Annotated in this window: 94 protein-coding genes, 2 tRNA genes, 3 rRNA genes and 2 pseudogenes (2 of these 101 only partly in view); 44 read left to right on the plus strand and 57 right to left on the minus strand. The window is 63.0% G+C overall.

Annotated features, from left to right (window positions below; translation table 11 throughout):
- Positions 1–720, plus strand: the 3' portion of a protein-coding gene (locus ACSMEV_RS18105) for an MFS transporter (RefSeq protein WP_459206365.1). The gene continues 612 nt to the left of window position 1, outside the view; 720 of the gene's 1,332 nt are visible here — the last part of the coding sequence; the start codon falls outside the window, past its left edge; it ends in the stop codon at positions 718–720.
- Positions 721–875: 155 nt separating this feature from the next.
- Here the strand turns inward: ACSMEV_RS18105 and ACSMEV_RS18110 are convergent, their stop codons facing one another.
- Positions 876–3,008 carry a response regulator gene (locus ACSMEV_RS18110; RefSeq protein WP_459206366.1) on the minus strand — a complete coding sequence of 711 codons (2,133 nt, stop codon included), beginning with the start codon at positions 3,006–3,008 and terminating at the stop codon, positions 876–878.
- Positions 3,009–3,365: 357 nt separating this feature from the next.
- Here ACSMEV_RS18110 and ACSMEV_RS18115 point away from each other — a divergent pair, with 357 nt between their 5' ends.
- Positions 3,366–3,614: a CsbD family protein gene (locus ACSMEV_RS18115; protein WP_459206367.1), complete on the plus strand. Its 249-nt coding sequence runs from the start codon at positions 3,366–3,368 to the stop codon at positions 3,612–3,614.
- Between the two features lie 111 nt (positions 3,615–3,725).
- Here ACSMEV_RS18115 and ACSMEV_RS18120 read toward each other — a convergent pair whose 3' ends face one another.
- A complete protein-coding gene (locus ACSMEV_RS18120; protein WP_459206368.1) occupies positions 3,726–4,682 on the minus strand; it encodes an SDR family NAD(P)-dependent oxidoreductase in 957 nt (318 codons plus the stop codon).
- Between the two features lie 112 nt (positions 4,683–4,794).
- On the opposite strand from ACSMEV_RS18120, the gene ACSMEV_RS18125 reads away from it, so the two are divergent.
- Entirely contained in the window at positions 4,795–5,727 is a 933-nt protein-coding gene (locus tag ACSMEV_RS18125) for an AraC family transcriptional regulator (protein ID WP_459206369.1), read from the plus strand.
- Positions 5,728–5,813: 86 nt separating this feature from the next.
- Here the strand turns inward: ACSMEV_RS18125 and gstA are convergent, their stop codons facing one another.
- Positions 5,814–6,443, minus strand: coding sequence for a glutathione transferase GstA (gene gstA, locus ACSMEV_RS18130; RefSeq protein WP_459206370.1), 630 nt, complete (start codon positions 6,441–6,443; stop codon positions 5,814–5,816).
- 149 nt (positions 6,444–6,592) lie between these two features.
- Here gstA and ACSMEV_RS18135 point away from each other — a divergent pair, with 149 nt between their 5' ends.
- Positions 6,593–6,910 (plus strand): winged helix-turn-helix transcriptional regulator, encoded by a 318-nt coding sequence (locus ACSMEV_RS18135; protein ID WP_459206371.1) that lies wholly within the window; start codon positions 6,593–6,595, stop codon positions 6,908–6,910.
- A gap of 191 nt (positions 6,911–7,101) precedes the next feature.
- On the opposite strand, the gene ACSMEV_RS18140 is transcribed toward ACSMEV_RS18135, so the two are convergent.
- Positions 7,102–9,225 (minus strand): TonB-dependent siderophore receptor, encoded by a 2,124-nt coding sequence (locus ACSMEV_RS18140; protein ID WP_459206372.1) that lies wholly within the window; start codon positions 9,223–9,225, stop codon positions 7,102–7,104.
- 262 nt (positions 9,226–9,487) lie between these two features.
- Here ACSMEV_RS18140 and ACSMEV_RS18145 point away from each other — a divergent pair, with 262 nt between their 5' ends.
- Positions 9,488–10,870 carry a DnaJ domain-containing protein gene (locus ACSMEV_RS18145; RefSeq protein WP_459206373.1) on the plus strand — a complete coding sequence of 461 codons (1,383 nt, stop codon included), beginning with the start codon at positions 9,488–9,490 and terminating at the stop codon, positions 10,868–10,870.
- A 9-nt stretch (positions 10,871–10,879) separates the two neighbouring features.
- Here ACSMEV_RS18145 and ACSMEV_RS18150 read toward each other — a convergent pair whose 3' ends face one another.
- The 3 genes from ACSMEV_RS18150 to ACSMEV_RS18160 form a co-directional block, all read right to left on the minus strand.
- A complete protein-coding gene (locus ACSMEV_RS18150; protein ID WP_459206374.1) occupies positions 10,880–11,056 on the minus strand; it encodes a hypothetical protein in 177 nt (58 codons plus the stop codon).
- Positions 11,057–11,118: 62 nt separating this feature from the next.
- Positions 11,119–11,454 carry a DUF6966 domain-containing protein gene (locus tag ACSMEV_RS18155; protein ID WP_459206375.1) on the minus strand — a complete coding sequence of 112 codons (336 nt, stop codon included), beginning with the start codon at positions 11,452–11,454 and terminating at the stop codon, positions 11,119–11,121.
- 38 nt (positions 11,455–11,492) lie between these two features.
- Entirely contained in the window at positions 11,493–12,401 is a 909-nt protein-coding gene (locus tag ACSMEV_RS18160) for a LysR substrate-binding domain-containing protein (RefSeq protein ID WP_459206376.1), read from the minus strand.
- Between the two features lie 92 nt (positions 12,402–12,493).
- Here ACSMEV_RS18160 and ACSMEV_RS18165 point away from each other — a divergent pair, with 92 nt between their 5' ends.
- From ACSMEV_RS18165 to ACSMEV_RS18175, 3 genes are all read left to right on the plus strand, one after another.
- A complete protein-coding gene (locus ACSMEV_RS18165) occupies positions 12,494–13,441 on the plus strand; it encodes a DMT family transporter (RefSeq protein WP_459206377.1) in 948 nt (315 codons plus the stop codon).
- Positions 13,442–13,574: 133 nt separating this feature from the next.
- Positions 13,575–14,582 (plus strand): zinc-binding alcohol dehydrogenase family protein, encoded by a 1,008-nt coding sequence (locus ACSMEV_RS18170; protein ID WP_459206378.1) that lies wholly within the window; start codon positions 13,575–13,577, stop codon positions 14,580–14,582.
- Positions 14,583–14,607: 25 nt separating this feature from the next.
- Positions 14,608–15,753, plus strand: a complete 1,146-nt coding sequence (locus ACSMEV_RS18175) for an L-dopachrome tautomerase-related protein (protein WP_459206379.1) — start codon at positions 14,608–14,610, stop codon at positions 15,751–15,753.
- A gap of 78 nt (positions 15,754–15,831) precedes the next feature.
- On the opposite strand, the gene ACSMEV_RS18180 is transcribed toward ACSMEV_RS18175, so the two are convergent.
- The 4 genes from ACSMEV_RS18180 to ACSMEV_RS18195 form a co-directional block, all read right to left on the minus strand.
- Positions 15,832–16,740 carry a LysR family transcriptional regulator gene (locus ACSMEV_RS18180; RefSeq protein WP_459208381.1) on the minus strand — a complete coding sequence of 303 codons (909 nt, stop codon included), beginning with the start codon at positions 16,738–16,740 and terminating at the stop codon, positions 15,832–15,834.
- A 121-nt stretch (positions 16,741–16,861) separates the two neighbouring features.
- Positions 16,862–18,316: a hypothetical protein gene (locus tag ACSMEV_RS18185; RefSeq protein WP_459206380.1), complete on the minus strand. Its 1,455-nt coding sequence runs from the start codon at positions 18,314–18,316 to the stop codon at positions 16,862–16,864.
- On the minus strand, positions 18,313–19,560 hold the full coding sequence (locus ACSMEV_RS18190; protein WP_459206381.1) for a KGGVGR-motif variant AAA ATPase: 1,248 nt from the start codon (positions 19,558–19,560) through the stop codon (positions 18,313–18,315). Before ACSMEV_RS18190 ends, ACSMEV_RS18185 begins: the two co-directional genes overlap by 4 nt.
- 83 nt (positions 19,561–19,643) lie before the next feature.
- Entirely contained in the window at positions 19,644–20,027 is a 384-nt protein-coding gene (locus ACSMEV_RS18195) for a hypothetical protein (protein ID WP_459206382.1), read from the minus strand.
- A 421-nt stretch (positions 20,028–20,448) separates the two neighbouring features.
- On the opposite strand from ACSMEV_RS18195, the gene ACSMEV_RS18200 reads away from it, so the two are divergent.
- Positions 20,449–21,390 carry a LysR family transcriptional regulator gene (locus tag ACSMEV_RS18200; RefSeq protein WP_314490923.1) on the plus strand — a complete coding sequence of 314 codons (942 nt, stop codon included), beginning with the start codon at positions 20,449–20,451 and terminating at the stop codon, positions 21,388–21,390.
- Between the two features lie 126 nt (positions 21,391–21,516).
- On the opposite strand, the gene madM is transcribed toward ACSMEV_RS18200, so the two are convergent.
- From madM to ACSMEV_RS18250, 10 genes are all read right to left on the minus strand, one after another.
- Entirely contained in the window at positions 21,517–22,278 is a 762-nt protein-coding gene (madM, locus tag ACSMEV_RS18205; protein ID WP_413048255.1) for a malonate transporter subunit MadM, read from the minus strand.
- A gap of 1 nt (position 22,279) precedes the next feature.
- Positions 22,280–22,702 (minus strand): malonate transporter subunit MadL, encoded by a 423-nt coding sequence (madL, locus tag ACSMEV_RS18210; RefSeq protein WP_296268944.1) that lies wholly within the window; start codon positions 22,700–22,702, stop codon positions 22,280–22,282.
- A gap of 59 nt (positions 22,703–22,761) precedes the next feature.
- Positions 22,762–23,688 carry a malonate decarboxylase subunit epsilon gene (gene mdcH, locus ACSMEV_RS18215; protein WP_459206383.1) on the minus strand — a complete coding sequence of 309 codons (927 nt, stop codon included), beginning with the start codon at positions 23,686–23,688 and terminating at the stop codon, positions 22,762–22,764.
- A gap of 124 nt (positions 23,689–23,812) precedes the next feature.
- Entirely contained in the window at positions 23,813–24,418 is a 606-nt protein-coding gene (locus ACSMEV_RS18220) for a malonate decarboxylase holo-ACP synthase (protein WP_459206384.1), read from the minus strand.
- Between the two features lie 4 nt (positions 24,419–24,422).
- On the minus strand, positions 24,423–25,205 hold the full coding sequence (gene mdcE / locus ACSMEV_RS18225) for a biotin-independent malonate decarboxylase subunit gamma (RefSeq protein ID WP_459206385.1): 783 nt from the start codon (positions 25,203–25,205) through the stop codon (positions 24,423–24,425).
- Entirely contained in the window at positions 25,202–26,056 is an 855-nt protein-coding gene (locus tag ACSMEV_RS18230; protein ID WP_459206386.1) for a biotin-independent malonate decarboxylase subunit beta, read from the minus strand. The genes mdcE and ACSMEV_RS18230 overlap by 4 nt, the downstream gene beginning before the upstream one ends.
- On the minus strand, positions 26,049–26,348 hold the full coding sequence (locus ACSMEV_RS18235; RefSeq protein WP_459206387.1) for a malonate decarboxylase subunit delta: 300 nt from the start codon (positions 26,346–26,348) through the stop codon (positions 26,049–26,051). Before ACSMEV_RS18235 ends, ACSMEV_RS18230 begins: the two co-directional genes overlap by 8 nt.
- A 2-nt stretch (positions 26,349–26,350) precedes the next feature.
- On the minus strand, positions 26,351–27,205 hold the full coding sequence (locus tag ACSMEV_RS18240; RefSeq protein ID WP_459206388.1) for a triphosphoribosyl-dephospho-CoA synthase: 855 nt from the start codon (positions 27,203–27,205) through the stop codon (positions 26,351–26,353).
- The gene (gene mdcA, locus ACSMEV_RS18245) at positions 27,205–28,866 is read right to left on the minus strand and encodes a malonate decarboxylase subunit alpha (RefSeq protein ID WP_459206389.1); all 1,662 of its coding nucleotides are present in this window, start codon (positions 28,864–28,866) and stop codon (positions 27,205–27,207) included. Before mdcA ends, ACSMEV_RS18240 begins: the two co-directional genes overlap by 1 nt.
- A 93-nt stretch (positions 28,867–28,959) precedes the next feature.
- Positions 28,960–29,853 carry a LysR family transcriptional regulator gene (locus tag ACSMEV_RS18250; RefSeq protein WP_459206390.1) on the minus strand — a complete coding sequence of 298 codons (894 nt, stop codon included), beginning with the start codon at positions 29,851–29,853 and terminating at the stop codon, positions 28,960–28,962.
- A 131-nt stretch (positions 29,854–29,984) separates the two neighbouring features.
- On the opposite strand from ACSMEV_RS18250, the gene ACSMEV_RS18255 reads away from it, so the two are divergent.
- From ACSMEV_RS18255 to ACSMEV_RS18265, 3 genes are read left to right on the plus strand one after another with little or no spacing between them, the layout of a single operon-like run.
- Positions 29,985–31,277, plus strand: coding sequence for a CitMHS family transporter (locus ACSMEV_RS18255; RefSeq protein ID WP_459206391.1), 1,293 nt, complete (start codon positions 29,985–29,987; stop codon positions 31,275–31,277).
- Positions 31,278–32,639, plus strand: coding sequence for an acyclic terpene utilization AtuA family protein (locus ACSMEV_RS18260; protein ID WP_459206392.1), 1,362 nt, complete (start codon positions 31,278–31,280; stop codon positions 32,637–32,639).
- Positions 32,636–32,956: an AtuA-related protein gene (locus ACSMEV_RS18265; protein WP_459206393.1), complete on the plus strand. Its 321-nt coding sequence runs from the start codon at positions 32,636–32,638 to the stop codon at positions 32,954–32,956. The genes ACSMEV_RS18260 and ACSMEV_RS18265 overlap by 4 nt, the downstream gene beginning before the upstream one ends.
- A gap of 27 nt (positions 32,957–32,983) precedes the next feature.
- Here the strand turns inward: ACSMEV_RS18265 and ACSMEV_RS18270 are convergent, their stop codons facing one another.
- The 4 genes from ACSMEV_RS18270 to ACSMEV_RS18285 all read right to left on the minus strand — a co-directional run bounded on the left by ACSMEV_RS18270 (position 32,984) and on the right by ACSMEV_RS18285 (position 37,666).
- Positions 32,984–33,628, minus strand: coding sequence for a LysE family translocator (locus ACSMEV_RS18270; RefSeq protein ID WP_459206394.1), 645 nt, complete (start codon positions 33,626–33,628; stop codon positions 32,984–32,986).
- Between the two features lie 169 nt (positions 33,629–33,797).
- Entirely contained in the window at positions 33,798–35,129 is a 1,332-nt protein-coding gene (locus ACSMEV_RS18275; protein ID WP_459206395.1) for a c-type cytochrome, read from the minus strand.
- An 11-nt stretch (positions 35,130–35,140) separates the two neighbouring features.
- Entirely contained in the window at positions 35,141–36,910 is a 1,770-nt protein-coding gene (locus ACSMEV_RS18280) for a GMC family oxidoreductase (RefSeq protein ID WP_459206396.1), read from the minus strand.
- A 36-nt stretch (positions 36,911–36,946) separates the two neighbouring features.
- Positions 36,947–37,666 carry a gluconate 2-dehydrogenase subunit 3 family protein gene (locus ACSMEV_RS18285; RefSeq protein ID WP_459206397.1) on the minus strand — a complete coding sequence of 240 codons (720 nt, stop codon included), beginning with the start codon at positions 37,664–37,666 and terminating at the stop codon, positions 36,947–36,949.
- A 634-nt stretch (positions 37,667–38,300) separates the two neighbouring features.
- Here ACSMEV_RS18285 and ACSMEV_RS18290 point away from each other — a divergent pair.
- The 4 genes from ACSMEV_RS18290 to argE are packed head-to-tail and all read left to right on the plus strand — an operon-like array spanning position 38,301 to position 41,872.
- Positions 38,301–39,578: a flavin-containing monooxygenase gene (locus ACSMEV_RS18290; protein ID WP_459206398.1), complete on the plus strand. Its 1,278-nt coding sequence runs from the start codon at positions 38,301–38,303 to the stop codon at positions 39,576–39,578.
- 41 nt (positions 39,579–39,619) lie between these two features.
- Entirely contained in the window at positions 39,620–40,048 is a 429-nt protein-coding gene (locus tag ACSMEV_RS18295) for a RidA family protein (protein ID WP_459206399.1), read from the plus strand.
- Complete coding sequence (locus ACSMEV_RS18300) at positions 40,045–40,722, plus strand: DUF1028 domain-containing protein (RefSeq protein ID WP_459206400.1); 678 nt, start codon at positions 40,045–40,047, stop codon at positions 40,720–40,722. The genes ACSMEV_RS18295 and ACSMEV_RS18300 overlap by 4 nt, the downstream gene beginning before the upstream one ends.
- A complete protein-coding gene (gene argE, locus ACSMEV_RS18305; protein WP_459206401.1) occupies positions 40,715–41,872 on the plus strand; it encodes an acetylornithine deacetylase in 1,158 nt (385 codons plus the stop codon). Before ACSMEV_RS18300 ends, argE begins: the two co-directional genes overlap by 8 nt.
- A 94-nt stretch (positions 41,873–41,966) precedes the next feature.
- On the opposite strand, the gene ACSMEV_RS18310 is transcribed toward argE, so the two are convergent.
- Entirely contained in the window at positions 41,967–42,884 is a 918-nt protein-coding gene (locus tag ACSMEV_RS18310) for a LysR family transcriptional regulator (protein WP_459206402.1), read from the minus strand.
- Between the two features lie 264 nt (positions 42,885–43,148).
- On the opposite strand from ACSMEV_RS18310, the gene ACSMEV_RS18315 reads away from it, so the two are divergent.
- Complete coding sequence (locus ACSMEV_RS18315; RefSeq protein WP_459206403.1) at positions 43,149–44,189, plus strand: ABC transporter substrate-binding protein; 1,041 nt, start codon at positions 43,149–43,151, stop codon at positions 44,187–44,189.
- On the opposite strand, the gene ACSMEV_RS18320 is transcribed toward ACSMEV_RS18315, so the two are convergent.
- The 4 genes from ACSMEV_RS18320 to ACSMEV_RS18335 all read right to left on the minus strand — a co-directional run bounded on the left by ACSMEV_RS18320 (position 44,186) and on the right by ACSMEV_RS18335 (position 47,111).
- Positions 44,186–44,926, minus strand: a complete 741-nt coding sequence (locus ACSMEV_RS18320) for a hypothetical protein (protein ID WP_459206404.1) — start codon at positions 44,924–44,926, stop codon at positions 44,186–44,188. The genes ACSMEV_RS18315 and ACSMEV_RS18320 overlap by 4 nt on opposite strands.
- A gap of 138 nt (positions 44,927–45,064) precedes the next feature.
- Positions 45,065–45,946 carry a carboxylate/amino acid/amine transporter gene (locus ACSMEV_RS18325; protein ID WP_459206405.1) on the minus strand — a complete coding sequence of 294 codons (882 nt, stop codon included), beginning with the start codon at positions 45,944–45,946 and terminating at the stop codon, positions 45,065–45,067.
- Positions 45,947–46,091: 145 nt separating this feature from the next.
- Entirely contained in the window at positions 46,092–46,691 is a 600-nt protein-coding gene (locus tag ACSMEV_RS18330) for an FMN-dependent NADH-azoreductase (protein ID WP_459206406.1), read from the minus strand.
- 105 nt (positions 46,692–46,796) lie between these two features.
- Complete coding sequence (locus ACSMEV_RS18335) at positions 46,797–47,111, minus strand: 3-phosphoglycerate kinase (protein ID WP_459206407.1); 315 nt, start codon at positions 47,109–47,111, stop codon at positions 46,797–46,799.
- Positions 47,112–47,158: 47 nt separating this feature from the next.
- Here ACSMEV_RS18335 and ACSMEV_RS18340 point away from each other — a divergent pair, with 47 nt between their 5' ends.
- The 3 genes from ACSMEV_RS18340 to ACSMEV_RS18350 all read left to right on the plus strand — a co-directional run bounded on the left by ACSMEV_RS18340 (position 47,159) and on the right by ACSMEV_RS18350 (position 50,901).
- Positions 47,159–48,082: a LysR family transcriptional regulator gene (locus ACSMEV_RS18340; protein WP_459206408.1), complete on the plus strand. Its 924-nt coding sequence runs from the start codon at positions 47,159–47,161 to the stop codon at positions 48,080–48,082.
- A gap of 366 nt (positions 48,083–48,448) precedes the next feature.
- Entirely contained in the window at positions 48,449–49,006 is a 558-nt protein-coding gene (locus ACSMEV_RS18345; protein WP_459206409.1) for a peptidylprolyl isomerase, read from the plus strand.
- 62 nt (positions 49,007–49,068) lie between these two features.
- Complete coding sequence (locus ACSMEV_RS18350; RefSeq protein WP_459206410.1) at positions 49,069–50,901, plus strand: ABC transporter ATP-binding protein; 1,833 nt, start codon at positions 49,069–49,071, stop codon at positions 50,899–50,901.
- An 82-nt stretch (positions 50,902–50,983) separates the two neighbouring features.
- Here the strand turns inward: ACSMEV_RS18350 and ACSMEV_RS18355 are convergent, their stop codons facing one another.
- A complete protein-coding gene (locus tag ACSMEV_RS18355) occupies positions 50,984–52,108 on the minus strand; it encodes a GNAT family N-acetyltransferase (protein WP_459206411.1) in 1,125 nt (374 codons plus the stop codon).
- A gap of 238 nt (positions 52,109–52,346) precedes the next feature.
- Here ACSMEV_RS18355 and ACSMEV_RS18360 point away from each other — a divergent pair, with 238 nt between their 5' ends.
- Positions 52,347–53,591, plus strand: coding sequence for a putative porin (locus tag ACSMEV_RS18360; protein ID WP_459206412.1), 1,245 nt, complete (start codon positions 52,347–52,349; stop codon positions 53,589–53,591).
- Positions 53,592–53,661: 70 nt separating this feature from the next.
- Here the strand turns inward: ACSMEV_RS18360 and ACSMEV_RS18365 are convergent, their stop codons facing one another.
- The 4 genes from ACSMEV_RS18365 to fadD2 form a co-directional block, all read right to left on the minus strand.
- On the minus strand, positions 53,662–54,783 hold the full coding sequence (locus tag ACSMEV_RS18365; RefSeq protein ID WP_459206413.1) for a beta-ketoacyl-ACP synthase III: 1,122 nt from the start codon (positions 54,781–54,783) through the stop codon (positions 53,662–53,664).
- Positions 54,784–54,946: 163 nt separating this feature from the next.
- On the minus strand, positions 54,947–58,852 hold the full coding sequence (gene hrpA, locus ACSMEV_RS18370; RefSeq protein WP_459206414.1) for an ATP-dependent RNA helicase HrpA: 3,906 nt from the start codon (positions 58,850–58,852) through the stop codon (positions 54,947–54,949).
- A gap of 202 nt (positions 58,853–59,054) precedes the next feature.
- Positions 59,055–60,752, minus strand: coding sequence for a long-chain-fatty-acid--CoA ligase FadD1 (gene fadD1, locus ACSMEV_RS18375; RefSeq protein WP_459206415.1), 1,698 nt, complete (start codon positions 60,750–60,752; stop codon positions 59,055–59,057).
- A gap of 292 nt (positions 60,753–61,044) precedes the next feature.
- On the minus strand, positions 61,045–62,733 hold the full coding sequence (gene fadD2 / locus ACSMEV_RS18380; protein ID WP_459206416.1) for a long-chain-fatty-acid--CoA ligase FadD2: 1,689 nt from the start codon (positions 62,731–62,733) through the stop codon (positions 61,045–61,047).
- A 392-nt stretch (positions 62,734–63,125) separates the two neighbouring features.
- Between fadD2 and ACSMEV_RS18385 the strand changes: the two genes are divergently transcribed.
- The 5 genes from ACSMEV_RS18385 (at position 63,126) to ACSMEV_RS18405 (ending at position 70,181) form a co-directional block, all read left to right on the plus strand.
- Positions 63,126–63,596 carry a MaoC family dehydratase gene (locus ACSMEV_RS18385; protein WP_296268982.1) on the plus strand — a complete coding sequence of 157 codons (471 nt, stop codon included), beginning with the start codon at positions 63,126–63,128 and terminating at the stop codon, positions 63,594–63,596.
- A 105-nt stretch (positions 63,597–63,701) separates the two neighbouring features.
- Complete coding sequence (locus tag ACSMEV_RS18390; RefSeq protein ID WP_459206417.1) at positions 63,702–64,412, plus strand: 4'-phosphopantetheinyl transferase family protein; 711 nt, start codon at positions 63,702–63,704, stop codon at positions 64,410–64,412.
- Between the two features lie 616 nt (positions 64,413–65,028).
- Positions 65,029–67,908: a ribonucleoside-diphosphate reductase subunit alpha gene (locus ACSMEV_RS18395; RefSeq protein WP_459206418.1), complete on the plus strand. Its 2,880-nt coding sequence runs from the start codon at positions 65,029–65,031 to the stop codon at positions 67,906–67,908.
- Between the two features lie 324 nt (positions 67,909–68,232).
- A complete protein-coding gene (locus tag ACSMEV_RS18400; protein WP_459206419.1) occupies positions 68,233–69,483 on the plus strand; it encodes a ribonucleotide-diphosphate reductase subunit beta in 1,251 nt (416 codons plus the stop codon).
- Positions 69,484–69,704: 221 nt separating this feature from the next.
- Positions 69,705–70,181: a hypothetical protein gene (locus tag ACSMEV_RS18405; RefSeq protein WP_459206420.1), complete on the plus strand. Its 477-nt coding sequence runs from the start codon at positions 69,705–69,707 to the stop codon at positions 70,179–70,181.
- A 514-nt stretch (positions 70,182–70,695) separates the two neighbouring features.
- On the opposite strand, the gene ACSMEV_RS18410 is transcribed toward ACSMEV_RS18405, so the two are convergent.
- The 7 genes and pseudogenes from ACSMEV_RS18410 to ACSMEV_RS18440 all read right to left on the minus strand — a co-directional run bounded on the left by ACSMEV_RS18410 (position 70,696) and on the right by ACSMEV_RS18440 (position 78,830).
- Positions 70,696–71,169 carry a hypothetical protein gene (locus tag ACSMEV_RS18410; RefSeq protein WP_459206421.1) on the minus strand — a complete coding sequence of 158 codons (474 nt, stop codon included), beginning with the start codon at positions 71,167–71,169 and terminating at the stop codon, positions 70,696–70,698.
- A 481-nt stretch (positions 71,170–71,650) separates the two neighbouring features.
- On the minus strand, positions 71,651–72,637 hold the full coding sequence (locus ACSMEV_RS18415; RefSeq protein WP_459206422.1) for an asparaginase: 987 nt from the start codon (positions 72,635–72,637) through the stop codon (positions 71,651–71,653).
- Positions 72,634–73,788: pseudogene (locus ACSMEV_RS18420) on the minus strand (hypothetical protein). The gene ACSMEV_RS18415 and the pseudogene ACSMEV_RS18420 overlap by 4 nt, the downstream one beginning before the upstream one ends.
- 9 nt (positions 73,789–73,797) lie before the next feature.
- The gene (locus ACSMEV_RS18425) at positions 73,798–74,694 is read right to left on the minus strand and encodes a nitrilase family protein (protein ID WP_459206423.1); all 897 of its coding nucleotides are present in this window, start codon (positions 74,692–74,694) and stop codon (positions 73,798–73,800) included.
- A gap of 149 nt (positions 74,695–74,843) precedes the next feature.
- A pseudogene (locus tag ACSMEV_RS18430) lies at positions 74,844–76,777 on the minus strand (flavin monoamine oxidase family protein).
- Positions 76,778–76,914: 137 nt separating this feature from the next.
- The gene (locus ACSMEV_RS18435) at positions 76,915–77,868 is read right to left on the minus strand and encodes an aliphatic sulfonate ABC transporter substrate-binding protein (protein WP_459206424.1); all 954 of its coding nucleotides are present in this window, start codon (positions 77,866–77,868) and stop codon (positions 76,915–76,917) included.
- Positions 77,865–78,830 (minus strand): ABC transporter substrate-binding protein, encoded by a 966-nt coding sequence (locus ACSMEV_RS18440; protein ID WP_459206425.1) that lies wholly within the window; start codon positions 78,828–78,830, stop codon positions 77,865–77,867. The genes ACSMEV_RS18435 and ACSMEV_RS18440 overlap by 4 nt, the downstream gene beginning before the upstream one ends.
- Before the next feature lie 316 nt (positions 78,831–79,146).
- Here ACSMEV_RS18440 and ACSMEV_RS18445 point away from each other — a divergent pair, with 316 nt between their 5' ends.
- The 8 genes from ACSMEV_RS18445 to ACSMEV_RS18480 all read left to right on the plus strand — a co-directional run bounded on the left by ACSMEV_RS18445 (position 79,147) and on the right by ACSMEV_RS18480 (position 88,972).
- Positions 79,147–80,280, plus strand: coding sequence for an acyl-CoA dehydrogenase family protein (locus ACSMEV_RS18445; protein WP_459206426.1), 1,134 nt, complete (start codon positions 79,147–79,149; stop codon positions 80,278–80,280).
- Between the two features lie 73 nt (positions 80,281–80,353).
- Entirely contained in the window at positions 80,354–81,298 is a 945-nt protein-coding gene (locus ACSMEV_RS18450) for an NAD(P)-dependent oxidoreductase (protein WP_459206427.1), read from the plus strand.
- 18 nt (positions 81,299–81,316) lie between these two features.
- Complete coding sequence (locus ACSMEV_RS18455) at positions 81,317–82,111, plus strand: class II aldolase/adducin family protein (RefSeq protein ID WP_459206428.1); 795 nt, start codon at positions 81,317–81,319, stop codon at positions 82,109–82,111.
- Between the two features lie 55 nt (positions 82,112–82,166).
- On the plus strand, positions 82,167–83,786 hold the full coding sequence (locus ACSMEV_RS18460; RefSeq protein ID WP_459206429.1) for an ABC transporter substrate-binding protein: 1,620 nt from the start codon (positions 82,167–82,169) through the stop codon (positions 83,784–83,786).
- Positions 83,783–84,733 carry an ABC transporter permease gene (locus ACSMEV_RS18465; protein ID WP_459206430.1) on the plus strand — a complete coding sequence of 317 codons (951 nt, stop codon included), beginning with the start codon at positions 83,783–83,785 and terminating at the stop codon, positions 84,731–84,733. Before ACSMEV_RS18460 ends, ACSMEV_RS18465 begins: the two co-directional genes overlap by 4 nt.
- Before the next feature lie 90 nt (positions 84,734–84,823).
- A complete protein-coding gene (locus tag ACSMEV_RS18470; RefSeq protein ID WP_459206431.1) occupies positions 84,824–85,720 on the plus strand; it encodes an ABC transporter permease in 897 nt (298 codons plus the stop codon).
- Positions 85,717–87,336: a dipeptide ABC transporter ATP-binding protein gene (locus tag ACSMEV_RS18475; protein WP_459206432.1), complete on the plus strand. Its 1,620-nt coding sequence runs from the start codon at positions 85,717–85,719 to the stop codon at positions 87,334–87,336. The genes ACSMEV_RS18470 and ACSMEV_RS18475 overlap by 4 nt, the downstream gene beginning before the upstream one ends.
- A gap of 301 nt (positions 87,337–87,637) precedes the next feature.
- Positions 87,638–88,972, plus strand: a complete 1,335-nt coding sequence (locus ACSMEV_RS18480) for an LLM class flavin-dependent oxidoreductase (protein WP_459206433.1) — start codon at positions 87,638–87,640, stop codon at positions 88,970–88,972.
- A gap of 31 nt (positions 88,973–89,003) precedes the next feature.
- On the opposite strand, the gene ACSMEV_RS18485 is transcribed toward ACSMEV_RS18480, so the two are convergent.
- The 8 genes from ACSMEV_RS18485 to ACSMEV_RS18520 all read right to left on the minus strand — a co-directional run bounded on the left by ACSMEV_RS18485 (position 89,004) and on the right by ACSMEV_RS18520 (position 97,829).
- Positions 89,004–89,894 (minus strand): hypothetical protein, encoded by an 891-nt coding sequence (locus ACSMEV_RS18485; RefSeq protein WP_459206434.1) that lies wholly within the window; start codon positions 89,892–89,894, stop codon positions 89,004–89,006.
- Between the two features lie 134 nt (positions 89,895–90,028).
- On the minus strand, positions 90,029–90,583 hold the full coding sequence (locus tag ACSMEV_RS18490) for a UPF0149 family protein (protein ID WP_459206435.1): 555 nt from the start codon (positions 90,581–90,583) through the stop codon (positions 90,029–90,031).
- A 100-nt stretch (positions 90,584–90,683) separates the two neighbouring features.
- Positions 90,684–92,327, minus strand: coding sequence for an acetolactate synthase large subunit (locus tag ACSMEV_RS18495; protein WP_313741289.1), 1,644 nt, complete (start codon positions 92,325–92,327; stop codon positions 90,684–90,686).
- A 304-nt stretch (positions 92,328–92,631) separates the two neighbouring features.
- A 5S ribosomal RNA gene (rrf, locus tag ACSMEV_RS18500) occupies positions 92,632–92,747 on the minus strand.
- A gap of 125 nt (positions 92,748–92,872) precedes the next feature.
- Positions 92,873–95,765, minus strand: a 23S ribosomal RNA gene (locus ACSMEV_RS18505).
- A 257-nt stretch (positions 95,766–96,022) separates the two neighbouring features.
- Positions 96,023–96,098: transfer RNA gene (locus tag ACSMEV_RS18510), tRNA-Ala, on the minus strand.
- Between the two features lie 31 nt (positions 96,099–96,129).
- Positions 96,130–96,206: transfer RNA gene (locus ACSMEV_RS18515), tRNA-Ile, on the minus strand.
- 86 nt (positions 96,207–96,292) lie between these two features.
- Positions 96,293–97,829 (minus strand): 16S ribosomal RNA (locus ACSMEV_RS18520).
- Together the 16S, 23S and 5S rRNA genes with 2 tRNA genes alongside form the textbook arrangement of a ribosomal RNA operon.
- A 551-nt stretch (positions 97,830–98,380) precedes the next feature.
- Here ACSMEV_RS18520 and ACSMEV_RS18525 point away from each other — a divergent pair.
- Both ACSMEV_RS18525 and ACSMEV_RS18530 read left to right on the plus strand, forming a co-directional pair.
- Positions 98,381–99,274 (plus strand): formate/nitrite transporter family protein, encoded by an 894-nt coding sequence (locus tag ACSMEV_RS18525; RefSeq protein WP_459206436.1) that lies wholly within the window; start codon positions 98,381–98,383, stop codon positions 99,272–99,274.
- 186 nt (positions 99,275–99,460) lie between these two features.
- Positions 99,461–100,525: a diguanylate cyclase gene (locus ACSMEV_RS18530; RefSeq protein ID WP_459206437.1), complete on the plus strand. Its 1,065-nt coding sequence runs from the start codon at positions 99,461–99,463 to the stop codon at positions 100,523–100,525.
- Here the strand turns inward: ACSMEV_RS18530 and ACSMEV_RS18535 are convergent.
- The 5 genes from ACSMEV_RS18535 to ACSMEV_RS18555 all read right to left on the minus strand — a co-directional run bounded on the left by ACSMEV_RS18535 (position 100,503) and on the right by ACSMEV_RS18555 (position 102,578).
- Positions 100,503–100,841, minus strand: a complete 339-nt coding sequence (locus tag ACSMEV_RS18535) for a DUF2025 family protein (RefSeq protein ID WP_459206438.1) — start codon at positions 100,839–100,841, stop codon at positions 100,503–100,505. The two genes, ACSMEV_RS18530 and ACSMEV_RS18535, sit on opposite strands and share 23 nt — an antisense overlap.
- Before the next feature lie 124 nt (positions 100,842–100,965).
- Positions 100,966–101,082: a cytochrome c oxidase subunit CcoM gene (gene ccoM / locus ACSMEV_RS18540; protein ID WP_459206439.1), complete on the minus strand. Its 117-nt coding sequence runs from the start codon at positions 101,080–101,082 to the stop codon at positions 100,966–100,968.
- A 132-nt stretch (positions 101,083–101,214) separates the two neighbouring features.
- On the minus strand, positions 101,215–101,376 hold the full coding sequence (locus ACSMEV_RS18545; protein WP_313740837.1) for a hypothetical protein: 162 nt from the start codon (positions 101,374–101,376) through the stop codon (positions 101,215–101,217).
- Positions 101,377–101,437: 61 nt separating this feature from the next.
- The gene (locus ACSMEV_RS18550; RefSeq protein WP_459206440.1) at positions 101,438–101,770 is read right to left on the minus strand and encodes an aspartate-semialdehyde dehydrogenase; all 333 of its coding nucleotides are present in this window, start codon (positions 101,768–101,770) and stop codon (positions 101,438–101,440) included.
- A gap of 115 nt (positions 101,771–101,885) precedes the next feature.
- Positions 101,886–102,578, minus strand: a complete 693-nt coding sequence (locus ACSMEV_RS18555) for a M949_RS01915 family surface polysaccharide biosynthesis protein (protein WP_459206441.1) — start codon at positions 102,576–102,578, stop codon at positions 101,886–101,888.
- Between the two features lie 117 nt (positions 102,579–102,695).
- Here ACSMEV_RS18555 and rapA point away from each other — a divergent pair, with 117 nt between their 5' ends.
- Positions 102,696–105,545: an RNA polymerase-associated protein RapA gene (rapA, locus tag ACSMEV_RS18560; RefSeq protein ID WP_459206442.1), complete on the plus strand. Its 2,850-nt coding sequence runs from the start codon at positions 102,696–102,698 to the stop codon at positions 105,543–105,545.
- Positions 105,546–105,593: 48 nt separating this feature from the next.
- Here rapA and ACSMEV_RS18565 read toward each other — a convergent pair whose 3' ends face one another.
- Together ACSMEV_RS18565 and ACSMEV_RS18570 are read right to left on the minus strand one after the other, a co-directional pair.
- On the minus strand, positions 105,594–106,481 hold the full coding sequence (locus ACSMEV_RS18565) for an NAD(P)-dependent oxidoreductase (RefSeq protein WP_459206443.1): 888 nt from the start codon (positions 106,479–106,481) through the stop codon (positions 105,594–105,596).
- 158 nt (positions 106,482–106,639) lie between these two features.
- Positions 106,640–106,951 (minus strand): DUF2288 domain-containing protein, encoded by a 312-nt coding sequence (locus tag ACSMEV_RS18570; RefSeq protein ID WP_459206444.1) that lies wholly within the window; start codon positions 106,949–106,951, stop codon positions 106,640–106,642.
- A 356-nt stretch (positions 106,952–107,307) separates the two neighbouring features.
- Here ACSMEV_RS18570 and ACSMEV_RS18575 point away from each other — a divergent pair, with 356 nt between their 5' ends.
- The 7 genes from ACSMEV_RS18575 to ACSMEV_RS18605 all read left to right on the plus strand — a co-directional run.
- Entirely contained in the window at positions 107,308–108,423 is a 1,116-nt protein-coding gene (locus tag ACSMEV_RS18575; RefSeq protein ID WP_459206445.1) for a branched-chain amino acid ABC transporter substrate-binding protein, read from the plus strand.
- 222 nt (positions 108,424–108,645) lie between these two features.
- On the plus strand, positions 108,646–109,569 hold the full coding sequence (gene livH / locus ACSMEV_RS18580; protein WP_296263568.1) for a high-affinity branched-chain amino acid ABC transporter permease LivH: 924 nt from the start codon (positions 108,646–108,648) through the stop codon (positions 109,567–109,569).
- The gene (locus ACSMEV_RS18585; protein WP_296263567.1) at positions 109,566–110,822 is read left to right on the plus strand and encodes a high-affinity branched-chain amino acid ABC transporter permease LivM; all 1,257 of its coding nucleotides are present in this window, start codon (positions 109,566–109,568) and stop codon (positions 110,820–110,822) included. Before livH ends, ACSMEV_RS18585 begins: the two co-directional genes overlap by 4 nt.
- Positions 110,819–111,586, plus strand: coding sequence for a high-affinity branched-chain amino acid ABC transporter ATP-binding protein LivG (livG, locus tag ACSMEV_RS18590; RefSeq protein WP_314488508.1), 768 nt, complete (start codon positions 110,819–110,821; stop codon positions 111,584–111,586). The genes ACSMEV_RS18585 and livG overlap by 4 nt, the downstream gene beginning before the upstream one ends.
- Positions 111,587–112,288: an ABC transporter ATP-binding protein gene (locus ACSMEV_RS18595; RefSeq protein WP_296263562.1), complete on the plus strand. Its 702-nt coding sequence runs from the start codon at positions 111,587–111,589 to the stop codon at positions 112,286–112,288.
- 121 nt (positions 112,289–112,409) lie between these two features.
- Positions 112,410–113,084, plus strand: a complete 675-nt coding sequence (locus ACSMEV_RS18600; protein ID WP_459206446.1) for a COG3650 family protein — start codon at positions 112,410–112,412, stop codon at positions 113,082–113,084.
- Positions 113,085–113,188: 104 nt separating this feature from the next.
- Positions 113,189–114,581, plus strand: the 5' portion of a protein-coding gene (locus tag ACSMEV_RS18605) for an NAD(P)/FAD-dependent oxidoreductase (RefSeq protein WP_459206447.1). It continues 224 nt past the right edge of the window; only the first 1,393 of its 1,617 coding nucleotides appear in the window; the start codon lies at positions 113,189–113,191; the stop codon falls past the right edge of the window.

Consider the following 114,581-nt stretch of genomic DNA (forward strand, 5'->3'; position numbering starts at 1 on the left):
CTGGTGCTGAAGATGCTCCATGACCGCGTCGAAGATGCGCCCTGGCTGAGCGCCGACGACAAGCGTTTCCTTTCCAGCCGCATCGCCCGCCACGAACAGAACAGCCACGGCTCGCTGCTCGTCGCGATCAAGCTCCCCGGCTTCCTGCTGCTGGGCCTGATCTACTTCCTGATCCAGGTCGCCTCCTACGGCCTGAACTTCTGGGCGCCGCAGCTGATTCGCAGCTCCGGGGTGGAAGACCCGTTGCGCATCGGCCTGATGACTGCCGTGCCTTACATCTTCGGTGCGCTGAGCATGGTCGTCGTCGGCCGGCTGTCCGACGCCACGGGCGAGCGGCGCAAGTTCGTCTGCGGGCTGGTCGTCGCCGGCGCGCTGGGCTTCTTCAGCGCTGGGATCTTCGCTCAGCACGTGTGGCTGTTGATGGCCTCGCTGGCGCTGCTGGGCGGTGGGGTGATCGCGTCGATTCCGGCGTTCTGGGCACTCCCTCCCAAGTTGCTGGCCGGCGCGGGTGCGGGGGCCGCCGGGGGCATCGCGCTGATCAACACCCTGGGTCAGTTCGGTGGCATCGTCAGCCCGGTGATGGTGGGGTACATCCGTGACGTGACGGGGAGCACGACGCCGGCGTTGTATCTGATCGGGGTGGTTGGCCTGCTGGCTGCGGGCTTGCTGTATTGGGCGTTGCCGGAACGGTTGCGGACGCGGGATACGCCCGCGGATTGAGGGATTCAGGGCTGCCCGACCGAGTGGCCGGGTATTCGGTCCGGTTCAGATAGATCCCGTTTCCTGTTGCTGTTTGTGCAACGTTACCCGCGACAGCGCAAAGCGCGTTTTGAAGCACATGCAAGTGAGTGCTGCCGGCGGGGCCGCACTCACCGCTAGCCGCGGTCTTCGCAGGCCTCGCGCCAGGGTGATGACTGCGGCCCAGACGTCGTGCCGGACCAAGCACCTTCACTCAGCATCCGCGCCACACCCCCCGCCAACTGCTCCAAGGTGTACGGCTTGGTCAACATGCGCATGCAAGGCCCGAGAAAATCCGCCCGCGCCAATGCGCCCTGCGCATACCCGGTCAGAAACAGCACCGGCAGGCGCGGCTGGGACTGCTGGAGCATCTCCGCCAACTGCCGCCCGTTCATGCCCGGCAGCCCGACATCGGTCAGCAACAGGTCGACCCGTTTCAACTCGTTGAACAGCTTCAGCGCCTGTTCACCGTCGGCCGCCGTGCGCACGCGATAGCCCAGGGTTTCCAGCACTTCCTGGTTGATCAGGCGCACCGAGTCGTCGTCTTCGACCAGCAGAACTAGCTGCCCTTGCCCTGTATTGGCCTCGGACAGGGGCACGGCCGGCTCCGCTTCGACGCTGCCATGCTCGGGCAGGCAGATGGAGACCGTCGTGCCCTCACCCAACGCGCTGTCGATCGCCAGCCGGCCATTGCTCTGGTTGGCGAAGCCGTACACCATAGAAAGCCCCAGTCCGGTGCCCTGGCCGATGGGTTTGGTGGTGAAGAAAGGCTCGGTGACCTTGTCCAGGTAATCCTTGGCGATGCCCTGCCCGGTATCGCGCACCTGTATGCAGACATGGCGAGGGGTGTCGGTATGCGGCTCCTCGTCCATACGTGTCGACAGGGTCAGTTCACCGCCCTCGGGCATGGCGTCACGCGCATTGAGCACCAGGTTGAGCACCGCATTTTCCAACTGGTTGGCGTCGGCGAAAATCCACGGGTCTTGGGGGCTCAGGTCCAGCCTGAGGGCGATGTTTTCGGTGACGGTGCGCTGCAACAGGTCGGCCAGCGCTTGCAGCAGCTGGTTGACCGAAATCGGTTTGGCATCCAGCGACTGCCGGCGTGAAAAGGCCAACAGCCGGTGAGTCAAGGATGCGGCGCGGCGGGCCGAAGCCAGCGCGGCGTCCATGAAGCGCTCGGTGCCTTCGAGTTGGCCCTTCATCATCCGCAGCTTCATGAGGTCCAGCGCGCTGATCACGCCGGTGAGCATGTTGTTGAAGTCATGGGCAATGCCGCCGGTCAACTGGCCGACGGCTTCCATTTTTAACGACTGGCGCAATTGCTCTTCGGCGCGGGCGCGTTCTTCGCTCTCGGCCTTCAACTGCTCGACGGCGGCGTTCAACTCGCGCGTGCGTGCCGCGACCTGGATTTCCAGTTCCTCGTTGAAGCGCCGCAGCGTCAGGGCGGCCTGTTTCTCCTTGTCGATGTCGACGATGACGGTGGCAGCACCGATGATGCTGCGGTCTTCGTCGTACAGCGGCACGGCACTGACGCGCCGCCACGATTGCTGCCCGTTCGCCTGATGATGGTAGAAGTCCAAACCGCTGACGGCCTCGCCCTTTAAAGCCCTGGCGCCGGGATATTGGTTAGGCTCCAGGCGGTTGCCCTGCGCATCCAGGCCCACCCAGCGCGACACTTCCTTGGGTTGCCTTGAAGGCATGGTGCCGCCGGGCACGTACTGGCGATACAGCGGGTTGCTGACCAGTGCCGCCCCTTCGGTATCCATGAAACACACGCCGACCGGGATGTTTTCCAACAGGATGTTCAACCGACTGCGCTCTTCGGCCAGTTGCGCGACGTTGTCACGCATTTCGAACTGGCGCAGGCGGAAGCGCCACGCCGCGGCAGTCGCGCTCAACAAAGAAGCCGCACTCAGGGGGCGCTCCAACACCACCACATGGCCGGCCGATTTCGGCAGTTTGTGCCGGCCCGTGTCGGCGCTTTTTCCGGCGCCCGCGTCGTTCGAGGCGAGCAGAATGATGGGGATTTCCGACCAGGCAGGTTGCGACGCCAGCGCACGACTGAAACCGAGGACACCGCCCAGGAGGCTTTCTTCGGTGAGGATGACCACCCCGGTGGATTCGTCCAATGCCGTCGAAAGGCTCTGCACGTTGCGATGAACATGCACGGAATAGGTGTCGCCCAGTAGCGCGCAGAGGTTGACGCCATCGCCCTTGTCAGGCGCTGCGATCAGTAATGTCTTGTCTTCGAACGAACACTCGGTCGCCACGGTCGTGCGCTTCCCTCAAAAGCCTGGCGCTTCGATCCGTGTCGATGCGCCAGCAAAAGTAAATCGGCGAAGTATGCAGGCGAGCGCAGGACTGCGCCATGATCGGCCATGGTTTTTTCGAACCGTGCCTGGTTGCCGTGGCTGACCGTCGATGCGCATTTCCTGCTTTGCGTTGCACTCTTCCTGGCCGCATCGCCTGGTGAGCGTATGGCGCGAGATCGGATCGGCTAAAGCACTCAGCGCTTCTTCAGAAATGTTGAACTAAGCGTCGGCCCATCGCCCCTAAGTCAGTGCAGCTTATCTCAAGCCCGGGCCTACCCTGGGCCGTCCACTTACACAATCAAGGTTGAGTGAATTATGAAAAGCGAACAGGTCGAAGGCGTTGTAGAAAAAGTAGCGGGCAAGGCACAAAACGTAGCCGGGAAAATCTTCGGCGATTCGAAGCTGGAAGCCGAAGGCGCAGGCCGTGAAGCCTCCGGTCAACTGACCAAGACCTATGGCGACGCCCTGAACTGCGTGTCGACCTTCGCCAAGGAAAAACCAGTCGCCGCCGCCGCCATCGGCGCCGTGGCCCTGGTCGTGCTGGGCCGTCTGCTGCGCCGCTGAAGCGCGGATAGCCACGCCCATCGCCGAGCGTCGTTCGAAGCGCTCGGCATGAATGCCCAAGTGTCGCATTGCGACACTTGGGCATTTCTTTTGCGCCTGGGTCAGCTGTCCTCAAAGACAGCTATCGAGACCAGTGAGCCGGCAGGACAGGCTCCAGAGCCGTTCGGCCTGCTCGGGATCGACGGCATAGGGCCGCACACCCACATAAGTGGGCGATTCGTCCAAGGCCAAGGCGGCAACGTCGCAATCCTCACAATACAAACCGCCCTTTCCTTGCAACTGTTCCGACAGCGCAGCCCAGACCTGCGTCGCTGCGCCCTGCTGCGGTGTCTTGAAGGTCGGGTCGGCCAATTCGCCGCGCGCGTCGAGCCAACCGGCGGCGATCATCTCCGCCTGCGGTAGGTGGCGCTGCAAGGGCGTAAGGATCTTGCCGGGATGCAACGAGAAGGCGCGCACGCCTTCGTGCCGAGCCAACCGGTCGAGATGCACGGCGAACAACGCGTTGGCGGTCTTCGACTGCCCATAGGCCAGCCACTTGTCATAGCCGTGCGTGAAGTGCACGTCGTTCCAGCGGATGGGCGATGCATGGTGCCCCGCCGAGGACACGACCACCACCCTGGCCCCGCCCTTGAGCGCCGGCCATAACAGGTTCACCAACGCGAAGTGCCCAAGGTGATTGATGGCGAACTGCGCCTCCCAGCCCTGCCCCACACGGGTTTCGGGGCACGCCATGATCCCTGCGCTGGCGATCAGAACATCCAGACGCCGATGCCTTGCCAAGAAGCGCTCGGCGAAGGCATGCACGCTGGCCAGGTCGGCCAGGTCCAAGCGCGCCACTTCCACGCCAGCGATACCGGCAGTTATGGCACGCGCGGCGGCGACATCGCGCGCCGCAACGACCACCCGTGCGCCCGCGCAGGCCAGCGCACGGGTGGTTTCCAGGCCCAGCCCGGAATGCCCGCCGGTGACCAGGGCGGTGGTGTTGGAGAGATCGCGCCCTTCGACGAGCTGCGCCGCCGTGGTGGCTGCATCGAAGAGTGAAGCGATGGGTGTTTGCGGGTCGGCCATGACGCATCCTCGATAAGCTGAAAAAGGCATAAGGAACACAGGCGTCATTGTCCTAACTGGATTTGGGACTGGGAATGCAGCAAAGTCCTGGTTTTTATCGAGATCGTCCGAAGTGCTCGTAGATCCGCTGTCCGAAACCCTGGCCCTGCTCACTACACAAAGCTCATTCTTCGCAGGCTTGCGGGCGGGCGGCGAATGGGCGATCGATTTCCCGCCGCCCGAAGGCGTCAAGTTCAACGCCGTGCTCGAAGGCGCTTGTTGGCTGAAAGTGGAAGGTGTGGAAACGCCCCTCCACCTGGTGGCGGGCGACTGCTTTCTATTGCCGCATCGGCGAGCGTTTTCCCTGTGCAGTGACTTGGCGTTACCCGCCGTGCACTCGGACACGATCTACCGACACGCCGTCAATGGCATCGCCTGTTGCGGTACTGCCGATGACTTTTTCCTGATCGGGGGGCGCTTCGCCTTTGGTGACGAAGCGAACCTCTTGCTGGAAGGCCTGCCCAACGTCGCCGTCGTCAAAAGCGGCTCCGATCAGGCGTCCGTCCTGAACTGGGCATTGCAACGGCTCGCCCAGGAAATGGTCGAGCCCTCGCTGGGCAGTGCGCTCGTGGTCCGGCACTTGGGGCACATCATGCTGGTGCAGGTGCTGCGGCTCTATTCGAGCCAAATGGGCGATGATGCGCCGAGCTGGTTGTCGGCACTCAGCGACCCGCGCATTGGCACGGCCATTCAAGCGATTCACGCCGATCCGGCGCGGGCCTGGACGGTGCAGTGCCTGGCCAAGGTCGCGGGCCTTTCCCGCTCCACCTTCGCGCTGCGCTTCAAGCGCAAATCGGGCGTCTCGCCGTTGGCCTACGTGTTGCGCTGGCGCATGCAGTTGGCGGCGGGATGGCTGAAAAACACCGATACCTCCGTCTCGCGCATCGCGCAAAAGCTGGGCTATGACTCCGACAGTGCATTCAGCCATGCCTTCAAACGTGTCATGGCACGTTCGCCGCGTGAATACAGGCACCAGGCAGTGCCTGTGCTAGAGCGGCGCGCATGACAGCAAGGCAGGGAGGTGCCGTTCACCATGAAGGGAACGTCATCTCCCTTTTGTCGCCACTGCGCCTCGGGGCGATGGGCCTGTGTTCAAGCGAGCCCCTCCGCACGTAGCGCGCGACACACCGCAGGTCGCGCTTTGAGCCGCTGGTACCACGCCTGAAGATGCTGAAAATCGTCGAAGTGGATATCGGCCTTGTAGTAGCTGGTCAGCCACTGCGCCTGCCCCCAACCGATCAAGGCGAACAGATAGGCGTCGGCCACGGTGAACGTCTCGCCCATGAGGTAGGGCCGGCCGGACAGTTGTTCGTCTATCCAGGCGAATCGCTGTTGCAACTTGGGTTTGACCGCGTCGACATAGTGGCCGGCGAGTACGGGGTACAACAGCGGGATAAAGCCCTTGTGCACCTCGGTACTCAAAAAGCTCAGCCATTCCTGGAGCCGATAGCGATCCAGCGTGCCGTGCGCAGGCACCAGCGCACGTCGTGGTTGCAGATCACCCAGATACTGCATGATCGCCGCCCCTTCCCGCAGCACCGTCCCGTCATCCAGTTCGAGCGCGGGTACATAGCCGAACGGATTGACCTCGAGGTAATCCGTGCCCAGTTCGGTGCGGTGTTTCTTGTGATCGACCTTGATCAGAACGGCCTCGAGCCCAAGTTCGTTCAGCACGATGTGCGTCGCCAGGGAACAGGCAGCGGGAATGTAATACAGCTTCATGTGAAGGCTCCAGACCGGTGAGGGAACGCCGCCGGCACTGACGTTCAGGCGGCTCGACTCAGTTTAGAGATCCGGTATAAAAGAGGAAGAACGCACTGTTTTGTTGTATAGGTACAAAATATATACCTACCTGAACTTAGAGCTTGGCCATGAAAAACACCGTCTCGGGCTGTTCCGTCGAAGAGGCGATGCGATTGCTGGGCGGGCGCTGGCGCCTGCTCATCGCGTCCTACCTGCTCGACGGGCCGAAGCGCTTCAATGCACTGCGGCGCGATATTCCAGCCATTTCGCAACGCATGCTGACACTCGATTTACGCGCGCTCGAAGAAGCTGGGCTGGTCAAGCGAACGGTATTCGCGACCGTGCCGGTGACGGTCGAATACGAACTCACCGCCGACGGAAGGCGGCTGGAGCCGGTGGTCGCGGTGATGAAGACGTTTGGGTTGTGGCTCAAAGGGCGCGAATGAAGGTGCGTGTCGTCGATGGGAGGCAATCGGCGTCAGATTGACGGCATGGAAAACCCATCGCAGATCGTAGAACGTGCCCAGCTGCATCAGCTGGACACGCTCCTTTTTTGGTCAATGCATCAAACGCGGTTACTGGCGAGCGTTGGCTTTTTACGCGCCAAGATCCAGTGCGCTTGTAAGCCTGCCCTGACTCAATACTTCCACGTCACCGACGCCATCACGTTACGAGGGTCGCCGAAGTTGCTTTGCGCATAACGCACGCTTTGCAGGTACTTGCGGTCGGTCAGGTTGTTCAGGTTGACCTGTGTGCTCCAGTGCTCGTCGATGTCGTACTTGCCCATCAAACCCAGCAACGCGTATGCGCCTTGGTTGGCGGCCGGCAGGTCGTCGTTCTCGATCTTGCTCTGCCAGGTCAGGTTGCCCCCCACCTTGACCTTCGGCGCCATGGGCAGTTGGTAGGTCAGCGAGCCGTTGAACTGATGGCGCGGGATGAAGCGGCGGCCACGGCTGTTGTCGTCGTCGGTGATGTAGACGTAGGTATAGCCACCGTTGACTTGCAGGCCGGGGGCCAACTCGCCGGAGGCTTCCAGCTCCACGCCGTCGCTGTCGAAGGACTGGGCGTTGTACAGGTAACCGCCCAGGCTGGCGTCGTAACCGGCATAGCTGGCGACGTTGTCCTGCTTGGTGTGGAACACGGCGGCGCTGAAATCGAACCGGTCGTCGAGCAGGCTGCCCTTGATGCCGGCTTCGTAGCTCTTGCCTTCCAGCGGGTCGAGCACCTGGCCCTGCGGGTTGAGCGAATACTGCGGATTGAAGATTTCGGTGTAGCTGGCGTACAGCGCGTACTGCGGGGTCAGGTCGTAGACCACGCCGGCATAGGGGGTGACCTTGCCGTGGATGCGCACGTCGCGCGCGGCATCGTAGCTGACGCCGTCGCTGTCGGCGCTGAGCATACGTGCGCCGGTGATCAGGTGCAGGTCGTCGGTCAGGCTCCAGCGGGCACCGGCGTAGAGGCTCTTCTGGCGATCGGTGTAGTTGGAGGTGTTGGCTGCGTTGACGTCGTCCCAATCGGTCGTGCGCGGGATGCTGCCGTGCAGGGCGTCTTCCAGCGAAACGGGAACATAGTACGAGTCCTTGCCGTACAGCGATGTTTCTTTGTTACGGGTACGCGCCACGTTGGCGCCGAAGGTCAGCTGGTGCTCGCGGCCGCCCAGGCTGATCGGGCCGCTGAAGGAGACGTCGCCGTCCACTTCGCGGTTCTTGTCCTTGTACTTGGACGAGAGGCCCTGATAACCGGTCTCGGAAGCGGCGCTGCTGAGGATATAGAACATCTCGGTATCTTCGCGATGCTCCACACCGGTCAGGGTGACGGTGGATTTCCAGTCATTGTCGAACTGGTGCTGCCACTCGGCGAAGGTACGGATGGTGTGCACGTCCCAATACACCCAAGGCTGCGCGATGTTGCTGGAGCGACCGCTGTAGTGAATGGCATTGCCATTGCTGTCTACCAGGGGCAACGCGCCCCAGCTGGCGCCGTTGGCATTGGTCTTCTGGTCTTCGTAACCGACGGTGAGCGTGTCGCGCTCGCTCAGGTCGAAGGCCAAGGTGCCGCTGAAGATGTTCTTCTCGCGGGAGTAGCGGTCCAGATAGGAATTGCCGGTTTCGTTGGCATACACCAAGCGCCCGCGCACGTTGCCGCTGTCGGTCAGCGGGCCGGACACGTCGAGGTCGACGCGGCGCTTGTCCCATGAGCCTGCGCCCACGGTCACCGAAGCCTGGGGTTCGTAAGTCGGGCGCTTGCGCACGAAGTTGACGGTGGCCGAGGGGTTGCCATTGCCGGTCATCAGGCCGTTGGCACCGTGCAGGATGTCCACCTGCTCATAGGGCGCCATGTCGAAATCACCCACCAGCAGGCCGTTGGTCAGGGGCATGCCCATGCCGTCGTACTGGAAGTTGGTGATGTCGAAACCACGCGCGGTGAAATAGGTGCGGTCGGTCTCGACCTTCTGCACGTTCACCCCAGGCGTACTGGTGAGCACGTCGCGGATGCTGTTGAGCTTGAAGTCGTCCAGCTGCTCGCGCTTGATCTCGGTGACGCCCTGGGGCGTCTGCTTGGCGGTGAGGTTCAAGCGGGTGGTCGTGCTGCTGGGCTTGCCTTGGTAACCCGCCACCGGTGCGCCGTCCTGCGCAACTGAAGTGGTGTCGATGGTGGTGGCCGGCAGGTTCAGGATGCTGTCCTCAGCATAGGCCTGATTGAAGATACTGAGCGTGATCAACGACAGCGCTGACACGGTCAGAGGAATGGGTTTGCGCATGGACGGCAGAAGCTCCTACAAGCTTGCGAATGATATTGGTTCGCAATCATGCCATTCGGCATTTACGGCAGCAATACGGCCCACGTAATTTTTTGACATATTTTTCACAACCGCAGGCTGCGCTTGAGGCGAACTGTCAAACGGCCTGGCTGAGCACTCGTTGAATCTTGCTCAAGGTTCCCCGGTTCGAGTCGATGAATGAAAAGGCCACCCAGCAAAACCAACGTGCCCGGCCCACTTCCGACGCAACAAGGACCGCTCAATGCATTCCGATAAAGCCGACCCCAAGGGTTATTACTCGATACTGGGTCTGCTCCCGAGCGCCACCGAAGCACAGATCAAAACCGCCTACCGCCGACGCGCCATGGACTTGCACCCCGACCGCAATCCCGGCCGCGACACGACCGAGCAGTTCCAGCACCTCAACGACGCCTATGCCGTGCTGTCGGACCCTGCGGCCAGGGCCAAATACGAGGCTTATCTGATCAAAGGCGGCGGCAGCGGACACACAGCCTCAGCGGTGCCAACGCCCATCGTCTGCGCCGGATGCGCGAAGATTTCCGCGCAGCCTCGGGTGGTGGTGTTCCCTTCGGTCAGAAGCTTTCTGCTGGTCGCCGTGCGCAAGCCCATCGCCGGCGTGTTCTGCAGCGAATGCGCGCACAAGGCGGCGCTCAAGGCCTCGGCCGTCACCTGGGTGCTCGGCTGGTGGAGCATTCCGTGGGGGCCGCTGTATTCGCTGCAGGCCTTGGTCACCAATCTGCTTGGCGGTACCCAGCCGCCGCTGGACAACGCCCGCATGCTGGGCCACCAGGCGTACTACTTCCGCGCCACCGGCCGGCCGGACCTGGCGCAGTCGCTGGCCCAGCATGCGCTGGCGTACTGCGGCAAGATTCCCAACACCCTGAGCAAAGGCGGCGCGGCGGGCGAAGAGAAGACCCGTTTGACGCACAACCTCGAAGCCTTGATCCGGCAATTGGGCACGCCCGCCGAAGCCAAGCAGTTGAAGAACAGTTGGGGGCTGTTGCACGCGCGTTTCTTCGTGCAGGCGGCGGCCTTGGTGCTGGTCGTGGCGGGCGTGGCCTGGGGCGTGGCGAATACGTCGTTGTCGCGGTATTTCACCTTCTCGGAACCGGCACCCTCCTCCGCCCAGCCCTTGACTGCGGACGCCACGGGCATGCCGGGACCTGACGCGGTCAGGGACGCCTTGCGCAACCTGGACGCCAAGCCTGCCTACGTACGCCCCGCCACGGCGCCGAACGGCTTGCCCTGGCCGCGCACGGCGGGTTATCTCGCGGGCGAGCCGCAGGCGATGAGCACGGGGTATTCGCAGATCGTCATCGACAACAGCCGCAATACGGCCGATGTGCTGCTCAAGCTGGTCGCCCTGCAAGACGACGGCGCGCAGACGGCTCGGCAGGTGTTCGTGCCGGCCCACGGTCGATTCACGCTCGAGCACATCACGCCCGGTCGCTATGACGTGCGTTACCGGGATCTGGACTCGGGGGAATTGTCCCGCTCGCAGCCGCTGCAACTGACCGAGAAGACCACAGCGCGGGGCACGGAATACAACATCACCACCGTGACCCTGTACAAGGTCGCCAGCGGTCAGTCGGCGAGCCTGCGGCTGTCAGAGGATGAGTTCTGATCGAGTGGATCAGGGCTGTCCAGGCCCTTGGCGACGCTGAAAGCGACTGACCGCGATCTGCACCACCAGCGCCACGATGCACAGCACGCCGATCTTCCAGTTGGCGCTCATGCCGTAGTGTTCGCACACTTGGCCCACGCCCAGCACGCTGACGAAGATGGCGGCGGGGACGACTAATCTGTTCATGCAAGGCTCCTCTGATTGGCGCCGAGAGCATACGGGTTCAGGCCAGGCCTTGCACCAAACGGCTAGCGGCCACCCTCGTGCGCTGCCCGTGCGCGCCGAATGCGCTGGGCCAGGTCATAGGCCTCGCCGCGCAACTCATCGAAACGCCGGTTCAGCTCGGCATACCCCGGCTTCCAGGAAAACCCGTGGCTGTCGTAGCGCTGCCCCAGCACCAGGTCGTTGAACGAGCCCATGCCGCCGTAGGCCGACAGCAGGTAGCGGATGGCGTCGGGGTCGCCGTCGAGCAGGCGTGTCCGCGCCGTACGCATCCAGCGGCTCCAGTGTTGGTCGCCGTCGCTTTCCAGCAGGCAGGCGAGTGCTTCGAGGACGTCGGCGAGCGGTGAATGGGCGTTGTTCATGGTCGAACCTCTTCAACGGTAAAACTGCGATTGCTAGATTAATGCTCGATAGCCAACTGACTGTGCAACCAAGCCAGCACCGCCTGCACCTCGCCCCGCGCCTCGGCACCGTCGCACGTATACACCGAAATCGCCTGCGGCAGCTGCACGCTCTGCGCGCAGGCCTGCCGCAAAGCCCCCTCCTCGATCAGTTTGCCCGCCGTGCGGCGCCAGCCCAAGGCGATGCCATGGCCTGCGACCGCCGCTTGCAGCATCAACGGGTAGCTGTCGAACACAGTGCCGGGCGAGGGATCGACCTGGGCCAGCGAAAAGGTGCCAAGCCAATCGGCCCAGGTCATGAAATCGTGCGCCATGGCGCGGTAATGCAGCAATCGGTGCGTGCTAAGCGCTTCGAGGCTGAGCGGCCCGGTACTGCCAAGGTAACTCGGGCTGCACACGGGGAAGACTTCGTCGGCCGCCGTGAAGGCCAGCCGATGTCGGCCACTGGCACGCCCGGTGGTTTGCAGCGCGACATCGAAAGGGTCGGTGAACTCGGCAAGCGGTCGCGTCGAAGTCACCACTTGCACTTCGATGTCGGCCCGGACATCGCGGAAGGTGGCCAATCGCGGCATCAACCAGTGGAAGGCTTCGCACAGCTGGCAGAACAACACGACGCGCGCGTGCCGCTGCGCCTGGCGCAGTGAGCCCGCCCTGTCGGCGATGGCGGTCAACGCCGCGCTCACGGCCTCGCTCAACCGGCGGCCTTCGTCGGTGAGAAACACCGCGCGATTGCGCCGCACGAACAGTTTCACGCCGAGGTTTTCTTCAAGGCCGCGAATCTGCCGGCTGATCGCGGCCTGGGTGAGGTGCAGCTCTTCGGCAGCTCTAGAGAAACTTTCCAGGCGCGCGGCCGCCTCGAACGGCAGCAGGCTGGTCAGCGGCGGCAGGGTTTTTCTGAGGTCATTCATAATCGTGGGTTATGCGTTCAGGGCTGAAAACTCGTTTGTGGCGCATGGGCAATCCTAGCCATCCTTGGCCGACACGCCAGCCGAGTTTGCCCATGACCACTCCCCGGTCGACGCCGACCACCGGTATAGGGCTGGCCACTCTGGCGACCCTGGCCTGGTCGCTCAACTTCATCGCGCCCCATGTCACGGGCGCCTACGGCCTCTACGATCTGCTGGTGGTGCGCTTTCTGTTCGCCGGCGCAGCGGGGCTGGCGGCCGTGATCCTGTGGCGTGGCCGTTTGCGCTGCCTAGGGCGTGGGCAGTTGGCCTTGGCGGCGATGCTGGGGGTGATCGGCTACTTAGGTTACGGCAGTTGCATCGCGGCGGGTGTGGTGTTCGGCGGGCCGGTCTTGACGGCCACCCTGGTCGGGCTGGTGCCCGTGCTGCTCGCCCTGTTGGGCAATGCACGGGAGCGCCGGGTGCGCTGGCGCAGCTTGGCCGTGCCGCTGGGCTGCATCTTGTTCGGGCTCTTGTGCTCGACGCTGGGCAGCCCGAGTGCGGCGCAGACGGGTGCGACCGCATGGGGCGCGGGCTTTGCGGTCTTGGCCGTGGCCTTGTGGCTGCTCTTCAGCTTGCTCAACCAACGCGCCGTAGACGGTTTGCCTCCAGCGCTCACCAGCCTGTGGACCGGCCTGATGATGAGCGGTGCCGGCGTGGTGACGCTCTGCCTGATACCGCTGTTGCGGGGGCTGGGCCTGTCGCGATTTCCGAGCGCGGATTTCGGCATCGTCCAGGCGGGCCACTTCTACCTCTGGGCCGCCTTCATCGCACTCGCGTCGTCGGTGGTCGGCGCCTGGGCCTGGAACGCCGCGACCCAGCGCCTGCCCATGGTGCTGTCGGGGCAGTTGATCTGCCTGGAGTCCTCGTTCGCGGCGCTGCTGGGCCTGTGTTTCGAAGGGCGCTGGCCTACCGCGCTCGAACTGGCCGGCTTGCTGGCCGTGCTCGTCGGCGCTGCCTTGACGGTGGGCAACCTGCTGCGCGCAACTGATCGACGCACTTGAACGTTGGCCTGCGTGCCATGACCCAACCTTGGGACTTTCAACGAAACGCGGAAAGTCTTCCGGCGAAACGCCTGTATCCGAGCGGGTGCAGCGCGCCTAGCCTGTCACTTTCCCCAAACCAGGAGCCCCGCCCATGAAAGCCATCGTATTCGACACCCCCGCCCTGCCCATCGACGACGCCCGTTCGCTGTACGACCACACCCTGCCCACCCCTACCCCCGGCGCGCGCGACCTGCTGGTGGAGATCAAGGCCATCGCCGTGAACCCGGTCGACACCAAGGTGCGCGCCCGAAGCACCAGCGACCAGCCGCAAGTGCTGGGCTGGGATGCCGTAGGTGTGGTGCGCGCAGTCGGTGCCGAGGTCACGCTGTTCAAAGAGGGCGACGAAGTGTTCTACGCCGGTGCCATCGACCGCCCCGGCAGCTACAGCGAATACCACCTAGTCGACGAACGCATCGTCGGGCACAAGCCGCGCAGCCTGGACAACGCCAGCGCCGCTGCCTTGCCACTGACCTCCATCACCGCCTGGGAACTGCTGTTCGACCGCCTGAGCGTGCAGGAGAACGGCGGCCAGGGCCAGAACCTGCTGGTGATCGGCGCCGGCGGCGGCGTGGGCTCGATCCTCGTGCAGCTCGCCCGTCAGCTCACGCAACTGACCGTGATCGGGACGGCGTCGCGCCCCGAAACCCAGGCCTGGGTCGAGCAACTGGGCGCGCACCATGTCATCGACCACTCCCAGCCCTTCGCGGCGCAACTGGAACGGTTGCAGCTCGGCCCCATCGACCACGTCATCAGCCTGACCCACACCGGCAGCTACCTGCCGCAGATCGTCGACGTGCTGCGCCCGCAGAGCCAGCTGGCGCTGATCGACGACCCCGAGCAGCTCGACATCATGCCGCTCAAGCGCAAATCGCTGTCGGTGCACTGGGAGCTGATGTTCACCCGCTCGCTGTACCACACCGACGACATGATCGAGCAGCATCGCCTGCTGGAGCGGGTGTCGGCCCTGATCGACGAAGGCGTGATCAAGACCACCCTGGGCGAGCATTTCGGCACCATCGACGCGAACAACCTCAAGCGTGCCCATGCCCTGCTGGAAAGCGGCAAGGCCAAGGGCAAGATCGTCCTGGAAGGGTTCTGATCGATCGCAGCCGAAGGATTCCAACATGAAGACGCTATTCAAAGCCGCGGGCCTGGCCCTGGCAGTTTCGTTCGCTGCCGGCGCGCTTGCCAGTGAGGCCGCCAGCCCTCGTCTGGAACCGGTGCACGCCTTCACAGGCGCGATGCCCACAGGAGTGACGGTGACACCGACGGGTCGGATTTTCGTCAATTTCCCACGCTGGGGCGATGACGTGCCCTACACGGTCGCGGAGATCGTCGACGGGCGCCTGGTGCCCTACCCCGACCAGAAGACCAACACGCCCGATCCGAAGCATCCGGCCGACGCCTTCATCAGCGTGCAAAGCGTGGTCGCCGACAGCAAAGGCCGCGTATGGGCGCTAGACACGGCCGCGCCCAAGTTCGCCGCGCCCACCCGCGGCGGCGCGAAACTGGTGGCCATGGACCTGCGTTCGAACGCCGTGGTGAAAACGGTCGTGCTGCCTGAAGCGGTCGTGCTGCCCACGACCTACGTCAACGATGTGCGTTTCGACTTCCGGGTCGGCGCCGAGGGCACGGCGTACATCACCGACTCTTCGGTGAGCGGCCCCGGCGGCATCATCGTGGTGGATCTGGCCAGCGGCAAGGCGGTGCGCCGACTGTCGGGGGCCAGATCCACTTCGGCCGACCCGGCTTTCGTGCCACAGATCGAAGGCAAGCCCGCGCTGGTGACACGCAATGGCAAAGGCGAAGCCGAGGTGTTGACCATAGCGACCGATGGCATCGCCTTGTCCAGCGATGGCAAGACGTTGTACTTCTGCCCTTTGTCCAGCCGACACCTGTACGCGGTGCCGACCGAGTTGCTGCGCAACCCGCAGGTCAGCGAGACGGCACTGGAGCAGGCGGTGGTCGACCTGGGCGAGAAAGGCGCTTCGGACGGTATCGAAGCCGCTGCCGACGGCGCGGTGTACGCAGGCGATTACGAACACAACGCCATCCGCAAACGCCTGGCCGACGGTCGTTGGCAGACGGTGGTCGAGGATGCGCGGATGCTCTGGCCGGACACCCTGTCGATCGGCCCGGACGGCTATCTGTATGTCATCGCCAACCAACTGCACCGCTCGGCGAACTTCAACGATGGGCAAGACAAGCGCATCAAGCCCTATGAGCTGTTGCGTGTGAAGATCGACGCCCAGCCCGCGAAGATGGACTGAAGCGCCTTCATTCCGATGAGCGCGGCGCTCGCCCTCCATGTAACTGGTAACGCATGGGGGTGCGAGCGCTCTTGCCGTTCACACCCCCACCGTCCAATACAGCTCCAACCGCTCCGCCAGAAACGCCCGTAGCGCCTGCATGGCCGGTGTGAGCGAGGTGCGGTGGGCGCACACCAGTTGCAAAGGCGCCGGCTGTCCCTGTTCGCCCGGAAACAACTCGATCAAACGCCCGCTGCGCAGATCGTCCAGCACGTCCAGCCGCGACTTGTAGACGATGCCCAAGCCGGCCACGCCCCAGCGCCGCACCACATCGGCATCGTCGCTGACGCGGTTGCCGGTGACCTGAACGGTCATGCCGCCGCTGGGCAGATGGAAGCACCAGCGCTCGTAGGTCTGGTCGCCCATCACGTAGCGCAGGCAGTTGTGTGCAGCCAAATCCTGCAATTTTTCCGGCCGCCCGTGCCTTGCCACGTAGTCGGGCGAAGCGCACACCGTGCGGCGGTTCCAGGGTGCCAACGCCAGCGACACCAACCCCGAGTCGGCCAGTTGCCCGTAGCGGATGCTGGCGTCCAGTTGCTGCCCCACCAGGTCGGCCATCTGGTCGCTGATGTGCAGTTGCAGCAGCACCTTGGGGTGAAGTTGCTGAAAGGCGTCGAGCCAGGGCAATAACAGGTTGCGGCCAATGTCGGAGGGCATGGACAGGCGCAGGGTGCCGGCGATTTCGTCGCGGCCTTCGTTGAGCGCCACTTCGCCATTGCCCAGCGCATCCAAGGCCTGACGCGCGTGGGCCAGATAGCGCTCACCGTCATCGGACAAACGCAAGCGCCGTGTGGAGCGCACGAACAGCCGCGCGCCTAGGCTGCGCTCCAGGCGCTGCACGGCGCCGCTGGCCAGGGCGGGCGAGATGTCCAGCAGCCGGGCGGCAGCGGAAAAGCTACCGGCCGAGGCGGTGGTGACGAAGACTTGGAGGTCATCGATGCGGATTATCTTCTTTGAAGACAAGGCTAGTGTTCCACCGAAATATTCAATCGCGATCTGAGTGAAAGAGATCAGCACTTCAATTGATTCAAATAATAATCAACAAAAATCTCCAGCACCTTCATACTTACTATTTGCCGGAACGGCTGAAATTAGGTGTTTTTACCCCTCCCCTACGCTTGATCCGAGCAGCAACCCTGAATATATCCGGCATGTTTATTTTGGTTTCGGTTCGATACTCGACAACACCGATATTTTCGAGCGAATCGAGAAGCAGGGACTCTTCGTCACTCGAAGACTTTGAAAGTTCGACTGGACCGGGTAAATCTGTTTCTATTTCATATATTTCCTTGACCGTTTTCCGCTCTTTCCAGCGCGCGACAAACGCGTCTGGTGAGCAGGGCACTTCTAAGCCTGCCAAGTCGGTGAGCACCTGCTCAATCCAAGGATAATCCTCAGAGAGCTGTGCAACTCGAATTTCGGAGGCAGATTGGACACCCTCTCTAATCCCGTGATGATCTATAACCGTCGAGCTCGGTTTTTGACGAACAGATGCGGCGCGCTGCAACGTCACCAGAAAGCTACGCGGCGTTGTTTCCTGAAAGGCGTCAGCCAAGTGGTCAATTATCCAAGTATAGGTTCTACCCCGACGATGGTCACTCCCCATGTACTCTCCAGCGATGAGGGTGAATGCTTCTCTTTGCTTGTCTGGCTCCTCTATTTTTGAATAGGCTCTCAAGCTTGAACCGGCGACAGCCTTATATATCTTCGCAAAAGAAGTTTCAGATCTAGGATTTTTATGAAGCTGCTGAAAAAACAATCCATACAGCTCGGTAGGGTGCCAACGAAGCTCAACCTTGGCAGCAGTCAATTTCGATGCATCAGGAAAAGCAAACACTGTTTTATCTTTATATTGGTCAGTACGCATGAAAACCTTTGCCCTCATGCATGAGTAACCTTGCATCCCTAAAGCCAAGGTCAAAACCCCGCGTGTCAACGGGCGGATCTCCTCCCAGCTTTTACCCAACCGATCAAGCGCATCAAATACGAGAATGAATTTTTTATTTTGCGATCTAAAATAATTGTCGGCTTTTCGAAGCAGCTCTTCACATTTCGCTGGATTATCATCAACCCATTCAACAAGCTCGGAAAAGTCGGATTTTATTCGAGCACTGGAGTACTTTTTAGTCGCCTTTAGAAGCACGGCAGTCCAAATACTCTCCGAATCAAATCCACACTTCAGAAGCCTACTCAGAACTTTTGGCGACGGCGCTACGCCTTCTACCTCAGCCGCGTTCTGATGGAATCCAAGTTCAACCTCAGTCGAATTCAAAAAATCGTATGAGTAACGCTTTGCGACATCTTTTCTGGTTTTTTCATTTGCCAAAGCGCCAGACCATACGCTTTTTCCAGTACCTCGATTACCTACAATCAAAGACCTTTCAAAGTCGAGTGCAGCCTTATGTGTTGGCGGCGTGTAAAGCTCGTCGAGCGAAAGTGGCCGAGTAGCAGTGGATGAAGAATCCGGTTTAAATTCGGCAATGACTGTACGCAAGTGATTGATATCATGATCTTCAAGCTTCATTGCAACTCCAATCGCTCGCAGAGTTTATCGATAAATATGCCGAAGCTGGGTTCAATAACAGCAGGATCGTTTTGCTTCAGCTCAACATTCAGCGGATCATACTCGTAGAACTCAGGCGCTACAAATATTGGCCATGCGTAATGAGGGGCTGTGGCGTCATCAAGGTCAAACCCAAAGGCCTCGGTCAGCCCACCTGCCGACTCGTCACCGTCGATTTCATCGTAAAGGTAGTCACCGAAAAGATCAGCTGCCTGGTCTCGGAATTTTTTTAATGAATTCTCGTTGGGGCTTGCCTTAGCGTGAACGATTTTAATTTTATAGCGCCAGTCAGCCTGATCACTGGCCTCTGACTTATGGCGGGCAAGGTGAGAAAAGAAGTACCTGTACCCATCCCACGTCTGAGCCGTGTCTACGCCAAAAAACAGAACGTCTGCACCCAGTCCTTGCACGGTAGCAGCCGTGCTTTCGTTCAAACCTGCTCGCGCATCGACGAAGACAACATCGTATTTTCTCAGCTCGCACAACCGTGATACCAGCTCCCTTGTTTTATCGAGGAAGGTAAGCGGCTTGCCGTTTTCATCAACCACCTCCAGATACGCCCGTGAAATCTTACCCAACACATTCTGTGGGTATGCGATGCACGCTCGACCAGCGGCCGGTACGATCGTAAAGCATCCGCCTGAAGCGCTTGAGAACACGTCTTCCTGCATTGAATTTAAAAAATCACTGTCTATCTCGGTCCTACCGAATTCAACGTAAAAATCCAGCGCGCCATACAGTGGGAGGGCTGTTTTCTCTAAGAACATGCCACCAATCCCTGGCGCCTCCAGATCCAAATCTATAGCTAGAACCGATTTCCCAGCAGCCGCGAGGTGTACAGCCGCTACCGACAGAGCCGTACTGCGCCCGACACCGCCTTTTAAACTTGAAAACACCACTACTTTTGGAGCATTTTCGATAGGCTGTTGAATATCACGAACCCAATCGCCCCCTACGATGCGCCTTTCTCTATATCTGATAAAGATACCGTCACTGACGCCCTCGCTGACAACAAACTCAAATCTATCCAGGCTTTTGTCTTCGAGCGAACAATCATAAAGCTCAGCAGGCGTAGCCAGACAAGGCTTAGCGGCATACATGCCTAACTTTGCCTCAAGCTCACTGGAGAAATTAGAAAGTTGTATAGCGTCGAGAGCATCCCGCACCACGACGGTAACGAAGCCATCTGCATCACGCAGAATCAAGTTCGACTCTAAAAAACCCTCTCCAAACCTCAAAATGATCAGATCAACCAGCCCAGGGAGAACGTCGTCATACCTAGTCAGCGTCATTTCGCCACCCTCAAGTCAACGGCGTGTAGCAGGGCGTAGGCTTGCTGCCGCCAGACCATATATTGCTCTCGATCGACTACACCATCATCAGAATACCTCGCTTCTACTGCCCATCCAGACATGAACATGGGGTTTTTCAAAATCGTGTAAATTCCTGACTGACGCCTCTGATTGAGCAACCGCTTCGCGACCTCTGTCAGTTCCGGAAGATGCTTTCGCACCCCGTCTGCATCTGGCCTCAATGCGCCGACCCCATGCTTTATAGAACACTCCGCTGAAAACCCAACGAGATGCCCTGCCCCGTCCCAACGTTCGGAAGCCGCTAATATTTCAGCGTCGCTGAAGTGCCTTACTGCTGCCGCCCCATAAAAATCTGCCATTCACTTGTCCTTTTGATTTGGGCAATCCCACACACTGGCTGCTCTAGAATTAATACTCCACAAAAATTCGCAGAAAGCCCGCAAACCCTTAGCGACACACCCTTATAAACAGCAGCCTTCAACAGGTGAAAGCATGCATTTTTATAATCCTAAAAGCAATACTGCCCTCCATAAGCAATTAGAATCACTTCTTAATATTCAATCACTGTTTCTTGTAACCCAATATTTAATATTTCCTCCCTCTCTGTTTGATCCAGAAAAACCTTGACTAAGGTTTGCGCACTGCTGACCTAGGCCGTGGGATGAAGACCCGAAGGGCGCGAGAGAAGCACCGCTCAGCGTTCCATGGCGCGTAAACTCGCGCCTACAACGAGGGAAAGTCGTAGGATTTTTCCATCACGCAGCTTGGAATGGACCACCCATGCAGATCGACGAAGAGCTCACCCTGAAGAAGCTCGAAATATTTCTCGCCTTCATGCACAGCGGCAACCTGGCCCGCGCCGCCAGTGCGCTGGACACCAGCAGCGTCAGCGTGCACCGGGCCATCCACTCGCTGGAAAACGCCTTGCGCTGCCCCTTGTTCAAACACGAAGGGCGCACGCTGACGCCGCTGGAGAGCGCCTACGTGCTGGAAGAAAAAGCGCGCAAGCTGATCCAGGACACCAGCGAGATGGTCCGCGCCACCCGCGAGGCGGCCGGCTTCTCCGCCGAGCGTTTCAAGCTCGGCACGCTGTACTCGCTGACGGTCAAGACCGTACCGCAGTTGATCATGGGCCTGAAGCTGCGGCGCAGCGCACTCAACATCGACCTGACCCTGGGTTCGAACGTCGACCTGATGTACCGCCTGAAGAACCTGGAGCTCGACGCGATCCTGGTGTCGCTCAACGAAAGTACCTGCGACCCGGCCTGCGAGCAGTTGCCGCTGTTCTCCGACGACATCTTCCTCGCCGTGCCCAACGAGTCGCCCTTCGCCCAGGAGCAGGAGGTGGACCTGGCGGACCTGGCCCACTCCACCTTCATCACCCTCACCCAGGGCTTCGCCACCCACCGCGACGGCGAACGGGTGTTCCAGCAGGCGGGGTTCGAGCCGAACGTGGCCATGCAGGTGAACGACATCTTCACCTTGCTGAGCATGGTCAGTTCGGGGGTGGGCTATGCGCTGCTGCCGGGGCGGATTTCGGCGGTGTACGAGAACCGCATCCGGCTGATCCCGTTGCAGGCGCGCTACCGCTTGCAGCAGCACATCGGCGTGCTGTTCCTCAAGACCCGCGAGCGTGACCCGAACCTGTTGGCGCTGGTCGCCGAGTGCCGCATGTACAGCCTGCAAGGCGATCAGCGCCAAGGTGTCGCCCCGGTAGTGTGAGTCAGGGGCACACATGCCTCAGGCCGGCAGCGACTCCCCGCGCAGAAAGACGGGAACGTCGGCCCTGGAAGGGGGATGAATACCGCCACCCCGGCGCTACGAGCCGGGGCTTGCGACGGTCAAGCCTCAGCCCACCAGCCCTCGCACGCAGAAGTACAGCACCGACGGCCCGAGCAGGCAGCCAAGACCTGTATGGAAAGTGGCCGTCAACGCACCGTAAGGCACCAGGCGCCGGTCGGTCGCCGCCAAGCCTGCGGTGACGCCGCTCACCGTGCCGGCCAGGCCGCCGAAGACCATCGCCGAACGCGGGTTGTCCAGTGCCAGCAGGCGCGCCGAGACCGGGGTGAACACCATCACCAGAATCGCCTTGATCAACCCGGTGGCGATCGACAGGGCCATCACGTCCGAGGTGGCGCCCAACGCAGCACCGGTGATCGGCCCGACGATGTAGGTCACCGCTCCCGCGCCGATGGTGGTGAGGCTGACCGCATCGCGGTAGCCGAAGCTCCACGCCACCGCCACCCCGACGATGAAAGGCAATACGGTGCCCAACAGCAGCGCCACCACGCCGATCATCCCTGCCTTGCGCGCTTCGGTGGCCTGCACTTCGAAGGCCGTGGCGACGATGGCGAAGTCGCGCAGCATGGCGCCGCCCATCAGGCCGATGCCGGAGAACAGCGTGAGGTCGGCCAGGCCCTTCTGCCCGCCGGTGAGCGTGCCGCCCACCCAGGCCAGCACCAGGCCGATGACGATGGCGATCGCCGAGCCATGCACGCGGCCGAACGTCAGGCGCTTGGAGAGGATCACCGACAGCCACATCACCGCGCCCACCACCGCGAACGCGGTGACCAGGCCGTTGTGTTCCAGCGCTTTGAGAATGAGGTCCATGTCAGCGCCCCCCTGCCGGTACGGCGACAGGCTCGACAGCGGCCACCGGCAGTTCCTGCGGCAGCGGCTCGCCGCGGTGCATGCGGCTGATCAAGGCGATGGTCAGGCCACACACCAGCACCGATCCGACGGCGGCGATCAGCGCCACCGGGCCGCCGTGCAGGGCAGTGACGACGTTCTGCTGCGCCGCCATGGCCACCACGATGGGGATGTACAGCGCGCCCCAGAAGCCGACGCCGAACTCGCATTCCTTGCTCATGCCGCCGTTGCGCTGCATGTACAGGCGGGCGCAGATCAGCAGGATCATCGCGATCCCGACGCCGCCGACATTGGATTTGACGCCCAGCAGCACGCCGAGGAAGTCACCCAGGATGACCCCTGCAAGCGTGCAGATGGCCAGTAGTGCCACACCGTAGATAATCATTGTCGTTGTCCTCACGTTCAGTCGAAGTTGCTTGTTGTTGTTCTTCGAAATGCGGGCAATCAAGGGTCGCTGCTCACCTCCCGCCGTATCAGGGCATTCAAGGTATCGCGGCGCGTGCCTTGGCAGGCGACCACGGTGCCGCGGGTGAAGACGCGCCGGGCCAGGCCGCTGAGCACCACACCGGGGGGCAGTTCGACGAGCAGGCGCACACCACGCTCATGGGCGTTGCGCAGGGTCGCGTACCAGTCGACGGTGCGGCACATGTTGAAGGCCAGGTCATCGCGCAGGGCCTGTGGGTCGTGCAGCCGGCGTGCGCAGGTGCTGCTCAGGTAGCCCAGGGTCGGGCGCTTGATCGGCACCTCGGCGAAGGCCTGGGCCAGCTCGCGCGCGGGCTCGTCGAGCAGCGCGCAATGGGACGGTACGCTCATGGGCAGGCGCTTGGCGGCGCTGGCGCCGAGGGCCAGTGCGCGGGTGGCGCAGGCAGCCATGGCCGAGTCGCTGCCGGCGATCACATGCTGGTTGTCGGCGTTGATGTTGGCCAGGAACACCGGCGCCGGGGAAGCTTCGATCAGGCGTTCCACGGCAGTGCGGTCCAGGCCGAGGATGGCGGTCATGCCGTAGCCTTCGGGGTAGGCCCGTTGCATCAGCTCGCCACGCTTGGCCACCAGGCGCACGGCATCGTCGAAGGCCAGCGCGCCGGCGATCACCGCCGCCGGATAGGCGCCGATGGACAGACCGCTGACGTACTCGGGCGCAGGGTTGTCCTCCAGCAACAGGCGCGCCTGGGCGACGCCCATCACCAACAGGCAGAGCTGCACCGCGCGGGTGTCGGCCAGGGCCTGCGCGCTGTCGAGGTGCAGCACCGGTTCGCCCAAGGCTTCGCTCGCCTCTTCCAGGCAGGCGCGCACCGTGGGTGTGTTTGGCAGTTCATGCAGCATGCCGGCCCGCTGCGCGCCCTGGCCGGGGAAGGCGAACAAGCTGCTCATGCGCGTATTCCCGAAAATGCCGAAGTGCCTTCGACCCAGCAGGCGCGCAACCTAGGCGTATCGGGCAGTGCCCGCAGCATGCCGGCCTCTCGCAAGCCCCGGCCGGAGAAGAAGAACGAGCTGCTCATGTAGGCACCTCTGCGCAGGCCCAAGGGTCTTCGACCAGGCAGGCACCTGCGCAGCGCTTGAGCAGTACCCGTCGTGCCGTGCCCGCCCAGTCGCCCAGCGCGACGGCGCCTTGGGGCGTTTCCAATTGCAGATCGACCCGGCACGGCATTGCCGCCAGTGCTTCGAACAAGGCCTGCGCCTGGCTGCGGGACCAGGGCGCGGGGGTACGCAGCACTAGGTCGAGGTCACTCTCACCGTGCAGCACCACCGCACCGGTCGCCAACTGATAGCCCACCCCGCCGGTCGGGCCCCAGCTCAGACCGGTGACCTCCAACAACGGCGCCACGGCTTGCAGCGCGCGTAGCGCAGGCAGCTCGACCTCACCAGAAACCCGCAACTGCTCGGGCCGGCACCGGCGCTGTACGCAGGCGACAGGTAATTCGGCCGCCCACCGCTGCGAGCGCTGCGCGCCGCGCACGCCCACCGCCACCCGCCCCGCCGCCACCAGCGCACGCCGTACCACCACCGGCTGGCCGGCGAGCAGCACCTGCCGCACCCAGTCGGGTGTGTTGGCGGCCAGGTGCCCGGGGCGCAGGCCCCACAGCAGGTCGTGTGGATTCATGGCGTCACCATTGCGCGCGCAGGCGCTCGCGCACCAGGCTCGACATCGCCCGGTTCGGCGCGCCCAGGCGCGAGCGCAGGTCGGTGCTGTCGCCGATGTCCTGCACGGCGCGCACCAGCATGTCGCGCACGCTGTCGATGTCGTCGGGGCCGGGCTGCTCGATGGCCTCGACCGCCACCCGTTCCCACAGCAGGCCCAGGGAGGCGTAGCTGGCGAGGTCGTAGGCCATGGGCGGCACCTTGGCCGCCAGCGTTTCCAGTTCCTCGACGCTGCGCAGGGTGATGCGCGCGGCGGCGGCCTTGCCCATGGCGTGCACCATCACGCCGGGGTCTTCCAGCGCGATCAGCCGCTGGGCCTGGTAACCGTGGGCGAGGAACGCCCCGGACATGGCCTTGCCCACCAGCAGCCCAACTACCGGGTGGCCGGCCAACCGTGCCCGGGCATAGGCGTCCACGGCACCGGCCAGGGCCTGGTGGATGCCCAACGCTTCCTCGCGGCGGCCATAGGCCTGGCTCGGCACGTCGACCACCGCCACCAGCACCCGTGCCGGGCCGCCCGCGTCGGCGTCGATGGCATCATCGACCGCCTTGGCCAGCCCCCAGCCTTCGAGCAGCCCCACCTCGCCTTGGCGGGCGCGCGGGAACGGGTTCTGCGCGTCCGGCACTATGGCGAGGAAGCGTGCGGGACGGTTGCCCAGTTCGCCGTCGATGACCTTCACCGAGGCGGGAAAGCCAGGCAGTTCTCGGCCTGCGGCCAGCGCTCGAATCCACTGCAATCCTCGGCTCATGGCTGTAGCTCCTGATAGAGGGCGCGCACTTGGGCGGCGTCCAGTTGATCGACCTGGCTGCCGAGCGTACCCAGCAAGGCCAGAAAGTCGGCATGGCGGCGGCTGCGCGGTCGGGCCGGTTCGCCGGTGGCCAAGCACTCGCCCAGCACCTCGCGTACCTGCGCCAGATCGTCCGCCACGAAGGCGTCGGCCAGGCCGCAGGCATGGCGTTGCTCGCCGCCGGTCAGGCTCCAGATGAAGGGTCGGTCGCGTGCGTCGTATTCCTCGATGCCGGCCTCCTGCTCGATCACCTGCGGCCCGTTGAGGCCCAGGCGGGCTTCGCGGGTGACGATCAACTGGCTGCACAACCCAGCGGCGATCGACATGCCGCCGAAGCAGCCCACCGAGCCTGCGATCAGGCCGACCACCGGCTGGTACTGGCGCAGCTCGACGATGGCCGCCTGGATCTCGGCGATGGCCGCCAGGCCCAGGTTGGCCTCCTGCAAGCGCACGCCACCGGTTTCCAGCAGCAGCACGGCGGCGGTGGCGATGCCCTTGCGGTTGTCTTCGACCGCCAGCTCCAGGGCACCGGCGATCTTCGCCCCACCCACTTCGCCCATGCTGCCGCCCTGGAACACCCCTTCGATGGCGGCCACCAGTAAAGGCTGGCCGTTGAAGGTGCCCTTGACGATCACCACGCCATCGTCGGACTGCGGCACGATGCCTTGCGCGGGCAGCCAGGGCGACATCACCCGGTCGAACGGCCCGAGCAGCTCACGGGCGCTGCCGGCATCGAGCAAGGCCTTGGCTCGCTCGCGGGCGCCGAGTTCGACGAAGCTGCGGGTTTGCAGCAGGTGCGCGACGTCAGTCATGGGCGATCTCCTCGAAGCCTTGTTCCAGACGCAGGCGGACCACCCCAGGGGTGGCGCCGAAGTCGTGGATGTCGATGTTCAGGGCCGGCCAGGTCTGCTCGTCGAACAGGCGCTGGAACAACTGCTGCCAACGCGGGCCGCTGCCGTTGACCGAGGTCACCACGTTGACCGCCAGCACGCCGTGGGTACCGGGTTCGAGCAGCACTTCCAGGTCGCCCGAGCCGACGCAACCGACCCGCGCGCGACGGTTCGCCGGAGCGCCGGCGGCAAAGGTGAAAGACAAGGTTTCCATGCTCAATGGCTCCCAAGGAGGTCGAGGAACAGACAGGCGGCCAACAGGTCGGCGGCGCCACCGGGTGAGGCGTTGAGGGCGCGCAGGCGCTCGTCCAGCGTACGCAGGGCGCGGCGGCCGGCCAGGGTGGCGCTGCCGCCTGCGGCCAACACGCGTTGCGCGCCCTGCTGCATGGCGTCCAGCCCTTCTCGGCCGGCGCGCCACAGCACGCAGGTGTCGTCCAGGCGGGCCATGATCGCCAGCAGCGCATCCAGCCGGGCGGGCTGTTCGCCGCTGCCGGCGCGGCGGCTGCGCTGCAGTTGCGGCAAGCCATGGGCGATCACGCTGGGAAAGCCCGACTGGGCCTCTGCGCGCGCGCCGCGTGCACCGTAGCGGCGCCGCACCTGCTGGCCATGGCTGGCGGGCTGTACGGGCGCGAAGCGGTCGTCGATCAGGGCGATGCGCCCTGCCCGCGCGGCAATCGACGCCGCATCGAACTCCGCTGGAGCCAGGGCATGGGCCGCGACCAGCAGCCCCAACGCCCAGATCGCGCCACGGTGGGTGTTGACGCCGCCAGTGGTGGCCAGCATCGCCGCCTCGCCTTCGCGACCGATGCGCCCCAGCGCTTCGCGCAGCGGCTGGCCGACCTCGCCTACTGCCTGCGCAGCGTCGGCCATGTCCTTGAAGCACGGCCACAGGGCCAGGGCCGAGGCGTGCATCAGGCCCAGGTGCAGGTCGCTATGGGCACCGCTGCCGCGGCGGTCGACCAAGGCCGGCTTGGGCGACAGGTCGGCTTCGTCGATCAACGCTTCGACGGCCAGGTCGGCCAAGCGGTGGGACAGCGGCAAGGGCGCCGCGTAATGCAGGGATGCGCTCATCACCAACTCCTGAAACGTGCGGGTGGCTCGTACAGGCCGCCGGACCACTCGACCAGTTCGGCAATGCTCTTGGCCGCGAGCAGCGAGCGCGACGCCTGGGTGCGTTGGATGCCGAGGTCTTCGGGCAGCGCGATCAAGCCTTCGCGGCGCATGCGCGCCGTGTCCTTGGGGTCGTGGCGCAGGCCGATGGCGGTGACGCCGGCCACGGCCGCGATCATCGCCTGGCGCTCTTCGAGGGTGCGCGCCTTGTACAGATACGCAATGCCCTCTTCGGTCAGCAGGTGGGTGACGTCGTCGCCGTAGATCATCACCGGCGCCAGGGACATGCCGGCCTTCTTTGCGACGTCGACGGCATCCAGGCGCTCGACGAAGGTGGGCTTGCCGCCCTCCTGGAAGGTTTCCACCATCTGCACCACCAGCTTGCGGCCGCGTTCGAGCATCGTCACCGGCTCGGTCATGTCCAGCCAGGCGGGGGTGGCATGGCGCCGACCGCGTGGATCGTGGCCCATGTTCGGCGCGCCGCCGAAGCCGGCCAGACGCCCGCGGGTGACGGTCGAGGAATGGCCGTCGCCATCGACCTGCAAGGTGGCGCCGATGAACAGGTCGACGGCGTACTGCCCGGCCAGCTGGCACATCATGCGGTTGGAGCGCATCGAGCCGTCGCGGCCGGTGAAGAACACGTCCGGGCGCTGGGCGATGTAGTGTTCCATGCCCAGTTCGGTGCCGAAGCAGTGCACGCTCTGCACCCAGCCGCTTTCGATGGCCGGGATCAGCGTGGGGTGCGGGTTGAGCGTCCAGTTGCGGCAGATCTTGCCCTTGAGCCCGAGCGATTCGCCGTAGGTCGGCAGGATCAGCTCGATGGCGGCGGTGTTGAAGCCGATGCCGTGGTTGAGCGACTGCACGTTGTGTTTTTCGTAGATGCCACGGATCGCCATCATCGCCATCAGCACGTGCACCGGCTTGATGTGGCGCGGGTCGCGAGTGAACAGCGGCTCGATGTAGAACGGCTTGTCGGCCACCACCACGAAGTCGACCCAGGACGCCGGGATGTCGACCCGTGGCAGGTCGCGCACATCGTCCACCAGCTGGTTGACCTGCACGATGACGATGCCGTCGCTGAACGCGGTCGGCTCGACCAGCGCCGGGGTGTCCTCGGTGCTGGCGCCAGTGTAGATGTTGCCCTCGCGGTCGGCCATGAAGCCTGCGACCAGCGCGACATTGGGGATCAGGTCGACCAGCAGGCGCGAATACAGCTCGATGTAGGTGTGGATGGCGCCGATTTCCAGCAGGCCGTCTTCGAGCAGTTGGCCGATGCGCAGGCTCTGCGGCCCGGCGAAGGAGAAGTCCAGCTTGCGCGCGATGCCCCGTTCGAACAGGTCCAGGTGCTCGGCGCGGCTGACGCTGGGCATGATCATGTGCAGGTCGTGCAGGTGTTCGGGGTCGGCCTTGGCCAGGGAACGCGAAAGGAAATCCGCCTGCTTCTGGTTGTTGCCTTCGAGCACCACCCGGTCGCCGGGGGCGATCAGCCGTTGCAGGGCTTCGACGATGCGCTCGCTGGGCAGCACCGCACCGTCGGCCAGTGCGCGCACCTGATCGAGCCGGCGCTGCTTTTCGGCGCGCCGCCGCGACCATTGCGGTGGGGGGGAGGATGTTGTTGGCATTGGAAGCTCCACGGGTCCGCTTGCGTGGAGGTCATTTAAGGGGGACAAACGGGTTCTATCAATCAACACAGCGGACGAAACGTTACGCTCAGATTAACGATTCTCAGGTAAGCCCTTACTCTCCAAAAACCGTAAGAACTCCACTGCCGCTGGCGCCATCACCTGCTCCGCCCGGGTGATCACGCCGATCTCGCGCACCACCCCCGGATGCGCCACCGCCACCTTGCTCACCTCGGTGCGGCCTTCGTCAGCCGATTCGGGCAACAGCGCCACGCCCTGCCCCTGGCGCACCAGCGCCAGCACGGTGGACATGTAGTTGGCCTCGAGCCCCGCGGCCAACGGCAGCCGCGCGTCGGCGAACAGCCGTTCGACCAGGTTGCGTACGCTGCTGTCGCGGCCGGTCAGCAGCATGGGATAAGCGGCCGCTTCGGCCAGCGTCACTTCGGGGCGCGTGGCCAATGGGTGGTCGTGCGGCACGTACAGGCACAGGCGATCCTCGAGAATCGCCCTGAAGGCCAGCCCTTGGGTCGGCCGCGCCTGCACACCCAAGCCGAAATCCACCTCGCGCGCCAGCACCAGCGTGTCGATGCGCTGCGCCACGACATCGCGCAGCCGCACCTCGACGCCGGGGAAGCGCTCGCGAAAGCGTTGCAGGACACCCGGCAGCAGCCCGGAACATAGCGACGGCAAGGCCGCGATGGTCAGCACGCCGCGCCGGGAGGCGGCGTGGTCGCGGGCCGCATCGACGATGTTGTCCAGGTCGAGCAGCAGCTTCTCCATCGGCAGCAGCGCATTCTGCCCCGCCGCAGTCAGGCCCACGTGCCGCGGGCTGCGTTCGAGCAAGGCCACGCCGAGCCAGTCTTCGAGTTGCTGGATCTGCACGGTGAGTGCCGAGGGTGAAAGGTTCAGGGCCATGGCCGCCCTGGAAAAGTTGCCAGTCTGGGCCACGGCGAGAAAGGCGCGGATGAGCTGGAGCGCATTCTTCATTTTGTTTTTCCGAACGAGGTCTGCCGAATATTTCAATTCACAGAGCGTAGCGCCGTTGTTATTACTCTTGCAAAACAACAACAGGACCTCCGCTCGCGCCCGCGAACGTAGAGGCCAGAGAGGAAACCTCCATGCTCGCCACCCTCGGTGTCGTCACCATCCTGTGCATGCTCGTCAGCATCATGAGCAAGCGCATCTCGCCCCTGGTCGCCCTGATCGCCCTGCCCATCGTCGCCGCCTTGCTCGGCGGTTTCGGCCTGAGTACCAGCGCGTTCATCATCACCGGCATCAAGAACGTCGCCCCGGTAGTAGGCATGTTCGTCTTCGCCATCCTGTTCTTCGGCATCATGACCGACGCCGGCATGCTCGACCCGATCATCGACCGCATCCTCAAGCGCGTCGGCACCCGCCCGACCCGCATCGTCATGGGCACGGCCCTGCTGGCGCTGCTGGTGCACCTGGACGGTTCGGGCGCGGTGACCTTTCTGGTGACCATCCCGGCCATGCTGCCGCTGTACACCCGCCTGGGGATGGACAGGCGCATCCTGGCCTGCGTCACGGCCATGGCGGCCGGGGTCAACTTCCTGCCCTGGACCGGGCCGGTACTGCGCTCGTCGGCGGCGTTGCACGTGCCGGTGGCCGACCTGTTTCAACCGCTGATTCCGGTGCAGATCGTCGGGCTGGTGTTCGTCTTCGCCTGCGCCTACTGGCTGGGGCGCCGCGAAGAACGGCGTCTGGGCCTAGGCCCGGACCATCTCGACGTCACCCCCCACCAACGGGTGCTCACCGACGCCGAACGCACGCTGCGCAAACCGCGCCTGTTCTGGCCCAACCTGCTGCTGACGCTGGTGGTGATGGGCGTGATGATCGCAGGCGTGGTGGACCCGGTGGTGATGTTCATGATCGGCACCGTACTCGCCCTGTGCCTGAACTACCCCAACGTGGACGCGCAACGGGCGCGCATCGACGCCCACGCCAAGACCGCGCTGACCATGGCCAGCATCCTTCTGGCCGCAGGCGTGTTCACCGGCATCATGCAAGGCACCGGCATGCTCAAGGCCATGGCCGAGGTGGCCGTGGGGCAGATCCCGGCCGGGCACGGCCAATTGATTCCAGCGGTGGTGGGCTTCCTGTCCATGCCCCTGAGCCTGCTGTTCGACCCCGATTCGTTCTATTTCGGCATCATGCCGGTGGTCGCCGAAGTCGGCAAAGCCTTGGGCGTGGACCCCATGCAAGTGGCGCAGGCGTCGCTGTTGGGTGTGCACACCACAGGCTTCCCGGTCAGCCCGCTGACACCCGCAACCTTCCTCCTGGTGGGCCTGTGCAAGATCGAACTGGCAGACCACCAGCGCTTCACCATCCCCTTCCTGTTCGCGGCCTCGGTCTTGATGACCCTGACCGCCCTGGTCATTGGAGTTTTCTGAATGAAAACCATACGAATCGGTGCCGGCGCCGGCTACTCGGGCGACCGTATCGAACCGGCCATCGAGTTGGCGCAACAGGGCGAGCTGGACTACCTGGTGTTCGAATGCCTGGCCGAACGCACCATCGCCCTGGCGCAGCAAGCGCGACTGCTCGACCCCGACGCCGGTTTCGACCCGCTGCTGGGCGAGCGCATGCGCCGCGTGCTGCCCTATGTCGGCAAAGGCGACGGCACGCGGCGGCGCCTGCGCATCGTCACCAACATGGGCGCGGCCAACCCGCTGGGCGCCGCGCGTGAGATCCGCCGCATCGCCGCCGACCTGGGCCTGACCGGCATCAAGGTGGCGGCGCTGACCGGCGACGACGTGCTCGCCACCCTGCTGCAACGGCCTGAACAGACCCTCGACAACGGCGTCTCTTTAAGTGAATTGGGCGACCGGCTGATCTCGGCCAACGCCTACCTGGGCGCCGAAGGCATCGTGCAAGCCCTGCAAGCCGATGCCGATGTGGTGGTCACCGGCCGCGTCGCCGATCCGTCGCTGTTCCTCGCACCGCAGCTGTTCGAGTTCGGCTGGCGCACGGACGACTGGACGCTACTTGGGCGCGGCACCCTGGTCGGGCACTTGCTCGAATGCGCCGGGCAGATCAGCGGTGGCTACTTCGCCGACCCCGGTGTCAAGGACGTGCCGGACCTGCACCGACTGGGCTTCCCGCTGGCCGAGATCGATGCGATGGGCAGTGCCGTGATCAGCAAAGTGGCCGGCACCGGCGGGCGCATCGACAGCGCCACCTGCACCGAGCAATTGCTGTACGAAGTGCACGACCCGGTCGCCTACCTCACCCCCGACGTGAGCGCCGACTTCACCCAGGTGGCGTTCCAGGCCACCGCCCAGGACCACGTCCGGGTACAGGGCGCGGACGGCCATGCGCGCCCTGAAGCGTTGAAGGTGTCGGTCGGTTTTCTCGACGGTTGGATCGGCGAAGGGCAGATGTCCTACGGCGGCCCCGGCGCGGTCGCCCGTGGGCGCCTGGCCGAAGACATCGTGCGTCAGCGCCTGCAAATGACCGGCGTGGCCTGCGACGACATCCGCACCGAACTGATCGGCGTCAGCGCACTGCACGGCAACGACCTGGGCCAGCGCGCCGCAGGCGAACCCTGGGAGGTGCGCCTGCGGGTGGCGGCGCGCTGCGCCAGCAAAAGCGATGCGGTACGCATCGGCAACGAGGTGGAAACCCTCTACACCAATGGTCCCTACGGCGGTGGCGGCGCGAGCAAGTCGGTGCGCCAGGTGGTGGCGGTGGCGTCGCTGTTGCTGCCGCGTAAAGCGGTCACGCTGCACGTGCACCTGGAGGACATGGCATGAACACGACGACGAAACTGCGCGAGCTGGCCCACAGCCGCACCGGCGACAAAGGCGACACCTCGAACATCTCGGTGATCGCCTTCGACACGAACGACTATCCGCGCTTGGCCGAATGGCTGACGGTGGAACGCGTCACGGCCCACTTCGCCGAACTGCTGGACCCGGCAGGGCCGCCCGTTCGGCGGTACGCGCTGCCGCAGTTGGGGGCGCTGAATTTCGTGTTGCCCGGCATTTTGCGTGGGGGGGTGACGCGGTCGTTGGCGTTGGATGCGCATGGCAAGGCACTGGGGGCGGCGCTGTTGGATCTCGAGATCTGAGTGCGAGGCCGCCCAGGCACCGGCGCTTCAGTTGCGCACGAACGCCAACCTCATCCCCAACCCCATGAACACCCCACCCACCACACGGTCCATCCAGACCTGCAACGCACGATTCCTCGACAACCCACCCGCCGCGCTGCCCGCCAGCAGTGCGAAGGTGACGTCGGTGGCAAAGGCCACCAGCGCATAGGCCAGCCCCAGCACCAGGAACGAGGCAGTGTGGTGTTCGCCGCCCGGCACCACGAACTGGGGGAAGAAGGAAATGAAGAACAGCAGCACTTTCGGGTTCATCAAGGTGGTGATGAAACCCTTGCTCAGCAAGTCGCCCAGGCTGGCGCCCCGCTTGATGCCCGCGGCGGGATCGACTTCGCTCTGCGCTTTGCCGAACGTGCCGAGGATCAGCTTCGCGCCCAGGTAGGTCAGGTACAGCACGCCCACGTACTTGACGATCGAGAACATCAACGGCGACGCGGCGATCAGCGCCGTGAGCCCCACCACGCTGGCCAGGGCATGGGTGCAACTGCCCAGCGCCACGCCGGCCGCCGAAATCACGCCGGCGCGTCGTCCGTTGGCCACGCTTTGCCCGATGACATAGGCCATGTCCGGGCCGGGCGTGATGGACAACAGCAGTACGGACAGCATGAACAGCGGGAGGTTGTTGATATCGAGCATGATCGATCCTGAGGCATGACCGGGATTTCAGAAGGGCTTGGCAGCTTATCACGCAGCTCGCCCCTCGCAGCTGGCCTGACTCTGTCTTTCCCGAACGCAAAAAAAATCACCCGCCCAGGCACTCCCGAGCGGGTGATCGTTCAGCGCAGGCGCCGTTACGGTTCAGCCATCAATGCCCATGCAGCGTGCCACGCACCGACTTGACCTGATCGGCCGTCACCGCGCCGGCCTCGTTCGACCAGCCGCCGCGCAGGAAGGTGGCCAGCTCCGCCACTTCCGAATCGCTCAACCGCTTGGCGAAGCCCGGCATCGGCAGCACCGACGGCGCACGCTCGGTGGAAGGCGTTTGCGCGCCGGCCAGGATCACGTTGATCAACGCGTCCGGGTTGCCGGCGTTCACGACCGACGCGCCGTTCAGACGCGGGAACACATGGGGTGCGCCCTCGCCGTTGACGAAGTGGCAGGCGTTGCAGTTGTCGATGTACAGGCGCTCGCCCAGGGTCAGGTCCTTGGCCGCCGTCAACTTGGCCGTGGTGGCCTGGTCGCGGTCGGGCTTGGCCTGGGTGACCTCGCGCTCCTTGCCTTCGAGCGACTTGAGGTAGACCGCCATGGCGGTCAGGTCGGCGTCGCTCATGTGCGAGGTGCTGTTGGCGACCACATCTTTCATCTCGCCGGCCACCGAGGCTGCGCTGTTACGCCCGGTGCCGAGGTAGTCGACGATCTGCTCCTGGGTCCAGTGCGGCATGCCGCGCAGCGACGGTACGGCCCAGCCGTTGAGGTTGCCACCGGTGAGGTAGCCCTTGGCCGACTCGTCCAGCCCGGTTTCCTGCAAGGTCAGTGCGCGTGGTGTGTGGCACGAGCCGCAATGGCCCAGGCCCTGCACTAGATAAGCGCCGCGTTGCTCCTGCGCACTGGCGCCTTCGACGGCGACCAGGGGTTTGGCCTCATCATCCGGCAGTGGCGAGAACAGCGTGCGCCAGTACGCCAGCGGCCAGCGGATCGACAAGGGCCAAGGAATGTCGTTGGCCTTGTTCGGCTGCTCCACGGGCGCCACGCCTTTCATGAAATAGGCGTACAGCGCTTGCAGGTCTTCGTTGGAGATCTTGGCGTACGAGGGGTATGGCATCGCCGGGTACAGCGCATCGCCGTTGTGGTTGATGCCGCGGCGCATGGCCCGCTCGAAGTCGCCGTAGGTCCAGTTGCCGATGCCGCTCTTGGCATCCGGGGTGATGTTGGTGGAGTAGATGGTGCCGATCGGCGAGCCGATGCCCAGGCCACCGGCGAACGACTTGCCGCCTGGCGCGGTGTGGCAGGCCACGCAGTCGCCGACGCGCGCCAGGTACGCGCCCTTCTCCACCAGTTGCGGGGTGATGGGCTGTTCGAGCTTGGCGGTCGGGTCGCCGGAGCGGTTGAGCAGGAAGCTCACGCCCCAGGCCAGCAAGGCGATGACCAGGGCGACCACCAGCAGGGTCAGCAATATGGAACGGGATTTGTTTTTCATCGTCTCGTTCCTCACGCCTGCACCAGCGGGCCGGGGTTCTTCAGGTACTGATCTTTGATGGCCTGGGCCGCGAACAGGGTGATCGCGCCGATCAGCGCGGTGGGGTTGGCCTGGAAGTTCTGCGGGAAGGCGTTGCCGCCGGGCACGAAGACGTTGTGCACGTCCCAGCTCTGCAGGTAGCGGTTGAGCGCGCTGGTTTCCGGCGACTCACCCATGATCGCGCCGCCCACGTTGTGGGTGGAGACGTACTTGGTGATGTCCCAGTGCGAGTCCATCCCCAGGTAGCTTTCGCTGTAGCTGTCCGGGTTCAACTCCTTGGTGATGTTCTGCACGATGCCGCGCAGGTGCTGTTGCAAGCGCAGTTCGTTGGGCTTCCAGTCGAAGGTGATGCGCAGCAGCGGCAAACCCCACGGGTCTTTGTAGGTCGGGTCGAGGTCGACGTAGTGCTCGCGGTACGACATGCAGCCGGTGGAGATGCTGACCTTCATCGAATGGCCATACCAGTCCTGCATGCCGTCCTTCCAGCCTTGGCCCCATTCCGGGGTGCCGGCCGGCAGGGACGTGCCGATGGGCGTGCCGGTGGCCTGGGAGCTGTGGATCTTGGCCCCGCCGATGATGCCCAGTGCCGGGCCGTCGAAGTTGCCGGGCGAGATATCGTTGAACATCTGCCCCGTGGCACCGGCGGTGGCGAACGGGTTGAACTGCTTGTCCTTGAAGAACAGCGTGGTGCCGCCGACGCTCAAGTACGCGTAGTTGCGGCCGATGGTGCCGGTGTTGGAGACCGGGTCGTACGGCTTGCCGATGCCCGAGAGCAGCATCAGGCGCACATTGACGAACTGAAAACCCGCGAGCACGACGATCTTGGCTGGCTGGAACACGGTGTTACCGTCGGCGTCAGCGTAGGTCACGCCTTTGGCGGTCTTGCCGTCAGGGTGCAGTTCGACCTTGAGGACGTTGGCGTTGACCTTGTAGTCGAAGTTGTCCATGCGCTTGAGCGCGTCCATCACCGCGGTTTGCGGCGAGGCCTTGGAGAAGTTCAGGCACGGATATTTGCTGCAATAGCCGCAGTAGTTGCAGGGCGCGATCTGGTTGCCGTAGGGGTTCTTCCAGGCACGCGAGACGTTCGCCGAGGGGTTGGGGAACGGGTGGTAACCGAGCTTGCGCGCCGCATCGGCGAACATCGTGTTGTTCAGCGTGTCTTCCAGCGCCGGCAGCGGGCACGGGTTGGAGCGCGGGCCTTCGAACGGGTCGCCACCAGGCATGAGCTGCCCGCGCAGGTTGCCGGTGTTGGCCGACAGGCCGCAGATCTTGTCGAACTTGTCGAGGTAGGGCTCGATCTCGTCCCAGGTGAAGGGGAAGTCGCCGATGGTCATGTTGCCCGGCAGCACGCCAGGGCCATAGGCCTGGTCGGCGTAGGTCTTGAGCTTGAGATCGGTGGGCGTCGGGCGGATCAGCACGCCGGTCCAGTGCAGACCCGAGCCGCCCACGCCGGTGCCGGGCACGAAGGCGCCCCACTGACGGGTCGGCAGCGCAGTGCCGGTCATGCTGTGGCGCACGGTCAGGGCCGCGTCCTTGGGCGTGACCATAACCTTGTTGCGCACGGCGTAGGCGTACTGGTCGGCCGGCTTGGGGTAGGTGAAATCGGCGTTGCTGCGGTCTTCGCCGCGCTCCAGGGCGCGTACCCGCAGGCCCGCCTGGGCCAGTTCGATGCTCATCAGCGAGCCGGTCCAACCGAGACCGACCACGACGACATCGACTTCCTCATTGGTGATGTTTGACATGGGTAACCTTGAATGCTGTGTCGCTGGGCGAAGGGTTCAACCGCGCTGACCGGTCAGACTGACCGGGCCGAGGGGGTACGGAACGTTGTGCTGCGCGACCCATTCCAGGTAGCTGGCACGGGCACCAGGAAAGCCGATGGCGATCCAGGATTTCATGCCCTTGTTGCCGCCGTAGATGGGGTCGGCCAGCCAGCCCTGACGCGTGTGGTTGAGCAGTTCGTTGAAGAACAGCTTGCCGTTGAGCACGCTTTCGCCGGAGGCGGCGAAATCGACTTCGCCGCTTTGCAGCTTCTTCAAGGCGTCGTCGCGCTTGGCCAGTTCGAGCAGCGCGAAGTGCTCGCCGTAGGCCTTCTGGCACCAGGCGTCGAACGCTGCGATACCCTTCTGGTAGATCTGCTGGATGGTGTAGGGCAATTGATAACCCAGCGTCGAGGGCGCGTTCAGGTCGAACGGCCCTTCCAGGTACACCTCGCTGCCCAGGTCGCCGGCCAACTGCTGGTCGATGAAGATCGGCACGTTGGTTTCCAGCGCGCCAGGGCCACGACCGCCGCCGGGGATCAGGCGGTCGCAAGCGGCCAGGACCAGGGTCCATTCGGCAGGCGTGAAGAAGGTCGGCTTGTAGCCATCCAGGCTCGGCGCGGCCAGTTCGGCGGCGGCCGCAGCGGACAGCCCTTTGACGGCGATGCCCATGGCGGGCAAGGCGATCAGGGAGGACAGCAGGAACTTCCTCCTCGAGGTTTGTGTGGCTAATAACATGCAAAGCACCTATGGCTAATCACAACGAACCGAGTGGCTGCCCTGCCCTGTCTGGGGATGCGCTGGCTTCCTGAATCGTCGCCTGCGCCTTTCGGGCGTCGATGGCAGTCTTGTTATGTTTTTCTGGGCGATCGGAAACTAAGACATCGGGCATGCACGGGTCTGGGCCTGTGTCATGGGGGTGCGGCTCGGTACACGGGAGTGGAATGATAGCAGCCTACTAAATCGTCCGTAACTTCAAATTGCCTTTATCCGTCAACAGCCGATTTGTCGCAGGAGATTTCTGAGCTTTCGAACCGCCGCCGGGCCGAGCATGTTCAAACATCATGCGCTGCTGGCTGGTGGCCAGTTTTTCGGCGCTGAATGGTCAGAGCCGTCCTGCCGGCCAATCGTTTCAAGAGATTGCCAATAACGGTGGAGATGCTTTCCAGACCCGACCGGCATATCGCCTGGAAACGCATCCGCCTCCATCTTTTTCCTCTCCAGCCACCACAAAAATCATCGTTTCGCTTCCCCGTCCTTCTGCCCACTATGAGTCCACGTCTGCTCCGCAGCCTTTTCGCCACAGGGGCCACGCAGCGACCTGACGACGCACCGGCCCGCTTCCCACGACCCGCTCGAAGGACACCCCCCAATGCCTGCACAACCCACATCCATCGACACCCTGGTCATCGGTGCCGGCCAAGCCGGCATCGCCGCCAGCGAACACCTGAGCGCCCAGGGCGTGCCGCACCTGGTGCTGGAGCGCAAGCGCATCGCCGAGGCCTGGCGCAGCGGCCGTTGGGACTCCTTGGTGGCCAACGGGCCGGTATGGCACGACCGCTTCCCAGGGCTGGACTTCGAAGATCTGGACCCGGACGCCTTCGCCGGCAAGGACCGCGTGGCCGACTACTTCGAGGCCTATGTGAAGAAGTTCGATGTGCCGGTACGCACCGGCGTGGACGTCACGCGGGTGGTGCGCAATCCGGGCCGCAGCGGCTTCCGGGTCGAAACCAGCGACGGGGTGATCGAGGCGCAACGCATCGTGGTCGCCACCGGGCCGTTCCAGAAGGCGGTGATCCCGCCCATCGCGCCGCAGGACTCCACCCTGTACCAGATCCATTCGGCCGACTACTTCAACCCTGAGCAATTGCCCGAAGGCGCGGTGCTGGTGGTCGGCGCAGGCTCGTCGGGCACGCAGATCGCCGATGAACTGCAGCGCGCTGGCAAGCAGGTCTACCTCTCGGTCGGCGCCCACGACCGCCCGCCACGGCGCTACCGCAACCGCGACTTCTGCTGGTGGCTGGGGGTGCTCGGCGAATGGGATGCGGAAACCCCGCGCCAGGGCCGCGAGCACGTGACCATCGCCGTCAGCGGCGCCCGCGGCGGCAACACCGTGGACTTCCGCGCCCTGGCCCATGAGGGCATGACCCTGGTCGGGCTGACGAAATCCTTCGACGACGGCGTGGTGACCTTCCAGCCCGACCTTGCCGCCAACCTGGCCGCAGGCGATGCCAACTATCTGGCCGTGCTCGACGCCGCCGACGCCTACATCGCGCGCAACGGCCTGGACCTGCCGGAAGAGCCCCAGGCGCGCCACCGTTACCCGGACCCGGCCTGCGTCAGCGAGCCGATCCTGAGCCTGAACCTGCGCGAAGCCGGCATCACCAGCGTGATCTGGGCCACGGGCTATTCGACGGACTACAGCTGGTTGCACGTGGATGCCTTCGACGACAAGGGCAAGCCCAAGCACCAACGTGGCGTGTCCAGCGAGCCGGGTGTGTATTTCCTCGGTCTGCCGTGGCTGTCGCGCCGTGGGTCGAGCTTCATCTGGGGGGTGTGGCACGACGCCAAGCACGTGGCCGGACACATCGCCACGCAACGCAGCTACGGCGCCTACCGCGATGCCGCGCAGCGCCAGGCCGGTGTCTGACCCCGCTGCCATTCTTTCCTAGCGAATTCGAGGAGCTTTCGATGCCCACCCATACCCGCATCCGCATGTTCAACACCAAGACCACCTACCCCAACCAATCCCTGGACAACGACCTGTGCCAGGCCGTGCGCGCCGGCAACACCGTGTACGTACGCGGCCAGGTGGGCACCGACTTCGACGGCAACCTGGTGGGCCTGGGCGATGCCGCGGCGCAGGCCGAGCAGGCCATGAAGAACGTCAAGCAATTGCTCGAAGAGGCCGGCAGCGACCTCTCGCACATCGTCAAGACCACCACCTACCTGATCGACCCGCGCTATCGCGAACCGGTGTACCAAGTGGTGGGCAAGTGGCTGCGCGGCGTGTATCCGATTTCCACAGGGCTGGTGGTCTCGGCCCTGGGGCAGCCGCAGTGGCTGATGGAAATCGACGTGATCGCCGTGATCCCCGAAGCGGAGGACGTGCGCCCATGACCTTCTCGATCATCGGCCGTTGCGCCGAGACCGGCCAACTGGGCATCGCCATCAGCTCGTCGAGCATCGCCGTCGGCGCACGTTGCCCTTGGGTGCGCGCGGGGGTCGGCGCGGTGTCGACGCAGAACGTGACCTTGCCGGCACTGGGCCCGCAAATCCTCGACCTGCTCGAGCATCAGTCGCTCAGCCCGCAACAGGCGCTGGAGCGCGCCTTGAACGCCAACGGCTGGAGCCAGTACCGACAAGTGACGGTGATCGACGACCAAGGCCGGGTGGCGCTGTTCAGCGGGCAGCAGGCGCTGGGCATCTTCAACGCCGTACAGGGCGAGCAGTGTGCCGCGGCGGGCAACCTGCTGGCCGCACCTGAGGTGATCCAGGCCATGGTCGAGGCGTTCGAGCAGGCGCCTGGCGCGCTGGCCGACCGGTTGCTGACGGCCATGCACGCGGCGATGGCGGCCGGGGGCGAAGCGGGCCCGGTGCACTCGGCGGCGCTCAAGATCGCGGGCGATCTGGTCTGGCCGATCGTCGACCTGCGCGTGGACTGGGCCGAACACGACCCCATCGGCCAGCTTGACGGGCTGTGGCGCGCCTACCAACCGCAGATGCAGGATTACCTGACCCGCGCGCTCGATCCCACCGCCGCGCCCACCTATGGCGTGCCGGGCGATGAATGAGCACAGCAGCCGCGCGCTGCTCGCGCACCTGGTGGGGTTCGCCACCGTCAGCCGCGATTCGAACCTGGCGCTGATCGAGTTCATCGCCCAGTACCTGGCCGCCCATGGCATCGAAGCCGAGCTGCTGTTCAACGACGCCGGCGACAAGGCCAGCCTGTTCGCTACCCTGGGGCCGGACATCGCCGGCGGCATCGTGCTCTCGGGCCACACCGACGTGGTGCCCGTGGACGGCCAGACCTGGTCGGTGCCGCCGTTCGAAATGTCCGAGGCCGATGGCCGCTTGTACGGCCGCGGTACCGCTGACATGAAGGGCTTCATCGCCTGCGTGCTGGCCGCCGTACCTCGGCTGCTGGCCAAGCCGCTGCGCAGCCCGGTGCACCTGGCGTTTTCCTATGACGAAGAAGTGGGGTGCCTGGGCGTGCGGCCGATGCTCGCCGCGCTCGGCCAACGCCCGCACAAGCCGGGCCTGTGCCTGATCGGCGAACCCAGCGAACTGCAACCGGTGCTCGGCCACAAGGGCAAGCTGGCCATGCGCTGCGAGGTGCGGGGCCTGGCCTGCCACTCGGCCCATGCGCCCTCGGGCGTGAACGCCATCGAATACGCCGCGCGGCTAATCGGCCATCTGGGCGACCTGGGCGAGGCGCTGGCCGCGCCCGAACACCACGACGCGCGCTTCGACCCGCCCTACTCCACGGTGCAGACCGGCGTCATCCACGGCGGCCGTGCGCTGAACATCGTGCCGGCCGAATGCGCCTTCGACTTCGAGGTGCGCACCTTGCCTGGTTTCGATGCCCAGCAGGTGGTCGACGATTTGCACACTTACGCCGAGCAACGGCTGCTACCGCGCATGCATGCCGTCGACCCGGGCACGGGCATCCGCCTGCAACCGCTCAGCGCCTACCCTGGGCTGGCGACCCCGGCCGACGGCGAGGCGGCGCAATTGCTGGCGTATCTGTGCGGTTCCGATGCCTTCACCACTGTGGCGTTCGGCACCGAGGGCGGGCTGTTCGACGAAGCGGGCATTCCCACCGTGGTCTGCGGGCCGGGAAGCATGGCCCAAGGGCACAAGCCGGACGAGTTCGTCACCTTGGAACAGCTCGATGGCTGCGACGCCATGCTCAAGCGCCTGGCCGACCACCTGCACTGCTAGGCGCGCTCAGTCGGCCTGATGCCCATCAGTTAAGCAATCGGGGCCGCTTTGCGGCCCCAAGTGACACCACTCCCGCTTAACTGACAGGCATTACTCAGTCGGCTTGGCTCAGCGCCGTCAGCCGCTCGCGGCAATAGTCGACGAAGGCCTGCGCCGGTTTGGTCAGTTGCCCTTTGCTCAGCCGCGCGCTGACCAGCCCCGAGGGCGTGACCGGCTCGGCGATGTCGAGGGTGACCAGGCTCTGCCCGTCGTAGGTGTGGCTGGAAAACGGCCGCGTCACCAGCAGGGAAAAGCCGAAGCCCTGCCCTACCATGCCGCGCACCATCTCGATCGACGGCGAGCCGAAGACGATGTTCGGTGTCAGGCCCAGTTCGTGGAACAGGCTGACGAAGTAGGTGCGGCTGGGCAGCACGTCGAGCAGGATCATCGGCTCGCGCACCAGGTCGCGCAGCGACACTTCGCGCTGGCCGGCATAGCGGTGGTTGGCCGGCAGCAGCACGTAGGGCTTCTGCGCCGGCATCAGAGGCTCGGTTTCGATGGTGTTGTCCAGCTCGTGGTCGTAGAGGAAGGCCACGTCGAAGGCACCGGCGGTCAGGCCCTGGACCAGCTCTTGCTGGTCGCCGTCGCGCAGGCGGATGTCCACACCGGGGTACTGCTGGCTGAAACCTGCGATCAGTTGCGGCAGGTACAGCGGCGCCACGGTCTCGAAGCAGCCGATGTCGATCTGCCCGCTCATCACCTCGTTGTCGGCCAGGGCGTTCTGCTCGAACTCGTGGGCGATGCGCAGCAGCTCGCGGGCCTTGTGGTAGAAGCGCTTGCCGCTGGGGGTCAGCGACACGCCCTGGGCGTGGTGGCGGATGAACAGCTGGACGTTGAAGCTGCCTTCCAGGTTCTTGATGGCCGTGGCGATCGACGGCTGGGCGATGTAGAGCTGGCGCGAAGCCTCGGCCACGCTGCCGGCCTCGACGGTGGTCACGAAATACTTCAATTGCCGCAAGGTGTAGGCAGCCACGGGCACCTCGTTGGGCCGGCGGGCCGGAGTGGCCGTGCGCCAGCAGGGAAAGCCGACTTGCACAGTAGCGCAAAGGGCCTAACACCTTGGAGAGCTTTTTCATGGGTCCGAAGCATATTTTTAATCGTTTTCCCGCAGCCCGCAGTGGCGCACCATCGGTTCAATCCTGACAAGAACAGCATCGGGCGCCACTGGCGACCCGCCGCGTGCAGCACTCCTTACTGCCTCTGAATAATCACAACCACATGTAATGAGGGAGTTTCCATGCGTACTCGTACCGCATCCTTAGGCCTTGCGTTGCTGGCCGCCGCCAGCCTGCAGGCTGTCGCCGATTCCTCCAGCCTGACCGTGATCTCCTTTGGCGGCGCGACCAAGGTCGCGCAGCAGAACGCCTATTTCAAACCCTTCGAGCAGAGCGGCGCGGGCAAGATCGTGGCCGGCGAGTACAACGGCGAGCTGTCGAAGATCAAGGCCATGGTCGATGTGGGCCATGTGTCCTGGGACGTGGTCGAGGTGGAGAGCCCCGAGCTGATCCGCGGCTGCGAGTCGGGGCTGTTCGAGCGCCTGGACCCATCGATCATCGGTGAGGCCTCGACCTTCCTGCCCGGCACCGTGAGCGAATGCGGCGTGGCCAGCTACGTATGGTCGATGGTGTTGGCCTACAACCCGCAGAAGCTCAAGCAAGGCCCGGCGTCGTGGGCCGACTTCTGGGACACCCAGCGTTTCCCCGGCAAGCGCGGCCTGCGCAAGGGCGCCAAGTACACCCTGGAAGTGGCGCTGCTGGCCGACGGTGTGTCGCGTGAAGACTTGTACAAAGTGCTGGCCACCCCTGAGGGCGTGAACCGCGCGTTCAAGAAGCTCGACCAGATCAAGTCCAGCATCCAGTGGTGGGAAGCCGGCGCGCAGCCGGCGCAGTGGCTGGTGGCCGGCGATGTGGTGATGTCGGCGGCCTACAATGGCCGCATCGCCTCGGCGCAGAAGGAAGGTTCGGCATTGTCGATCGTCTGGCCGGGCAGCCTGTACGACCCGGACCACTGGGCCATCGTGCGCGGCAGCCCGAACAAGGCCCTGGCCGAAACCTTCATCCGCTTCGCCAGCCAGGCCGATGCGCAGCAGGCGTTCTCGACCCAGATCCCTTACGGCCCGATTCGCCAGGACGCCCTGGCCAAACTGCCCGCCGACGTGCAACGGCAACTGCCCACCGCCCCGGAAAACCTGGCCCAGGCGCAGTTGGTGGATGCCGAGTTCTGGGTCGACCATGGCGAGGAGCTGGAGGAGCGGTTCAATGCGTGGGCGGCGCGCTAACTGTAGTCGAAAGTGAACAGCACCAACCCTTCCACCGGCTCGTAGAACATCAGGATGGTGTCCGCGCCCTGGGTGCGGTAATGCCAGCCCGGCACGCTGGCGATGTGCATGAAGCGCCGGCCGGCGGGGCTTAAGGGGTAGACGGCCGAATCGCCGCTGTCGTCGTCGGCCTCGACGATGTGCATGGGAAACTCGACGGTTTCGACCCAGTTGGCGCAGCCGTCCACGTCGCCGCCCAGTTGCATGACGAACTCCTGGGGTTCCGAGTCCGGCCATTCCAAGCGCCGTAACGTGCCGCTGGCGCGGAACGCTTGCACGGTGGTGGCATAAGACTGGTGCTGATCGGCGTAGTGCCGCTCCAGCTCGGCCTTGAGCTCGGGAGACTGCGCGTGCTGAGGGCCGTTGTCGCGGTGCAGGAAGAAATAGCGCGGATCGCCGCACAGGCGATAGCGGCCCTCTTCGACCTTGAAGCCGATCCAGTTGGTCTTGAGCAGGTCGCCGTGAAAACCCTCCCATTCGGTGTGTTCGCCCACTAGGCCCTCGTAGGGCTCCAGCGGGCTGAGCATGTGCAGCACGCCCGACCACTCCGGGTTCAGCGTGGCGATGTCCAGGCTGAACAAGGGGTGGAGGTGCTCGGCCAGATCGAGCTGGTCCGGCACGAATACGGCCTCGGCGCTGGGAAAGGGCGACATGCCGGTTGGGATGCGCGTGTAGTCCACGGGACTGTCCTGGGTCATCGAATCAACTCCTGTCTTGGATCATGGTGGCGCAGGCGGCCTCGAACGCGCTCGTTTCGACCGCAAGCATCGCCCTCTAGTACACCGGGGGTGTGTAAGCGGGGTGTAAGCCCTTTAATCCGCTTCCACCGTCCGGCGTTATCGCTTTTGGCCAACGCCGTCAATGACGACCGGCCGTTGCCCCAACCGGCTCATCCACACCGACGCCAGGATCACCCCACCGCCGAGCAACAAGCGCCCCAGCGGCGCGCTCTGGTTCCAGACCAGCAGGTTCAGCACCAGCCCCACCGGCACGTGCAGGTTGTTCATCACCGCCAGCGTGGCGCCGGGCACCAGGCAGGCGCCCTTGTTCCACCAGTACAGGCCCAATGCGGTGGGCACCAGGCCCAGGAACGCCAGCACCTGCCACTGCACCGCCGTGCTCGGCAGGTGCGCGGCGTTGCCGAACAGCAGAAAACCAGGCAAGGCCACCAGCAAGGCGCCGAGGTAGAAGTAGCCGAAGCGCCGGTAGTGCGGCAGCTCGCTGGGGTTGCGTGCCACCAGGTGGCGGTATAGCACCTGGCCGGCGGCATAGGTGAAGTTGGCCAGTTGCAGCAACAGGAAGCCGATGAAAAAGTCGCCGCTGATGCTATCGAAGCGAATCACAGCGGCGCCCGCTACGGCCACGGCGGCGGCCAGCAGCGCCCAGGGGTTGAAGCGCCGGTTCAGGGCGTCTTCGATGAGCGTCACGTGCAGCGGCGTGAGGATGGTGAACAGCAGCACCTCCGGCACGCTGAGCACGCGAAAACTCAGGTACAGGCACACGTAGGTGATGCCGTACTGCAACGCGCCGATCAGCAGCAGCGAACGCATGAAACGTGGTTCGACCTGGCGCCAGCGGGTCAGCGGCAGGAATACCAGCGCCGCCAGCACCACGCGGGCCAGCACGGCGAAGTAGCTGTCGACCTGGCCGGCCAGGTACTCGCCGATCAGGTTGAAGGAAAACGCCTGGATCAGCGCGACGACGATCAGATAGCCCATGGTGGCCCCTCGGAATGCAAGGCGGCGACCTTAGCGGCTGGGCAGCGGCAGTTCAACACGCGCATAAAAAAGCCCGACCATCAGGGCCGGGCAGCTACACCCAAAGGAGCGAAAACGGGTGTCAGGTTTTGGGAATTCGGAAGGTTCAGGCCACGGCGGCCAGACGCGCCTTAGCATCGCGCAAGCCTTTTTCGTGGAACTCGCCGCTCATGTTCAGGCCCTCGGCGTGCACGAAATCGACGTCGTGGATGCCGACGAAGGCCAGCACCTGGCGCAGGTAGGGTTCCTGATGGTCGCTCGCCGCTCCGGCATGGATGCCGCCGCGGGCCGTGAGCACGATGGCGCGCTTGCCGGTCAGCAGGCCCTGGGGGCCAGTGGGCGTGTACTTGAAGGTGATGCCGGCACGCAGCACATGGTCGAGCCAGGCTTTCAGGGTGCTGGGAATGGTGAAGTTGTACATGGGCGCGGCCAGCACCAGAACATCGGCGGCGAGCAGTTCGTCGGTGAGGATGTTGGAGCGGGTCAGTGCTTCGATCTCGGCGCCCGAGCGCTCGGCTTCGGGCTTGGTCCAGCCGCCGAGCAGGTCGGCGTCCAGGTGCGGTACCGGCTTGGCGGCGAGGTCACGCAGGGAGATCACATCGTCGGGGTGCGCGCTCTGCCACTGGCTGACGAACTCACGGGTCAACTGACGCGACGTCGAGTCCTGCTGGCGGGCGCTGCTTTCGATGATCAGTACGTGGGCCATGGAGCCTCCATCGGGAACGGGGTGCGTTGCAATGAAGGCGAGATTACTGATTGACCGATCGATAAAAAAGCGTAAAAAGTGGGTGCTATCTATCTAATACTTCGTTTATTTGGCTGTGCAGTCGACGACGATGCGCAGCCGCAGCACTTCACGGTGAAAGCGTACCGTCGCGTCCGCGCGCTGTCCGGGCTCTACCGTCAGGCGGCGAACACGGGGCGCTTCGGGGCCGTTGCGCAAGGTCACCTTGCAGGCCGCTGGCACCTGGCCGTAGTTGCTCAGGGTGATCGCACCCAGATCGGGCGCGGGGTCGCTGGCGCTGGCATCGACCTTGACGCCGTCGAGCCGTTTTTCCACCTCGATGGGATAGGCCACGGCAGCCAGCGGCAGGCAACTCAGTAACACCAGGCAGTATCTATTCATTGGGCGCGCTCCTTGAAGCGCGCAGCTTAGGCCATCGGGAGATCGAGATGAAAGCGCCACGCGTAACCCTGGATCAGTGGCGGACCTTGCAGGCGGTGGTCGACCATGGCGGTTTCGCCCAGGCCGCCGAGGCGTTGCACCGTTCGCAATCGTCGGTGAGCTACACCGTGGCGCGCATGCAGGAGCAGCTCGGCGTGCCGCTGCTGCGCATCGACGGGCGCAAGGCCGTGCTGACCGAGGCCGGCAGCGTGCTGCTGCGCCGTTCGCGACACTTGGTCAAACAGGCCAGCCAGTTGGAAGACCTCGCCCACCATATGGAACAGGGCTGGGAAGCCGAAGTGCGGGTTGTGGTCGATGCGGCCTATCCCAGCGCGCGCCTGGTGCGCGCGCTCAGCGCCTTCATGCCGCAGAGCCGCGGCTGCCGGGTGCGCTTGCGCGAGGAAGTGCTGTCGGGGGTCGAGGAAGTGCTGCACGAAGGCATCGCCGACCTGGCCATCAGCAGCTACAGCATCGGCGGCTACCTGGGCAGCGAGTTGAGCGCGGTGGAGTTCGTCGCCGTCGCCCACCCCGAACACAGCCTGCACCGCGCCGGCCGCGAACTGACCTTCCAGGACCTGGAAAGCCAACTGCAAGTGGTGATCCGCGACTCGGGCCGCGCGCAGCCGCGCGACGTGGGCTGGCTCGGCGCCGAACAGCGCTGGACGGTGGGCAGCCTGGGCACTGCGGCCACCTTCGTCGGCAGCGGCCTGGGTTTCGCCTGGCTGCCACGGCACATGATCGAGCGCGAGTTGCGCGACGGCGTGCTCAAGCCGTTGCCGCTGGACCAGGGCGGGCGTCGGCATCCGCTGTTCTACCTGTATTCAAGCAAGGAAAAGAGCCTGGGGCCGGCCACGCAGATCCTCATCGAGCTGCTGCGCAACTTCGACACCGCGCCGCTGGATGTGCCGTTTGCGGCACCCGTGCAGGCTTGAGGTGGTATTCAGGCATACAGCGAGGCAAGCCACCGCCCGTCGAAGCCCCTCGCCGGCCGGGCTGCGGCTGTTCGCTTGCGCTTTCAAGGCCGCTCTGCAGCCCCAGACAGCGTGCTTCGCACGCAAGTGGACAGGTTTACGCCTGCCGGGCCTGGTGGAACGCTTCACGCCAACCCAATGTCCGAACGCAGGTGGTCGTCCACTGTGGCGACACCTCGGGCGCCAGATGCCGCCCGATTCGGCGTCCCTGGCTGGCAGTCCTCGAAGAATCCCGGCAGGCTATGCCGCTGCGTTCATCCGATTCCTGCCAACCTGTTCCGCCTTGGTTTTCGACGGCGGCTTCTTCCTACAAGGACTTTCATGCCCATGCTGAAAAAACTACTGCTCGCCACCTGCTCCCTGGCCTTGGCCACCAGCGTCATGGCGTCCGACAAGACCCCGCACGTGCTGCTCGACACCAGCTTCGGCCCGGTCGAAATCGAGCTCAATGCCGAGAAGGCGCCGCTCAGCACCAAGAACTTTCTCAGCTACGTCGACAAGGGCTTCTACAACAACACCATCTTCCACCGCGTGATTCCGGGCTTCATGGTTCAGGGCGGCGGCTTCACCGAGCAGATGGTGCAGAAGGAAACCGACGACCCGATCCGCAACGAAGCCGGCAATGGCCTGATGAATACCCGCGGCACGCTGTCGATGGCGCGTACCTCCAACCCGAACTCGGCCACCAGCCAGTTCTTCATCAACGTGGCCGACAACGACTTCCTCAACCCGGGGCGTGACAGCGGCTACGCGGTGTTCGGCAAAGTGACCAAGGGCATGGAGGTGGTCGACCAGATCGTCAAGTCGCCCACCACCGTGAAGAAAGGCATGCGCGACGTACCGGCCGATCCGGTGTTCATCAAATCGGCCAAACGCATCGACTGACCGCTGGCTGCACAAGGATGTGCACCGCACCGCGGACGCAATGATCAGGAGTGTTGTAACCCATGTTGTACCGCCGCTTCGAACGTCTCATCGACATTTTCCGCGCAGCCCCGAGCGAGGCACCGCCCAGCCGGGTGCTGCCGTTCTACCTCTACTACATGCGCCAGGTCTGGCCGTGCTTCCTCGCCCTGCTGGTGGTCGGTCTGGTCGCCTCGCTGATCGAAGTGGCGATGTTCGGCTTTCTCAGCCGAATCATCGACCTGGCCCAAGGCACGCCCAACGCCGGTTTCTTCAGCGAGCACAGCGGTGAGCTGATCTGGATGCTGGTGGTAGTGCTGATCCTGCGGCCGGTGTTCTTCGGCCTGCACGATCTGCTGGTGCACCAGGCCATCAACCCCGGCATGACCAGCCTGATCCGCTGGCAGAACCACACCTACGTGCTGCGCCAGAGCCTGAGCTTCTTCCAGAACGACTTCGCCGGGCGTATCGCCCAGCGCATCCTGCAGACCGGCAACTCGCTGCGCGACTCGGCGGTGCAGGCGGTGGACGCGCTGTGGCACGTGCTCATCTACGCCATCACGTCGCTGGTGCTGTTCGCCGAGGCCGACTGGCGGTTGATGCTGCCGCTGCTGGTGTGGATCTTCGGCTACATCGCGGCGCTGTGGTACTTCGTACCACGGGTCAAATCGCGTTCGGTGGTCTCTTCCGAGGCCCGCTCCAAGCTGATGGGGCGCATCGTCGACGGCTACACCAACATCACCACGCTCAAGTTGTTCGCCCACACCGACCATGAGCAGCAGTACGCCCGCGAAGCGATCCGCGAGCAGACCGAAAAGACCCAGCTCGCCTCGCGCGTAGTGACCAGCATGGGCCTGACCATCAACAGCCTCAACGGCCTGCTGGTGGTCGGCACCACGGGCCTGGCGCTGTGGCTGTGGTCGCACTCGCTGATCAGCGTGGGTGCCATCGCGCTGGCTACGGGCCTGGTGATCCGTATCGTCAACATGTCAGGCTGGATCATGTGGGTGGTCAACGGCATCTTCGAGAACATCGGCATCGTCCAGGACGGCCTGCAGACCATCGCCCAGCCCGTGACCGTACGCGACAAACCCGATGCGCCGACGCTGCAGGTCAGCCGTGGCGCGGTGCACTTCCACCAGGTGGACTTCCACTATGGCGAGGCGCGCAACGTCATCCAGGGGTTGGAGCTGAACATCCGCCCTGGCGAGAAGATCGGCCTGATCGGTCCGTCCGGCGCGGGCAAGTCGACCTTGGTCAACCTGCTGCTGCGCCTGTATGACATCCATGGCGGGCAGATCCTGATCGACGGTCAGGACATCGCCGACGTCGATCAGGACAGCCTGCGCGCGCAGATCGGCATGATCACCCAGGACACCTCGCTGCTGCACCGTTCGATCCGCGAGAATCTGCTGTATGGCCGGCCCGACGCCAGCGAGGCGCAGATGCGCGAAGCGGTGCGCCAGGCGCGCGCCGACGAGTTCATCCCGCTGCTGTCCGATGCCGAAGGCCGCACCGGTTATGACGCGCATGTCGGCGAGCGTGGCGTGAAGCTCTCCGGCGGCCAGCGCCAACGCATCGCCATCGCCCGTGTGCTGCTCAAGAACGCGCCGATCCTGATCATGGACGAGGCCACTTCGGCGCTGGACTCCGAGGTGGAAGCGGCGATCCAGGAGAGCCTGGAGACCTTGATGCAAGGCAAGACCGTGATCGCCATCGCCCATCGTCTGTCGACCATCGCCCGCATGGACCGGTTGGTAGTGCTGGAACAGGGGCGCATCAAGGAGATCGGCAGCCATGCCGAGCTGTTGGCGCAGAAAGGGCTGTATGCGCGGTTGTGGCAGCACCAGACGGGTGGCTTCGTCGGCGTTGATTGAGTCGCGGGACAGGGCCGCCATGCGGCCCTGACTCACGGCTGACGCACCAGGACCCTGCATCGAGCTGAGGCAGTAGACTTTCCTACTCGCGGTAAGGCAACAGAGTACGGGCTTGTTCGGCGTAGGCTTGAACACCGATCCGTTCCTCGTTCAGGAAATCCTCCACCGCCTTACGCAAGCCTGAATGCCGCAGGTAATGCCACGATCGGGTGATCACCGGTTCGAAGCCACGGATCAGTTTGTGCTCGCCTTGGGCGCCGGCGTCGAAGCGGCTCAGGCCCTGTTCGATGGCCAGTTCCATGCCTTGGTAGAAACAGGTTTCGAAGTGCAGCCGGTCGAACTCGTCCAGGCATCCCCAATAACGACCGTAGAAGGTCTCGCTGCCCACCAGGCTCAAGGCCATGGCCACGTCGCGGCTGCCTTGCCGGGCGATCACCACCTGGATGGCCTCGGGCATGCGCTCGCCGATCAGACTGAAGAACGCGCGGGTCAAGTACGGCGCACGGCCGCGCACGGCGTAGGTGTTGGCATAGCAGCGGTAGATGAAGTCCCACTGCGCCTGGCTCAATTGCGCGCCGGTGAAGCGCTCGAAGGCGATGCCCTGCCCAGCCACCTGCTCGCGCTCCTTGCGCATCTGCTTGCGCTTGCGTGAGGTCAGGGTGTCGAGAAAGTCCTGGAAGTCGCGGTAGCCCCGGTTGCGCCAGTGGAACTGGCAGCCCAGGCGCTCCTGCCAATCGGCCTGCCCTGCCAACATGCCATCGAACGCCGGGTCGGTGAAGTTGATATGCGCGCCCGACAACTGCCCTTTCTCCAGGTACTCCGGCAATGCCTGCAAAAGCAGTTGGCCGTCCGCCGCATCACGGGTCAGCAGGCGCGGGCCGCTCACCGGGCTGAAGGGCACCGCGCCGAGCAGCTTGGGGTAGTAAGCGATGCCTGCCCGCTCGCAGGCCTCGGCCCAGCCATGGTCGAACACGTATTCGCCGAACGAGTGCCATTTGCGGTAGGCCGGCAGCAGCGCGCAGGCTTCGCCATCGCGCTCCAGCACCAAGTGTTCGGCGGCCCAACCGGTTTGCCGGCAGACGCTGGCGCTGTCTTCCAGGGCGCTGAGAAAGGCATGGCGCAGGAAGGGTTGGTCGGCCGGGACGAAGGCGTCCCAGGTGCTCGCGGGCAGTTCGTGCAGGTGGGCAAGGCTGTGCAGGCTGATCACGGCATCTACTCAAGCAGGAGGTCGATGCAGTATCCAGTAACAACCCACCCCGACTCAAACCCTGATGCCTTAACCGCACCGCCATCAATCGGACACGATTCTGTCACGCCCCCTCGCAATACTTGCGCCTGTTTTCCGGAACCCGAGAAACCTGTCTAGCCAGGGCCTTTCCGGAAACTTGCCAACTTTGCCGGGGCAGGCATCCGCGCCTCCCCACACTTTCCAACGGGAGAACTGTATGCGCGTTGTTTCTACACTTACCGGATTCAGCCTGACCGGCCTGGTGCTGGCCCTGAGCACTCCGGCCAGTGCTGCCGTCGACGCCAAGCTGCTGGACATGCTGCGGGCCAATGGCTCGATCAATCAGGCGCAATACAGCGAATTGCAGGCCGACCTCGCCAACGAGAACAAGGAAAAGGCCGCGCAGAAGGCGCAGGTCGAGCGTGCGAGCTCCTTCGAACAGAAAGTCGCCTGGGCCGCCAAGACCCAAGTCAAAGGCGACGTACGCCTGCGCTACGAAGACGTCAACGTCGACAATCCGATCAGTCGCAGCAACAACCAGGACCGCGAGCGCGTACGTGCTCGGGTCGGCTTCTACAGCGAGGTCAACCCGCAGGTCGACGCCGGTGTGCGCATCGCCACTGGCAGCAGCGCCGATGGCCGCTCGACCAACCAGAGCCTGGACAACTACTTCGAGAAGAAATCGCTGTGGGTGGACCTCGCCTACCTGGACTGGCACCCCACCGGTATCCCCAACCTGCACCTGATCGGCGGCAAGATGCCGCAACCGTGGGTGAGCATGGGCGACATCATCTGGGACAGCGACTTGAACCCCGAAGGCGTGGCCGCCACCTACAAGCACGACCTGGGCGGCGCCGAAGTGTTCGGCAGCGCCGGCCACTACACGCTCAAGGACAACGTCGACGGCGACGGCGTGCAGTACAAGCACGACGCGCAGCTGTACCACGCGCAGTTGGGCACCAAGTTCGCCGCCACCGATGCGTTGAAGTTCACCCTGGGCGCCAGCTTGTACGCCTACGACAACGACAAGCCGTCGGCCTTCCTGCGAGCCTTGGGCAACACCACCGACGAGTTCCAGCTGGTCGAAGGCTTCGGCCAGATCGACTACACCGGCTTCGCCATCCCACTGTCGGCCTATGGCCAATACGTGAAGAACACCGAAAGCACCGACGGCATGGACCAGGCCTGGCTGACCGGCGTGAAGACCAAGCTCGGCGCCTGGAGCCTGGACTACAACTACCGCGACGTGCAGCGCAACGGTGTGGTCAGCGCCTTCACCGACTCGGACTTCGGCAATGGCTTCACCGGCTCGCGCGGCCACAAGCTCAAGGTCGGTTACGAGATCGACAAGAACTTCTCCCTGGGCGCGGCCTACCTGATGGCCAAGACCGACTATTCCAACCTGCCCAACAGCAATGCCAGCGTCGACACCTTGCAGGTTGACCTGGAAGCGAAGTTCTAAGCCCCATCGCTGGAAAAACGAAAACGGGAAGCATCGCTTCCCGTTTTTCGTCCTCACGCCCGCTGCGCCATCAGCGTTTGCGCAGCAGCACGCTACCGATCGAATACCCCGCCCCGAACGAGCTGAGCACGCCCAGCGCGCCCGGTTGCAGGTCGTCCTGGTACAGATGGAAGGCGATCACCGAGCCGGCCGAGCTGGTGTTGGCATAGCGGTCGAGGATCACCGGCGCTTCGTCCTCGCTCACCTCGCGCCCCAAGAGCTTCTTGACGATCAGGTGGTTCATGCTGAGGTTGGCCTGGTGCAGCCAGAAGCGCTGCACATCGCTCGGCTGCATGCCGTTCTCGCTCAGGTGCTCGGCGATCAGTTCGGCGACCATCGGGCACACTTCGCGGAACACCTTGCGCCCTTCCTGCACGAACAGTTTGTCGGCATCGGCGGCATGGCCCTCGGCGGCGCGGTTGAGGAAGCCGAAGTTGTTGCGGATGTTATTGGAGAACTGGGTCAGCAGGCGCGTGCTGACGATGTCGAACTGGTGCGCCGAGGTGGCCTTGTCCTGACGTTCGATCAGCACCGCAGTGGCGGCGTCGCCGAAGATGAAATGGCTGTCGCGGTCGCGGAAGTTCAGGTGCCCGGTGCACACCTCGGGGTTGACCATCAATACCGCGCGGGCCTGGCCCAGTTGCACGCTGTTGGCGGCGGTCTGGATGCCGAAGGTGGCCGAGGAACAGGCCACGTTCATGTCGAAGGCGAAGCCCTGGATGCCCAGCGCCTGCTGCACCTCGATGGCGATGGCCGGGTACGGGCGCTGCAGGTTGGAACAGGCGACGATCACCCCGTCGACATCGGCAGCAGTGCGCCCGGCGCGCTCCAGCGCCTGGCGCGCGGCGGCCACGGCCATCTCGCAGAGCACCGAGGGTTCTTCGTTGCTGCGCTCGGGCAGGTTGGGTTTCATGCGCTGCGGGTCGAGGATGCCGGCCTTGTCCATGACGTAGCGGCTCTTGATGCCCGAGGCCTTTTCGATGAACGCGGCGTTGGATTCGGGCCACGGCTCGACCTCGCCGCGCTCGATGGCTTCGGCCTGCTCGCGGTTGGCCTGCTGTGCCCAGGTATTGAAGGATTCCACCAGCTCTTCGTTGGAAATGCTCTGGGCCGGGGTATACAGGCCGGTGCCGCTGATCACGACGTTATGCACGGTGGTTCCTCTAATCGGGGCCAGCCTCCAAGCGGGCGGCGGCACATGAAAGGTCAGGATGCTGGCACGGGCGTACCAACGTTGGAACGGCGACATCCCCCAGTAAAACCGGGGGTGTCGGCTCAGTAAGTAAACGGCGGCCAGTGTGCCACAAATTACGCGATCAACCCTCCACTTGGCTCCACTGCTTGCTCAGGCGCTTGTCCGAGATCGGCACCTTGGTACCCAACTGCTGGGCGAACAGCGACACCCGGTATTCCTCCATCCACCAGCGGTACAGGGCCAGTTGCTCGTCGCGCTTGCCCTCTTGGGCGTGCTTGTCGAGGCGGGTCTTGTATTGCGCCCACAGGTTGCTCAGCTCGCCGCTCCAGACGCGATCCTTCTGCACCTGGGCACCGAGTTTCTCCAGGCGCAGTTCGATGGCCTTGAGGTAGCGTGGCAGCTCCTTGAACCACTGGCCCGGGGTCTCGCGCACGAAGCCGGGATAGACCAGGTTGCCCAGTTGCTGGCGGATGTCGTTGAGCGACACCGCTTGGCTCAGGTCGATCTTGCCCTTGAAGCGTTTCTGCAAGCCATGCCACAGCTTGAGCACCTCCAGCGTTTGCCGCGCCAAGCGCTCGGCATGCTCGGCCCAACCGCCACGTTTGCGCTCGGCCAGGGTCGCCAGGGCCGCGCCTTCGCGGGGCAGCTGGGCCTCGCCTTCGAGGATGCAGCTGTCGAGGCTGGCCAGCAGGATGTCTTCGACCAGCGCTTCGCTGCGGCCCAGTTCACGGTACAGCAGCCCCAACTCGGTGAGCCCCGGCAGCTTGCCGCGCAGGAATTTGGCCGGTTCGGCCAACTGCTGCAACAGCAGGCGCTGCAAGGCGCGGCGGTGCTGGTATTGCGCCTCGGCCTGGGTCGAGAAGCGGCCTTCGCGCACCGTGCCGCCCTCTTCCACCAGGGCCGGATACACGGTGAGCGACAGACCGGCGATCTTCTGCTGTGTGGTCTGCGCCACCTGGGCGAAGGCCTTGGCCTGCACCGGCTGCTCGGCCTTGTCGGTGCGCGGCAGGGCCAGCGCGGCCTGGCTGGCGGCGGCGAAGCGCGCGGTCAGCTCGGCCAGGTCACGGCCTTCGCCGAGAAACTTGCCCTGTCCGTCGACCACTTCGATGTTCATGCGCAAATGGCTTTCCACCTGCGCTACCGACTCGGCCCAGGCCTCGTCCGACACGCGCGCTCCGGTCATGCGCAGCAGTTCCTGGCCCAGCGCTTGGGGCAAGGCGCCCTCGCCGAAGCTCAGTCGGGCCAGCGCCGCCTTGACGAAGTCCGGCACCGGCACGAAGTTCTTGCGCAGCGCCTTGGGAAGGTTGCGCACCAGAGCGATGCACTTGGCTTCCAGCAGGCCCGGCACCAGCCATTCCAGGCGCTCGCCCGGCAGGCTCGGCAGCAACGGCGCCGGCACCCGCACAGTGACGCCGTCGCGCGGATGGTTAGGCTCGAAATGGTAGGTCAGGGGCAGGCGCAGATCGCCGACCTTGAGGCTGTCGGGATACTGCGCCGCCGTCACCTCGCTGGCTTCGCGGGCCAGCACGTCTTCTTCGCGCATGATCAGCAGGTCGGGCTGCTTCTGGCTGTTCATGCGGTACCAGGCGTCGAAAGTCGCGGTCTGGTGGATTTCGGCCGGCAGCCGCGCTTCGTAGAAACCGTATAGGGTCTCTTCGTCGGCCAGGATGTCGCGCCGGCGGGCCTTGGCTTCCAGCGCATCGAGCTGTTCGAGCAGGCGCTTGTTGGCCGCCAGGCACTTGGCGCGGGACTGGATCTGCCCGCCGACCAGGCCTTCGCGAATGAACAGCTCGCGCGAGGCCACCGGGTCGATGGGGCCGAAATGCACCGGGCGGCGGCCGACCACGATCAGCCCGTACAGGGTGATCTGCTCGAAGGCCACCACCTGGCCACGCTTCTTCTCCCAGTGCGGCTCGAAGTGGTTCTTCTTGATCAGATGCCCAGCCAGCGGCTCGATCCAGTCCGGCTCGATCTTGGCCACCATGCGCGCGTACAGCTTGGTGGTCTCGACCAGTTCGGCGGCCATGACCCATTGCGGGCGCTTGCGGCCGATGCCCGACGAGGGGTGCACCCAGAAACGCCGCTGCCGCGCGCCCTGGTAGTCGCCCTCCTCGCTCTTCTGCCCGATCTGGCTGAGCAGGCCGCTGAGGATGGCTTTGTGCATGCGCGGGAAGTCCGCCGGCTCCTTGTTCACGGTCAGTTGCAGGTCGCGGCAGATCAGCGCCAGCTGCCGATGCGCGTCGCGCCATTCGCGCAAGCGCAGGTAATTGAGGAACTGCTTGCGGCACCAGGCGCGCAGCGGGTTGGCGGTCAGCGCCTGGCGCTGTTCCTCGAAGCCGCGCCACAGATTGACCAGCGCGGCGAAGTCCGAGTCGGCGTCTTTCCACTGCGCGTGCGCCTGGTCGGCGGCCTGCTGGCGCTCGGGTGGACGCTCGCGCGGGTCCTGCACCGACAGGGCGCTGGCGACGATCAGCACTTCTTGCAAACTGCCCTGGCGCGCGCCTTCGAGCAGCATGCGGCCGAGGCGCGGGTCGATCGGCAGGCGCGCCAGTTGCCGGCCCAGTGGGGTGAGCTGGTTTTCGCGGTTGACCGCCGAGAGTTCCTGCAACAGGTTGAAACCGTCGGTGATGGCTTTGCCATCCGGCGGCTCGATGAACGGGAAGGCGTCGATCTTGCCCAGGCGCAGGTGCAGCATCTGCAAGATCACCGCCGCCAGGTTGGTGCGCAGGATCTCGGGGTCGGTGAAAGCCGGCCGGCCGTTGAAGTCCTCTTCGCTGTACAGCCGGATGCAGATGCCCGGCTCGACCCGCCCGCAACGGCCCTTGCGCTGATTGGCACTGGCTTGCGACACGGCCTCGATGGGCAGGCGCTGGACCTTGGCACGGTAGCTGTAGCGGCTGATGCGCGCGGTGCCGCTGTCGATCACGTAGCGGATACCCGGCACGGTCAGCGAGGTTTCCGCGACGTTGGTGGCCAATACCACGCGCCGCCCGGGGTGGGACTGGAAGATGCGCTGCTGCTCGGCCGGCGACAGCCGTGCGTACAGCGGCAGAATCTCGGTGTGGCGCAGTTGCGCCTTGCGCAGCATGTCGGCGGCATCACGGATTTCCCGCTCGCCGGGCAGGAACACCAGCACGTCGCCCGGGCCCTTGCTCTGGCCGCGCTCGTGGGCGGCGATCTCGTCCAGGGCGGCGAGGATCGCCTGGTCGACCGTCAGGTCGTCCTCCAGCGCATTGCCCTCTTCGTCCTGCTCGCTGGTCAGCGGGCGGTACCAGGTTTCCACCGGGAAGGTACGCCCCGACACCTCGATGATCGGCGCGTCGTCGAAATGCTTGGAAAAGCGCTCCAGGTCGATGGTCGCCGAGGTGATGATCAGCTTGAGCTCGGGACGCCGGTGCAGCAGCGTCTTCAGGTAACCGAGCAGAAAGTCGATGTTCAGGCTGCGTTCATGGGCTTCGTCGACGATGATCGTGTCGTAGCGTTCGAGCAGACGGTCGTGCTGGGTTTCGGCCAGCAGGATGCCGTCCGTCATCAGCTTGACCAGGGTGTTGGCGTCGCTCTGGTCTTCGAAACGCACCTGATAACCGACCAACCCACCGAGGGGCGTACCGACTTCCTCGGCCACCCGCGCCGCCACGCTGCGCGCCGCGATACGCCGCGGCTGGGTGTGGGCGATCAGGCCATGGCGGCCACGGCCCAGCTCCAGGCAGATCTTGGGCAGCTGGGTGGTCTTGCCGGAACCGGTTTCGCCGGCGATGACCAGTACCTGGTGTTCGGCCAGGGCTTTCTTGATGTCGTCGCGCTTGGCGGCGATGGGCAGGCTGTCGTCGTAGCGGATGACCGGCACGCTCTGCTCGCGGGCCACCACCTGGGCGCAAGACGCCTGTACCTTCTCGACCCACTGCGCCAGGCGCGCTTCGTCTGGCCGCTTGCGCAGGTCGTGCAGTTGCCGACGCAGGCGGTGGCGGTCGGCGATCATGGCGTGGTCGAGGTTGTGCAGCAGTTGGTCGATGGTGTGGTCTGTCATGGGTCTCGGGTGTGAGCAGGGCTGGCCTGTCTGGGCATGATCGGCATTCATAGGGGCGCGATTGTCGCAGATTTGTGCCTGTTCGGCACGGCGCGGGCTGTTGAGGCAGGCGGGGGGTCGTGGTTCGGCGGATTGCCGACGAAGGCCCAGCGAGGGCCTTCGTCGGTGCAGGGTGGCGGCGTCGTTGCGAGCGCCGGCCAGGTCAGGCGCTTTTCTTGATGCCGAGCTTCTTCAGCTCTTCGTCGCGCAGCTCGCGGCGCAGGATCTTGCCGACGTTGGTGGTGGGCAGCGAATCGCGGAACTCGATCTGCCGCGCGACCTTGTAGCCGGTGAGGTTGGCGCGCATGTGCTCGGTCACCTGCTCCTTGGTCAAGGTGGTGCCGGGTTTGAGCACCAGGAACACCTTGATCACTTCGCCGGACTTTTCGTCCGGTATGCCGATGGCGGCGCACTGCACCACGCCCGGCAGGCCGGCCAACACGTCTTCGATCTCGTTGGGGTACACGTTGAAGCCCGACACCAGGATCATGTCTTTCTTGCGGTCGACGATGCGCATGTAGCCGTCGGGCTGGATCAGGGCGATGTCGCCGGTCTTCAGCCAGCCTTGGTCGTCGAGGATTTCCGCCGTGGCTTCTTCGCGCTGCCAGTAACCTTTCATGACCTGCGGGCCCTTGACGCACAGTTCGCCGACTTCGCCCAGCGGCAGCTCGGCGCCGCTGTCGTCGATGACCTTGCACAGGGTCGACGGCACGGGAATGCCGATAGTGCCGATCTGGATGGCCTGTACCGGGTTGACCGTGGCGACCGGGCTGGTCTCGGTCATGCCGTAGCCTTCGCAGATGGCGCAGCCGGTGACCGCCTTCCAGCGTTCGGCCACGCTCAATTGCAAGGCCATGCCGCCCGACAGGGTGACTTTCAACGCTGAGAAGTCCAGATTGCGGAAGCCTTCGTGGTTGCACAGCGCCACGAACAGGGTGTTGAGCCCCACGAAGCCGCTGAACTTCCACTTGCGCAGTTCCTTGACCACCGCCGGCAGGTCGCGGGGGTTGCTGATCAGCACGTTGTGGTTGCCGATCAGCATCATGGCCATGCAATGGAAGGTGAACGCATAGATGTGGTACAGCGGCAGCGGCGTGATGAGGATTTCGCAACCTTCCTTGAGGTTGGCCCCCATCAAGGCGCGGCATTGCAGCATGTTGGCCACCAGGTTGCGGTGGGTCAGCATCGCGCCTTTCGCCACGCCGGTGGTGCCGCCGGTGTATTGCAGCACGGCGACGTCGTCCGCGGCCGGGCTGACTTCGACGACCGCCTGGCCACGGCCCTTGGCCAGGGCGTCATTGAAGCGCACCGCCTGGCGCAGGTGATAGGCCGGCACCATCTTCTTCACGTACTTGATGACGCTGTTGATCAGCAGGCGCTTGAGTGGCGGCAGCAGGTCGGCCACTTCGGTGACGATGACGTGCTTGACGGCGGTCTTGGGCACCACCTTTTCCGCCAGGTGCGCCATGTTCGCCAGGCACACCAGCGCCTTGGCACCGGAGTCCTTGAACTGGTGCTCCATTTCCCGCGCGGTGTACAGCGGGTTGGTGTTGACCACGATCAGGCCGGCGCGCAGGGCGCCGAACACTGCGACCGGGTACTGCAGAACGTTGGGCAGTTGCACGGCGATGCGATCGCCGGGCTGCAGGTCGGTGTGCTGCTGGAGCCAGGCGGCGAACTGGCCGGACAGGGCATAGAGCTCGCCGTAGGTCAGGGTCTTGCCGAAGTTGCTGAACGCCGGTTTGTCGGCGAAGCGCTGGCAGGATTGCTTGAGGACCGTCTGGACGTTGGGAAATTCGTCAGGATCGATCTCGGCCGCGATGCCGGCCGGATACTTGTCCTTCCAGAAATGTTCGATCATGGAGCCCCACTCCTTTAGCAACAGCGAATTCTCGCGCATTCATGCACTTATTATTGGGAGGCGATGACGGCTGACTGCAACCGGAGCATCGAAAGCGCGCCGAGAGTATCAGCTTTGCCAAGGAGCGACCACATTCGGGCGAGGGCCAATCGGTCATTAAAAGGACTTATTTGCGCATATCAGTCACACCACAAAAAGCGGTGCGTGCGTTTCGTTGGCGCGCCGTAACCCGCGGGCCAGTGCCGCTGCCAGCCTATCCGGCACTGGCCCGTAGGCTTTTTCGATTCGGCACTCAAGCCGAGTCGCGTAGTTCGCGGCGCAGGATCTTGCCCACTGGGGTCATGGGCAGTGCCTCACGTACCACGATCTGTCGCGGCACTTTGTAGGCGGTGAGATTGGCCTTGCAGTAGGCCTTGAGGTCTTCGACATCGACACCGCCTTCGCGCGCCACCACGAACAGCTTCACCGCCTCGCCGGTGCGCTCGTCGGCCACGCCGATGGCGGCGCAGTTGGCCACCTGCGGGTGGCCCATGACCACTTCCTCGACTTCGTTGGGGTACACGTTGAAGCCCGAGACGATGATCATGTCTTTCTTGCGGTCGACGATGCGGGTGAAGCCGTCCGGGTCGATCACGGCGATGTCGCCGGTCTTGAGCCAGCCGTCGGCGTCGAGCGTGTCGGCCGTGGCCGCTGGCTGTTGCCAGTAGCCTTTCATCACCTGCGGCCCCTGGATGCACAGCTCGCCTGGCGAGCCCAGGGGTTGCTCGTGGCCTTGTTCGTCGATCACCTTGAACGCGGTGCCCACCACAGGCACCCCCACCGTGCCGAGACGGGCCATCTGCCCGTAGGGGTTGGTGCTGGCCACGGGTGAGGTTTCGGTGAGGCCGTAGCCTTCGACGATGCGGCAACCGGTCACCTGCTCCCACCGCTCGGCGGTGGCCTTGACCAACGCCGTACCGCCGGAGTTGGTCACTTTCAGGGCGGAGAAGTCCAGCGACTTGAAATCGGGGTGGTCCATCAGCGCGACGAACAGCGTATTCAGCCCCAGCAGCGCCGAGAAACGCCACTTGCCCAGTTCCTTGACGAAGGCGGGAATGTCGCGCGGGTTGGAGATCAGCACGTTGTGGTTGCCGGTGGCGACCATGCACATGCAGTTCGCGGTGAAGGCATAGATGTGGTACAGCGGCAGCGGCGCGATCATCACCTCGCGGCCTTCCTCGATCATCGGCTGGCCGTCGGCGCCGTGCTGAGAGAAGCAGGCCAGCACTTGCAGCATGTTGGCGACCAGGTTGCCGTGGGTCAGCATGGCGCCCTTGGCCGGGCCTGTGGTGCCGCCGGTGTATTGCAGCACGGCGATGTCGGCCTGGGTCTGCGGGATGGGCGTGTGGCGCAGGCGGCGCCCGTCGCGCAGCACCTGTTTGAAGGGCAGTGCCTGGGGCAGCTGGTAGACCGGCACCTTCTTCTTCACCTTGTCCACCAGCAGGTTGACCAGCCAACCCTTGGCGCTGGGCAGCAGATCACCGAGCTTGGCTTCGATCAGGTACTCGATGCCGCAGTCGGCCTGCACCTCCTGTACCCGGTCACCGAAGAGGTTCAGGTACACCAGGGCGCGCGCGTCGGCGTCGCGGAACTGGTGGCGCATTTCCCGGGCGGTGTACAGCGGGTTGGTGTTGACCACCACCAACCCCGCGCGCATGGCGCCGAACACGGCGATCGGATACTGCAGCACGTTGGGCAGTTGCACCGCGATGCGGTCGCCGGGCTTGAGCGAGGTGTTCTGCTGCAGCCAGGCTGCGAAGGCTGCGCTGTGCCGGTCGAGGTCGGCGTAACTCAGGGTGAGCCCCAGGTTGCTGAAGGCCGGCCGGTCGGCGAAGCGCTGGCAGGCGTGTTCGAAGACCTCTACCACAGAGGCGTAGCGGGTGGTGTCGAGGGTAGTGGGTACACCTGCCGGACGTTTGTCGCTCCAGAAGTCGGCGTGCATTTATTGTTGTTCCTTTGCCTGGACGGGGATGTCGGTTGGCCAGGGGCCTGCCCCTGGCGGCGCCGAGCCCGTGTAGCCGGCCCGGCACCCATCGACGTTAGCAGTTGCCTGCCCGGCTGGCGCTGGCCATTAACATCGTGAATCGTATTTTCCCAGGGCAGCCTATTCTGAAGCTTCGCCCACGTGGCCAGACCAAATTTCACCACTGCACACCGCGCATTTTTCCAACGCTCACCGCTGTGTCAGGTTCGAGCGAACGCAGCGGTTGGTCGAGGAAATCAATCGCAAACCACCAACCGCCGATATACTGGCGGGCTTGAACGCGCGCTGGTACTCGGTCGACCTGCGCGCATAGCCCTCTTCGTTTTCCCGACCGCCGTTAAGGAACCCCGATGACCCAGGTCAGCAACACGCCCTACGAAGCCCTCGAAGTCGGCCAGACCGCCAGCTACGAGAAGTCCGTCGAAGAACGCGACATCCAGCTGTTCGCGGCCATGTCCGGCGACCATAACCCCGTGCACCTGGACGCCGAATTCGCCGCCAAGAGCATGTTCCGCGAGCGCATCGCCCATGGCATGTTCAGCGGTGCGCTGATCAGTGCTGCCGTAGCCTGCACCCTGCCCGGTCCCGGCACCATCTACCTGGGCCAGAAGATGAGCTTCCAGAAGCCGGTGAAAATCGGCGACACCCTCACCGTGCGTCTGGAAATCCTCGAGAAGCTGCCGAAATTCAAGGTCCGCATCGCCACCAATGTCTATAACCAGAACGACGAACTGGTGGTCGAAGGCGAAGCCGAAATCCTCGCGCCGCGCAAGCAGCAGACCGTCGAACTGGTGTCGCCGCCGAACTTCGTCGCCGGCTGAATCGTTGCCCGTACGCGCCTTGTAACAGGCTCATGAGCCGCCCTGGATTGCATGGGAGGTGCGCTTGGCGCACCGCCATGAGCCGCTTTTCCCGGATGTGACCCGATGCCCGCACTGCCACCGCAGCCCGCCTGCTGCGACCCGATCCAGTTCCACTGGCCCCTGCCGCGACCCGTGCCCGGCGCGGTATTGGCCAGTTGCGCCTTCGACCCGTCGCGGCTGGCGACCGACGACTTCCAGCGCGCGGGCATCGAGCAGACGGCAGCCCTGCAACGCTCGGTGGCCAAGCGCCAGGCCGAATACCTGGCCGGCCGCACCTGTGCCCGCGCAGCCTTGCAGCGCCTCGATGGCCGCGTTTATGTGCCGGCCACGCACACCGACCGCTCCCCGGTCTGGCCAGCCGGCATCCACGGTTCGATCACCCACGGCAAGGGTTGGGCCGCGGCGGTGGTGGTGGCCGACGGCGCTTGCCAGGGCATCGGCCTGGACCAGGAATGCCTGCTCGACGACGAGCGCGCCCAGCGCCTGGCCGCAGAGATTCTGACTCCGGCCGAACTGCAGCGCCTCGACCCGACACAGATCGGGCTGACGGTGACGCTGACCTTCTCCCTCAAGGAAAGCCTGTTCAAGACGCTCTACCCCCTCACCCGGCAGCGCTTCTACTTCGAACATGCCGAAATAGTGGAGTGGTCGCCGGCAGGCACGGCGCGGCTGCGGCTGCTGACGGATCTGTCGCCGCGCTGGCGAAATGGCGTAGAACTGGAAGGACAATTCCGCTTGACCGACAAGCATCTTTTGAGCCTGGTCAGCGTTTGAAATAGCTGCAGCTGGACGGGCGGTCGCAAGCAATTTATGTGCTGAAAATCAACCGCAAAATTTCTTGCCTGCGTCGCTGTGTCCTGAAAAACGCCGCAACCTGCTTGGGACAAGGCCTACAGCGAATAACGAGATTTCACGCACACTGTACCCACAACTTATCCACAGGCGGCTCGCCTTGCAAAGGGTCCAAGACCGCATTATCTTGTATCGCATTCGCGGCCAACCACTACATGTTGGGTTTTGCGCCCGATCGCAAACACAAGTCCGAACAAGAATTCAAATGCTTTTTTGTGCGGAACTTCAAGCGGTATCAGCAGACAAATCGCTCCTGCAGAGGTGACCGAAGCAGCCCACCAGGGCCCCGTCCGGTCATAGGTGCTCAAGCTTTCGCCAAGCACCAGACGGCAATGGGTTACGGGCCTGCCCGCAACCTTTGACTTCGGCCAGGGAGCGGCATTCGTCTGCCCTAATTCCTGAGTCTGTCCCGGAGTCGGCACGCCCGAACGAGCGAACGCGCGCGTCGTATCGTTGTTCGGCGGTTAATAACGTGGACAGTACCGGTGGGCGCCCACAAGGCGCCCGAACACTATAGAAACTGTGGAGACACCCACCGATGCAAACCGACACAACTCGCGAGAACCTGCAGACGACGCTGCCACAGGGCGCCGCTTCCAACCAGGATCTGGCCGCCACTGCGCCCGGCCAACTGCGCGTGATCAAGCGTAACGGCACTGTCGTCCCGTACACCGACGACAAGATCACCGTAGCCATCACCAAGGCGTTTCTCGCAGTTGAAGGCGGCGCCGCCGCCGCCTCGTCGCGCATCCACGACACCGTTGCGCGCCTGACCGAACAGGTCACCGCCACCTTCAAGCGTCGCATGCCCTCGGGCGGCACCATCCACATCGAAGAGATCCAGGACCAGGTCGAACTGGCCCTGATGCGCGCCGGCGAGCAGAAAGTCGCCCGCGACTACGTCATCTACCGCGACCAGCGCGCCAAGGAGCGGGCCACCCGCGCCAACGCCGACACCGTGGTCGAGCCGCACCCGACCATCCGCATCTCCCTGGCCGACGGCAGCAAGGCGCCGCTGGACATGACTCGCCTGAACACCATCATCAGCGAAGCCTGCGAAGGTCTGGCCGAAGTCGATGGCGATCTGATCCAGCGCGAAACCCTGAAGAACCTGTACGACGGCGTCGCGCTGAAAGACGTCAACACCGCTCTGGTGATGACCGCCCGTACCCTGGTCGAGCGCGAGCCGAACTACTCCTTCGTCACCGCCCGCCTGCTGATGGACACCCTGCGCGCCGAAGGCCTGGGCTTCCTGGAAGTGGCCGACAGCGCCACCCACCACGAGATGGCCGAGCTGTACGCCAAGGCCCTGCCCGCCTACATCGCCAAGGGCGTCGAATTCGAACTGCTCAACCCGGCGCTGAAAGACTTCGACCTCGAGCGTCTGGGCCAGGCCATCGATCACGAGCGCGACCAGCAGTTCACCTACCTGGGCCTGCAGACCCTCTACGACCGTTACTTCATCCACAAGGACGGCGTACGTTTCGAGCTGCCGCAAGTGTTCTTCATGCGTGTGGCCATGGGCCTGGCGCTGGAAGAAAAAGACAAAGAAGCCCGCGCCATCGAGTTCTACAACTTGCTGTCGTCGTTCGACTACATGGCCTCGACCCCGACCTTGTTCAACGCCGGCACCCTGCGCCCGCAACTGTCGAGCTGCTACCTGACCACCGTGCCGGACGACCTGTCGGGCATCTACCACGCGATCCACGACAACGCCATGCTGTCGAAATTCGCCGGTGGCCTGGGCAACGACTGGACCCCGGTGCGCGCGCTGGGCTCCTACATCAAGGGCACCAACGGCAAGTCCCAGGGCGTCGTGCCCTTCCTGAAAGTGGTCAACGACACCGCCGTCGCGGTCAACCAGGGCGGCAAGCGCAAGGGCGCGGTCTGTGCCTACCTGGAAACCTGGCACCTGGACATCGAAGAGTTCATCGAGCTGCGCAAGAACACCGGTGACGACCGCCGTCGTACCCACGACATGAACACCGCCAACTGGATCCCCGACCTGTTCATGAAGCGCGTCTTCGACGACGGCCAGTGGACTCTGTTCTCGCCGAGCGAAGTGCCCGATCTGCACGACCTCACCGGCAAGGCCTTCGAAGAGCGCTACGAGTACTACGAAGCCCTGACCGAGTACAACAAGATCAAGGTGTTCAAGACCATCCAGGCCAAAGACCTGTGGCGCAAGATGCTGTCGATGCTGTTCGAGACCGGCCACCCGTGGCTGACCTTCAAGGACCCGTGCAACCTGCGCTCGCCGCAGCAGCACGTGGGCGTAGTGCACAGCTCCAACCTGTGCACCGAAATCACCTTGAACACCAACAAGGACGAGATCGCGGTCTGCAACCTGGGCTCGATCAACCTGCCGAACCACATCACCGACGGCAAGCTCGACACCGCCAAGCTGCAACGCACCGTGAACACCGCCGTGCGCATGCTCGACAACGTGATCGACATCAACTACTACTCGGTGCCGCAAGCGCGCAACTCGAACTTCAAGCACCGCCCGGTGGGCCTGGGCATCATGGGCTTCCAGGACGCGCTGTACCTGCAGCACATCGCCTACGGCTCCGACGCCGCGGTCGAATTCGCCGACAAGTCGATGGAAGCGGTCAGCTACTTCGCCATCCAGGCCTCCTGCGACCTGGCCGACGAGCGCGGCGCCTACGAGACGTTCCAGGGTTCGCTGTGGTCCAAAGGCATTCTGCCGCTGGATTCGCAACAGATCCTGATCGAAGCCCGCGGCCAGAAGTACATCGACGTCAACCTGGAAGAGACCCTGGACTGGGCGCCGGTGCGTGCCCGCGTACAGAAAGGCATCCGTAACTCGAACATCATGGCCATCGCGCCGACCGCGACCATCGCCAACATCACCGGCGTGTCGCAGTCCATCGAGCCGACCTACCAGAACCTGTACGTGAAATCGAACCTGTCGGGCGAGTTCACCGTGATCAACCCGTACCTGGTGCGCGATCTGAAAGCGCGCGGCCTGTGGGACGCGGTCATGATCAACGACCTGAAGTACTACGACGGTTCGGTGCAGCAGATCGAGCGCATTCCGCAGGAACTCAAAGACCTGTACGCCACTGCGTTCGAAGTCGAGACCAAGTGGATCGTCGATGCCGCCAGCCGTCGCCAGAAGTGGATCGACCAGGCGCAGTCGCTGAACCTGTACATCGCCGGCGCCTCGGGCAAAAAGCTCGACGTGACCTACCGCATGGCCTGGTACCGCGGTCTGAAGACCACCTACTACCTCCGTGCCCTGGCCGCGACCAGCACCGAGAAGTCGACCATCAACACCGGCAAGCTCAACGCCGTGTCCAGCGGCGGCGACAGCGCCCCGGCCCAGGCCGCCGGCCCTGCCCCGGTACCGAAGGCTTGCGCCATCGACGAGCCGGATTGCGAAGCCTGCCAATAAGGCCGGACGCCGCGCAGTGGTCCGTGTAGGAGCGGCTTCAGCCGCGATGGCCTGCACAGCAGCCCCAACAGCTGTAGCCGCAGTTTCCCTGAGGCTACAGCTGCACGGCACCGCCGCCCTTTGCGGCTAAAGCTACGGATCATGGACGCAACGCCTCGTGCACCAGCACCACCCAACACAACAAACCGAGGCCTAGCCGCCTCGGCTGCCCCACACCGGGCTTACCTGATTTGCGTGCACTGCCTCACCCCGACAAAGGGTCAGGAACCGCATCCCCTTTCAACGGCCCTACCTGCATAGGGCCATCAAGCCGGAGCATTCACCATGCTGAGCTGGGACGAATTCGATAAAGAAGACGGCGAAGTCGCCGCCAAGACCGCCACCCCGAGCCAGGCCGCCGCGACCGCGAACCTCGACCGCCTCGACAGCGCCGGCGACGCCGCCGCCCAGGAAGCCCGCGCCGCCACCGCCGCCGACTCCGACGCGGTCAAGCGCGCCAAGGCGTCGCTGAACGACCTCGACGTCGCCGAAGGCCTGGCCGAGCTGGAAGGCTCCGCCGCCCGCGTCGCGGTCGACGAAAAGCGCATGATCAACTGCCGCGCCGACCTCAACCAGCTCGTGCCTTTCAAGTACGACTGGGCCTGGCAGAAGTACCTCGACGGCTGCGCCAACCACTGGATGCCGCAAGAGGTCAACATGACCGCCGACATCGCCTTGTGGAAGAGCCAGGACGGCCTGACCGAAGACGAACGCCGCATCGTCATGCGTAACCTGGGCTTCTTCTCCACCGCCGACTCCCTGGTCGCCAACAACCTGGCCCTGGCCGTGTACCGCCTGATCACCAACCCCGAGTGCCGCCAGTACATCCTGCGCCAGGCGTTCGAGGAAGCGATCCACACCCACGCCTACCAGTACTGCATCGAATCGCTGGGCATGGACGAAGGCGAGATCTTCAACATGTACCACGAGATCCCGTCAGTCGCGAAAAAGGCCGCCTGGGGCCTGAAGTACACCCGCGCCATCTCCGACCCGGAATTCAACACCGGCACCCCGGAAACCGACAAGGAACTGCTGCGTAACCTGATCGGTTACTACTGCGTACTGGAAGGCATCTTCTTCTACTGCGGCTTCACCCAGATCCTGTCGATGGGCCGCCGCAACAAGATGACCGGCGTCGCCGAGCAGTTCCAGTACATCCTGCGCGACGAGTCGATGCACCTGAACTTCGGCATCGACGTGATCAACCAGATCAAGATCGAGAACCCGCACCTGTGGGATTCGGCGATGAAAGACGAAGCCACGCAGATGATCCTGCAAGGCACTCAGCTGGAGATCGAATACGCACGCGACACCATGCCGCGCGGTGTGCTGGGCATGAACGCGGCGATGATGGAGGACTACCTCAAGTTCATCGCGAACCGTCGTCTGACGCAGATTGGTTTGAAGGAAGAGTACCCAGGGACGACCAACCCGTTCCCATGGATGAGCGAGATCATGGACTTGAAGAAGGAGAAGAACTTCTTCGAGACGCGGGTGATCGAGTATCAGACCGGTGGGGCGTTGAGCTGGGATTGATCGTCCGGGCTTGAACTGGAAGGGCTGCCATTTGGCGGCCCTTTTTATTGCTCGGGGTACACTTCCAAGGAAAGGCTGGGAAGCGCAATTCGAGCAACGGTCACAGCGACGACCCGTCTCATCCAGTCCATCTGCGCCTGATATTTTTGTCAGTATTCAATTCCACACTATCGCTTTACCGTATCGGCAACTGTAGTCGACAACGACGGAGCGAGCCCACCATGAGTCTCAACCTGCAATCAAGCGACCAAGCGCTTAATACGTTGATCAAGGACATCCTGTCCGACGAGACCGTCACGCTTCAGGAGTTTCGCGACATTCGAGATCAATCCGACACCATCATGGATGCCGAAAAGGCGGCATCGCCTGCCATCGCTGCAACCCTCTCGGATTTCCAGACCAAGGCCGATGCCCTGACCGACACATTGCAGAAGGTCGCGATTGCCATTCGTAAAAACAAAGTCGACATGGCGGCTTTTGAGAACATCAAAAAGGCAATCGAATATCAGCTGACCTATCTGGTCATGGCTTATGCCTCTTCGGTCGAGCGCTACAGCGTGCTCAAAACGGGCATAAATACGATGGCCGACAAGGCAGCGGCATTGAAGCGTGAGAACAACGAACGACTCGACGCTCAGTACGGTCAGTCGAGCCCTGGTGAGGCTTCAGGGACGACTCCGGATGCTGACAAAGGGTAATTCTTGCCCGAAGGGCTCGAACGGCCGTCAACCCGTCGGGCCCTGAGCTATACAGCGGGTGTATAAAACGGACAGTTTTGTCGGAATGGTCTCAAGGATCTTGAAAAACAAATCGCTCAATGCGCTGCACTAGGCGATTTGAGCCCACCGCCCTACCTGAGCACGTGCAAAACCCTTCGAGCAGCTATTCGATCCGCGCAGATGCCTTTAGCAAGTCTGACCGTGCTCGCGGCAACAGGTCCATGCCAGGGATATAACCGACGCTAGCGCTCGATCAGCTTGGGAGCCAGCACAGCCTCCAAGATAGCCACGCCCGCATGCCTCGACGTGTAAGTCGTCGAGACGGGTCTCATGAGCGTGCAGCTCTACAGAAGGGCTATCGAGGCATAAGCACGATGTACCAGTCAGACCGGTACCCAATACGCTACAGCCCCGGGAGGCCCATGGTGATGAACCCGGCAACCGGGGCGCATAGCCATGCTTGAGCAAAGCGCTTACCCGAAGTGTTATCCAACTAAGGTTTCGAACCTGCGCCTTCAGCCGGCGCTTCCACCCGATCCACCAACACCTGCTGCTGCGTCAGCAAATCCGTCAGCGCCACCTCTCGTTCGTTGAGCTGCGGGGTGATCATCACTGAGCGGATCAAGTGAAACGTCTCCCCTTCACGCACCTGAATGTTCTCGAACGTAACCACGATCGAATCGTTGCGCCAATCACCAATGTCGAATCCACCCGCGGCCAGGAACCTCTGGATATCGTGCTTATCGTTGAAGGTGTTCGCTGGCAGTATCAGCGGACGTCCATTGAGAAAGACCTGGTAGTACTGATGCGAACCGGCAGGAAAATTCTCTTCCACCACGTACTCGATTCGCCAGTGGTGCACGGTGTTCTCATACACCACGGTGCGCTGGGTCTGGTTACCGCTGCACGCGGCCACGATGGGCAGCACGAGCAGGCCAAGGCAGTTTCGGAGGGTGCGCAGGATCATGGGTTTGGCTTCGCTATCGTTGAACGTTGGAATGGACTGGCTTGAAAGCCTACGTGGGCTGAAGGCAGATGCGCAATTGATCGACCGCCCTGTCGCATTTACTGAACGGCTAAAGTCGTAAGGACCTTGCCGCACGGACCGGTTTATCGCTTACCATCCTCGGCAAAATCGAAGCCGATACGCAGCTACATGATCGCGTTGTGGGATCTGGGCGCGCTCGACGAGACGTTTCAGACGTGCCGATGGCCTCCCCCGCATCGTTTCGCCACGCAACATCGAGTGCGTCTCAAGCGAGGCTCGAGGGAGGATTTTTGATGGCCAGTCTTTACCTCTACAGGTAGTTGCCCGACAGCCACGGTATCTGATCAAGCCCAAACTGGTTCGAGAGCTGTTTGGCGGCGCCTCACAAATAGAGCGCCGCCGTCCCCTCCCTGGACAGGACAGGACAGGACAGGACAGGACAGGACAGATAGACCAGCACTTACCGCAACCATCCCTCCAACAACCCCACATTGCCGCAAGCCAACAGCAACCCCAGCAAAACCCGGCACTTTCGCGCGCACAAAGCCCCTGCCATGTGCACCCCACGCGCCTGGAGGTCTATCTCTCCCCCGACGAACCCATAACTCGACCTCGCCGTCGGCCCACTGCCAGTACGCGTGGCCACGACCACAGGCATCTGCGCCGCCAGCTCACCCAAGGCCTCGGCCCAGGCGTGCGACACATGCCCTGCCCCGAACCCCGCGATCACCACGCCGGCATAGCCCAGTTCCGGCAACGCCCACAGCAGGTCCGTATCCGCGCCAAGGCAGGCTTCGAGCAACGCTACGGGCGGTACCGGCCCGGTAGGCACCGGCAGCGGCGCACGCGCACGTGCCGGGCGGTAATAGTGCGCGACGCCTTCGATCACCATGCCCTCGGGCCCGACGCCGGACGAGTCGAACGCCGCCAGCGCCAGGCTGGCCGTTTTGCGCACCTGGCTGGCGTGGTGGATCGTGTCATTGAGCACCACCTGCACCCCTCGCCCACGGCTGCACTCGGCCAGGGCCACCTGCACCGCCGCCAGCAGGTTGCCCGGCCCGTCGGCGCCCGGCTGTTGCGCCGAGCGCATGGCGCCGGTCATCACCAATGGCGTAGCGCAGGGCCAGAGCAGGTCGAGAAGATAGGCCGTCTCCTCCAGCGTATCGGTGCCTTGGGTCAGCACCACGGCCCGCGCACCGGCCTCGACCTCGCGCTGCGCCCAGCTCAACGCATCGAGCAACGTCGGTACGTCCAGGGAGGCGCTGGGTTGCAGGCAGAGCGTGCGCGCCCGCACCTGTGCCAGGTCGGCGAGCTGCGGCACGCTGCGCAACAAGGCTTCACAGTCCAAGCTCGGCGTGACGCCCAGGCGCTCGCCGTCGGGCTGCATGCTGACCGTGCCGCCAAGGCTGCCGACCGACACCCAGGGCAGCGTGTTCGGCCGGCTCACCCTTCACCTCCGGGAAACGCCCAGGCCAATAGCGGCACCAAGGTCAAGGTGGTCAACGCCATCGACGACACGTTGCCGATGTAGCCGTGCATGTAGCTCGGCAAGCGCTAACTGATCGCTATCGCCAAGGGCGGTGCGAGCATGGCGCCCAGCAGCGCGCTGCCCACCACCACCTGCCAATGCCCGCCCACCGTCAGCACCGCAGCCGGCACCACCGACACGATCGGAATGTAGGTGGGGTACCAGCCGCGCGCCTGCCACTGCCTGCGCCACAGCAGCACACCGGTCAGCGAGGCAAGCGCCTGCCCGGCGATGATCTGCACGATCAGTTGCGAGCCGTAGGCCGGCGCGGCCGGGGTCCGCCACCAGGCCAGGAAGGCGCCGAGCAGCAAGCCGAGGCTGGCCAGTTCGTTGCCGAAGAAAGGCGCTTCGCTGAAATCGGCCAGCACGCGGCGCAAGGTCCAGCCGATGCCGTAACGCGGCGACGGTGCGGCGACGGTCACAGGCTCCGGTCGCAGGCCGCCGCTGACCAGCACCGGGCACCGCTTGCACAGCACGAACGCCACCACGCTCGCCACGGCCATGCCCAGCACGTTGCCGATCACTACCGGCAGGCCCAGCGGATAACACAGGTAGTTGACCAGCAGCAGGCTGGCAGGCGTCACCAGCAGCGCGCCCAACAGCGCGCCATTGAGCGCCACGCGCCAGCCGCCACCGAACATCAGTACCATGGCCGCCGGTAGCGAGACGAAGGCGACGAAGGTCGGCTGCCAGGTACCACCGTTCAATGTCCAGCCCCACAGCACGTGGCTGAACAGCAGGCCGAGCAAGGAACTGACGAACACCCAGGGCCAGAGCCCGGTGCCGTAACAGATGGCGAAGCCCTGCCAGTGGTACCCGCGCGTATTGGCCCAGTGGCCCAGGCAGGCACCCAACAGCAGCCCGAGCGCTGGCAACTCGTGTTTGTAGAACGCCACTTCGCTGATGTCGCCGAGTATCCAGCGCAGGCGGCTGACAGGTTGGTCCAGGGTGCTGGAAAGCGTGGCGTAATCGGGCCATTGCCCGGCCAACAGGCTGCCCAGCAACAGTATCGACAGCGCCACGAACAGCACCATGCTGGGGCTCACGACAGAAGAATCGGGACGGTTCATGTGGCCTCCTCAGCGCGGCATAGGTACGTGCAGGCGATAACCGAGCGCGGCGTCGTACAGGTCGGTGCGCCGGTCGCGTTGCAGGTCGTTGAGGCTGTTCCAGATCGGCGCGCTGCGCGCTGCGGTCAGGTCGACGTCGGCGTAGAGGATGCACTCCTCTTCGGCGCCGGCCACCTCGCCGATGGGCCAGCCGTTGGTGCCGGCGATCAGCGAGCAGCCGAGGAAGCGCCCGTCGCGCTCGCTGCCGATGCGGTTGGCGGCAGCGATGTAGAGGTTGTTGACGTGGGCGGCGGTGATGGTCAGGTACGAGGCCATGCAGCGACCGGCCGCGTCGAACAGCGGCGGCGGCGTCCATACCCAGTTGTTCAGGCTGCAGATGATGTCGGCGCCTTGGGCAGCCATCAGGCGCGGCACTTCGGGGAACCAGATGTCCCAGCAGATCAGCAGACCGATGCGGCCGATGGGCGTTTCGAACACGGGGAAGCCCAAGTCGCCCGGCGTGAACCAGAGCTTTTCCTGGTTCCATAGATGTGCCTTGCGGTAATGACCGAGCAGGCCGTCGGGGCCGAACAGCACGGCGCTGTCGAACAACTTCAGGCCATCGCGCTCGACGAATCCGGCCGCCAGGTAAACGCCATGCTCACGGGCCAGGTCGGCCCAGGCACACACACTGCGGCCTTCGCCCAGCGTCTCGGCATGGGCGTAGGCCTCGGCGCGGGACAGGAAGGTGTACCCGGTGTTGCAGAGTTCGGGCAGCACGATCAGGTTGGCGCCGGCGGCGATCGCCTGACGCGCCAGGGTCAACGTGTGTTGGAGGTTGCCCTCGCCGTGCTCGATACCCACTTGCGGGTCGAACTGGATGACGGCGATGCGGACGGGGCTGACAGGGGTGCAGTGGTCGGTCATTCCGGCTTCCTTTTTTGGGTTTGTTATGGAAGGCGGCCAGTACAGCGGGGATGGTCGAGCACTAACAGTCGGGAAACTCCGAAGGGCTTGAAAGAATAGTCTTACGCGCTTGAAGGAGGCGCCCTACAAGGCACGCCTCCTGACAAACATCAACGCACTTGGTAATGCGGGTAGTGGTCAAGGGTGAAGTCGCCGTTGAAGCGTGCCTGGGTGTGCTGGCACAGGTTGATCACGGCATCGACGGCAGTGCGCAGGCAAGGCTCGGTCCAGCCGGCATCGACGGAGAAGGACTCTCCAGCCAGGTAAAGTCCCGATTCGCCGCCTAGGTCGCGGTTGTATTTCATCAGGCTGACCGCGTCGTAGTAGGTGCCGGCGCGGTACAGCTTGGCGCAGCCCAGGGCGTTGGCATCGGTGAGCCAGCGCTGTATCCGAATGTTGCTGGTGTCGACATAAGGTGAAATAGGTTCGGCGATATTGGTGCAGCGCAGCAGGATACGGTCGAGTTCCTTCAGGCATTTTTCGACCAGTTCGCCGTCCTCGAAGCTGGCCAGTTTGCTGGCATCGTCTTCCCAGGTGTAGCTGAGCAGGATGCAGTCTTGCGCGTAGCTGGCGTTGTAGCGGTAGGCATAGACGTCGTGGACGAAGCTGTCGGTGACCAGGATCTGCGGCAGTTGCGGATGGCGGTCGAGAAAGGCTTTGTCCAACCCAGCGTAGACCTTGCAGCTGGTTTCCCAGTGCGCGTGCTTCCAGGCATCGACCACCGAATACGGCAGCAGCGCCTTGCCGAAGCCTTCGAGGCGCAGGTTGGTCTCGATCAGCCATGACGGCAGGGTCAGGATCACACTGTCGAAATCCTGGCTGCGCAATTGCGTGCTGTCAGGGGTGCTGTGCCGCCAGCGCTAGCTGACCCGGATGCTGCCGTCTTCACGTTTTTGCAGGGCGACCACGGAACTGTCGGTCAACAGGCCGTCCTGGCGCGCGACGCAGTGTTCGTAGAGGGAGGTGCCTGTTTCGGCGATGTTCATGAACAGCAGGCATTCGTCCATCGCCACCAAGCCGACATAACCGGGCGACTGGAACGGCAGCCCTTGGCTGTCAGGCAGCGACTGGGTCTGTAGATGGGTGCCGGCAGTGGCTGGCCGTGCTCGTCCACGCGCCCATGCACCAGTTGCAGATGGCTGCTGAAACCGAAGATTGCGGTGCGCAAGGGGTACAGGCAGCACACGTCGTAGAACGCTCCCCAACTGCCGTCGCCAATGCCGATCGAGTAGAAGATCGCCGATTCGTCGGCCGTCATGCCCAACCCACCGAAGTCGCCCGGTTGTTCGGGGTCCAGTGTGTCCAGCTTGGGCAGGTCCACCAGGTCGCGGAACGACAAGCGGTGGTAGCGCTCGACGATGGCCGACCACAATGCCGGCCATTCGGCCGTGCCATACCTACCGGCCACTTGCACTGCGAAACGCTTGGCGAAGCTCAGCCATTTTTCCTGTACGCGCTGCAGCGTTGCGGTAGGCGGCGGTGTGTGGCCCTGGGCATTGCGCCATATCAACAAGGTAGGATCGCCTTCCCCATCCAACTGCCCTTCGCGCAGATAGATGCCCGTGGCGTTGACCCATGGCGTACCAGGGTTGGGAAAGTCGGAAATGCGCAGCTCGAAGAGGTCGGCGTAGTACGCCATGAGCGAACGCCCAGTCTTGGGTGACTCGCCGGTTCGGTTGAAAAAGGGCATGCGCATTGCGCCCAACTCGAAGGGGGTGCAAGCCTGTGTGGATGCTGACGGCGCGCTGGACACGGTCAGATGGCGGCCGCCAACACGCTGCGATTGCTCGAACAGAGTGACGTGGGTATAGCCGCAGCGCAGCAATTCACGGGCAGCGGTCAAGCCCGTGACGCCGGCACCCACGATGGCGATGCGGTGCTCTGACCGCGTTGCCTGGGCAATGCCGCCAGCCTGTTCGATCAGCCGGCGGTAGTCGAAACATAGATCGGGTGGATTGGGGAAACGCGCTGCCCAGGGCAGGGCCGGCGATTGGGGTGTAATGGCCAGGTCGGCAGGATGGTTATGGGTAGATCCGATGGTCATGGTCGAGCTTCCTGGATGCAAGGAAGCGGCAGCCTGAAGCACCCATCGTAGCGAAGGTGACATCCCGCTAACGCAGGTTTGGTGCCCCTTTCGCTACTCGCCAATCCACATTCGAGGAAACCTCTGCACCTTCGCCGTTACTTAGGCTCGAACAACTCCACATCCCGCGCATCCACCCGCTTTGGCAACAGTCCCTCACGCTGGAACGCATCGGCAATGCGCTGCTGCTCGGCCAGATCCCCTACCTTCACCGGCTGCACGTCGTAACTGCGCCGCGCATTGGCCTGCTGCACGGTGGCGCTGTCCAGATTGCCCCACAGTGGGCCGAGAATGGCCGCCGCTTCGCCCGGATGGGCCTTGGTCCAGATGCCGACCTCGCGCAGCGAGCTATACACCTGCTGCAAGACCTCAGGGTGCGCTTTGGCGTAATCGCTGCCCGCCAGGTAATAGCGCTGGTAGCTGGCCAGGCCCTTGCCGTCGGCGAGCACGCGGGCCTGTTGCTGGCGCTGGGCGCTGGCGACGTACGGGTCCCAGGTGACCCAGGCGTCGACCTTGCGGTTTTCGAACGCGGCACGGCCGTCGGCGGGGATGAGATAGGCCGGGGCGATGTCCTTGAAGCTCAGCCCGGCCTTGGCCAGGGCCTGGATCAGCAGATAGTGGCTGCCGGCGGCCTTGGTCACGGCAATGCGTTTGCCCTTGAGGTCGGCCAGGGTCTTGAGCGGCGAGTCGGCCGGCACCAGGATCGCCTGCGCCGTGGGCGACGGCGCCTCGCGGGCGAAATAGGTGAGCTTGGCACCGGCGGCCTGGGTGAACACCGGCACGGTGTCGGCGACATCGGCGGACAGGTCGACATTGCCCAGGTTGAGCGCTTCGAGCAGCGGCAGGCCACTGGGGAATTCGTGCCAGCTCACGCGGATGCCGTCCGCCTTGAGGCGCTGCTCCAAAGTGCCCTGCGCCTTGAGCAGGGTCAGCAGCGTGGACGACTTCTGGTAGCCGATGCGTAAGGTTTGCTCGGCCTGGGCCAAGCCCGGCAGCAGAGCGCCCGCCAGCAAGGCCAAGCCCCAGCGGCGCAAGGTCGACACGCGGCTCATGGCTGCACCGCCACATCATCACGGGTTTTCAGGGTGAAGCCGCTGGCGAAGGTGGGCGCTACGTCGAGGTGCTGGTTCATCAGACCATGGGCCTGATAGAAATCCGCAGTGGCTTGTTGCTCGGCAACGGTGGTGGGGTCGATCACCTGCCAGCGCAGCTGACGGCGCTCGAATTGCAGGCGTGCGGCATTCTCGGGGAAGCCGATGATCGCGGCCAGGGTCTTCGAATAGCTGTCCAGGTTCTTGTTCGCCCACACTTGGGCGCCGGCCAAACGGTTCAGATAGTCCTGCAGCGCCTCGCGTCGTGCAGGGTCGGCCAGCGCCTGGTCGGTGGCGGCGAGGAAACTGTTGCCGCTCGACAACCCGCGGCCATTGACCAACACCCGGCCTTGGCCGCTGACTTCGGCCAAGGCGGTGTAGGGTTCCCAGGTCGACCAGGCGTCCACCGAACCGTTGGCCAGGGCGATCTTGGCGTCCACCGGGCCGAGGAAGCGCAACTCCACGTCCTTCTCGGTCAAACCGGCCTGGTCCAACGCCTTGAGCGCCAAGTAGTGACCGATCGAACCGCGGCCGGTGGCGATGCGCTTGCCCCTGAGGTCGCTGGCGCTGTGCAGCGGCGAATCGGGCCGCACCAGCAATGCAGTGCCGTAGGCATCGGACTTGTCGACGGCGATGGCCTTGACCGGCGCGCCTGAGGCGAGCACGAACAACAACGGCGCGTCGCCGATGATGCCGGCGTCGATGGCGCCGGCGTTGAGAGCCTCGGCCAAGGGCGCGGCGGCCGGGAACTCGGCCCAGCGGATGTCGTAAGGTAGGTCTTTCAGGGCCTGGGCGGCTTCCAGCTGGGCGCGCATGTTGCCCTTCTGGTCGCCGATGCGCAGGGTCAGGCGCTCGCTAGCGGCGGCCTGCCCCGCCAACAGCAGGGCCGAGGCGAGGATCAACAGCTTCGATCGAATGGACATGACGCTCCTTGGTAACGGGATGGACAGCGTGGTGCGGCCCTTAGGAAGCGAATGTAACGAGTTCTTTTAGATAAATTAAATTGATTTTAGGAATAATCTAATATGCATTTATGTTTTCAAGCACCCATCGCTACTGCCACTCGCCAACGTGAAGGAGCGACGGAGCACGGCTCATCTTTAAATGCCTAAATCGCATAAATAATAAACATAAAATTCGAAAAACAAATAATTAGCTTAGAACTAAAAAGACTTTTACAGCTTTTATCCAGACGAATACGGTCTTAGCCCATCAACGTCATTCCAGGGACTCAAGCCCATGACCCACCCCGCCGACAGCGTTCTCGCCGCGCTGACGCAGGCCTTGGCAGCCAACGCCGAACGCTTCGACCGTAGTGCCGAATTCCCCCAGGACAATTTCGACCTGCTGCACCGCCACGGTCTGCTCGGCCTGGCCACCCCTACCGCGCTCGGCGGCGGCGGTGCGGACCTCGTCCAGGCACGGCGGATCGTCAGCGCGGTCGCCCAAGGCGACCCGGCCACTGCGCTGATCCTGGTCATGCAGTACTTGCAGCACGAACGTCTGCAACACGACCCACGCTGGCCCGAGCACCTGCGCCGGCGGGTGGCCGAGGATGCGGTACGCAGCGGCGCCTTGATCAACGCCTTGCGCGTCGAGCCCGACCTCGGCAGCCCGGCCCGCGGCGGCCTGCCGGCCACCGTGGCGCGACGCACCGCGGACGGTTGGCGCCTGAACGGACGCAAGCGCTACTGCACCGGCAGCCACGGCCTGAGCTGGCTGCTGGTATGGGCACGCAGCGACGATGCCGACCCCTTGGTGGGCGGTTTTCTGGTACACCGCGACACGCCCGGCATCCGCATCGTGGAGGATTGGGACCACCTGGGCATGCGCGCCACGTGCAGCCATGAAATGCGCTTCGACGACGTGCTGATTCCGCTCGACCATGCCGTTGGCGTCAGCCCGGCCAGCGCCCCGCTCCCGGCCCTGGACGACCGCGCCCACTTGTGGATGGCGGTGTTGCTGCCCTCGGTCTACGACGGTGTGGCCCGTGCCGCGCGCGACTGGCTGGTGGGTTTCCTGCACGAGCGTGCGCCCGCCAATCTTGGCGCCCCACTGGCCAGCCTGCCGCGCTTCCAGGACGTGCTCGGGCGCATCGACACCTTGCTCTTCGCCAACCAAAGCCTGCTCGACAGCGCCGCTGCCGGGCATACCGCCGCCGCCCATGCGGGCCAACTCAAGCAGCTGGTGAGCGCCCAGGCCATCGAGGCCGTGACGCTGGCGGTGGAAGCGGCCGGCAATCCTGGTCTGTCGCGCCAGCAGGCGCTGGAGCGGCACTACCGCAATGTGCTGTGCGCGCGCATCCACACCCCTCAGGACGATGTCGTCTTCAACCAGGCCGGCCGTCGTGCGCTGGCGCGGGAGGTGGCATGAACCGTTCGCCTGGCGCCGTTCCACCCCACCGTCGTACTCAGCACGCCTCCACTTTCGTCATACGGGTATCGCCATGAGCGCTTCGATCATCGCCAGTCAGCTCGACGCGGCGTCCAACCATCAGCTGCGCGAGCGCCTGCCCGGGCATCGGGTCATCGACCTCCCTCTCGGCCAATTGAGCGTCGACGCCCCCGCCGACGTGTTGATCCTGCGGCCGCACAAACTGCGCGGCCAGCACCTGCAGGGCGCACCGGCAGGATGGCCGTGGAGCGTCAAATGGATCCAGTTGCTCTCTTCGGGCATCGACGCCTACCCGAACTGGCTGTTCGAGCACGTGCCCGTGACCAGCGCCAAGGGCGCCAACGCCGAGCATGTGGCCGAGTTCGCCCTGGCGCTGATCTTCGCCGCGGCCAAGCAACTGCCGGGACTGTGGGTCAAGGACGCCGACTGGCACCTCAGCCCTCTGGCGCCAGTACGCGGCCGGACCCTGGGCATCTTCGGCTTCGGCAGCATTGGCCAGAGCCTGGCGCGCAAGGCCACGGCCCTGGGCATGTCGGTACTGGCCCTGAACAGACCCGGCCAGGCGATCGCCGCGCAACCGGGGGTGACCCAGGCCGCCGACCTCGCCGAGCTGTTCGCCGGCAGCGACCATCTGGTGCTCGCAGTGCCGTTGACCGCCGCCACCCGTGGCGTGATCGACCAACAGGTGCTGAGCCATGCGCGTGCGGGCCTGCACCTGATCAACATCGCCCGCGGCGGGCTGCTCGACCAGCACGCCTTGCTGCACGCACTGGACAGCGGCCTGGTCGGTCGCGCCAGCCTGGACGTCAGCGACCCCGAGCCGCTGCCCGACGGGCATCCGCTGTATCGGCATCCGCGGGTGTTTCTCTCGCCGCACACCTCGGCCCTGTCCGAGGACGGCCATCCGGCCTTTCTCGAAGCCTTCATCGACAACTTCCACCGCTACCGCGAGCAGGCGCCTCTGGCCAACCTGGTCGACCTGGCACGCGGCTACTGAACCCTCGGAGCGTCCCCCATGCCTGCACTGTCCGCCTTGCCCTCCACCCCACCGTCACTGCGCGAGCGGGTCAGCGCCGAAGAATGGGAGGTGCGCGTCAAACTGGCGGCCGCCTACCGCCTGGCCGCGCTGTTCCGTTGGACCGACCACATCTACACGCACTTCTCCGCCCGCGTCCCGGGGCCCGACGAGCATTTCCTGATCAATGCCTTTGGCCTGATGTTCGACGAGATCACCGCCTCCAACCTGGTCAAGGTGGACGTCGACGGCACGGTCATCGACGACCCGCTGGGGCTGGGCATCAACCAGGCCGGTTACGTGATCCACAGCGCCATCCACCGCGCACGGCCCGACTTGCAGGCCGTGCTGCACACCCATACCCGCGATGGCGCGGCGGTGTCGGCGCAGCGCGAGGGCCTGCTGCCCATCTCGCAACACGCCCTGGCCTACTACAGCCGAGTGGTCTACCACGCCTACGAAGGCGTGGCCCTGGACTTGGACGAACAGCAGCGCCTGGTGGCCAACCTGGGCCAGAGCAACATCCTGATCCTGCGCAACCATGGGTTGCTCACTGCCGGCATCAGCGTGGAGCACGCGTTCCGCGAACTGCATGGGCTGGAGCGTGCCTGCAACATCCAAGTGGCGGCCCAGGCGGGCGGCAACGACGGTTTGCTGCATGCCTCGCCAGCGGCCATCGCCAAGGTGCACGAGCAGTCGAAGCGCTTCTCCGATGGGCTGGGAGAAGGGATACAGCGGCACTGGGATGCGCTGGTGCGGCAACTGGAGCGTGGCGGCCGCGAATACGCCCAATAGAAGCGGCGCCTCTGCCACCTGCGAACGGCTTTCTCAACTCAAGGACTGCACACCCATGCCCCCACTGCACCGCCTGTTCGCCCTCGGCGCCCTGGCGCTGAGCCTCACCGCCTGCTCACCCGGCGACGACAGCGCCACCCGCAACACCCTGAACATCGCGTTCTGGGGCGATAACACCACCCTGGTCAGCTTCGACCCCTTCCAAGTCTATTGGCTCGAACACCGCGTGCTATTGCGCAACGTCGCCGAATCGCTCACCGACCAGGACCCGCAGACCGGTCGCATCATCCCCTGGCTGGCGCGCAGCTGGGAGGTCAGCGACGACGCCCTGAGCTACACCTTCCACCTGCGCCAGGACGTCACCTTCAGCAACGGCGAGCGCTTCGACGCCCAGGCCGTGAAGACCGCCTTCGACAGCGACAAGGCCTTCGCCCGCGAGTTGCCGGCCACCTTCGGCGCCACCTACCTGGCCGGCTACGACCACAGCGAGGTGCTCGACGACTTCACCGTCAAACTGGTGCTGTCGCGACCCAACGCAGGCTTCCTGCAAGCGACCTCCACCACCAACCTGGCGATCCTTGCGCCCGCGTCCTACCGACTCAGCGCCCAACAGCGCTCCCAGGGCCAGATCATCGGCACAGGGCCGTTCACCCTCGAGCACTACACCCCGGAAGTCGGCGCACGTCTGGTCAAGCGCGCCGACTACGCCTGGGCCTCGGCCAACGTACGCAACCAGGGCGCAGCCCATCTGGATGCCGTGGAGGTGCGCTACATCCCGGAGGAAAGCGTGCGCAACGGTCTGTTCCTGCAGGGCAAGGTCGACATCCTCTGGCCCCGTCAGCCGTTCTCCGAAGTCGACCAGCAGCTGTTCCAGTCCAAGGGTGCCAGCATCCAGAGCCGTTCGCTGCCGGGCCCAGCCTTGAACCTCTACCCCAACACGCGCAACGACCGCCTGCTGGCCGACCGTCAGGTGCGCCTGGCCCTGCAGAAGGCCATCGACCGCACCAGCTACGCGCACACCGTCTACAACAAGCAATTTCCAGTGGTCAGCGGTGTATATGACATCACCACACCCTTCTTCAAACCCCAGGCCGACAAGCTCGCCTACGACCCGCAAGCGGCCGGGCGTCTGCTGGACGCCGCAGGCTGGCATCAGGGCGAGGACGGCTACCGGCACAAGGACGGCAAGCGCCTGACCTTGCGCTACAACCTCACCCCCGCCGAAAGCGCCGGTGACGTGTTGGTGCAGGATCAACTGCGCAAGGTCGGCATCGACCTCAAGCTCAACGTGCTGACCCGTGCCGAGTGGGTCGCCGGCAACGCGTCGGGCAACTACGACCTCACCTCCACCTACATGACCCGCGCCGATCCGATCATCCTGCAGACCATCCTCGACCCGCGCGCGGCCAACAGCGCGACCATGGCCACCAACGCCTACGAACCCGCCACCCTCGAGCAGGCGCAGGCGCTGTTCGACCAGGGCCTGCGTGCCACCGCAGATCCGCAACGGGCGCAGGCCTACGGTCAATTGCAGGACTTGCTGGTCGACCAAGCGGCGGCCTTCCCGCTGTACGAACGGGTCTGGCAGGCGGCCACTGCGCCACGGGTCAAGGACTTCCGCTGGACCGCCGAAGGCTTCGCGCTGCTCAGCGACATCCGGGTCGGCCAGCCATGAAGCGCTACCTGATCGGCCGCATCGGCCAGGCCCTGTTGGTGCTGTGGGGCGCCTATACCCTGACCTATCTGATCCTCTATCTACTGCCGGGCGACACATTGTCGATCATGCTCAGCGCCTCGGGCATGGAAGCCGATGGCCTGTCGCCGCAGGACCTGGCCAAGGCCCGCGCCTACTACGGGTTGGACAAAGGCCTGCTAGGGCAGTATCTCGACCTGCTCGGCCGCGCCTTGCAAGGCGATCTGGGCCAGTCGCTGTCGCTTGGTCGACCGGTCACGGCGCTGTTGGCCGAACGTCTGCCGCAGACCTTGGCATTGGCCGGCAGCGCCATCCTGCTGTCGCTGGTGGCCGGCATCGGTCTTGCTTACGTGACGGCCTACATCCAATGGCGGCCGCTCAAGACCGCGCTGGCGCGCCTGCCTTCGCTGGGCTTCTCGGTGCCGGTGTTCTGGATGGGGCTGCTGCTGATCCAGGTGTTCGCCTTCGCGCTGGGCTGGTTGCCGGCCACCGGCAGCCAGGGCCTGGAAAGCCTGGTGCTGCCAGCCATCACCCTGGCGATTCCCAGTGCGGCGGTGTATGCGCAGGTACTGCAACGGGGCTTTCAAGGGGTGTGGCAGGAGCCGTACATCATCACGGCCTTCGCCAAGGGCCTCAGCCGCGGCCAGGTGCAGGCCCGACACGGTTTTCGCAACGCAGCCCTGCCACTGCTGACCCTGGTCGGCTTGCAGGTGGGCAATACGGTGTCCGGCGCGGTGCTGGTGGAAACCATCTTTTCCCGCAACGGCGTCGGGCGGCTGGCCCAGGAAGCCGTGCTGCGCCAGGACATTCCCGTGGTGCTGGCGATCGTCGCGGTGTCGGCGGCGGCGTTCGTGGCGGTCAATCTGCTGGTCGACTTGCTGTATCCCTATCTGGACCCACGCATCACCCATCAGGCGAGGGTGAGCTGACATGAACGGCGACCTCTCCCGGTTCGGTGGCATGCCGCCTTCCAATCCACGTGGACTCAGTTCCCGAAACAGCGCTGCGGGTGAATGGACATGAGCATCGACCTTTCTCTGGATCCGCCTGCGCCTACCGTGACCGCGCCTGCCTGGAAGCGTCGCTCGCGCTGGCAGCGTGTGCGCCAGGCCTGGGTGCCCTTGCTACGCCGGCCAGGTTTCAGCTTGGCACTGCTGATCGTTGTCTTCGCCCTGCTCTGCGCGCTGGTGCCGCAGGTATTGAGCGGCTTCGATCCCTATGCCACCTCGCCGCTCGACAAACTCAGCGCGCCCAGTGCCGTGCACTGGTTCGGCACCGACGAGCTGGGCCGCGACCTCTATACCCGTGTGGTGTATGGCGCGCGGCTGTCGGTGCTGGCGGCATCGCTGGCGGTGGCCATCGCCCTGCTCGGCGGGCTCGGTATCGGCGTGCTGGCGGGGTTTGCCGGTGGGCGGATCGATGCCGCGCTGATGCGCCTGGTCGATGTGCTGCTGGCCTTGCCCAGCCTGCTGCTGGCGCTGGCGATCGTCACCGCCATCGGCTTCGGCACGGTGCCGGTGGCCGTTGCGGTGGGGGTAGGTATCATTCCGGGCTTTGCCCGTACCACCCGCGCCGAGGTGCTGCGCATCAAGACCCTGCCCTACGTCGAGGCCGCGCGTCTGGGCGGCGCCAGTTGGACGCGCACGCTGCTGCGCCATGTGCTGCCCAATGCCTGGGGGCCGGTGGCGGTGCTCGCCACGCTGGATTTCGGGGCCGCCATCCTGGCCACTGCCGGCCTGAGTTTTCTGGGCTTCGGCGCAGCGCCACCGGCAGCGGAATGGGGCACCCTGATCGCCAACGGCCGACACTTCCTCATCACTGCCCCTTGGGTGTCGCTGCTGCCGGGGTCGTTCGTGGTGGCGGTGGTGCTCAGCCTCAATCATCTGGCGCGCAGCGCCGAGGAACATGCCCGATGACTTCATCCCCTCTGGTCGAAGTGCGCGACCTCAGCATCAGCTACGCCTTCGCCGGGCAGCGCCACCAGGCGCTGCGGCAACTGTCGTTCAGCCTGGCCCAGGGCGAAACCCTGGCCATCGTCGGCGAGTCCGGCTCGGGCAAGTCGACCCTGGCCAACGCCCTGCTCGGCTTGCTGCCTGGCAACGCCCGTATCGAACGGGGCGAGCTGTGGATCGACGACGTCGAAGTGGGCCGTGCCGCCGAGCGCACCCGGCGCCAGCTGCGCGGGCGTACCGTGGGCCTGGTGCCACAAGACCCGATGGTCAGCCTCAACCCGACCCAACGCATCGGCCGGCAGATCGCCGAAGCCTTGCCCGCCAGGGCTGGCCGCCAAGCGGCGGACGTGGACAGTGCCGTGTTGACGCTACTGGAGGAGGTGGGCCTGGACGACCCTGCGCTGCGGGCCCGCCAGTATCCGCACGAGCTGTCCGGTGGCATGCGCCAGCGTGTGCTGATCGCCATCGCCCTGGCCGGCGAGCCGCGCCTGATCATCGCCGACGAGCCCACCAGCGCCTTGGACGTGACGGTCCAGCGGCAGATCCTCGACCATCTGCAGCGTCAGGTAGCCGAACGCGGCATTTCGCTGTTGATCATCACCCACGACCTGGGCATGGCCTGCGACCGAGCCGATCGGCTGCTGGTCATGAAGCAGGGCGAGTTGGTCGAGCAGGCCTCGCCTCGGCAAGTGCTGTGGGGTTCGGCGCAGCCCTACACCCATCACCTGCTCAACGCGGCGCCCGCCTTCGTGCCACGGCACAGGCCCCCAGGGCCGGCTGGGAACGAGCCCTTGCTGCGCTTGAGCGGCGTCGGCAAACGCTTCGCGGTGCCTGGCCGGCAGCAGCCGTTCACTGCTTTGCAGGATCTACACCTGGAGGTGTATGCCGGTCAGACCCTGGCCATCGTCGGCGAGTCCGGTTCCGGTAAAAGCACGGCGTTGCGCATCGCCCTGGGTCTGGAGCGCCCCAGCCAAGGCAGTGTCGAGATCGAGGGTGAAGCGGTCGGCGACTACACGTGGCGACAGTTCCGGCCGCTGCGCCGGCGCGTGCAACTGGTCCAGCAAAATCCCTTCGCGGCACTCGACCCGCGCTTCACGGTGTACGACTGCATCGCCGAACCGCTGGTGTCGTTCGGGCTGCTGAAAGGTCAGGCGCTGGAACAGCGGGCACGCGCGCTGCTCGATCAGGTGCAACTGCCGGTGGAGTTTCTCGACCGTTTGCCGCGGGAGCTGTCCGGCGGGCAGCGCCAACGCGTGGCGATCGCCCGCGCCTTGGCGTTGGAGCCTGCGTTGCTGCTGCTGGACGAGCCGGTGAGCGCGCTGGACGTCTCGGTGCAGGCGCAGATTCTGGCGTTGCTGGAAAGGCTGCAACGCGAGCTGGGGATCGCCTACGTGTTGGTGTCCCATGATCTGGCCGTGGTGGCGAGCATGGCCGATCAAGTCGTGGTGCTGCGCCGAGGCGAGGTGGTCGAACAGGGGCCGGCCATACAGGTGTTCGGGCAACCGCGCGGCGAGTACACCCGCGAGCTGATCGCGGCCATTCCAGGGCATTCGCGGCATGTGCTGCCGGTGGCGGTGTGAGCGTAGCTGCGCTGAAGCTTGGGTATGCGCGGATGGATTGAGCCATTTATTTATTCAATATTCGCATTAAATAAATTTTGGATATCAGAAAAACACATAATTAGCTTAGAACCACAAAGCCTTTCACAACACCCTCCGCAGCACGTTAACGTCCCCTACATGAGTCCGACCCCCCGCCCGGTGGAGGCCTTTCCTTATGCCTTCCACCGGCGTGGACCTGCGGGTTCGATCATCTCACCTGCGCTGACTGCGCAGGCACGCCTCGGGAAGCCTCCATCGCATGCTTCCAGAGGAACCCTTCATGAGCAAACGACAGATCCACCTTGGCGCCATGATCCACGGTGTCGGCCACGGTTGGGGCGAATGGCGCCACCCGGACGCCCTGGCCGATGCCAGCGTCAACTTCGGTTTCTACCAGCAGCAGGCGAAACTGGCCGAGGCCGCCCGCTTCGATTTCGCCTTCATCGCCGACAGCTTGCACATCCATGCCCGTTCCAGCCCGCACTACCTCAACCGCTTCGAACCCCTGACACTGCTTTCGGCCTTGGCGGCCGTGACCACCCGCATCGGCCTGGTGGCGACGGTCACGGTCAGCTACACCGAGCCCTTCCAGGTCGCGCGTCAGTTGGCCTCGCTCGATCTGATCAGCGGCGGGCGCGCCGGTTGGAACGTGGTCACCTCGTGGCTCTCGGGCACCGCCGACAATTTCAGCAAGGCCGAGCATCCGCCCCATGCCGTGCGCTACCGCATCGCGCGCGAACACGTGAAAGTGGTCCAGGGTCTGTGGGACTCCTGGGAAGACGATGCCTTCACGCGGGACAAGCAAAGCGGCGAGTTCTTCGACCCGGCCAAACTGCACACCCTCGGTCACCAAGGCGAGTTCTTCCAGGTCAAGGGCCCGCTGAACATCCAGCGTTCGCCCCAAGGCCAACCCTTGATCTTCCAAGCCGGCGTATCGGAAGACGGTCGCGAGTTCGCCGCGCAGAATGCCGACGCGATCTTCCTCAACCCCGAGTCCTTCAGCGAAGCCCACGCCTACTACCGCGACCTCAAGCAGCGCGCTGCACGCCATGGCCGCGATCCGGACGAGCTGTTCATCCTGCCAGGCATCCGTCCGATCATCGGTCGCGACGAGGCCGAGGTGGAGCGGCGCTACCAGCAGGCCGTGGAGCTGGTGAGCATCGAGGATGCGCTAGTCGCCCTAGGCCGGCCGTTCAACGATTACGACTTCACCCAGCATGACCTGGACGCCCCCTTCCCCGATCTCGGTACGTTGGGCGAAAACAGCCACAAAGGCACTTCCGACTACCTCAAGCAGCTGGCCCGTGACGAAAATCTGACCCTGCGCGAACTGGCCCTGCGCTTCTCGCGGCCCAAACGCGACTTCACAGGCACGCCGGAACAGGTGGCCAACGCTTTGCAGGACTGGTTCGAAGACCGCGCCGCCGACGGTTTCATCATCAACTCGCTGCTGCCCGATGGGCTGCAATATTTCACCGAGCTGGTCGTGCCGCTGTTGCAAGCACGCGGTCTACTGCGCCGCGAGTATCCGGGGGATACGTTGCGTGACAGTTTTGGCCTACAGGTGCCGCAGAACCGCAATGCCTTACGACGCGTGGAGAGCGCCGTGGCTTGAAGTGTTGTGCCAGACGGTTCACGGGTCGCGCTCAATAGCCAGGCGCGACGTTGGCCACTGCTGGCGTTTGATGGGTTTCCTGCAACCAGGCCAGTACGCAGAAGAACAGATCCATGCCCATGATGCCGGTGGCGATGGTCGACAGCACGACCTGGCCATCGCTGTCCTTGATGACTACTTTTTCGGTCCAGGCACTGGTGTTGGCCTCGCGCAACAGGTCAATGGGGAAGCGATGGCCGTCCACTTCCAGATACTGTGGAGTGATCACCAGCGGCTTGGTTTTCACATCTAGGAAGTGGCCGGTAACGCGCTTGCCCCATACCTGTTTGGTATCGACATAGTTGAAGCGTATGCCGCCACCTTGATCGAGCGTATCGACCATCGCTGGCATATGCTCCTCCATATACCGCTCGCGGACGATCTTGATGAATTCTTCCAGTTTGCGCAGGTGAGCATTCACACGGCGAAAGGGCTCGTTGGCGCTGCGGCGGTAAGCCAGGTTGTTGATCAGCCCAGCGGTGAGGGTCTGACCCGATGCGAACAGGTAGAGGTCGTCCATCTCCTTGAACGCGACGAACTCGTCGTTACTGGACGTTATCTGGCGAATGCCTTTTTCATAGACCTCGTAACGCGCATTGCGCAGCTTTTTCTGCCAGAAGATTACGGCGACCAGACACAAAGCCACGAACACCAGAAAGGCCATGGGGTAGATGAATAGCTCGGGCGGGCCATTGAACGTGACGCCGGAGCCATTGGCAGGCGCAGGTTCGCCTGGGAACCTGACGGTGGTCATGTCGTATCCCAAAAAACCTGCGACACCGAGACAGAACGCGGCGAAGACACCGAGAAATATCGGCAACGCTCTGCCATAGCCGTATTTGCCGATCAGCAAACCCATGGTGGGTGACGATGCTTCATGCATGATTGCGGTTCCTGAAAAGCGCGCCTGAGAAAGGCGCTTGCAGGAACAACGACTGGCATGAGTGCTTGGGGTTCATTGCAAACACGAAAAGTGCGGGTGGCTTTGCAGAGACTTTCAGTGCTGGAGAAATGAGCTCAATGACGCAGTTGCCGCTGGTGGCGATACAGTGCGCGGGCAGCAGCGGTGACGACCGGTATACAGGCCTGCAAGTCCTCTTCGCTCATCGTATCGAGCAATTCGAAGTTGTCTTCCAGCCCATGCAGGGAGATGGCGTCGAGCTGTTTCTGATGCTCGGCGGGCAGATCCGACCATTGCGCCACTTGTGTGCCACGCATGTAACCGAAGCACCACTCTTCAAGTATCACTACCGGCCCTTGCTCGGTTTCATTGACTTCGAACAGGGGTTGAAAGTGCTCCAGATCGTTAGCCAAGGATTCGGCGATTTGATCGGCGTAGCGCAGCATCAGCGCCGTGTAGGCTTCTTCATGGGCAGGTTTCTTGAACTTGGGTACCTTGCCGCCGGCGACAGTCGGCAGCCAGTGTTCGGGGGTCACGACCGTAGGCGAACTGGCGAGCGCGGTGAAGAAACCATTGAGTTCGGCCAGGTTGAGCACCGAATAATCGTTGCCGTAGGTGATCAACAGATCGTCCAGGCGATGCAGTTCTTTTTCGCTGAGTGGAGGAAGCATGGGCAGGTCCTGAAACGCGGGGGAGCTGCACCTTAGCATGGCCCTGCGGCCAGAGCGTGGAGCAGGGCTCGCTTTCGGTTGAAGGCGAGCCCTCGGGGACTTACACGGCCAGCGCGCGCTCACGCAACTCGCTGTTGAGGATACGGTCGTTCTCGCTGTAATCGACCGGGCAGTCGATCACGTGAACGCCCGGGGTGCTGATGCAGTGCTGCAGCAGTGGCAGCAAGCCTTCGGCACTTTCCACGCGATGGCCATTGGCGCCATAGGCTTCGGCGTATTTGACGAAGTCCGGGTTGCCGTAGTCCAGGCCGAAATCGGTGAAGCCCATGTTGGCCTGTTTCCAGCGGATCATGCCGTAACCATCGTCACGCAGGATCACCACGGTGACGTGCATGCCGAGGCGTACGGCGGTTTCCAGTTCCTGGCTGTTCATCATGAAGCCACCATCGCCGCATACCGAGATCACCGGGCGATCCGGGTAGACCAAATGCGCGGCCATTGCCGACGGCAAGCCGGCGCCCATGGTCGCCAAGGCGTTGTCGAGCAGCACGGTGTTGGGCTTGTGCGCCTTGTAGTTGCGGGCGAACCAGATTTTGTAGATGCCGTTGTCCAGCGCCACGATACCTTCGGAAGGCAGCACGCGACGGATGTCGGCCACCAGACGTTGTGGGTATACCGGGAAGCGGTCGTCGTCGGCACCTTCGATGATCTGCGCTTCGTTGGCTTCGCGAATGGCCAGCAGACGGGTGAAGTCCCAATGCGAGGTGTCGCCCAGGCCTTCGGCGATCTGCCACACAGCGTTGGCGATGTCGCCGATCACTTCGACCTGCGGGAAGTACACGGCATCGACTTCAGCGGAGCGGAAGCTGATGTGGATGACTTCGGTGCCACCGCGCACCATGAAGAACGGCGGCTTCTCGATCACGTCGTGGCCGATGTTGATGATCAGGTCGGAGGCCTCAATGGCGCGGTGCACGAAGTCACCCGACGACAGCGCGGCGTTACCCAGGAAACGCGGGCTGCGCTCGTCGACTACGCCTTTACCCAACTGGGTGGTCACGAACGGAATACCGGTTTTGTCGATCAACTGCTTGAGCACTTTGGCAGTCATCTTGCGGTTGGCACCGGCGCCGATGACCAGGATCGGGCTGCGGGCCTTTTGCAGTTTTTCGACAGCGGCTTCGATCGCAACATGCTCGGCGAGAGGACGGCGATGAAGGCTACGCGGGATCGGCAGCGCGTCGGTCTGCTCGGCGGCGATGTCCTCGGGCAGTTCCAAATGCACGGCACCTGGTTTTTCTTCTTCAGCCAGGCGGAAGGCTTCGCGCATGCGGGCCGGGATGTTGTCGGCCGAGGCGAACTGGTGGGTGTACTTGGTGATGGGGTCCATCATGCCGCACACGTCGATGATCTGGAAACGACCCTGTTTGGATTTCTTGATCGGCTTCTGGCCGGTAATCATCATCATCGGCATGCCGCCCAGATACGCGTAGGCACTGGCAGTAACCAGGTTGGTAGCGCCAGGGCCGAGCGTGGAAAGGCTCACACCGGTCTTGCCCGTCAAGCGGCCATAGGTGGCGGCCATGAAACCGGCGGACTGCTCGTGACGGGTCAGCACCAACTTGATCTTGGACTTGCGCAGGGATTCGAGCAGGTCGAGGTTTTCCTCGCCTGGAATACCGAACACATACTCGACACCTTCGTTTTCCAGACATTGCACAACGACATCGGCGGCCTTGGCCATCTCGCTTGTAACCTCACGTGATATTGCGGTAATGGATCAAAGTACTTGGCGGCACGCCAAGCTGACGGACTCGCAGCCGTTGAAACGCTACGAATCGAATCTTGACGCAAGCTGAGCCTGGCCAAGTCACGTAAGGGTACTCACTTTTCGCCGCTCAAGGTTGCAACAGCGTAAATATTAGGCGCACGTTGTTCGATGGGCGTCGTGAATAGCGACAACCCCCCTCGGAAAGGAAGTAGTTTTTGCCACACAGAAAAGACAAAACCCCTACCTGCATGCGCAGATAGGGGTTTTGCGAAATGAATCTTGACGATGACCTACTCTCACATGGGGAAACCCCACACTACCATCGGCGATGCATCGTTTCACTGCTGAGTTCGGGATGGGATCAGGTGGTTCCAATGCTCTATGGTCGTCAAGAAATTCGGTTGCCGGTTCGTCGTTGCCGACGGGCCAGCCAATTCGGATATGTGATGATCTGTGTGCGAATCTTCGTCGATGCGTCTTCCACCCAACCTGCGCTTGGCAGATTGCTTGGGTGTTATATGGTCAAGCCTCACGGGCAATTAGTATTGGTTAGCTCAACGCCTCACAGCGCTTACACACCCAACCTATCAACGTCGTAGTCTTCGACGGCCCTTTAGGGGATTCAAGATCCCAGTGAGATCTCATCTTGAGGCAAGTTTCCCGCTTAGATGCTTTCAGCGGTTATCTCTTCCGAACATAGCTACCCGGCAATGCCACTGGCGTGACAACCGGAACACCAGAGGTTCGTCCACTCCGGTCCTCTCGTACTAGGAGCAGCCCCTCTCAAATCTCAAACGTCCACGGCAGATAGGGACCGAACTGTCTCACGACGTTCTAAACCCAGCTCGCGTACCACTTTAAATGGCGAACAGCCATACCCTTGGGACCGGCTTCAGCCCCAGGATGTGATGAGCCGACATCGAGGTGCCAAACACCGCCGTCGATATGAACTCTTGGGCGGTATCAGCCTGTTATCCCCGGAGTACCTTTTATCCGTTGAGCGATGGCCCTTCCATACAGAACCACCGGATCACTAAGACCTACTTTCGTACCTGCTCGACGTGTGGGTCTCGCAGTCAAGCGCGCTTTTGCCTTTATACTCTACGACCGATTTCCGACCGGTCTGAGCGCACCTTCGTACTCCTCCGTTACTCTTTGGGAGGAGACCGCCCCAGTCAAACTACCCACCATACACTGTCCTCGATCCGGATGACGGACCTGAGTTAGAACCTCAAAGTTGCCAGGGTGGTATTTCAAGGATGGCTCCATGAGGACTGGCGTCCCCACTTCAAAGCCTCCCACCTATCCTACACAAGCAAATTCAAAGTCCAGTGCAAAGCTATAGTAAAGGTTCACGGGGTCTTTCCGTCTAGCCGCGGATACACTGCATCTTCACAGCGATTTCAATTTCACTGAGTCTCGGGTGGAGACAGCGCCGCCATCGTTACGCCATTCGTGCAGGTCGGAACTTACCCGACAAGGAATTTCGCTACCTTAGGACCGTTATAGTTACGGCCGCCGTTTACCGGGGCTTCGATCAAGAGCTTCGCTTGCGCTAACCCCATCAATTAACCTTCCGGCACCGGGCAGGCGTCACACCCTATACGTCCACTTTCGTGTTTGCAGAGTGCTGTGTTTTTAATAAACAGTCGCAGCGGCCTGGTATCTTCGACCGGCATGAGCTTACGGAGCAAGTCCTTCACCCTCACCGGCGCACCTTCTCCCGAAGTTACGGTGCCATTTTGCCTAGTTCCTTCACCCGAGTTCTCTCAAGCGCCTTGGTATTCTCTACCCAACCACCTGTGTCGGTTTGGGGTACGGTTCCCGATTGTCTGAAGCTTAGGAGCTTTTCTTGGAAGCATGGCATCAACCACTTCGTCGCCTAAAGGCAACTCGTCATCAGCTCTCGGCCTTAAGATCCCGGATTTGCCTAAGATCTCAGCCTACCACCTTAAACTTGGACAACCAACGCCAAGCTGGCCTAGCCTTCTCCGTCCCTCCATCGCAACAATCGCAAGTACAGGAATATTAACCTGTTTTCCATCGACTACGCTTTTCAGCCTCGCCTTAGGGACCGACTAACCCTGCGTCGATTAACGTTGCGCAGGAAACCTTGGTCTTTCGGCGTGCGAGTTTTTCACTCGCATTGTCGTTACTCATGTCAGCATTCGCACTTCTGATACCTCCAGCAAGCTTCTCAACTCACCTTCACAGGCTTACAGAACGCTCCTCTACCGCATCACCAAAAGGTGATACCCGTAGCTTCGGTACCTGGTTTGAGCCCCGTTACATCTTCCGCGCAGGCCGACTCGACTAGTGAGCTATTACGCTTTCTTTAAAGGGTGGCTGCTTCTAAGCCAACCTCCTAGCTGTCTAAGCCTTCCCACATCGTTTCCCACTTAACCAGGATTTTGGGACCTTAGCTGACGGTCTGGGTTGTTTCCCTTTTCACGACGGACGTTAGCACCCGCCGTGTGTCTCCCATGCTCGGCACTTGTAGGTATTCGGAGTTTGCATCGGTTTGGTAAGTCGGGATGACCCCCTAGCCGAAACAGTGCTCTACCCCCTACAGTGATACATGAGGCGCTACCTAAATAGCTTTCGAGGAGAACCAGCTATCTCCGAGCTTGATTAGCCTTTCACTCCGATCCACAGGTCATCCGCTAACTTTTCAACGGTAGTCGGTTCGGTCCTCCAGTCAGTGTTACCTAACCTTCAACCTGCCCATGGATAGATCGCCCGGTTTCGGGTCTATACCCAGCGACTAAACGCCCTATTAAGACTCGCTTTCGCTACGCCTCCCCTATTCGGTTAAGCTCGCCACTGAATATAAGTCGCTGACCCATTATACAAAAGGTACGCAGTCACCTAACAAAGTAGGCTCCCACTGCTTGTACGCATACGGTTTCAGGATCTATTTCACTCCCCTCTCCGGGGTTCTTTTCGCCTTTCCCTCACGGTACTGGTTCACTATCGGTCAGTCAGTAGTATTTAGCCTTGGAGGATGGTCCCCCCATATTCAGACAAAGTTTCTCGTGCTCCGTCCTACTCGATTTCATTGACAAGAGATTTTCGTGTACAGGGCTATCACCCACTATGGCCGCACTTTCCAGAGCGTTCCACTAATCTCAAACCAACTTAAGGGCTGGTCCCCGTTCGCTCGCCACTACTAAGGGAATCTCGGTTGATTTCTTTTCCTCAGGGTACTTAGATGTTTCAGTTCCCCTGGTTCGCCTCTTGCACCTATGTATTCAGTACAAGATAACCAGCTTGTGCTGGCTGGGTTCCCCCATTCAGAGATCTCTGGATCACAGTCTGTTTGCCGACTCCCCAAAGCTTTTCGCAGGCTACCACGTCTTTCATCGCCTCTGACTGCCAAGGCATCCACCGTATGCGCTTCTTCACTTGACCATATAACCCCAAGCAATCTGGTTATACTGTGAAGACGACATTCGCCGAAAATTCGCAATTTGCGCTTACGCGCAGAACTCACAAATTTTACCTTAGCCTGATCACCACCAGTGAAAGTGGCCATCAGTCTATTTCTATCACATATCCGAATTTTTAAAGAACGATCTGACAAAAGTCAGAAATCAACATTCAGTGCACTCAAGCGTTGAGTGGAATGTTCATTTCTAAGTTCTGAACAGCAAAACGATGCTAAAAAGTGGTGGAGCCAAGCGGGATCGAACCGCTGACCTCCTGCGTGCAAGGCAGGCGCTCTCCCAGCTGAGCTATGGCCCCGTGTGTCGTAGCGTCTAGCCGCACCATGAAATGGTAGGTCTGGGCAGATTTGAACTGCCGACCTCACCCTTATCAGGGGTGCGCTCTAACCAACTGAGCTACAGACCTATAACAGGGTCGCGTTACAGCATCGTCTTCGTACAATGAATCAAGCAATTCGTGTGGGAGCTCATCAGCAGGCTGATGTCGTCGATTAAGGAGGTGATCCAGCCGCAGGTTCCCCTACGGCTACCTTGTTACGACTTCACCCCAGTCATGAATCACACCGTGGTAACCGTCCTCCCGAGGGTTAGACTAGCTACTTCTGGTGCAACCCACTCCCATGGTGTGACGGGCGGTGTGTACAAGGCCCGGGAACGTATTCACCGTGACATTCTGATTCACGATTACTAGCGATTCCGACTTCACGCAGTCGAGTTGCAGACTGCGATCCGGACTACGATCGGTTTTGTGAGATTAGCTCCACCTCGCGGCTTGGCAACCCTCTGTACCGACCATTGTAGCACGTGTGTAGCCCAGGCCGTAAGGGCCATGATGACTTGACGTCATCCCCACCTTCCTCCGGTTTGTCACCGGCAGTCTCCTTAGAGTGCCCACCATAATGTGCTGGTAACTAAGGACAAGGGTTGCGCTCGTTACGGGACTTAACCCAACATCTCACGACACGAGCTGACGACAGCCATGCAGCACCTGTGTCAGAGTTCCCGAAGGCACCAATCCATCTCTGGAAAGTTCTCTGCATGTCAAGGCCTGGTAAGGTTCTTCGCGTTGCTTCGAATTAAACCACATGCTCCACCGCTTGTGCGGGCCCCCGTCAATTCATTTGAGTTTTAACCTTGCGGCCGTACTCCCCAGGCGGTCAACTTAATGCGTTAGCTGCGCCACTAAAATCTCAAGGATTCCAACGGCTAGTTGACATCGTTTACGGCGTGGACTACCAGGGTATCTAATCCTGTTTGCTCCCCACGCTTTCGCACCTCAGTGTCAGTATCAGTCCAGGTGGTCGCCTTCGCCACTGGTGTTCCTTCCTATATCTACGCATTTCACCGCTACACAGGAAATTCCACCACCCTCTACCATACTCTAGCTTGCCAGTTTTGGATGCAGTTCCCAGGTTGAGCCCGGGGATTTCACATCCAACTTAACAAACCACCTACGCGCGCTTTACGCCCAGTAATTCCGATTAACGCTTGCACCCTCTGTATTACCGCGGCTGCTGGCACAGAGTTAGCCGGTGCTTATTCTGTCGGTAACGTCAAAACAACCAGGTATTCGCTGACTGCCCTTCCTCCCAACTTAAAGTGCTTTACAATCCGAAGACCTTCTTCACACACGCGGCATGGCTGGATCAGGCTTTCGCCCATTGTCCAATATTCCCCACTGCTGCCTCCCGTAGGAGTCTGGACCGTGTCTCAGTTCCAGTGTGACTGATCATCCTCTCAGACCAGTTACGGATCGTCGCCTTGGTGAGCCATTACCTCACCAACAAGCTAATCCGACCTAGGCTCATCTGATAGCGCAAGGCCCGAAGGTCCCCTGCTTTCTCCCGTAGGACGTATGCGGTATTAGCGTTCCTTTCGAAACGTTGTCCCCCACTACCAGGCAGATTCCTAGGCATTACTCACCCGTCCGCCGCTGAATCGAAGAGCAAGCTCTTCTCATCCGCTCGACTTGCATGTGTTAGGCCTGCCGCCAGCGTTCAATCTGAGCCATGATCAAACTCTTCAGTTCAATACTGCTTGGGTTTTTAAGAAACCCTAAACTTGGCTCAGCAATCTCAAATGACTATGTGATTTCTCGCATGGTCACTTGTGATGCTGATAATCTTGGTGACTATCAGTCCGTACTCACAAGCACCCACACGAATTGCTTGATTCAAATTGTTAAAGAGCGGTTGGTTGAGCCTTTCGTCTCAACCGAGGCGCGCATTCTACGCTGTCCTCAGTGTCTGTCAAGTGTTTATTTTGAAGTGTTTTGCGAGAATCTCGTTCAACTTCAACCACTTGGCTCGCTGCGATCTCTCGTAGCGGGAGGCGAATCATACAGCGTTACAACCTGCTGTCAACTGCCTTTTTGAAGATTTTCTCTGCTTGGCAATGCCACTTCAGTTCCAACTTCAAACCCGCTTCGAAGTGCATCGCTGCGGGAGGCGAATAATACGTTATTCCGAAGCCGTGTCAACGCCCAAAGTAGAAAAAAACGTGCTCATCCCGTCTCCACCGCAGGCAACTATTCAAACACTCACCGATCTGTAGAGAATCCCCTCCTTCGAGTACACCTGTATGAACGACGAGAACGACGAAAAGACCCCTGGCCTCTCTGCAGACGAGGAGCAGGAGGTCGACGAGCGCCAGCCCCCGCGCGCGGCCGTGCTCCATGAAATGATCAGAGCGCAGGGCGATCATGAATTGGAGCGCACCATCGCCGCTCTATGGTGGTCAGCACTGGCAGCCGGTCTGACCATGGGCCTATCGTTCATGGCCATGGGCTTGCTCTCTTCGCGACTTCCCGAAGGCGATGCGTCACACGCCATTGCAAGCTTCGGTTACTGTGCAGGTTTTCTGGCCGTGATCATCGCGCGTCAACAGCTATTCACAGAGAACACCCTGACCGCCGTCCTGCCGATCATGACCAAACCGACAGTGGGCAACTTCGGCCGTTTGCTACGCCTTTGGGGCATCGTGCTGCTAGGCAATCTCGTCGGCACCATTTTCGTGGCCTGGGTAATGCTTGAGCTGCCGATCTTCGACCACAAGACTGATGTCGCCTTCCTGGAAATCGGTCGCAAGGTCATGGAAAACGACATTGGCCAGATGTTCGCCAAAGGCATCATCTCGGGCTGGATGATCGCGACTCTGGTCTGGATGATCCCATCAGTGGAAAACGCCAAAATCTGGATCATTGTGCTGATCACCTACCTGATGGCATTGGGCGATTTCACCCACATCGTCGTAGGCACCGTAGAGGTTTCGTATTTGGTGTGGGCTGGCGAGGAGACTTGGCAGCGTTTCGCTTTGGAGTTCGCCCTGCCTACGTTGGCAGGCAACATCGTCGGAGGCAGCTTGATCTTTGGCTTGATTAGCCACGCGCAGGTGCGCAGCGACACCGGTCAAGGGTTGTCGAAACTGCTCGATCAAGAGTCACCTTCGAAAGAGAAACGAGTGACAAAAGAATGATACGAAAGACCGCCGCACAGCGTACGAAGCGGCGGCGGTCTCTATTAGAGAGATACGACCATGCCTTCCTGACCGCACCAACCATGATTTGGCTCCCAAGGCCAGTAGCTACGGTTTGTCGAATGTTCAACAATATTTGGGAACTTATGCGATAACGCGCATCCTTCCCAAATAATCGACGCCGTCATGGACTCAACCTCGGGCAAAGGCTTTTCCTTCGTAAAGCGAATCTATCTGCCCCGCATCCTCGGCAAGACCGTAGGAATGCTTGCGGTGACCGCTGCGCTGATGCCCATCGCGCCTCCTATCTGGGTATGGGCGTTGATGCTCATCAACGGGGTACTTTGGCCGCATGTCGCTTATCGCTGGGCAATGCACTCCCAGATGCCCTATCACGCCGAGCAACGCAACCTGGTAATCGACTCATTGATGGCCGGTTTCTGGGCGGCCGCCATGCAGTTCAATCCTCTACCGAGCTTGACCATTCTGTCGATGGTGACCATGAACAACGTCGCGGCCGGTGGGCGAACCTTGGTACAGCGCGGCGTTCTGGCTCAAGCTAGCGGTATGCTGCTGGGCATGGCTTTCTTGGGCCCGCAGTTGCAACTGCATGCGACTGACCTGCAGGTCTATGCCAGTCTGCCGATGCTCACGCTGTATCCCATGGCATTGGGCTGGGTGTCTTATCAACTGGCCACTAACCTTGGCGAACACAAAAAACGCTTGAGCGACCTGAGTCGAACCGACAGCCTCACCGGCCTCTTCAACCATGGCTATTGGAAGGATCGACTTTGCCGCAAGCATCTCATCTGCCAGCAACGCTGCGGCATGGCGGTAGTCGCGCTGATCGACATCGATCATTTCAAAGCGATCAACGATACCTATGGCCATTTGGTGGGCGACCGTGTACTGCGCCATCTAAGCACCGAGCTTAAACAAAGCCTGCGGGAGACCGACCTGGCCGGTCGCTACGGCGGCGACGAGTTTTGTGTGATCTTTCCCAAAACGACCCAGGAACAGGCCTGCCTGGCCATGGAGCGCTTACGCGAGCGGGCAGCTGGCTATCATGATCCCGATCTACCGGAACTGCGCATCAGCCTAAGCATTGGCCTCTCCGCATTTCATGATGATTTCGCCGATTCCGAGCAATGGCTGGAAGATGCCGATCGCGCGCTGTACAACGCCAAGCGCCAGGGGCGCGATCGCGTCGATGTCGCCACACCGGAATTCACTGGGCTGCGCCTGGCCTGACCACTAAGCGCTCGGCGACGATCTCGGGCAAATCGTTGCGTTCGAGGTATAGCCGCAGCGGCTTGCCAATGTTCAGTCGATCATCCATATGCTGTTCGAGCAGCAGCCCCAGCCGCGCACGACACAACGCCATGCGCCCCTCCCCCACCGAGCGCCAGACGAACTCGCTACAAGGTTGCAGACTGTCTTGCGCTACGTCCAGGCCGAAAGCGTCTTCGGAAAACCTGACGATATGCTTGCCCCGCTTGAGATGAAAACCGACCAGCCCTTCGAGCTGATCAGCCGCATTGCAAATGTCGTAGGACGTGATGGACATGCATTACCTCTTCGGCTGCCAACTACCTACCAGCGCCAAGCCGGTAAAATCTCGAAACGCCAGGCAAAAAAATGGGCGACCGAAGTCGCCCTAAATGCCTTGCGTGCCCATGTAACTGGAACGATCAGCGCGGTTTACGCTTGTTGGAATCCTTCCAGATGAAAATGCCTAGACCGACAAAGAACGCCATCATCAAACCGACCGTTACCACGCCTGCGACAACCACATTGTCGAAGAACATGCCGACCTCCATTCCGTTGCCGTCGTCCGATGGATGCAAGGTAACCCGTTACCCAGGGCGGGGAATTGACCGAGGTCAATAGCGCCCGGGCCCGAGCGCGCGAGGGAGGCGGGAATTGACACAAGTCAGCGTTCAGCGCTTCTTGGACTTGCCTTTGCGCTTGGGCTTGCCGGCTTTGGCCAGCGGCATGGCCTGCTCGAACGCCTGGCGCATCTCGTCCAGGCGCTTGTCGTTGAGGTCGTGGATACGCTTGGCGCGCTCGGCGCCGAAGTTGATCAGGTTGTCTTGACTCATCACAGGCTCGACTGGGGGCAGAGAAGTGAATGATGCAGGGGCATGCCGGCGCTGACCAGCCTCAGATTTCGATGTCCACCAGCAAACCTTGGCGGACCGGCTCACCCATGGCTATCACCGGTACGGTGTTGTCGGCGTTGAGCTCGTGGCCCGGCTCTGCGCTGTAACGCTCGTCCGGGTTCTGGCCCGGCTGCCTTTGCTGTTGGCGCCTGCGTTGCTCGTCCAACAACAGCAAGGCTTGCTCCTGGGGATCCTGACGCTGGCGAAGATCGACGCCCGTATCGTCCGATGTGGTCTGTACCGGCACTACCGGCGGAATGTCCGGGGTCGGCTTGACCGGATCGAGCTGGGACGTAACGGGTACGGCGCTGAGCGGAATGATCGGGGGCAGCATGGCGAGTCTCCTTTATTAGAGTTGTATCGGCTCCATAACGATCACCATGAGCGACTATGGTGACCTGGGGCGCATACGACGACCAAAGGCAGAACACGCGCGAAACGCCACGCCTTTATTGAGTATCGTCCTCAGGGTCGACGTCCGACGGCGCACTGACTTCACTCCACGGCCGCTTATAGACCTGCTGCCAGACGCTCTCCATGTGCTCGCGCAAGGCTTTAGGCGCACTTTTGAAAGAAGCGCCGTCCTCGCGCTCGCCTCCAAAGGGCTCCTCGCCCGCCGGGCTGATGAGTGATTGGCCGGTCAGGGAGTAGACCGACTGCCCTTCACGCAGTTCGATGGTGATGCCCTGCGGTTCGATGCCACCCCCACAGTAGGCATGACTGGCGATCGTCACCTCAGCGACGCCGTTGTCGTCGAGGTCGGTCACGTCGCTGACGTCGGTATAGAAGTCGACGTCCAGGTCGAGCCCGGCGCAGGTGGTCTCCTGTTCGGTGCTCCAACGTGGAGCGAAGGCTTTATCGCCAGCGCGCTCATACAAGGTGGCTTTGAGCACGACACGGTCGACTTCCTGCTCGGTGTCGGCGTCGGTGGCCTGCCCATCGACTCGGCTCAGCACCAACAAACCTTCGCCCTGCTTATCGCGGAAATGCACGCTTTTGAGCGGTGCCTGTACGCCCAGCACCTCCAATTGCTCGGTAGGAATGGGCGGCAGTATTTCGAAGGGTTTCTGCTCACAGCCCGAGAGCAGCACCATGCCACCCATGGCCACACAAGCGTTCAACCAGCGGTACTTGGCAGGCATCTCGATCCTCGCTCCTCATGGCAAAGCAGTATTGTTCAATGAACGCACTAGACTGATTGGTCCGGCCGGACCTATCCGTTACCATAGGCGGCTTTTCATCGCGGGAGTTCAGCCAGTATGGCGCAGCAGTATCAACCCGGGCAACGCTGGATCAGCGACAGCGAAGCCGAGCTTGGCCTTGGCACCATTCTGGCGCAGGACGGCCGCCTGCTCACCGTGCTCTATCCGGCGACCGGCGAAACCCGGCAATACGCCGTGCGCAACGCGCCGCTGACACGGGTGCGCTTCTCGCCAGGTGACCAGATCACCCACTTCGACGGCTGGAAACTGACCGTACGCGAAGTCGACGACGTTGATGGCCTGATGGTCTATCACGGCCTGGACGCGCAGAACCAGCCGCGCACCCTACCGGAAACGCAGCTGTCGAACTTCATCCAGTTCCGCTTGGCCAGTGACCGTCTGTTCGCCGGTCAGATCGACCCCATGCCGTGGTTTTCGCTGCGCTACAACACACTGTTGCACACCAGCAAGCAGATGCAGTCCTCGCTGTGGGGCCTGGGTGGCGTCCGCGCTCAGCCTATCGCGCATCAGTTGCACATCGCTCGCGAAGTCGCCGACCGCATCGCCCCGCGCGTACTGCTGGCCGACGAAGTAGGCCTGGGCAAGACCATCGAAGCGGGCTTGGTGATCCATCGCCAACTGCTGTCAGGGCGTGCCAGCCGGGTGCTGATCCTGGTGCCGGAAAACCTCCAGCACCAGTGGCTGGTGGAAATGCGCCGTCGTTTCAACCTGGAAGTGTCCCTGTTCGACGCCGAGCGTTTCATCGAAAGCGATGCCAGCAACCCGTTCGAAGATGCGCAACTGGCGCTGGTCGCGCTCGAATGGCTGGTCGAGGATGAAAAGGCCCAGGACGCGCTGTTCGCGGCCGGTTGGGACTTGATGGTGGTCGACGAAGCGCACCACCTGGTCTGGCACGAAGAGCACGCCAGTCGTGAATACGCGCTGGTCGAGCAGTTGTCCCAAGTGATCGACGGCGTCCTGCTGCTCACCGCCACCCCAGAGCAACTGGGTCAGGACAGCCACTTCGCGCGCTTGCGCCTGCTCGACCCCGACCGCTTCCATGACCTGGCCGCTTTCCGCGCCGAAAGCGAGCACTACCGCCCCGTCGCCGAAGCCGTACAGGAATTGCTCGACGAAGGGCGTCTGTCGAGCCAAGCGCACGCCACCATCCGCAATTTCCTCGGCGCCGAAGGCGAAGCCCTGCTTACCGCCGTCAATGATGGCGACAGCCAGGCCAGTGCTCGCCTGATCCGCGAACTGCTCGACCGCCACGGCACCGGCCGCGTGCTGTTCCGCAACACCCGCGCCGCCATCCAGGGTTTCCCCGAGCGTCAGTTGCACGCCTATCCCCTAGCCAACCCCGAGCGCTATACCGAGCTCGATGCCAGCGAGCGCGCCGAGCTGTATCCGGAAGTGGCTTTCCAGGCCCAGGGGTTGGGCGATATCGAAGAGGTGCGCTGGTGGCAGTTCGATCCGCGCGTAGACTGGCTGATCGACACCCTGAAGATGCTCAAGCGCACCAAGGTTCTGGTGATCTGTGCCCATGCCGAAACCGCGATGGACCTGGAAGACGCCCTGCGCGTGCGCTCGGGCATTCCCGCCACGGTTTTCCACGAGGGCATGAACATCCTCGAACGCGACCGTGCTGCGGCTTACTTCGCCGATGAGGAATTCGGCGCGCAGGTGCTGATCTGCTCGGAAATCGGCAGCGAAGGCCGCAACTTCCAGTTCGCCCATCACCTAGTGATGTTCGACCTGCCGGCGCACCCGGACCTGCTCGAGCAACGCATCGGCCGTCTGGACCGGATCGGCCAGAAACACACCATCGAGCTGCATGTGCCTTATTTGCAGGATAGCCCGCAAGAGCGCCTGTACCAGTGGTACCAAGATGGCCTCAATGCGTTTCTCGCCACCTGCCCGACTGGCAATGCCTTGCAGCATCAATTCGGCGCACGCCTGCTGGCGCTCCTGGCCGGTGGCGACAGCCAGGCCTGGGATGCCCTGGTGGCCGACGCGCGCAGCGAGCGTGAGCGTCTGGAGGCCGACTTGCACAGCGGCCGCGACCGCTTGCTGGAACTCAATTCCGGCGGTGCCGGCGAAGGCGAGGCATTGGTCGAGGCGATTCTCGAACAGGACGACCAGTTCGCCCTGCCGATCTACATGGAAACGCTGTTCGACGCCTTCGGCATCGACAGCGAGGACCATTCCGAGAACGCGCTGATCCTCAAGCCCAGCGAGAAAATGCTCGACGCCAGCTTCCCGCTTGGCGACGACGAAGGTGTGACCATCACCTACGACCGTGGCCAGGCGCTGTCACGCGAGGACATGCAGTTCATCACCTGGGAACACCCCATGGTGCAGGGCGGCATGGACCTGGTGCTCTCCGGCTCGATGGGCAACACCTCGGTGGCGCTGATCAAGAACAAGGCGCTCAAGCCCGGCACCGTATTGCTGGAATTGCTGTACGTCAGCGAAGTGGTCGCGCCGCGGCATCTGCAGTTGGGTCGCTACCTGCCGCCGGCCGCCTTGCGCTGCCTGCTCGACGCCAATGGCAACGACCTGGCTTCCAAGGTCGCGTTCGAGACGCTCAACGAGCAGCTTGAAAGCGTACCGCGCGCCAGTGCCAACAAATTCGTCCAAGCCCAGCGCGACGTGCTGTCCAAGCGTATCGCAGCGGGCGAAGAGAAGATCATGCCGGCCCACATCCAGCGGGTGGCCGACGCCCAGCGCCGTCTGGCGGCGGAAGCGGACGAAGAACTGGCGCGCATGACCGCCCTCAAAGCGGTCAACCCCAACGTTCGTGACACCGAACTCGATGCGCTGCGCAAGCTGCGTGAGGATGGGGTAGCCATGCTTGACAAAGCGGCCTTGCGCTTGGAAGCCATCCGCATTCTGGTCGCCGGCTGAGCTGATCCCTGGGCCTATGCGCGCTACTACGAACGCGCATAGGCCGGCTCAGGATTTATGGCGAAACAGCTGCACCAGGGTGGCAGGGTCGTGATCCAGATGGCCCTTGCCGCCATGCAGCCGCATCAGTTGCGCCGCCAAGCCGCTCACTGGCGTCGCCGAACCCTGCTCGTGGGAAAGCTTCACCGCGCCGTCCAAATCCTTGAGCAAAGTTCGCACGTGCCACTTGACCGGCGTGAAGCGGTTTTCGGCCATTTGCGGCGCCAGGATCTGCAGAGGTCTGGAATCGGCGAAGCCACCGGCCAAGGCTTGCGCGAGCAAGCGCACATCCACCCCTGAACGCTCGGCCAGGGCCACGGCTTCGGCAATCACCAGCGCATTGCAGGCCACGATCATCTGGTTGCAGGCCTTGGTCACCTGCCCTGCCCCCACCCCACCCATGTGCGTGACGCGCTCGCCTAGCGTCAGCAAAACGTCGCGTACCTGCCGCAACGGTTCGGCTTCCCCCCCTACCATGACCGCCAGGGTGCCGGCCTGGGCGCCTTGCACACCGCCCGACACAGGGGCGTCGACCCAGGCCATGGCGCAGGTGGCAGCAAGTTCTGCGGCCATCTCATGGGTCGACGTCGGCTCCACACTCGAAAGGTCTACCAGCACTTGATGGGCGCGCCCAGCCGAAGCGATGCCTTGCGCGCCGAACACCACCTCGCGCACAGCCGCCACGTCCGCCAGGCAGGTGAGGACGATGTCAGCTTCCTGGCACAACTGCGCGGGAGTACCGGCAAGACGAGCGCCGGCCGCCAGCAACGCATCGCACTTGCGAGGGTTGCGGTTCCATACCGACAACGGGTAACCCGCCGCCAATAGACGCTTGCACATGGGCAGCCCCATCAGGCCGATGCCTGCAAAGCCCAATGAAGGTAGTGCGGTAGTCATGGATCCTCCCTTTGAGATGATTCGCAAGTTATTACGCCCTGCGTAAGTTGTTACCTCAGTGTGCAAACCGGCTACTCATTGTTACCAACCTGCACCCCTGCCATTACCAGGGTTGCCCTGAAATGGCGCCAAGCGCAAAGTCGTCGCACCAAAACAAATCACTTGTTGTTACGAGTCTTTTCCTGGATCAGCACAAAAGGCGATACCACCACTGCCCATATCTCTGGATCGCGGGTTTGCAGGCTGAGCGCCACCTCATTCGACACAGCCGAGACAGTGCCATCAGAACGCCATTTCGCTACGTGTTCGCTGTGGTTTTGCGCCATCGCGGCAGCGACTTCGATCAGATCGAGCTCAGGCGCGACCCAAATCAGGTCACCTTTGGCCCAGAAGCGTTCCAAAGCTTTCCATTCGATAATTGCTGTCTCGCCGAGCAATTTGGCATAGAGGGTGCTTGTGTGATCGGTCATGGGGCCCTTGCATTGAAAATGGCTGATAAAAAAGGCCGCTATTTTTGCAGAAAACCCTAGTTTCAAACACGTAATTGATCGATTGGCCTCGAACGCGTATGTGCACCGGGCAATCGATGAAGCCCAATGGCGCGTTTATATATCTTTGTATCGATCACGCGACACCCCCTGAATTGGAAGCGCTGTGCCGGCTTTTCAAGCGCTCGAACAGCGCTCTACACTGTACCGGTACAGTTCCGGAGCATGTTCCAGGGGAAGCAAGGCTTGCAGTGGCAGTCTCGCACCGCAATCCTCGCGCCGGTCTGTAGCCCTGGCCGCCAGGACTATAAAAATTACAACAGGATGAGTGGAGCACTATGATCAAGATTTCCAAGCTGTTCGCTGCAATGGTACTGGCCGGTGTCGCCAGCCATTCCTTCGCTGCCGATACCATCAAGATCGGTATCGCCGGGCCCAAGACCGGCCCTGTCACTCAATACGGCGACATGCAGTTCGTAGGCGCCAAGCAGGCCATCAAGGACATCAACGCCAAGGGCGGCATCGATGGCAAGCTGCTCGAAGCTAAGGAATACGACGACGCGTGCGATCCCAAGCAGGCCGTGGCCGTCGCCAACAAAGTGGTCAACGATGGCGTCAAGTTCGTGGTCGGCCACCTGTGCTCCAGCTCCACCCAACCCGCTTCGGACATCTACGAAGACGAAGGCGTCATCATGATCACGCCTGCGGCCACCAGCCCGGAAATCACCAGCCGCGGCTACAAGATGATCTTCCGCACCATCGGCCTGGACAGCGCCCAGGGCCCAGCGGCCGGCAACTACATCGCCGACCACGTCAAGCCAAAAGTCGTCGCGGTTCTGCACGACAAGCAGCAGTACGGTGAGGGCATCGCCACTGCGGTCAAGCAGACCCTGGAAAGCAAAGGCACCAAGGTCGCCGTGTTCGAAGGCCTCAACGCCGGCGACAAGGACTTCTCTTCGGTCATCCAGAAGCTCAAGCAGAACAACGTCGACTTCGTCTACTACGGTGGCTACCACCCAGAATTGGGCCTGATCCTGCGTCAGGCTCAGGAAAAGGGCTTGAAAGCCAAGTTCATGGGCCCTGAAGGCGTGGGCAACGATTCCATCTCGCAGATCGCCCAGAACGCCTCGGAAGGCCTGCTGGTCACCCTGCCGAAATCCTTCGATGCCGACCCAGAGAACAAGGCCATCGTCGATGCCATCAAGGCCGACAACAAAGATCCTAGCGGTCCGTTCGTCTTCCCGTCCTACTCGGCAGTGGAAGTCATCGCCGAAGGTATCAAGCAAGCCGGCAGCGCCGACACCGACAAAGTGGCCGCAGCCATCCACAAGGGCACCTTCAAGACGCCGACCGGCGAATTGTCCTTCGACGACAAGGGCGACCTGAAAGACTTCAAGTTCGTGGTCTACGAATGGCACTTCGGCAAGCCCAAAACCGAAGTCTCCCCTCAGTAACGGTCCGATCACTGGTTGACCTACAAGCCCACTGTGCGAGCAGTGGGCTTTGTTTTACGAGGTTCATGGGCCGATTGCCGCGATCCGGCAACCCCCCACCTGAAAATCTTAAAACCGTCACCCGCGGTTCCCTGGCCAAGCCCGTCTTCGTCGCCCAGGCCACGAAGCGTGCCGGGTTATCCCCCGCCAGCGAATGCACGTCAGGTTTTTAGGAGCGCTTCAATGCCCGAGCTCTATCACTTCTTCCAACAACTGGTTAACGGATTGACCATCGGCAGCACCTACGCCCTGATCGCCATCGGCTACACGATGGTGTACGGCATCATCGGCATGATCAACTTCGCCCACGGCGAGGTGTACATGATCGGTTCCTATGTGGCCTTCATCGCCCTCGCGGGTCTGGCCATGATGGGCATCGACTCGTTGCCGATCCTGATGACCGTAGCGTTCGTGGCAACCATTTTCGTCACCAGTGCCTACGGCTACAGCATCGAGCGGGTGGCCTATCGACCGCTGCGCAACAGCAATCGCCTGATTCCACTGATTTCCGCCATCGGCATGTCGATCTTCCTGCAGAACACCGTGTTGCTGTCGCAGGACTCCAAGGACAAATCCATCCCCAACCTGATTCCGGGAAGCTTCTCCTTCGGCCCGGGCGGCGCAGAGGAGGTTCTGGTGTCGTACATGCAGATCCTGGTGTTCGTCGTCACCCTGGTGGCCATGACCCTGCTGACCCTGTTCATCTCGCGCTCACGCCTGGGCCGCGCCTGCCGCGCCTGCGCCGAAGACCTGAAGATGGCCAATTTGCTGGGCATCAACACCAACAACATCATCGCCCTGACCTTCGTCATCGGCGCCGCGCTGGCCGCGGTCGCGGCAGTGCTGCTGAGCATGCAATACGGCGTGATCAACCCCAACGCGGGCTTCCTGGTCGGGCTCAAGGCATTCACCGCCGCCGTGCTGGGCGGCATCGGCAGCATCCCGGGCGCCATGCTCGGCGGGCTGGTGCTCGGGGTGGCCGAAGCCTTCGGCGCCGACATTTTCGGTGACCAGTACAAAGACGTCGTGGCGTTCGGCCTGCTGGTCCTCGTCCTGCTGTTCCGGCCGACCGGCATCCTAGGCCGTCCGGAGGTTGAGAAAGTATGAACAAAAATCTTAAACAGGCGCTGTTCAGCGCCGTGCTGGTCTGGGCGGTGGCGTTTCCGGTGCTGGGGCTGAAGCTGAGCATCGACGGCATCCACCTGGTGGTGCACAGCCAAGGCGAGTTCACCCTGACGGTGATCGCCGTCTGCTCGGTGCTGATGTTCCTGCGCGTACTGTTCGACCGGCAATGGAGCGCGACCCTCGGCCAACGCTCCGGACGCACCCTGGTACCCGCCTCGGTCAGTAACTTCCTGACCCTGCCCAAGACGCAACGCTGGATCATCCTCGGGCTGGTCGTGGCGGCGCTGGCCTGGCCGTTCTTCGGCTCGCGCGGGGCGGTGGACATCGCCACCCTGATCCTGATCTACGTGATGCTGGGCCTGGGCCTGAACATCGTGGTGGGCCTGGCCGGGCTTTTGGACCTGGGCTACGTGGGCTTCTACGCCGTCGGCGCCTACAGCTACGCGATGCTCTCGCACTACCTTGGTTGGGGCTTCTGGATCTGCCTGCCGATCGCCGGCCTGATGGCCGCGACCTTCGGTTTCCTGCTGGGCTTCCCGGTGCTGCGCCTGCGCGGCGACTACCTGGCCATCGTGACCTTGGGCTTCGGCGAGATCATCCGACTGTTCCTGCGTAACCTCACCGACTGGACCGGCGGGCCGAACGGCATTAGCAACATCGAAAAACCGACCTTCTTCGGTCTGACGTTCGAGCGCCGCGCCGCCGAAGGCATGCAGACGTTCCATGAGTATTTCGGCTTGCCGTACAACTCGATGAACAAAGTCATCTTCCTCTACTTGGTCGCCCTGGTGCTGGCGCTGGTGGCGTTGTTCGTCATCAACCGGTTGCTGCGCATGCCCATCGGCCGCGCCTGGGAAGCGCTGCGCGAAGACGAGATCGCCTGCCGCGCCCTGGGTCTGAACCCGACCATCATCAAGCTCTCGGCCTTCACCCTGGGCGCGACCTTCGCAGGTTTCGCCGGCAGCTTCTTCGCCGCACGCCAAGGGCTGGTGACGCCGGAATCCTTCACCTTCATCGAATCGGCGATCATCCTCGCCATCGTGGTGCTGGGCGGCATGGGCTCGCAACTGGGCGTGATCCTCGCGGCCATCGTGATGATCCTGCTGCCCGAGCTGATGCGCGAGTTCAGCGAGTACCGGATGCTGATGTTCGGCGCCATGATGGTGCTGATGATGATCTGGCGCCCGCAAGGCCTGCTGCCAATGCAACGTCCCCACATGGAGCTGCGTCGATGAGCCGCGAAATTCTGAAGGTCAGCGGCCTGAGCATGCGCTTTGGCGGCTTGTTGGCGGTCAACGGCGTGGCCTTGACCGTAAAGGAAAAACAGGTAGTGGCGCTGATCGGCCCGAACGGGGCCGGCAAGACCACCGTCTTCAACTGCCTGACGGGCTTCTACAAGCCCAGCGGCGGCAGCATCCTGCTCGACGGCCAGCCGATCCAGGGCTTACCCGGCCATCTCATCGCCCGCAAGGGCGTGGTGCGCACGTTTCAGAACGTGCGCCTGTTCAAGGAGATGACCGCCCTGGAAAACCTGCTGATCGCCCAGCACCGTCACCTGAACACCAACTTCTTCGCCGGCCTGTTCAAAACTCCAGGTTTTCGCCGCAGCGAAAAAGAGGCCATGGAGCGCGCGGCCTATTGGCTGGACAAGGTCAACCTGACCGAATTCGCCAACCGCACCGCCGGCACCCTCGCCTACGGTCAGCAACGCCGTCTGGAAATCGCCCGCTGCATGATGACCCAGCCGCGCATCATCATGCTCGACGAGCCTGCTGCGGGCTTGAACCCGAAGGAAACCGAAGACCTCAAGGCGCTGATCGGTTATCTGCGCGAATCCCATAACCTGACCGTGCTGCTGATCGAGCACGACATGAAACTGGTGATGAGCATTTCCGACCACATCGTGGTGATCAACCAGGGCACGCCCCTGGCCGACGGCACGCCCGAAGCGATTCGCGACAATCCTGACGTGATCAAGGCCTACCTGGGGGAGGCGTAAATGCTCAAGTTCGAAAACGTTTCCACCTTCTATGGCAAGATTCAGGCGCTGCACAGCGTCAATGTCGAGATCAACCAAGGCGAAATTGTCACCCTGATCGGCGCCAACGGCGCAGGTAAGTCGACCTTGCTGATGACGTTGTGCGGGTCGCCTCAAGCCCACAGCGGCAGCATCAAGTACCTAGGAGAAGAGCTGGTGGGCCAGCCCTCCTCGCTGATCATGCGCAAGAGCATCGCCGTGGTGCCCGAGGGCCGCCGCGTGTTCGCCCGCCTGACGGTGGAAGAGAACCTGGCCATGGGCGGTTTCTTCACCAACAAGGGCGACTACCAGGAGCAGCTCGACAAGGTGCTGCACCTGTTCCCGAGGCTCAAGGAGCGCTACGTGCAACGCGGCGGCACAATGTCGGGTGGCGAACAGCAGATGCTCGCCATCGGCCGGGCGTTGATGAGCAAGCCCAAGCTGCTGCTGCTCGACGAACCCTCCTTGGGCTTGGCGCCGATCATCATCCAGCAGATCTTCGACATCATCGAACAATTGCGCCGCGACGGCGTGACGGTGTTCCTGGTCGAGCAGAACGCCAACCAGGCGCTGAAAGTGGCCGATCGCGCCTATGTGCTGGAGAACGGCCATGTGGTGATGCAAGGCACGGGCGAGGCGCTGCTGGTGGATCCGAAAGTGCGCGACGCGTACCTGGGCGGGTGAACCAAGGGCCTTCGGGCCCTTTTTTCTGCCCACTTTTTTGCCATGAATCCAGCGCCCCTTGAGCTCGACGTTCTGGCTGGGTAACGTGCCCCTCTTTTTCGCCATAACGCTGGAGCAACCCATGCGCGCCACTTCCACGCTGTTACTCGCTGCATTGCTGCCGCTGTTCGCCGGCTGCCAGCTGCTGGCCGAACCTCCAAGCGACCCGAACGTCGGCGGTATCCGCCTGCAGGGCGAGCTGAGCGCCAGCAACGGCAAGCTGCTGTTCCAGCCTTGTAACGAGGGCCGTCGCTTCGTCGTCAACGACGCTGGCAACACCGGCCTGTTGCAGGAAGCCGACAACTTGGCGGCAGACGCCAAGACCCGCTTGTTCGCCGACCTGCGCGGTCGCCTGGGCGGCAGCCGCCAGGTCGACAGCCAAGGGCAGTTCGACGTGCAGCGCCTGTACCGCCTGGAGCCTGCGAGCGATGGCTGCCTGGACCCGAACTTCAAGCAGTTGAGCCTGCGTGCCGAGGGCCACTCCCCCGAGTGGAACGTCAAGGCCAGCGGCCGCGGCATGATCGTCGAACGCGCGGGCAAAGAGCCGCTGCCCTTGCCGTTCCTGGAAGAAGAAATTCCCGGCGGCGGCCTGAGCCTGACCAGCGAGGCCAATGGTCAGCATGTAGAGCTGTGGGCTGCCCCGCAGCGCTGCGTCGACCCTTCCACCGGCGCCATTCGCCACCTGCGCACCGAGCTGCGCATCGACGGCCAGACCTTGCAGGGCTGCGGTTACTTCGGCGGTGCGCGGGACAACTGATCGGATGAATGCGTTTACGCTGCCAGCGATGGCAGCGAAACCCTTATACTCCGCCGTTTGTTTAGAGCCGCCGGCCATCCCGGGCCGGGAAAGTGGACCTTGTCATGCTACGAATCAACGAACTGAAGCTGCCCCTGGATCATCCCGATGAAGCGCTGCGCGAAGCGATCCTGCAGCGCCTCGGCATTGCCGATGAACAACTGCTCAGCTTCACACTGTTCAAGCGCAGCTACGATGCGCGCAAGAAGAACAGCGAGCTGCTGTTCATCTACACCATCGACCTGGAGACCAGCAACGAAGCCGAGCTGCTGCGCAGGTTCGAGGACGACCGCAACGTCGGCCCAGCGCCGGACATGACCTACAAGTACGTCGGCCATGCGCCCAGCGAGCTCGAGGAGCGCCCCTTGGTCGTGGGCTTCGGGCCTTGCGGCATTTTCGCTGCGCTGCTGCTGGCGCAGATGGGCTTCAAACCCATCGTGCTGGAGCGTGGCAAGGAAGTGCGGCAACGTACAAAGGACACCTGGGGCCTATGGCGCAAGAGCGAACTCAACCCCGAGTCCAACGTGCAGTTCGGCGAAGGCGGTGCGGGCACGTTCTCCGACGGCAAGCTGTACAGTCAGATCAAAGACCCCTTGCACCACGGCCGCAAGGTCCTGGAAGAGTTCGTCAAGGCCGGCGCGCCGGACGAGATTCTCTACATCAACAAGCCGCACATCGGCACCTTTCGCCTGACCGGTATGGTCGAAACCATGCGCCAGGAAATCATCGCTCTGGGCGGTGAGGTACGTTTCGAGCAAAAAGTCAGCGATCTGCTGGTCGATGGCGATCAGCTGACGGGCGTGGTGTTGGAGAACGGTGAGCAACTGCTGTCGCGGCACGTGGTTCTGGCCTTGGGCCACAGTGCCCGCGACACCTTCCGCATGCTGCACGCCAAAGGTGTGTTCATGGAGGCCAAGCCGTTCTCCGTGGGCTTTCGTATCGAGCACCCGCAGACGCTCATCGACAAGGCACGCCTGGGCAAGTATGCCGGCCACCCGAAACTGGGCGCTGCGGACTACAAACTGGTGTACCACGCCAAGAACGGCCGCTCGGTCTACAGCTTCTGCATGTGCCCTGGCGGTACCGTGGTGGCTGCGACGAGCGAGCCAGGACGGGTCGTCACCAATGGCATGAGCCAGTACTCGCGTAACGAGCGCAACGCCAACTCGGGCCTGGTGGTCGGTATCGATCCAGAGCGTGACTATCCAGGCGGACCGTTGGCCGGCATCGAGTTGCAGGAACGCCTCGAAACCCTGGCCTATGAGATGGGCGGTCGTAACTATCAAGCACCGGCACAGTTGGTCGGGGACTTCATCGCAGGCCGGCCGTCGACGGCATTGGGCAGTGTCGAGCCGTCCTACAAACCTGGCGTGACCCTGGGCGACTTGGCCACGAGCCTGCCGGCCTTCGCCATCGAAGCGATCCGTGAGGCGTTACCGGCCTTCGAGCGACAGATCA

The sequence above is a fragment of the Pseudomonas sp. MLB6B genome, from assembly GCF_054508135.1.

Excerpts from the sequence above, each read along its gene's own strand:
- ACSMEV_RS18165 (WP_459206377.1), top strand. The coding sequence starts at position 12,494 with ATGACCACTCCCCGGTCGACGCCGACCACCGGTATAGGGCTGGCCACT.
- ACSMEV_RS18135 (WP_459206371.1), top strand. The coding sequence starts at position 6,593 with ATGAAAAACACCGTCTCGGGCTGTTCCGTCGAAGAGGCGATGCGATTG.
- ACSMEV_RS18585 (WP_296263567.1), top strand. The coding sequence starts at position 109,566 with ATGAACAAAAATCTTAAACAGGCGCTGTTCAGCGCCGTGCTGGTCTGG.
- ACSMEV_RS18600 (WP_459206446.1), top strand. The coding sequence starts at position 112,410 with ATGCGCGCCACTTCCACGCTGTTACTCGCTGCATTGCTGCCGCTGTTC.
- ACSMEV_RS18195 (WP_459206382.1), bottom strand. The coding sequence starts at position 20,027 with ATGGCAGATTTTTATGGGGCGGCAGCAGTAAGGCACTTCAGCGACGCT.
- ACSMEV_RS18145 (WP_459206373.1), top strand. The coding sequence starts at position 9,488 with ATGCATTCCGATAAAGCCGACCCCAAGGGTTATTACTCGATACTGGGT.
- ACSMEV_RS18465 (WP_459206430.1), top strand. The coding sequence starts at position 83,783 with ATGAAGCGCTACCTGATCGGCCGCATCGGCCAGGCCCTGTTGGTGCTG.
- ACSMEV_RS18595 (WP_296263562.1), top strand. The coding sequence starts at position 111,587 with ATGCTCAAGTTCGAAAACGTTTCCACCTTCTATGGCAAGATTCAGGCG.
- ACSMEV_RS18155 (WP_459206375.1), bottom strand. The coding sequence starts at position 11,454 with ATGAACAACGCCCATTCACCGCTCGCCGACGTCCTCGAAGCACTCGCC.
- ACSMEV_RS18410 (WP_459206421.1), bottom strand. The coding sequence starts at position 71,169 with ATGATCCTGCGCACCCTCCGAAACTGCCTTGGCCTGCTCGTGCTGCCC.
- ACSMEV_RS18360 (WP_459206412.1), top strand. The coding sequence starts at position 52,347 with ATGCGCGTTGTTTCTACACTTACCGGATTCAGCCTGACCGGCCTGGTG.
- ACSMEV_RS18470 (WP_459206431.1), top strand. The coding sequence starts at position 84,824 with ATGAGCATCGACCTTTCTCTGGATCCGCCTGCGCCTACCGTGACCGCG.
- ACSMEV_RS18220 (WP_459206384.1), bottom strand. The coding sequence starts at position 24,418 with ATGAATCCACACGACCTGCTGTGGGGCCTGCGCCCCGGGCACCTGGCC.
- ACSMEV_RS18275 (WP_459206395.1), bottom strand. The coding sequence starts at position 35,129 with ATGAAAAACAAATCCCGTTCCATATTGCTGACCCTGCTGGTGGTCGCC.
- livH (WP_296263568.1), top strand. The coding sequence starts at position 108,646 with ATGCCCGAGCTCTATCACTTCTTCCAACAACTGGTTAACGGATTGACC.
- ACSMEV_RS18200 (WP_314490923.1), top strand. The coding sequence starts at position 20,449 with ATGCAGATCGACGAAGAGCTCACCCTGAAGAAGCTCGAAATATTTCTC.
- ACSMEV_RS18265 (WP_459206393.1), top strand. The coding sequence starts at position 32,636 with ATGAACACGACGACGAAACTGCGCGAGCTGGCCCACAGCCGCACCGGC.
- ACSMEV_RS18555 (WP_459206441.1), bottom strand. The coding sequence starts at position 102,578 with ATGCCTGCCAAGTACCGCTGGTTGAACGCTTGTGTGGCCATGGGTGGC.
- ACSMEV_RS18255 (WP_459206391.1), top strand. The coding sequence starts at position 29,985 with ATGCTCGCCACCCTCGGTGTCGTCACCATCCTGTGCATGCTCGTCAGC.
- ACSMEV_RS18490 (WP_459206435.1), bottom strand. The coding sequence starts at position 90,583 with ATGCTTCCTCCACTCAGCGAAAAAGAACTGCATCGCCTGGACGATCTG.
- ACSMEV_RS18270 (WP_459206394.1), bottom strand. The coding sequence starts at position 33,628 with ATGCTCGATATCAACAACCTCCCGCTGTTCATGCTGTCCGTACTGCTG.
- ccoM (WP_459206439.1), bottom strand. The coding sequence starts at position 101,082 with ATGTTCTTCGACAATGTGGTTGTCGCAGGCGTGGTAACGGTCGGTTTG.
- fadD2 (WP_459206416.1), bottom strand. The coding sequence starts at position 62,733 with ATGCACGCCGACTTCTGGAGCGACAAACGTCCGGCAGGTGTACCCACT.
- ACSMEV_RS18455 (WP_459206428.1), top strand. The coding sequence starts at position 81,317 with ATGCCTGCACTGTCCGCCTTGCCCTCCACCCCACCGTCACTGCGCGAG.
- ACSMEV_RS18545 (WP_313740837.1), bottom strand. The coding sequence starts at position 101,376 with ATGAGTCAAGACAACCTGATCAACTTCGGCGCCGAGCGCGCCAAGCGT.
- ACSMEV_RS18400 (WP_459206419.1), top strand. The coding sequence starts at position 68,233 with ATGCTGAGCTGGGACGAATTCGATAAAGAAGACGGCGAAGTCGCCGCC.
- ACSMEV_RS18160 (WP_459206376.1), bottom strand. The coding sequence starts at position 12,401 with ATGAATGACCTCAGAAAAACCCTGCCGCCGCTGACCAGCCTGCTGCCG.
- ACSMEV_RS18340 (WP_459206408.1), top strand. The coding sequence starts at position 47,159 with ATGAAAGCGCCACGCGTAACCCTGGATCAGTGGCGGACCTTGCAGGCG.
- madM (WP_413048255.1), bottom strand. The coding sequence starts at position 22,278 with ATGGACCTCATTCTCAAAGCGCTGGAACACAACGGCCTGGTCACCGCG.
- ACSMEV_RS18230 (WP_459206386.1), bottom strand. The coding sequence starts at position 26,056 with ATGACTGACGTCGCGCACCTGCTGCAAACCCGCAGCTTCGTCGAACTC.
- ACSMEV_RS18175 (WP_459206379.1), top strand. The coding sequence starts at position 14,608 with ATGAAGACGCTATTCAAAGCCGCGGGCCTGGCCCTGGCAGTTTCGTTC.
- fadD1 (WP_459206415.1), bottom strand. The coding sequence starts at position 60,752 with ATGATCGAACATTTCTGGAAGGACAAGTATCCGGCCGGCATCGCGGCC.
- madL (WP_296268944.1), bottom strand. The coding sequence starts at position 22,702 with ATGATTATCTACGGTGTGGCACTACTGGCCATCTGCACGCTTGCAGGG.
- rapA (WP_459206442.1), top strand. The coding sequence starts at position 102,696 with ATGGCGCAGCAGTATCAACCCGGGCAACGCTGGATCAGCGACAGCGAA.
- ACSMEV_RS18565 (WP_459206443.1), bottom strand. The coding sequence starts at position 106,481 with ATGACTACCGCACTACCTTCATTGGGCTTTGCAGGCATCGGCCTGATG.
- ACSMEV_RS18385 (WP_296268982.1), top strand. The coding sequence starts at position 63,126 with ATGACCCAGGTCAGCAACACGCCCTACGAAGCCCTCGAAGTCGGCCAG.
- hrpA (WP_459206414.1), bottom strand. The coding sequence starts at position 58,852 with ATGACAGACCACACCATCGACCAACTGCTGCACAACCTCGACCACGCC.
- ACSMEV_RS18295 (WP_459206399.1), top strand. The coding sequence starts at position 39,620 with ATGCCCACCCATACCCGCATCCGCATGTTCAACACCAAGACCACCTAC.
- ACSMEV_RS18570 (WP_459206444.1), bottom strand. The coding sequence starts at position 106,951 with ATGACCGATCACACAAGCACCCTCTATGCCAAATTGCTCGGCGAGACA.
- ACSMEV_RS18320 (WP_459206404.1), bottom strand. The coding sequence starts at position 44,926 with ATGACCCAGGACAGTCCCGTGGACTACACGCGCATCCCAACCGGCATG.
- ACSMEV_RS18425 (WP_459206423.1), bottom strand. The coding sequence starts at position 74,694 with ATGACCGACCACTGCACCCCTGTCAGCCCCGTCCGCATCGCCGTCATC.
- ACSMEV_RS18240 (WP_459206388.1), bottom strand. The coding sequence starts at position 27,205 with ATGAGCGCATCCCTGCATTACGCGGCGCCCTTGCCGCTGTCCCACCGC.
- ACSMEV_RS18290 (WP_459206398.1), top strand. The coding sequence starts at position 38,301 with ATGCCTGCACAACCCACATCCATCGACACCCTGGTCATCGGTGCCGGC.
- ACSMEV_RS18150 (WP_459206374.1), bottom strand. The coding sequence starts at position 11,056 with ATGAACAGATTAGTCGTCCCCGCCGCCATCTTCGTCAGCGTGCTGGGC.
- mdcA (WP_459206389.1), bottom strand. The coding sequence starts at position 28,866 with ATGCCAACAACATCCTCCCCCCCACCGCAATGGTCGCGGCGGCGCGCC.
- ACSMEV_RS18530 (WP_459206437.1), top strand. The coding sequence starts at position 99,461 with ATGGACTCAACCTCGGGCAAAGGCTTTTCCTTCGTAAAGCGAATCTAT.
- ACSMEV_RS18280 (WP_459206396.1), bottom strand. The coding sequence starts at position 36,910 with ATGTCAAACATCACCAATGAGGAAGTCGATGTCGTCGTGGTCGGTCTC.
- ACSMEV_RS18395 (WP_459206418.1), top strand. The coding sequence starts at position 65,029 with ATGCAAACCGACACAACTCGCGAGAACCTGCAGACGACGCTGCCACAG.
- ACSMEV_RS18235 (WP_459206387.1), bottom strand. The coding sequence starts at position 26,348 with ATGGAAACCTTGTCTTTCACCTTTGCCGCCGGCGCTCCGGCGAACCGT.
- ACSMEV_RS18115 (WP_459206367.1), top strand. The coding sequence starts at position 3,366 with ATGAAAAGCGAACAGGTCGAAGGCGTTGTAGAAAAAGTAGCGGGCAAG.
- mdcH (WP_459206383.1), bottom strand. The coding sequence starts at position 23,688 with ATGAGCAGCTTGTTCGCCTTCCCCGGCCAGGGCGCGCAGCGGGCCGGC.
- ACSMEV_RS18350 (WP_459206410.1), top strand. The coding sequence starts at position 49,069 with ATGTTGTACCGCCGCTTCGAACGTCTCATCGACATTTTCCGCGCAGCC.
- ACSMEV_RS18450 (WP_459206427.1), top strand. The coding sequence starts at position 80,354 with ATGAGCGCTTCGATCATCGCCAGTCAGCTCGACGCGGCGTCCAACCAT.
- ACSMEV_RS18435 (WP_459206424.1), bottom strand. The coding sequence starts at position 77,868 with ATGAGCCGCGTGTCGACCTTGCGCCGCTGGGGCTTGGCCTTGCTGGCG.
- ACSMEV_RS18285 (WP_459206397.1), bottom strand. The coding sequence starts at position 37,666 with ATGTTATTAGCCACACAAACCTCGAGGAGGAAGTTCCTGCTGTCCTCC.
- ACSMEV_RS18550 (WP_459206440.1), bottom strand. The coding sequence starts at position 101,770 with ATGCTGCCCCCGATCATTCCGCTCAGCGCCGTACCCGTTACGTCCCAG.
- ACSMEV_RS18140 (WP_459206372.1), bottom strand. The coding sequence starts at position 9,225 with ATGCGCAAACCCATTCCTCTGACCGTGTCAGCGCTGTCGTTGATCACG.
- ACSMEV_RS18535 (WP_459206438.1), bottom strand. The coding sequence starts at position 100,841 with ATGTCCATCACGTCCTACGACATTTGCAATGCGGCTGATCAGCTCGAA.
- ACSMEV_RS18440 (WP_459206425.1), bottom strand. The coding sequence starts at position 78,830 with ATGTCCATTCGATCGAAGCTGTTGATCCTCGCCTCGGCCCTGCTGTTG.
- ACSMEV_RS18405 (WP_459206420.1), top strand. The coding sequence starts at position 69,705 with ATGAGTCTCAACCTGCAATCAAGCGACCAAGCGCTTAATACGTTGATC.
- ACSMEV_RS18485 (WP_459206434.1), bottom strand. The coding sequence starts at position 89,894 with ATGCATGAAGCATCGTCACCCACCATGGGTTTGCTGATCGGCAAATAC.
- ACSMEV_RS18575 (WP_459206445.1), top strand. The coding sequence starts at position 107,308 with ATGATCAAGATTTCCAAGCTGTTCGCTGCAATGGTACTGGCCGGTGTC.
- livG (WP_314488508.1), top strand. The coding sequence starts at position 110,819 with ATGAGCCGCGAAATTCTGAAGGTCAGCGGCCTGAGCATGCGCTTTGGC.
- mdcE (WP_459206385.1), bottom strand. The coding sequence starts at position 25,205 with ATGAGCCGAGGATTGCAGTGGATTCGAGCGCTGGCCGCAGGCCGAGAA.
- ACSMEV_RS18260 (WP_459206392.1), top strand. The coding sequence starts at position 31,278 with ATGAAAACCATACGAATCGGTGCCGGCGCCGGCTACTCGGGCGACCGT.
- ACSMEV_RS18120 (WP_459206368.1), bottom strand. The coding sequence starts at position 4,682 with ATGGCCGACCCGCAAACACCCATCGCTTCACTCTTCGATGCAGCCACC.
- ACSMEV_RS18480 (WP_459206433.1), top strand. The coding sequence starts at position 87,638 with ATGAGCAAACGACAGATCCACCTTGGCGCCATGATCCACGGTGTCGGC.
- ACSMEV_RS18170 (WP_459206378.1), top strand. The coding sequence starts at position 13,575 with ATGAAAGCCATCGTATTCGACACCCCCGCCCTGCCCATCGACGACGCC.
- ACSMEV_RS18445 (WP_459206426.1), top strand. The coding sequence starts at position 79,147 with ATGACCCACCCCGCCGACAGCGTTCTCGCCGCGCTGACGCAGGCCTTG.
- gstA (WP_459206370.1), bottom strand. The coding sequence starts at position 6,443 with ATGAAGCTGTATTACATTCCCGCTGCCTGTTCCCTGGCGACGCACATC.
- ACSMEV_RS18325 (WP_459206405.1), bottom strand. The coding sequence starts at position 45,946 with ATGGGCTATCTGATCGTCGTCGCGCTGATCCAGGCGTTTTCCTTCAAC.
- ACSMEV_RS18525 (WP_459206436.1), top strand. The coding sequence starts at position 98,381 with ATGAACGACGAGAACGACGAAAAGACCCCTGGCCTCTCTGCAGACGAG.
- ACSMEV_RS18315 (WP_459206403.1), top strand. The coding sequence starts at position 43,149 with ATGCGTACTCGTACCGCATCCTTAGGCCTTGCGTTGCTGGCCGCCGCC.
- ACSMEV_RS18390 (WP_459206417.1), top strand. The coding sequence starts at position 63,702 with ATGCCCGCACTGCCACCGCAGCCCGCCTGCTGCGACCCGATCCAGTTC.
- ACSMEV_RS18475 (WP_459206432.1), top strand. The coding sequence starts at position 85,717 with ATGACTTCATCCCCTCTGGTCGAAGTGCGCGACCTCAGCATCAGCTAC.
- ACSMEV_RS18335 (WP_459206407.1), bottom strand. The coding sequence starts at position 47,111 with ATGAATAGATACTGCCTGGTGTTACTGAGTTGCCTGCCGCTGGCTGCC.
- ACSMEV_RS18330 (WP_459206406.1), bottom strand. The coding sequence starts at position 46,691 with ATGGCCCACGTACTGATCATCGAAAGCAGCGCCCGCCAGCAGGACTCG.
- argE (WP_459206401.1), top strand. The coding sequence starts at position 40,715 with ATGAATGAGCACAGCAGCCGCGCGCTGCTCGCGCACCTGGTGGGGTTC.
- ACSMEV_RS18300 (WP_459206400.1), top strand. The coding sequence starts at position 40,045 with ATGACCTTCTCGATCATCGGCCGTTGCGCCGAGACCGGCCAACTGGGC.
- ACSMEV_RS18345 (WP_459206409.1), top strand. The coding sequence starts at position 48,449 with ATGCTGAAAAAACTACTGCTCGCCACCTGCTCCCTGGCCTTGGCCACC.
- ACSMEV_RS18460 (WP_459206429.1), top strand. The coding sequence starts at position 82,167 with ATGCCCCCACTGCACCGCCTGTTCGCCCTCGGCGCCCTGGCGCTGAGC.
- ACSMEV_RS18185 (WP_459206380.1), bottom strand. The coding sequence starts at position 18,316 with ATGAAGCTTGAAGATCATGATATCAATCACTTGCGTACAGTCATTGCC.
- ACSMEV_RS18250 (WP_459206390.1), bottom strand. The coding sequence starts at position 29,853 with ATGAAGAATGCGCTCCAGCTCATCCGCGCCTTTCTCGCCGTGGCCCAG.
- ACSMEV_RS18495 (WP_313741289.1), bottom strand. The coding sequence starts at position 92,327 with ATGGCCAAGGCCGCCGATGTCGTTGTGCAATGTCTGGAAAACGAAGGT.